This is a genomic window from Aeromonas sp. MR19 (assembly GCF_963899305.1).
In the GTDB taxonomy this organism is placed as follows: Bacteria; Pseudomonadota; Gammaproteobacteria; order Enterobacterales; family Aeromonadaceae; genus Aeromonas; species Aeromonas bestiarum.
The window spans coordinates 1-107,384 of sequence record NZ_CAWQWZ010000007.1; the positions used below are offsets into that span (position 1 = coordinate 1).

Here is a 107,384-nt window from a genome sequence, read left to right on the forward strand (position 1 = left end):
CCAGGGATGCGGCTTCCAGCTTGAACTCGGCAGTGAATGAGCGACGTAATCTTGTCATTGAACACCTCTGGTCATGGTGGCGACTGTACCACCTAAAACGGTGTCCGGGATGATTAGACCACTACAGATCGCAGGGCCCTAGGTTTGAATAGCGAAGCGTAATCAGACCTTCGCGAGAGCCGGTTGCCGCAATATGGTTGGTAATTACTTCTTTTGCCCCCCCTCATCCCCAACCCTTCTCCCCTTGTTTATGACAAAGAGTGGGAGAAGGGGGCGCTGCTCGCAGCTATATCGGATGGCGGTGACATAGGGGGTCTGGTGATGCGCGACTTAGAAGAAGGCAGCTAGGGCACGAGGGCTGGCGCGATACAGTCCCCTCTCCCCTTGGGAGAGGGCCAGGGTGAGGGGAGCTAGCTGGTCGGGTGTAGCAACCAAGCGGCATCACACTGCTGATCCCTCAGTTATTGAAATTCCACGCAATCGGTAGCTCGACGTCGAAGATAAGCGCATCCCCTTCGAGGCTAAAGGGCAGGCTAGTCTGGTGCTGCTCATATTCGTTGACGATCAGGCAGCACTCGAAGAAGTTGGATTCGTAGCTGAGGTGGGCCAGGCCATGGGCGCCGTCTTGAGCGAGTTCGATGCGCAGCACCTGCGGCGGGTGCTCCTGACTGAGGTTGACTGCGGGATTGCCCTCATCGACCAGTCGCTCCAGCAGGGGGAAGAAATCCTGCTTGTGGGTCTCGATGGCCTGGGTGATGGCCTGCTTCAGCGCGCTCTGGCTGGCGAAGGGGCCGCCGAGGGGGTAGCGGGTCTGGATCCTTTCCTGAGTCATGGCGTTTCCTCCTGAACTGAGATGTGGCAACAGTTTGGACGCTGCAGAGACCTGTAACCCGGAATCTGCGACCAGCGTGTTTTATCGCAAATTGTCGATGGCGCATTACGCAATAGGGGAGTCCTTGTCCTGATAGATGAAGCAATCCGTAAAATCGAAACCATGCCGATGTTTATAAAATATCAGGCAGGGATCCGGCCATTTTTCACCAGGGCCCGGCGGATGTTCTTGCACATCTTGCCAAAACGGTAGAGCTCATCGAAGGTGGGCGGGATGCCGCGGTTGATCTGATATTGCCAGTAGCTGAGATCCGTATCCACCAGCTCCATCAGTTTCTTGGGGCAGCCGATACAGGTATTGTCCGGCCCGCATTTGAAGGTGTCAGGTTGATAGAGCGGGAATTCTTGCTTCACGGCATCGATGATCTGCTGCATCGCTGTGATGCGGTCGGGTTTTCTGCTCACGCCTGGCCCCTGCTGCCTGTAGGAAGGATGCATTATATCCCTGCCAAAAACGGGGCCAATTAGGCTAACGAGGTAGTCCGGCCAGGATGTCCGCCGGCCAGATACCACAACGCCCGGCGGGCCGGGCGTTGTGGTACAACTCTGTGGGCGGCGAAAACGCGCCCTAGAAGTCGTGGTAGAGCGGCCAGCCGAGCAGGGGGTGCTTGAGACCGGCGCGCATCTCGACGTTGTCGAGCTTCTCCGGCGAGGCGTTCTCTTGTTGCAGCAGCTGGTACTGGCGCACAAAGCCCAGGGTATGCAGCAGGTTGGCGACAAACCCCTTGCTGAGCTCCTGACGCAGACCGGCGATCAGCTCGCTTGGCAGCTCCGCCAGCAGCAGTTCCAGCTGGGCGGCCAGATAGTCGGTGTCGTACCAGGCTTCCTGCAGCACTATGTCTCGTGCCAGACGGCGTTTGAGATCCTGCTTCACCTTCAAGGGCGCCGCGCCGCTGCCATTGCCGCAGAGGATGCGATAGAGCAGGGCCTCGGCCAGCTTGTCTTCCATGGTGGGGTGGTCGTTCTCGCAGGCGAAGAAGTGCTGATCGATCAGGCCCATCAGGCGGGCCTTGTTGTGCTCCACCAGCGCCTTCTCGTACTCCTGCCAGCCTTGCCACTCCTCCACGTCCGGCGGGCTGGAGATCTTGTCCAAGAGCCGCGCATCCACGTCGCCATAGAGGCTGTTGCCACCGGGCTGCTTGGCGCTGACCGAGATCAGCATGGACCAGCCCTTCTGGAACGGCTTGATGGGCCCCTCCGGCGCCTGCAGCAGGGCAAGTGCCTTGGCGGTATCTCGTTGCGACAGCTCCAGCAGCCCCAGGCTGACCACGCCGATGACGTCGTGGGCGGCCTGTTCCAGCAGGTGCATCTTGTACTTGTTGTAGTACTTGTCGGCGAACTTCAGGCTCATCAGCACCGCCTTGCCCTTGATCTGGCCAAGCTGCTGATCGCTCAAGTGTTCGCTCTCGCGGCCAAAGCGCAGCACCTGGGTAAGAAAGGGGCCCTGATTGACATCGCGTATGGCTAGTTGCATGACGGGGCTCCTCAATCCAGGAAGCTGAACATGTCGTCGACTTCGGCGTACTCGTCGGAGGCGTCGTTCTTCTCTTTGGCCTGCATCACCAGCTCGCTGGCGAACTTGCTGATGATCCCTTCCCAGCTGGAGTGCTCATTGCGCAGCAGTGCCTTGATGGCTTTCTCCACCTCGGGGGTCAGCTCGCGGATCAGCATCAAGAGGCTGCGCGGGTCATCCAGCGGGTAGTCGTGGGCATTTTCGCTCTGCTGGCGGTCGCTGTAGGAGAGCGCCTCTTCCAGGTCTTCCTCTTCGGCGTGCAGCGTGTCGTGGAAGCCCTCGTCATCCTCGAAGCGTTCACCGCGATAGAACTCGATGAAGGGGATGGCGAGGTAGAAGAGACCGGCTGGATCCTCGGCGATGCACTCCAGGATCTCCGCCTGCTTGGCGTCGCTGTCCTGGGTGCGGATCAGGTAGTTGAGGAAGTCGAAGGTGTGCTGCTGCAGCTCTTCGGCGTTGTTCTTGATCGCCTCTTCCCAGTAGAGGGGCTGCTGGCAGACGATGTCGCGGATCCGCTCCGGGGTCATCAGCTCGGAGATGATGGACGGGAACGACATGTCATGCTGGCCGTTGATCTGGGTCAGGGTGACGATATCAATCTGTTCAATGACTTCGGCCAACTGGTCGTCGGACATTGTCTTGGCGATCAGCTCGAACTTTTCGCTGGCCTGTTTCGGCTCGATCACGGCCAGCTCTTTGATCTCGATGGCGGTAATTTCTATCAGACTGTGCATGCTTTGCCTCAAGTTAGAAACGTACTTCGTCGTACATGTCTTGATCGCCGTCGTCGTCACCATCACCGTTGTAGTCGGCGTCAGCGTTTTCCCCGTCTTCATCTTCGTCGTCACGCAGCTCGTAGTCGTCATCGGCACGGCGGCCACCGCGCGGCAGCGGGTTGTCCAGCTGGAACAGCACGGCGCAGGCTTCGATCAGCTGATCTTCGCTCTGGGCCCGTACCGCTTTCACCAGCGGCAGGTCGGCATTGTTGAACGCCACCGACACCTTGAACTCGTCCCATGAGGGTTGTACGCCACTGCCGAGCCACTTGATCCACTCAGGCTTGGCCTTGGCCGGGAACTGCACCCGGCCATAGAGGGCCAGCGGCAGGTACTCGGGCATGAATTCCAGCATGCTCATGTCGGCCAGCAGCAGTGTCTTCATCTTGCCGGTGAACTGCTCAAGTGCCTTGGGCTGGTCTTGATCCCGGTAGGATTCGATGTTCTCGCTGGCATCACTCATCAGCGCTTTGATCCGCGCCTGGTCCCATTTTTTCTGCATAGCGCCTCAGGGGTAGAATTGGTCCCACATCTCCTGCATGGCAGAAGCGGGATCGGTCACGATGACGTTGTTGAAATCCTTGATGAAAGCGGCCCGCTGTTTCGGGTCTGACAGCACTTCATAGGCCTGCTTTACCTGGTGCAGCTTGATGGCTGCCAGCTCTCGCTCTTCTTCGCTCGCCCCTAACAGCTTATCGGGGTGGTACTGGTTAGACAGCCGGCGATAGGCTTTTTTGATGTCATTTTCGTTGGCGTTGGACTTGACGCCCAGCACCCGAAAGTAGTTGTTCATGGCAGATCCTGCATCACTGGCATCTTGGAATTCACACTGCGGGCGCCTGATGGTGGAGCTTGAGAAACCAGGCACGGCAAAAACCCGTCATTTTAACGGAAACAGGCCAGCTCCGCCATGAATAGGAGGCGATATGGCAAGCAAGTTGCCAATAGAGAAAAAGCTCCAATCGCTGCCATTTTGGCAACAAGAGGGCGGGGCATGTGTGATGGCGGTTGAAAAAACGCCCGGCAGGCCGGGCGTTGTCGGTTATTGGAGGCGGGCCCAGGCCAGGCGCAGTTTCAGCCCCAGACCCGAACTCCAGCCTGTGGTGGTACTCACCACCTTGCCGTCCTTGACGATGAGGAAGCTGGGGGTAACGCTCACCTGCCAGCGGGCGGCGAGATCCCCTCGCTCATCGTTATGGGTCGGGAAGGTCAGCCCCTTCTTGCCCATTCCCTTGCTCAACTGCTGGGCGTTGCCGGAGCGCAGTGCCACCGTCAATACGTTTCCACCGTCCTGCCAGAGCTGCTCCACCGTCGGTGTGGTGAAGCGGCAGACGGCGCACCAGCTGGCCCAGTAGTAGACCAGCAGCGGCTTGTCCCGGCTCATGGCCTGCAGGTCGGCGGTGGTGCCATCTTGCAGGGTGAGCCTGGGCAGCGGGCCGTCTTCTGGCAGCGCCGGGCTGCGCCAGAGGTCCAGCGCCGTCGAGATGACCACGCCAAACAGCAGCAGCCAGAGCGCCTCCTTGCCCCAGCGCCGCCAGCGGGGTTGGGTGGTGATAGTCTCTGTCATGGTTTATCCCTGCTTGGCCAGTTCGGCCTTGACGATTTGCTCCAGCTCTTCATAGGGGATGGCGCCCGACACCAGCTGGTTGCCGACAAGGGTCGCCGGTGTGCCCTGCACGCCGAGCAAGGTGCCGATGCGCAGGCTGTTGCGCAGCTCCTCGGTGGCCTTGGCTTCGGGTTTGAGCGCCGTGTTGCCGGTGGCCGCCAGCGCCTTGTTGATGTCCGTCTCGGTCAGCATGCCCTGCTTGCTCATCAGCTTATCGTGCAGGGTGAGGAAGCGGGCGGGATCCTGCTGCCACAGGGTCAGGCTGTACTGGGCCGCCTTGGCGGAGCTCTGCCCCTTGAACGGCAGCAGTTTGATCACCAGCCCGACATCATTTGGATAGGCCTTCAGCAACCTGGCCAGATGAGGGTCGAACTGCTTGCAGTAGGGGCAGTTGTAGTCGGTGAAGGACACCAGGGTCAGCTTGGGGTTTTTGGCACCCAGACGTGGGCTGGTGGGGCTGTTGAACAGCACATCCTGATTGCCCTTGATGAAGTCGCCAAGCTGGCTGGCCTGATCCGCCGCATTCTGCTTCTCCCAGGATTCGGCCGCCTCGTCGAGGATCTTGGGGTTGGCCACCAGGGTTTCGCGGATCAGCTCCTTGATGCGGGCCTCCTGCTCCGGGGTGAAGGGAGCGGCGTGCAGGGCCGGGGCCAGCAGGGCGGCAGAGAGGGAGGCCAGCAGGGTCAGGGTGCGCAGGGTCGGTTTCATTTAGTGTCTCCTTGAGAAGTGGCAATGCCTGCTTGCGCCAGGGTGGCAAGCAGGGTCGGACGGTCCAGCAGGGGCGAGAGGATCTCGCCACTCTGCAGGTCGGGCCCGTAGATCTGGTTGAAGGGAATGGCCACGCTACCGCGCTGGCGCAAGAAGTCGGCGATGCTGGCAGAGGGACGGCTCCAGTCCCCGCGCAGGGCCACCACATCAGGGGCGCTCAGCGCTTTTTGTACGTCATCTCGCAGCAGTACATTGAATTTGTTGGCTTTACAGGTAATGCACCAGTCGGCGGTGACATCGACAAAGACCCGCTTGTTCTGCGCCAGCGCGTCCTGGATGGCTTGCTCCGAGAGCGGCTGCCAGTTGACGCTGTCCCGCTGGGGCTTGCCCTCCATGGTGAAGGCGCCGCCCAGCAGCAGGGCCCCGCCCAGTAGACAGGTGAGAGCTAGCCCCAGAGTCACGCCCCGAATGCCGTGGCGCCACACCACGGCCAACAGCAGGGCGGCCAGCATCAGCGCCATCAGGATCAGCATCCAGAATTGGCCGACATGGTTGCCGAGCAGACTGAGCAGCCAGAGGCTGGAGCCCAGCATCATCAGGCCGAGCAGAATGCGCAGGCGCCCCATCCAGCGGCCCGGTTTCGGCAACCAGAGCGCAAGGCGGGGGAAGGCGGCGATCAGCAGCCAGGGCAGGCTCATGCCGAGGCCAAGCGCGGTGAAGATGAACCAGAGCTGACCGAGCGGGGCCCCGAGCGCAAAGGCGACCGCTGTGCCGAGGAAGGGGGCCGAGCAGGGGGTGGCCAGCAGGGTGGCAAAACACCCCTGCAGGAAGTGACCGCCCAGGCTGTTGCCGCCCGTGGTGGCGAGGCGGGTATTGAGGTTGCTCGGCAGCCTGATTTCGAACAGCCCCAGCAGGTTGGCGCAAAACAGCGCCGTCACCACCACCATGAAGCCGATAAACCAGACGCTCTGGAACTGGATGCCCCAGCCGACCGCCCCCTGGGTTGCACGCAGCAGCGTGCTCATCAGTGCCAGCGCCCAGAAGGAGACCAGGATGCCGGCGCTGGCCGCCAGGAATTGCAAACGAACCGGGCGGCGCTCACGGGTTTCCAGCTGCAGTACCGACCCCAGCTTGAGTGCCAGCACCGGCAGCACGCAGGGCATCAGGTTGAGGATAAGGCCACCCAGCAGGGCAGCGCCCAGCAGCCAGAGCAGCGAGTGGCCCTGACTTGGCAGGGTCAGCGGCTCACCTATCTGGAACTCGCTCTGCCAGGCCTGTTCACCGTTGGCCAGTACAAACCCGAGTTGCTGGCGACGTATGTCCGGCGCATCGCCCTGCCAGCCATCGCTGACCGGAATGCGGGCGACCAGGGTGTTGCCTTGCACCTCCAGCTCGGGTTTGCCAAATTCGGCGCCCTCCAGGCGCTGGAGGAAAATCTGCGGATCCTGCCAGCCCTGCGGGTTGTCGGCGGTCAGCTGCAACTGGTTTTGCCGGTAGCCGGCCTTGAGGGTGACGGTGCCAGGCATGGCCTGTGGCAGCTTGCTCATCGCCTGGGCGTAGGCAAAGTCGAACCCTTCCGGCGCAGTGCCATCCAGCGCCAGGGTAAAGGGGTAGTCGGTCAGTATGCAGACGTTGCTGCAGGTCGAAAGGCGCAGCGTGCCCGTCAGCGCCTCGCTGCTGCTGTGGGCAAGCGTGATGGGGAGGCTGACGGTTTTCTGATAGCCCTGGGTCGAGATACCACTGACGTCAAATCGCTCCGGCACGGGCCAGTGCCACTGCTGGGTGGCTTGAGGGGCATCCCAGAAGATTTCAGGAGCTATGCCACCTTCCCCCGGGTTCTGCCAATAGGTCTTCCAGCCGGACTCGAGCGCCAGGCTGAGCAGCACGCGAGTTTGGGCGGGATCGCTGGCGTCGGCTTGCAGCCGCACTTTTGCGTGATCGTTCTGGGGGCTGACAAGCCAGCCGGTATCGCTGGCCAATCCCATGGATTGCCACAGCAGGCCGCCCATCAACAGGGCAGTCTTGATCATGTTTGACATGTTTTTGTCTCTTGAAAATGGAAGTTAGGGTGGTGTAAACCGCGGCTAACTCATTCTCGCCAGACACATAAAGTGAGGTGAAGCCGCCGTTCAGGCGGAGATATGTTGCGAGGGGGAGGCAAGGTGGGTGAGCGGCGCGACAGCGGGGCCAGCAGGGCAATCACGAAGGCGATGGCAAAGAAAATCTGTTCGACGCAGAGCAGGCTGGCGGCACTGAGCCATTTGCCATTGAGCTGGCAACTGCTCGGCTGAGGCGTCGCTGGCTGTGCATCGTCGGCATCGGCGCTGGAAGAGGGGAGGAGCTGTACCTGGCAACTGAGGGCCTGATCGAGCTGAGCCAGCCGGGCCAGCGGCTGGGCCGCGCAGTTGAGCACCAGAATGCAGACCAGCAGCAGGAGTCTTGTCGCCACGCGTTGTCGCAAAATCATGCTAGCCCTACCCTGTTGAATGGTGCATATCCTATCGATCAATAATGACAGGAGCAAGTCAGCAGGATTCGATGCGACCATATGCAACATCGGGGTGGTCGGTTCTGTTTGGCGAACGCTTGTTCGCTAAAAGGGGGACCAGTATACTGCGCCGAGTTAAAATCCGAGGTGTTCGATGCTCAAACTTGCCCGTGTGCTGCTGCTTACCCTGCTGCTCGTTTTCTGGTTCGTGTTTGGTCTGTTGCTCTGTCTGGTGCGTCCGCGTCATCCCAACAACGTCTTTGTCTTCGCCCGCATGTACCATGCGATCTGCCCGCTGCTCGGCCTCAAGGTCAAGGTCATCATACCGGACGAGGTAAAGTCGGTTGGCCCGGCGGTATACGTCTGCAACCACCAGAGCAATTTCGACATCTTCACGGTGACAGGTGCCGTCATGCCCGGCGTGGTGGCGGTGGGCAAGAAGAGCCTGCTGTGGCTGCCCTTCTTCGGCCTCCTCTTCTGGCTCTCAGGCAACGTGCTGATCGACCGCTCCAACCGCTCCCGTGCCATCGGTACCATAGGCCAGGTGGTGGATCGCATCAAGCATCACGGCACCTCCATCTGGATGTTCCCGGAAGGGACCCGCTCCAAGGGGCGCGGCCTGCTGCCGTTCAAGGCCGGCGCCTTCCACACCGCCGTGCAGGCCGAGGTGCCCGTGGTGCCCATCGTCTGTTCCAGCTACTTCGGCCAGATCGACCTGAACCGCTGGGACAATGGCGAGGTGTTGCTGGAAGTCATGGCACCTGTCTGCAGCAAGGAGCACGGCGCCGCCGGCATTCGCGAGTTGTCTGACAACTGCCGTGCCCGGATGGAAGCCAAGCTGGTCGAGCTGGACAGCAAGCTGGGTCGCCATCAGGCCGCCTGAGTCTGAACGCAAGACGACATAGAGGGAGCCGCCGGCTCCCTTTTTAATTGGTGAAAATCGCTACTTTATTGGTATTTTTCACCATTTCATTCGCCTTGAATATCTGCCGCTAATCCCCATCTATCTGTAAAACAACGATAAATTATCTTGGCATGGCTCTTGTAATGCTATGGGAAGAGATAGCCATCCCCATGAACAAGGAACCAGACCATGAGCGTATTTAGCCGCCTGACCGACGTGATCAATGCCAACCTGCACAGCCTGCTCGACAAGAGCGAAGAGCCGGAGAAGATGCTGCGCCTGATGATCGAGGAGATGGAGCAGGTCCAGGTCGAGATGAGAACCCAGGCCGCCCGCGTCATCGCCGAGCAGAAGCAGCTGGAACGCCACCAGCAGGCGCTGCAACACCAGATCCTGGAGTGGTCGGCCAAGGCCGAGCTCGCCATCCAGAAGGGGCGTGAGGATCTGGCCCGTGCCGCCCTCACCGAGAAGCTGGCCGAGGCCAAAAAATGTGACCAGCTGGAGCAGGACAAGGCCCGGGTGGCCGAGGTGCTGGCCCAGCTCACCGCCGACAGCGAGCGGCTGGCCGCCAAGCTGACCGAAGCCCGCGAGAAGCAGAAGATGCTGACCCTGCGCGAGCAGACCGCCCACAGCCGCATCCGTGCCCGCGCCCAGGTCGACAACCAGCGCATGCACGAGCTGATGGCCCGTTTCGACGGCTTTCAGGGGCGGGTCGATCAGCTGGAAGCCCAGCTGGAGGCGGCGACTCTGGGGCAGAATCCCTCGCTGGAGGCCCAGTTCCGCGAGCTGGAGCTGAACGACGAGATTGAGCGCGAACTGGCCCGGCTGAAGGGTCAGAAGGTGGAGGCATAAAGATGACGCCCTGGCCGAAGGACCTTGCCCATCGCAAGTTGACCGGGGTCTGCGCCGGCATCGCCAACGGGCTGGGGTTCTCCAGGGTGACGGTACGGATAGTGGCGCTGATCGCCCTGATCCTGATGCCGCCACTGACCCTGGCCGCCTATCTGCTGGCGGTGCTGATCATGCCGCCCCGTCGTGAATTGAAGCGCTGGCTGGACTGACCACAGGGTCCTTCAGCCGGCAAGAGAAGCCTGTGAGGAGCAGAACATGCTGGAATTTATCGTCTTGATGCTGGTGTTGGTGGCCATGGCGCTGGCGGGGTTTACCGTGCTGGCCATGCTGCTGGTGAGCGGCCTCTTCGTGCTGTTTGGGGCCCTGGCCGGCATGTTCGCTCTGATCATCAAGCTGGCGCCCTGGTTGCTGGTGCTGCTGGTGGTGTGCTGGCTCATCAGCAACCGGCGCAAGCAATCCAATACCTACCGTTAAGCCTCCCTGCTATCGGATCCTGCCTTGGCCACTGCTCGCAGTGGCCTTTTTTGTGGCCTCTTCATCGCCTGCTCGACAGCTGCCAGCCAGGGCTGGCTCCAGTCGACCCAGCCATCCGGCTCCCGCACCAGGCGCTCCTTGAAGGCCTTGCTCTGCTGCTTGAGGCGGTATTCGAGTCGCAGCGCCGCCCCCTTGTCGCCCACCATCTGCTGCCAGACCAGTGTGAGCGGTCCCTTGCCGCGCAGGGCGCGGGATCCCTTGCCGCTCTGATGCTGGCGCAACCGCCTTATTGGATCCGTGCTGATCCCCGTATAGAGCAGGCCGGTCGCGGTGCGTACCAGATAGAGGGACCACTGGCTGGTTGGGGGTGAGCTGGTCGGTTCTGTGTCCATCGCTGCTTTTCTCATTTGATCTGTCTGTGCCAAACTCAAGAGCAGTCCAAGGAGGTGCGATGCGAGTCTGGTTCTGGTTGTGGTGCCTGTTGTCGGTCCCGGCTCTGGGGGAGACGACCCGTGTTTATGATTACCATCAGCATCCCCCTTTCATGACAGGGGAGAAGACGGGGCTGAGCCGGGATCTGGTCAAGTATCTCAATGAAAGGCTCGGTGGAGAACCCAGGCTTGAGCTCTGGCTGGTCAATCGGGCCAGATTGGCGCTGGAGATGTCGGATCCCGGCTTTGACGGCCTGGTGGCCTGGGTCAATCCCGCCTGGGTTGGGGATCCCCAGCGCGAGCGCTATCTGTGGACCTTTCCCATCATGCGTGACACCAACGAGCTCATCTCCAGCGCGGCCAGACCCGTCACCTATCGCGGCCCGGATTCCCTCAAGGGACTGGTCTTCGGTGGCATAGAGGGCTATCGCTATCAGGGGATCGATGATGCCGTGGCCCGGGGCGAGCTGGTGCGCCACGATGCCAAGAAGGTCAAAACCAATTTCAGCCTGCTGATGCGGGGCCGCATCGATGTGACGCTGGTACCGGGTTCGGCACTCTCCTTCTTCATTCATGATGCCTATGAGGGCAAGTTGTTCGTCTCGCCCTTTCCCCAGTCCAGCTATACCCGCCACCTCTTGCTGCCGAGATCCCGCAGCGAGCTGCATGCCCGGCTGAACGACATCGCCGAGCAGATGGACCAGGATCCCGCGTGGCACGCCATCCTGGAATCCTATCGTGGCAGACCCTGAGCAGGGTTGCCGGCCCCGCGCCTGAGTTTGTGCAGCGGCAGCAGGCTCACCAGCAGACCCGCCCAGACGAAGGCAAATCCCACCGACTTCACCGGATCCGCCGTCTCGCCAAACCAGAAGAGGGCGAGCAGGAAGGCGAGGCTGGGTTCTATGTATTGCAGCAATCCCACTGTGCTCATGCGGGTGCGCGCCACGGCGTAGCAGAACAGGCCCACCGGCAGCAGGGTGGCGGGGGCGCTGCCCATCAGCAGCAACCGATCGGCCCAGTCACCGGCCATGAACTGGCTCATGCCGCTCAGGGCCAGAGCGCCGATGATCAGCAAAGCGACCGGCAGCTGGACCAGGGCCTCGAGGTAGAGGCTGACGCCGGCGTCGTAGTGCACCTTCTTCTTGAGCAGGCCGTAGAAGGCGAAGTTGGCCCCCATGATGAGGGAGAACCAGGGCAGCTGGCCGTAGGAGAACAGCATGTAGGCCAGCCCCGCCAGCGCCAGGGCGACCGCCAGATGCTTTTGCGGGGTGAGCCGCTCCTTGAGGAAGAGCACGGCGAACACGATATTGAACAGCGGCGTCATGAAGAAGGCGAGGCTGGTGGCCAGCACCTGCCCCGTGGTCAGACACCAGGTGAACATGCACCAGCTGATGGACATGACGGGGCCCGCCAGCAGTATGAGGCCGAGTTGGCGGGGTTCACTGCGCAGGCGCGCCCAGGGCACCCGGTAGCCGAGCAGGGCGAAGAGGGTGCCCAGCAGTACCGCCGACCAGAGGACACGATGGGAGAGCAGCTCCCACATGTTGACCTCCGGCATGAACTGGTAATAGAGGGGCAGCATGCCCCACAGCACGAATGAGAGGGCCGCGCTGCCGGTGCCCATCCAGTTCTTCATCTCTCTCCGTTTATTAAATTAAACATTTGTGGTCGCATGATAAGTACCCGCTGACGCTTTCACAAGCAGGATGGAGGGGGAAATTCTGTTACTATCGGGCCCATGAACCGACTCGATACGCTGTTTGAACAGATCCGGGCCTGCCGGTTATGCGAGGCTCATTTGCCACTTGGGCCACGCCCGGTGATCCGTGGCGCCGAAAGCGCCCGCTTGCTGATCATCGGCCAGGCGCCCGGTACCCGCGTTCATGCCAGCGGCATCCCCTGGGATGACCCCTCCGGCGATCGGCTGCGTCACTGGCTCGGCGTGGATAAAACGACCTTCTACGACGAGTCCCGCATCGCCATCATGCCGATGGGGCTCTGCTACCCCGGCAAGGGCAAGTCGGGGGATCTGCCACCCAGACCCGAATGTGCGCCCACCTGGCACGACAAGGTGTTGATGCTGCTGCCCAATATCGAGCTGACCCTGCTCATCGGCCAGTATTCCCAACAGTACTATCTGGGCAAGGCCAGCAAAGGCTCGCTCACCGAGACGGTGCGCAGCTGTGCCGACTATGGTCCCGCCTGGCTGCCGTTGCCGCACCCGTCCCCGCGCAACACCTTCTGGCTCAAGAAGAATCCCTGGTTCGAGCAGGATGTGCTCCCCCATCTGCGGCAAAGGGTCGCCCCCTTGCTGGTGTGACCCTAGTACTTGCCTCTGCGTCAGACCGCAGGTTCCGTCAGCGGTTTGGGTTTGCTGCGGGCCATGGCAAGCAGCGGGATTATGATGGACAAGCACCCCAGCAGCAGCGGCAGACCCGGCTGCTCGTCAAACAGCCAGACCCCGATGGCGACTGCCATCAAGAGACCGGTATATTCTGCCGAGGCGATCTTGCTCGCCTCCGCCTTGCGATAGGCCACCACGCACAAGCCCGCATAGACCATGATCAGCGCCGATGAACCGAAGGCGGGCCACCACATCTGCCACTGCCAATCGCCCCCTTCCCATAGTGCCAGCGCAAGTATGAAAGGCATGCTCAGCACGTTGGTGAAGAACAGGGTCTGGGCTATGGGTTGCTGGAGCGGGATCCGCTTGATCAGCAAGTTGTTGAGCGCCATGGAGAACGCCACCCCGAGTGCCGCCAGCGCGGCCCAGTTCACCTCGGTCGGCCGCAGCACGATCAGCACTCCGATAAAACCGATGAGTGCAGTCAGCACCTTCTGGCGCGAGATGGCTTCCCCCGCCATCCACACCGCCAGCGGCACCATCATCAGCGGGGCCGCATAGAAGAGGGCGTTGGCGGTGGCGAGCGGCAAGCGGGTGAGGGCAATGACCATCAGACAGACGCCAACCGCCCAGATGTGGGCCCGCAGCAGATGCCACTTGATGGCGACCGGCGGATTGCGACGCCATGACCAGAGCAGCCAGGGCGTCAGCAAGAGGGCGGCGGAGAGCTGGCGAAAGAAGACAAACTGGAACACGGGCTGGCTCGGCTCCAGCACCTTGACCAGCGCATCAGAAAAGACCGCCACCATGTTGCCCAGCACCAGATAGAGGATACCGATCCCGACTGCATTCATACCACCTCCCACATCAGATGAGGGCAGGGTAGCGCGGGGTCAGTTATCCAGTAAAATGATAAAAAGTCACCATCTATGAGAATTTTGGATAATGAAGCTGCCTCCCCTGCGCGCCGTTCAATATTTCGAAGCGGTCGCCCGCCTGCTCAGTTTTTCCCGTGCGGCCCTCGAACTCAACGTCAGCCAGAGTGCGGTCAGCCACCAGATCCGCCTGCTGGAGGATTTTCTGGGTGAGCGCTTGCTGCTGCGCCAGGGGCGGCTGCTGTCGCTGACCGCCCAAGGGGAGGTCTACTTCGAAGGCATAGCGGCCGGGCTTGGCCAGATCGCCCAGAGCAGCGAACAGCTGCGCGGCGGTGGCGAGATGCGGCTGCGGCTCGCGGTCTATAGCTCGTTCGCGGTGAAGTGGCTGATCCCGCGTCTGGCGGGGCTACGTCAGCTCTATCCCGAGCTGGATTTGAGTCTGGAGATGGTGGCAGAAGATCCCGAGCTCTCCGATCGGGTGGCGGACTGTTTCATCACAGTCTCGCCGCACGGCCGTGGTTATTGCCACGATCTCATCTATCAGGAGCGGTTGTTCCCGGTCTGCAGTCGCCGCCTGTTGCAACAGCTGGAGGGGGAGTGGCCCGAGGCCATCTGGCAGTTGCCGCTGCTGTCGGTGCAATCCATCTACAAGGCGCGGGGGGAGGATTGGCAGCGCTGGGCCAAGGCGGGCGGCCTGGTCATCCCGGACGAGGCGCGGATGCACCACTTCAGCCATGTGCTGCTGGCGATGGAGGCGGCGGCCTGGGATCAGGGAGTGGCGTTTGTGAACGACTACATGCTGCGGCCCGATGATCCCCAGCTGGTGGCCTTGCCGGTACACCAGCTGGAGACGGGGGATGCCTTCTACTTTACCTGCAAGCGATCCCGGGCCCATGAGCCCGCCATCAGCCGGCTGCGCCAATGGCTGATGATGGAGACGCGCCAGAGCATGGCGCTATAACTGCTTGAGCTATCAGGCTTTCTTGAACTGGCTCAGGATAAACAGGCTGGTGGCACAGACCACGACCGATGGGCCAGCCGGCGTGTCTTGATACCACGAGAGTGTCAGCCCGCCGAGTACGGCGAGACAGCCGATCAGCGCAGCAAAACCGGCCATCTGCTCCGGCGTCTGGCTGAAGCGGCGGGCAGTGGCGGCGGGGATGATCAGCAGTGAGGTGATGATCAGCGCCCCGACAAACTTCATCGCCACGGCGATCACCAGCCCGATCAGCAGCATCAGCACGCAGCGCAGCACATCAACCCGGATCCCTTCCACCCGCGCCAGCTCTTCCGAGATGGTCATGGAGAGCAGGGGATCCCACAGACGCCACAGGGTGAGCAGCACCAGAGCGCCGCCGCCGTAGATCCAGAGCAGATCCACCGGCTGTACCGAGAGCAAGTCACCGAACAGGTAGGCCATCAGATCCACCCGCACATTATCCATAAAACTCAAGGTGACCAGGCCGAGCGACAGGGCGCTGTGGGCCAGGATGCCGAGGAGGGTATCGGTCGCCACCTGCTGGTTGCGGCTCATGATCACCAGCAGCATGGCCATGGCGAGGCAGCAGACCACCACGGCCAGGGTGAGATCCACCTGCAGCAGTATGCCGAGCGCTATGCCGAACAGGCAGGCATGGGAGAGGGTATCGCCAAAATAGGCCATCTTGCGCCATACCACGAAGCTGCCGAGGGGCCCGGCCAGCAGGGCGATGCCGAGGCCGGCCGCGAGGGCATATAACAGAAAGCTGTCCACTTGAATGTCCTTAGCTGCGCTTATTGATTGCGAGACGGCAGGCGGATGACGGGGGCCTGCTCATCGTGATGATGGTGTTCGCCATCGCAGTGATGATGGTGGGTGTAGACCGCCAGCACCTCCTGTTCAGGGCGCCCGAACAGGCGGGCAAATTCGGGATGGCGTGCCACGCTTTCCGGCTCGCCGTGACAGCAGACGTGACGATTGAGGCAGATCACCTCGTGGGTGCTGGCCATTACCAGGTGCAGATCGTGGGAGACCATCAGCACGGCGCAGTTGAACTCGGCCGCCAGCTTGCTGATGAGGGCATAGAGCTCGATCTGGCCGTTGATGTCCACCCCCTGCACCGGCTCGTCCAGCACCAGCAGCTCGGGCTTGACCAGCAGGGCGCGGGCCAGCAGCACTCGCTGCATCTCGCCGCCGGAGAGCTTCTGCATCCGGTTGTCCAGCAGCCCCTGGGCGCCGACCCGGTTGAGCGCCTCCTCGATGGAGAGACGGCCATTCTTGCCGAGCTGCAGGAAACGGCGCACCGTCAGTGGCAGGGTGGGATCCAGATAGAGGCGTTGCGGCACATAGCCGACCCGCAGATCGCGACGGCGAAGGATCTCGCCGGTATCCGGGGTGAGCAGGCCCAGCACCAGCTTGCTCAGGGTGCTCTTGCCCGCCCCGTTGGGGCCGACCAGGGTAGTGATTTTGCCTTTATTCAGGGTAAAGGAGACCTTGTCGAGCACGAGTCGTCCGTCGAACGAAAGACAGACCTCTTTCAGCTCCACCAGTTGGGTCATGACAGCTCCGGGGTTTACAGCCTGTGAGAGTTATAATATAACAACAGCGTTGGTTTGTTATATTATCACACACTCACTTCCTGACGAGATCTCTATGCGAATTCTTACACTGATCACTGCCCTGCTGGCAGTGAGCCTGCCTGTCCGTGCCCTCGAGGTGCTGACCACCATCAAGCCCCTCGGCTTTATCGCGGCCGCGATCACCGATGGCGTGAGTGAACCCAAGGTGTTGCTGCCGACCGGCGCCTCTCCCCACGACTTCTCCCTGCGCCCCTCCGATATTCGCAGTATCCAGGATGCCGACCTGGTGGTATGGGTCGGTCCCGAGCTGGAAGGCTTCATGGCCAAGCCGCTGGCCAAGCATCCACATGTGCTGACGCTTACCCGGGTTGAGGGGATGCCGCTGTTCGACTATGCCAAGCAGGAAGGGCACGAAGAGCATGCCGATGAGGGTCATGATCACGATGGACACGAGGGGCATCATCACGAAGGGGTGGATCCGCACATCTGGCTGGGGCCGACCCAGGCACTGGTCATCGCCAATGCGCTGAGTGAGACGCTGAGTGCCCAGGATCCCGCCAATGCCGAACGTTATCGCGCCAACCTGCTGACCTTCAAGGCCAAGGTGGATGCCAAGGACAAGCTCATCGCCGACCAGATGAAGGCGGTGAACCAGAAGGGCTACTTCGTGTTCCACGAGGCTTATGGCTACTGGGAACGTCACTACGGCATGAGCTCCAAGGGGCACTTTACCGTGAGCCCGGAACGTCGTCCCGGCGCCAAGACGCTGGTGGAGATCCGCAAGGCGCTGCAGGAGAAGCAGGCGAGCTGCATCTACGCCGAGCCGCAATTCTCCCCTGCCGTGATTGAGTCGGTGGCTCGCAACACCGGCGCCAAGGTATTGCTGCTGGACGAGGTGGGCGAGCAGGTGCCGCTCGGACCGGATGGCTATCCCCAGTTCATGCAACAGCTGGCCGACGCCTTCGCCCAGTGCCGCTGAGCCCCCCTGGCTCATCCCATGGGGTTGCCTGCGCCAACTATACTGACCTCCAGCATCTGACATGGAGGGTTAAGTATGAAATGGCTGCTCGTTCCCACCTGCACGCTGGCACTGCTCTGTGCCAGCGTGCAGGCCTCTCGCCTCTCCGAATACATCGCCAGTCCCGAGTTGAGGGCCAAGTTGCAGGAAGTCTATGGCGGCAGGGCGATCCAGCGGGCCGAGGCGTTTTCCCGCCTGCTCACGCCCCGGGCGGGCACCACGGATCAGCAGAAGATCACGCTGGTGAACAGCTACTTCAACAACCTGACCTACAGCGATGACCCCAGACTGTGGGGGGATGAGGACTATTGGGCCAATCCGCTGGAATTTATCGGTGCCCGGGGCGGGGACTGCGAGGATTACAGCATCTCCAAGTACTACACCCTGATGGAGCTGGGGGTGGATGAGAAAAAGCTGCGGCTGGCTTACGTCAAGGCGGTGAAATACAACCAGTTTCATATGGTGACGCTTTATTTTCCAACGCCCAAATCCGATCCGCTGGTGCTCGACAACATCAACAGCCGGATCCTGCCCGGCAGCCAGCGAACCGATCTCATTCCCGTCTACAGCTTCGATGCCAAGAGCATCTGGATCATGAAGTCGCGCCGTGAAGGCACGCTGGCGGGCAGTGCCGATCGGTTGGCGCAGTGGACATCGATGAAGACCCGTTTCTCCAGCGAGCAACTGCGCTCCCCCCGTCGCCAGCTATAGTTTCCCCGCCGCTTTCAACTCTTCGAAATATTTTGCCGCGCCCGGATGCTGTTCGATGCTCAGCACCGGGCCTGTTTTGTTGCGCGCCTTGTGAAACAGGTTGGCGTAACCATAGGTCTGCTCGTTGAAGCTGGTCTGCTGGGTCAACATGGCTCGGGTCAGCCGGTAGACGTCCGCCTCCGGCGTGGTGGCATTGGTCACCAGGGTGGCCGCGATGGCAAAGGTGGGGGTCGCCTTCAGATTGCCGGGATAGATGCGGGCAGGCACCTGGCTGCGCTGGTAGTACTTGACCCCCTTGAGCACTTGGTCCCGAATCTCTCCCTCGATGGGCAGAAAGCGGATGGCGCAGCGCTTGGTGGTATCGAGCACGATCCGGTTCGGGTGTCCCATCACCAGACCGTAGGCATCTATTTGCTTGCTGCAGAGCGCCTCCGCCAGATTGCCTGCGCTCTTCAGATCGAGATCCTGCTCCTTTGCTCCCAACAGGTTGAACAGGGCCAGGGCCGTCTGGCGAGTGCCCGAGCTCTTCAGCCCCATGTCGATGGGCGCCAGCTTGAGCTGCGCCAGCGTGGTGATGTCGCCATCCGCCCGCACCACTATGGTGAAAGGCTCGGCGTGGGTGGCGAATAGGGCTCTCAGTTCGGGCTGCGGCTGGCTGGCATAAGGCCCCAGGCCTCGGCTGGCCTGATAGAGCCAGTCCGATTGCACCAGGGCATAGGGTATCTGCCCTGCTTGCAACTGGCGCAGATTCTCGATGGAACCTGAGGTGGCCTGCAGCTTGCATTGCAGCTCGGGGTCACTCTTGTTGGCCAGCCGGCAGAACTCTTTGGCGACCTGATGATAGATCCCCTGCTCACCGCCGGTGGCGATGATCATGGGACTGGCCAGCAGCGGCAGCGGCCACAGCAGGGCGAGCAACAACCCGAGTCTGTTCATGAGATCTCCTTGCTGGCGTAACCGTCTATGCCCCAGCTGCGCAGGGTGTCGATATCCTGGATCTCGCTGGCTTCTGCCAGCAGGGTGTAGCCCGCACTGTGCAGGCATTGGGCCACCAGATTCCAGTAAAGAGGAGCCTGGGTTGGCTGGCAGCTGATGAAGACGGGATTGATGGGGTCGAGCTGATTGAAGGTGTCGTTGGTCATGGGAATGGCGCTGAACGCCATCTCGACGCCCTGCTCCTGCAAGGTGGCGAGCCGTTCTGCCCCGAGGGGCGGGAAGTTTGCCAGATCCCAGCGCCAGTCGAGGGTCTTGCCTCTGCCCTTGGCCAGCAGCGAGGCGAATTGCGCCCAGTCAGCATGATTGAGCAGGCTGAGGGGCAGTTGCAGCCCCTCCACCGGATGATGCAGCCAGAGGTCGAGCAGGTGCTGGATCTCGTCCGGCGAGCTCTCCTGCGAGGGAGATAGGGTGGGGATGAGGCGGCTGTAGAGGCGGATGCTGCCCTGGGTGGAGAAAAAATGCTGTTGTTGCAGGCCGTCTCCCCCCTCGGTCAAGCCCAGCAGGGGCTGAGGGGCTGTCGCCGCCTGCTGCTTGCCGAGCTGGGTGATCTTGAGCCGCTGTTGCAGCAGATCCCGCTTGCGCTCCGAGACCAGCTGGTTGACCGAGATGACCAGCTCCTTGAGATCCTGCAGCCAGGGAGAATCCAGATTGCCGCTGAACTGGCGTTTACGGATCCTGACCAGTTGCTGGTTGATGAGTTCGAGGGGGCGCAGCAGGCGGCCGCATACCCAGGAGATCACCAGGGTGAACACCAGCAGGCCGGCGAGCAGGGCCAGGCCGGTGCGGCTGATGGCATTCCACAGGTGCTGGTAGGCATAGCCTTTGTGTCCCTCGAGCGTGAGGGTGCCCAGCATGCGCCAGCCATCGGTCAACTCCTGCTCAATCTTGACCGGCGGCATGTCGATAACGAAAGGGAGCCAGCTCGGCACATTCTGCTGCGCTGTGTGAAAGACCTTCTGGAACAGCAGTTGACCGTCGGGGTCCAGCAGGGTGACCGAGCTGACGAAGCCGCCGTCGAACATGGCGTTGACTATGGTTTCGGCCAGCACCTTGTCATCGTTGAGCAGGGTGCCTTGCAGCACCAGGCCGAGGGCCGTGATGGCCGTTTCCAGGTTGGCCGACATCTGGTCGAGGATGGACTGGCGTACCGTGGTGACCTCCAGCATGAACAACAGGGCGGCACCGATAACGAACAGGATCAGGATGATTCGGTTTAACAGTTTTGCTAACGACATATCCACTCCATGGAAAAGTTATCGCAACATCATGAAACCTTGGGTCAAACACAATCGGACCCGGTTCTTAAAAATAGGAAAAAAATGGTTAAAAAAGACGATCATTTCTGCCCATAGCGGAATGTTATGCATAAAATGTGAGGTTCATGCAGATTGCTATGAACTAATTGTGAGTATTTAGGTCAAACAATCAGTTTTATACGGTTCTATAGCAAACAGACTGACCACTAACACCCTTGGATCTAATGACAGGATAGCGGATGAAACGTCTCCGTCCCTTGGTAGCACAGGCTGCCAATTGGGAACCCCCGGTTCCCCGCAAGCATTTTTACGCCATGTTACTGCTCACGGCCATGACGCTGTCAGCGGTAGCCATATTGCCGGCACCAGGTGACATCCTGGAGCGGCCATTGCGTCTGGAGTTGCCCATTGCCACCAACGGCACGGCAACCAACGAAGACAATACGGATTTTAACGACATCCCGGATCATGAGCTGGTGGAAGCCGCGACCCCGGAAGATGACATCCCGACCGATGCCACTCCCCAGTGGCAGGACTACAGGGTGCGCAACGGTGAAAACCTGACCACCATCTTCAACAACCTGGGGCTCTCGACCACCACCCTCTACAAGGTGCTGGATGCGGATGGCAAAAACAATCTGGCCCGCCTCAAACCCGGTCAGACCATAGAGTTGCTGATCGATCAGGACAACATACTGCAACAGATGAAGATTCGTCTGAACATCAAGCAGACCCTGATCCTGGAGCGCACCGATGACACCTACAGCGCCAGCATGCTCAATGAAGAGGTGCAGTGGCAGCAGAAGAGTTATGACGGCGTCATCAACGGCAGCTTCTATGTCAGTGCCCGCAATGCGGGGATCCCGGCCAACCACATCCAGAAGATTGCCAACCTGTTCCAGTGGCGGTTGAATTTCGCCAAGGATCTGAAAAAGGGCGACAAGTTCAAGGTGCTGGTCCGTCAGGAGACGGTCGAGGGCAAGAGCACGGGAAACACCCAGTTGCTGGGGGTCGAAGTGTTCAATCAGGGGCAGGGCGTCTCGGCCTGGTTGTCGGAAGATGGCAACTATTATGACGGCCAGGGCAACAGTCTGGAGCGCGGCTTCCGCCGCTATCCGACCCACAGCCGTTATCGGGTCAGCTCCAGCTTCAACCCGAATCGTCGCCACCCGATCACAGGTCAGGTTCGCCCTCACGAGGGCACCGACTTTGCCCTGCCGGTGGGCACACCTGTATTGGCTACCGGTGACGGTGTCGTGCTCAAGGCCACCAGTCACCCGCTGGCCGGTACCTATGTGGTGATCAAGCACGGTCGTACCCTGATGACCCGTTATCTGCACCTGAGCAAGTTGCTGGTGAAAACCGGCCAGAAGGTGAAGATGGGCGACAAGATTGCGCTCTCCGGCAACACGGGCCGTTCCACCGGTGCTCACCTGCACTACGAGGTGCGGATCAACAACCGCCCGGTCGATGCCATGAAGGTCAAGCTGCCGATGGCGGAGCCGCTCTCCGGCAAGGCCAAGCGCCAGTTCCTCGCCAAGGTGAAGAGCTATCGCAAGGAGATGGAGGCAGGCTGAGGCCGGTTTCCAGCCGAATAGAAAAAGGCCCCGCCGCATTGGCGGGGCCTTTTCGTTGGCGCCATGGGCGGATCAGTAACCCTTGTCGAAGTCTATCTTGCCGTCCAGCGGCTGACCGTCGATGAAGCGGATGTAGTTGCGCACGAAGATCTGGGCCACATCATCGGGGAAGCTGTAGGCGCTGTTGTGCGGGGTGATGATGAGGTTGGGCTGGCCCCAGAGCGGACTGTCGGCGGGCAGAGGTTCCTGCTCGAACACGTCCAGCACCGCCATGCCCAGCTTGCCGGTACGCAGGGCGGTCAGCAGATCGCCTTCGTTGATGGCATTGCCGCGACCGACGTTGAACAGGATGGCGCCCGGCTTGCAATGTTCGAAACGGGAGGCGGTAAACAGATGATGGGTCTCGCGGGTGGCGGGCAGGACGCTGACGATGACGTCGGCCTGGGCCAGCATCTTGTTCAGCGCCGGCAGCTGATACACCTGATCGAAACCGGCCCGCTCACGGCCGCTGCGGCTGACGCCGAGCACCTTCATGCCAAAATGCTTGCCGGTGTGGGCCAGGTGCTGGCCTATGCTGCCGGTCCCCAGGATCAGCAGGGTGCGTCCCTTTAGCCCCTGATACGGGTGGCTCTGCCACAGCCGCTGCTTCTGCTGCTCCCGGTAGAGCGGCAGCTGGCGCATCAGGCTGAGCAGGTGGCCGAATACATACTCGCTCATCAGCGGGCCGAAGATGCCGCGCACATTGGTAAGTTGATAATCGCGGCGGCAGCTGGCATCCAGCAGCACGTCGACGCCGGCATAGGTGGACTGGAACCAGCTCAGCTTGTTGGCCCTGGCCAGCAGCGGCTTGGCCCGCGCCGGCTCGGCCATCAGTATGTGAGCCTCTCCGATCAGTTTCTCGGCCTCGCTCTGGCTGTCGGCTCTCAGAATGCGCAAATGGGGGAGATGGGCCGCCTTGAGCAGGCGCTCGTAGTGCGCGTTGTCCTGGCTGAGCAAAAGAAGGGTACGTTGACTCATACTCTTGTTCCTTATCAGATTTGCGGCGCGGGAGAGAGGCCGCTCTGTGTTTATCTTACCTGAGTTGATCGGGCAAGATAGTCGACCTGGCCGCTTTATTCGTTTTCGCGCGGCCCCTCGTGGGCTACAATCTGCCCCACATTTTGCAAAGGATCCGACTCCAGTGTTTGGTGACAAGTTTTATAAGCGACTGGCCGAGCTACAGCCTTGGCAACAGACCGTCTACACCCTGGCGCTGGCGGAGCGCATGTACCCCAACTATGCGCTGTTTGCCCAGGCATCCGGCTTCGGCGATGCCAAGGCGTTTCGCAACGCGCTGGATCAGATGTGGAACTACCTGACGGTAAAGGGATCCCGCGTCAATCTGGGGGCCATCCTGGAGGCGTTTGAAGTCTACATTCCGGAGCCAGGCAAGTTTGAATCCTACGGTGCCTATCCGGCGCTGGATGCCTGCGTGGCGCTGGGTTGTGCCTACAACTCGGTGATCTGCCGGGTCGGCGAAGAAGCCGAAGATGCCAGCCATGCCTCAGTGGGAACCGTGGCCGGTTTCATCGAAATGCTGGAAGAGCGCGACATGACTGAAGAGGAACTCTACGAGCACGAGTACATCGAGGCCGAGCTGGAGTTTCAGGTCGAGCTGCTCAAACGGGTGGCCCACGAGCGTGACAGCGACCGCATCCTGGCGATCAGGGCATTTGCGGCCCAGGACGGTGTTTCCAACATAGGCATCAGCCTGGACGAGTGACATCGCCACGGGATCTGTCGAAAACGTCCCCATAGAAAAAAGCTCCCGTCGGGAGCTTTTTTTATGCCCGCTCCCTTCTCATGCCCGTTCTTCGGTGAGCGGTCTGACGCTCAGCACGGGGGCGGCATCTATGCCATCGGCATTCATCATGGCCGAGATACGCTGCAGGGAGGAGAGCAGCAGGCCTTGCTCCCAGATTTCCAGCGCCTGAAAACGCTGGATGAAGCTCTCTTGCAGCGGGGTCGGCGCCTGGGCGAGCAGGGCACGGCCTGCGTCAGTGAGTGTCGCGTGGACCTTGCGCTTGTCGGTTTCACTGCGAATACGCTGCACCAGCTGGCGGCTCTCGAGGCGGTCCATGATGGTGGTCGCGGTAGCCTGGCTCATGTTGGTGTGATCCGCCAGCTGACGCATGGAGATCTGCCCCAGCTCGTTGATCCCCTTGAGCAGCAAGAGCTGCGGCGATGTCAGCCCGGCTTCCTTGATCAAGCGCTTGGAGTGCATATCGATGGCACGAATAATCTGGCGCAGTGCGACCAGCACTTCATCATGTTTTTCCATGGGATCTGAGTCATTGGGGGGCTGTTGAGAGGCGCAAAATTCTCCGCCTAATTCCTCATCAGGTCAATATGGTTTTTGGTCTAATGATTTCTGCTCTAATGGTTTTTGTGTTAGGTTGTCCGCCGTTTTCCGGATTTTAACCCGATATTTGAGGAGCGAGATGATGAATAACGATCTGGACATCAAGTCTCTGGTTGCCGAGCTAAGGGTGGTCAGAGTGCGTTACGAACTGCCTGACACCTCGGCTTTCGTGCGTTATCAGCCCGCCTATGACGAAGACCCCAACACCCTCAAGGTGCATCACTATGATGGTGAGCTTCCCCTCTCCTGCAGCGAGACTGGTGCTTTCAACCTAAAGGAGTTGGTGAACGAATTACGTTATGCCTATGTGCTGGTCCACCTCTTTCCCGACGAGAGCGCCATGAACTTCTACCTGACCGGTCTGGATACCGGCCTGGCCCAGCTGGAGTTCATCGGTGGTTCCTATGACTTCAACCGGCTCTGGATCACCAGCGGCATCTCCAATCTGGGCGTGCCCATGGCCATCTTCCTCGGCAAGCGCCACGCCGTGAATGGCCAGCCTTCCGTCACCCTGGTGGACCATCGTGAACTGGCCGCGGGTCGCATGGTCTATCGCGCCATCGGCGGTGCCGGTGAGCATGTGGGCGAAGACTTTTTCAACAACGACTAAGGAGGCCCGATGAGAGCAACCAAAGGGCTATTGAAAGGCCTCAACCCGACCATGGCCATGACGGCGCTCACCGTCATCACCCTGTTCCTGCTGTTCGGCGTATTCGTGCCCGAAACGGCCGCCGCCTGGTTCGTCGGCGCCAAGGATCAGATCATAGTCGGGTTCAAATGGTACTACATTCTGGTGGTCGCCCTGTTCCTGTTCTTCGCCGTCTATCTGATGTTCAGCCGTTTCGGCAGCATACGGCTGGGTGACGACGACCAGGTACCGGAGTTCGGCTACTTTGCCTGGTTCTCCATGCTGTTCAGCGCCGGCATGGGTATAGGGCTGGTGTTCTGGAGCATAGCCGAGCCCATGAACCACCTGCAGGGCAATCCCTTCATCACCGAAGGCATGACCCCGGAGGCGGCCCAGATCGCCATGCGTCTCACCTTCTTCCATTGGGGCCTGCACCCCTGGGCCATCTATGTGATCGTCGGCCTGTCGCTGGCTTTCTTCAGTTATCGTCGCAAGCTGCCACTGGCCATTCGCTCCGTGCTCTATCCCATTCTCGGCGAGCGGATCTACGGCTTCTGGGGCCATGCCGCCGACGTGCTGGCGGTGTTCGGTACCGTGTTCGGGGTGGCGACCTCTCTCGGCCTCGGCGTCTCCCAGATGAATACCGGCCTCAACCAGATGTTCGGCATGGCGGTGTCTCAGTCCAATCAGCTCTGGCTCATCGGCGGCATCAGCCTGATCGCGACCCTGTCGGCGGTCTCAGGCGTGGGGCGCGGAGTCAAGCTGCTCTCCGAGCTCAACATCTGGCTGAGCGTGTTCGTGCTCGGCCTCTTCCTGGTGCTGGGGCCGACCACCTATATCCTCAACGCCTATGTGCAGAACATCGGCGACTACCTGCAAAACATCGTCAAACTCAGCTTCTGGACCAACACCGAGGCCAACGGCACCTCGGCCTGGCAGTCGAGCTGGACGGCGTTCTACTGGGGCTGGTGGATCGCCTGGGCACCGTTTGTCGGCATGTTCATCGCCCGCATCTCCAAGGGGCGCACCATACGTGAGTTCGTGCTCGGCGTGCTGCTGGTGCCCTCCCTGCTCGGCATGTTCTGGCTGACCGTGTTCGGCGGCACGGCCATGAATCTGGAGCTGTTTGGCGGCGGCGGCGTGGTGGCGGCGGTCAATAAAGATGTGACCCTGGCGCTCTACCAGACGGTGGAACTGCTGCACTGGGACACCTTCGGCTGGATTGCCAAGGGGGTGCTGACCCTGCTGATCTGCACCTACTTCATCACCTCCAGCGACTCGGGCACGCTCGTCATCACGACTCTGCTCTCCATCGGTGATCAGGATCCCCCGGTGCTGCACCGCGCCATCTGGGGTCTGGGGCAGGGGCTGGTGGCGGCCATCCTGCTGGTCTCCGGCGGACTGGCGGCCCTGCAGGCGGCCAGCATCATAGCCGCGCTGCCCTTCTCGCTGATCATGCTGGCCATGTGCTACTCGCTGATGCTGGGGCTCAAGCAGGAGAGCCAGCACCAGTTCGAGTACCGGCAGAAGCTCAAGCGTCATCCCGGCTCGGTCAACCTGAGCCTGCTGGATCGCATAGGCCCGGCCTGACCACGCAGCAGCAAATAATGCAAAACGAAAGGGGAACCGCGAGGTTCCCCTTTTTCATTGTTATTTCCTGTGCTCGGCGGTCGATCACAGCATCTGCTTGAGGCGATAGAGCAGATCCAGCGCCTGGCGGGGGGTCAGCTCGTCCGGGCGCACCGCCTCCAGCTCATCCACCACAGGATGGGACTGGGGTGCCAGCGTCACCGGCGTCGGGCGGGTTTCACCTGCGGCTGGAGGCGTGGCGCTTTCGAGCTCCGCCAGCTTGTGGCGGGCCTGATGGATCACCGATTTTGGCACTCCCGCCAGCGCCGCGACCTGCAGGCCATAGGAGCGGCTGGCCGCCCCCTCCTGCACCGCGTGCATGAAGGCGATGGTGTCGCCATGCTCGACCGCGTCCAGATGGACGTTGGCCAGCCCCTCGATCAGCTCCGGCAGCCGGGTCAGCTCGAAGTAGTGGGTGGCAAACAGGGTGTAGGCACCAATCTTGCTCGCCAGCTGCTCGGCACATGCCCAGGCCAGAGAGAGGCCGTCGTAGGTGCTGGTGCCGCGGCCAATCTCGTCCATCAGCACCAGACTGCGGGCGGTGGCGTTGTTGAGGATATTGGCGGTCTCTGTCATTTCCACCATAAAGGTCGAGCGGCCGGATGCGAGATCGTCCGACGCCCCGATGCGGGTGAAGATGCGGTCTATGGGGCCGATGCGGGCGCTGTCGGCGGGCACGAAGGCACCGATATGGGCCAACAGCACGATCAGCGCGGTCTGGCGCATGTAGGTGGACTTACCGCCCATGTTGGGACCCGTGATGATCAGCATCCGGCGCTTCCGCTCCAGCCGGATGGGGTTGGCGATAAAGGGATCGCTCATCACCTGCTCTACCACGGGGTGGCGGCCCCCTTCGATGATGATCTGATCCTCATCGATCAGGGTGGGGCAACGGTAGTCCAGGGTCTCGGCCCGTTCCGCCAGGTTGGCCAGCACGTCCAGCTCCGCCAGCGCGGACGCCGACTCCTGCAGATCGCCGAGATGGGGCAGCAGGGTGTCAAGCAGCTCCTCGTAGAGCCGTTTCTCCAGCGCCAGCGCCTGAGCCTGGGCCGTGAGCACCTTGTCCTCGTACTTTTTCAGTTCGTCTATGATGTAGCGTTCATTGTTCTTGAGGGTCTGGCGGCGTATGTAGTGGGCCGGCACCAGATGGCTGTTGGCCCGGCTCACCTCGATATAGAAGCCGTGCACCCTGTTGTAGCCCACCTTGAGGGTGTTGATGCCGGTCAGCTGCTTCTCACGCTCCTCGATGCGGGCCAGGCTAGCGGTGGCGCCGTTGGCCAGATCCCGCAACTCGTCCAGCTCCTGGTTGAAGCCGTCACGGATGACGCCGCCATCGCGGATCAGCACAGGCGGCACCTCCATCACGGCGCGCTCCAGCAGGCTCAGCAATTCGGGGAAGGTGCTGGCGCGTTCGGCCAGTTGCTGCACCGCCTCGTGCTGGTTGTTCGCCAGCAGGCGCTGCAACTCGGGCTGCTGGGCGAATGCCTGCCGCAGCCGGGTGAGGTCGCGCGGGCGGGCGGAACGCAGAGCGAGGCGAGCCAAGACGCGTTCCACGTCGCCTACCTGACGCAGCAGGTTGCCCAGCTCGTCGTAGAGGTTCTGCTCGATCAACTCCTTGATGGTGCTCTGGCGACCCTTGAGGATCACCCGATCGCGGATCGGCTGATGGATCCAGCGCTTGAGCAAACGACTGCCCATGGGGGTGGCGGTGCGATCCAGCACATCGCTCAGGGTATTCTCATGGCCGCCAGCCAGATTCTGGGTCAGCTCCAGGTTGCGGCGGGTGGCGGCATCCATGATGACGGCGTGATCGGGCTGCTCGAGGCGCACGCTGCGGATGTGGGGCAGGGCGGTGCGCTGGGTGTCCTTGACGTACTGCATCAGGCAACCGGCGGCGCACAGGGCTGTTTCGCTCTGGTCGACCCCAAAGCCCACCAGATCCTGAGTGCCGAATTGCTGGCACAAGAGGGTGCGGGCTGTAGCGATCTCGAACTCCCACTCGGGGCGACGACGCAGGCCGCGGCGACCCTCAACGTGCTGCAAAAACGCGAAGGATTCGGGATAGAGCAGCTCGGCCGGGTTGGTGCGTTGCAGCTCCGCCAGCAGCGTCTCTTCCTTGTCGAACTGGTTGATGAAGAAGCGGCCCGAGCCTATGTCCATGGTGCCGTAGCCAAAACGGCGGCCATCGTGATAGACGGCGGCGATCAGGTTGTCCTGTCGCTCCGAGAGCAGCGCCTCGTCGGAGACTGTGCCCGGGGTGATGATGCGGATGACCTTGCGCTCCACCGGCCCCTTGCTGGTGGCGGGATCCCCCACCTGTTCGCAGATGGCGGCGGATTCACCGAGCTGTATCAGCTTGGCCAGGTAGCCCTCGATGGCGTGATAGGGCACCCCCGCCATGGGGATGGGGTTGCCCGCCGACTGGCCGCGCTTGGTCAGGGAGATGTCGAGCAGCTGGGAGGCCTTGCGGGCATCGTCGTAGAACAGCTCGTAGAAGTCGCCCATCCGGTAGAACAGCAGTATCTCCGGGTTCTCGGCCTTGAGGCCAAGGTACTGCTGCATCATGGGCGTGTGGGCGCTCAGATTGGCGCCGCTGGCTTGGTATTGTGCTGTCATGTTCTATTCCAGAAGGGGCCTCTGCGGGCCTGGGTCTGCGGTGATGGGCTCTGAACGAATGGAGGCCATTCTACACATAAGCGCCGCCGCAGTGGAGGCATGGCTTCCATGGTGCTGTCGGCATGGCTCGGGTCCAGTCGGCAAGCCTTGGCAGACAGCGCTTGCACCACTGGCCCCAGAGTTGCACCTCTGTGCCGCGACGGGGGCGGTCGGGTTCTGCCCTGCCGCGGTTGCGGGCGACAGGATCGGGATCGCATAATGTGCCTCTTGAGCGGATCAGAAGGAGCCGGGATGAAACTGGATGCCGAAATAGAGCAGATCGCCACCGAGCTGGGCCTGGCCCTGAGCCAGCGTGGCTGGCTGGCGGCTACTGCCGAATCCTGTACCGGTGGCGGGGTGGCCACGGCCATCACCGACATAGCCGGCAGCTCCGGCTGGTTCGATCGCGGCTTTGTCACCTACACCAATGAGGCCAAGCAGCAGATGCTGGGGGTGAGCGACCAGAGCCTGCGGGAGCAGGGCGCCGTGAGCGAGGCTGTGGTGCTGGAGATGGCCCGTGGCGCGCTGGCGAACTCGTCGGCCGCCATCAGCGTGGCCATCAGCGGCATCGCGGGCCCCGGCGGCGCCACAGAGGACAAACCGGTCGGCACCGTCTGGTTCGCCTGGGCGGATCGCAGTGGTCGTCATCACTCACTGCTGGCCCGGTTCGACGGGGACCGGCGACAGGTACGCCAGCAGGCGGTCAGGCAGGCCCTGGCCGGTCTGTTGGCCCTGCTCAGATAAATTGGGCTTGATACTGTATGAATAGACAGTATACTTAGCCCAACTTCACTTCTTACTCACGATTTCCAGCGGAGATTGGCATGGATCAGAACAAACAGAAGGCACTGGCGGCTGCGCTGGGTCAGATTGAAAAGCAGTTCGGCAAAGGTTCCATCATGCGTCTGGGCGACAGCAAGACCATGGATATCGAAGCCATCTCTACCGGTTCCCTCTCTCTGGACGTGGCGCTGGGCATCGGCGGCCTGCCGTGTGGTCGTATCGTCGAGATCTACGGCCCGGAATCTTCCGGTAAAACCACCCTCACCCTGCAGGTGATTGCGGAAGCCCAGAAGAAGGGCAAGGTCTGTGCCTTCATCGATGCGGAACACGCCCTCGACCCCATCTATGCGGCCAAGCTGGGCGTCAACGTTGACGACCTGCTGATCTCCCAGCCGGATACGGGTGAGCAGGCGCTGGAAATCTGCGACATGCTGGTACGCTCCAACGCGGTTGACGTCATCATAGTCGACTCGGTGGCGGCCTTGACCCCGAAAGCGGAAATCGAAGGCGAGATGGGGGATTCCCACGTCGGCCTGCAGGCTCGTCTGATGTCCCAGGCACTGCGCAAACTGACCGCCAACATCAAGAACGCCAACTGCCTCTGCATCTTCATCAACCAGATCCGGATGAAGATCGGCGTCATGTTCGGCAGCCCGGAAACCACTACCGGTGGTAACGCGCTCAAGTTCTACGCCTCCGTGCGTCTGGATATCCGTCGCATCGGCGCCATCAAGGAAGGTGACGAAGTGGTCGGTAACGAGACCCGCGTCAAGGTGGTCAAGAACAAGGTTGCCCCTCCCTTCAAGCAGGCTGAATTCCAGATTTTCTACGGTGTCGGTATCTCCAAGGAGGGCGAGCTGGTGGATCTGGGCGTCAAGCACAAGCTGATCGACAAGGCCGGTGCCTGGTACAGCTACAACGGCGAGAAGATCGGTCAGGGCAAGGCCAACGTGATGAAGCTCTTCTCCGAGAACAAGGCGATGGCGGCCGAGGTCGAAGCCAGACTGCGTGAGCTGCTGCTCTCCGGTGATGCGCCGGCCGAGAAGCCGGTGGCGGCTGACGCTGACGAGCTCGAAGCCGAAAGCGAACAAGAGTTCGAATAAGGAACAAAGGAAGGCCGGGTTGATACCCGGCCTTGTTATTTATGCTTGATGAATCTGCTGACGAGTCTGTCGAACTCACCTTTGAAGAGCAGCTGGCTGCGGCCCGAGCCTTTGCCATGCGCAGCCTGGCCCGCCGCGAGAGCGCCGAGTCCGAGCTGGCCAACCGGCTGCGCAAGCAGGGTTTCAATAACGAGGTGATCGAGGCAGTACTCGACTACTGTCGCGGCTACAACTGGGTCGATGACGAGCGTTATGGCGCCATGGCGGTACGAGCCGGTGCGACCAAGGGGCAGGGGCCCATCAAGATCCGCTTCGATCTGCGCCGCAAGGGACTGAGTGATGCACAGATAGAGGCCGCCTTCGAACAGCCCGAGCTGGACTGGTTCGAGCTGGCATTTGCGTTGCTGCAACGACGGGCCAGGGTCAGTGATCTGGGGGATTTCAAACTGCGGATGAAGTGGATCAAGTATCTGCTGGGACGCGGATTCAACCAGGATCAGGCCCGTTATGCCATCGCAGCCATGATGGAGCAGAGTGCCTAGTGTGGCGTTTGCCACTGACGGTTGAATTGGTTGCCAGGGAAACGGCTTGAAGAGGGGGTCTGAGCGGCTCTTTGTCATGGTCATCGCGCCTGGCTTCACCACTCTGGCGGTGGAGCGGTTTGCCGCCCCATGGCCTTCGCCGCCCAGCGCTTCTCCTGAACGCCCCCAGGTGAGCGCTTTTTCTTTTACTGGGTTTGCATTGCACTGGCTCCTTGCCAGCGATCTGGCCGCAGGGGCCATCAATGCCATCGGCCGTGCCGCCTAGCGTCATCGGTTCGCGATTCAGCCATGGCTGGCCGAATCGCCGACATGCCGTCGGGTGATAGCCCCCCCCCGGATTTAAGCCTGAAAATTCTCCCGCTTCTGACCGCATTTCCCCGCTAAAAACGGCAGGTTTGTCTCCCTTGTCTGCCAACACGGCGTTATGCGCGCTTTTTCACCCGTCACGGGCTGGTACGTTTTACTTTACCCCGCAGAAAACTTACATTAATGCGGTTAAAAGTCCGTATTCGAATCAAGCAGGATTTTCCATGTATATGTCCACGTCAGAGTTACGCTCAGCGTTCCTCGAGTATTTCCGCTCCCAGGGGCACCAGGTTGTCTCCTCCAGCTCGCTGGTGCCGCATAACGACCCGACCCTGTTGTTCACCAACGCAGGCATGAACCAGTTCAAGGATGTATTCCTTGGCGCCGACAAGCGTGCCTACAACCGCGCCACCACGGCCCAGCGTTGCGTGCGGGCTGGCGGCAAGCACAATGACCTGGAAAACGTCGGCTATACCGCGCGTCACCACACCTTCTTCGAGATGCTGGGCAACTTCAGCTTCGGTGACTACTTCAAGCAGGACGCCATCCGTTTTGCCTGGGAATTCCTGACCGGGACCCTCAAGCTGCCCAAAGAGCGCCTGCTGGTGACCGTCTATGAAACGGACGACGAAGCCTTCAACATCTGGGCAAACGAGATCGGCGTGCCGGTCGAGCGCATAGTGCGTATCGGCGACAACAAGGGTGCCGCCTTTGCCTCAGATAACTTCTGGCAGATGGGTGACACCGGTCCCTGCGGCCCCTGCACCGAGATCTTCTACGACCACGGCGATCACCTCTGGGGTGGCCCTCCCGGCTCACCGGAGGAAGACGGCGACCGTTTCATCGAGATCTGGAACGTGGTGTTCATGCAGTTCAACCGTCAGGCTGACGGCACCATGGAGCCGCTGCCCCGTCCATCCGTGGACACCGGCATGGGTCTGGAGCGCATCTCCGCCATCATGCAGGGCGTGCACTCCAACTACGAGATCGACATCTTCCAGGCACTGATCAAGAAGGCCGCCGAGATCGTCGGCACCGAGGATCTGAGCAACCAGTCCCTGCGCGTCATCGCCGACCATATCCGTTCCTGCGCCTTCCTGGTGGCTGACGGCGTCATGCCCTCCAACGAAGGCCGTGGCTATGTGCTGCGTCGCATCATCCGCCGCGCCGTGCGCCACGGTCGCAAGCTGGGTGCCACCGAGATCTTCTTCTACAAGCTGGCCGCCGAGCTGGCGGTGCAGATGAAGGACGTGGCTGCCGAACTCATCGCCCAGCTGCCGCTGGTCGAGCGCGTGCTGCGCATCGAGGAGGAGCAGTTCGTCCGCACCCTGGACAGGGGCCTGCTGCTGCTCGAAGAGGTGCTGGCAAACCTCGGCGATGCCAAGGTCATCCCGGGCGAGGTGGTGTTCAAGCTGTATGACACCTACGGCTTCCCGGCGGACTTGACCGCCGACGTGGTCCGCGAGCGCGAGATCGGTATTGACGAGGAAGGCTTCAAGGCCGAGATGGAGAAGCAGCGCGCCCGTGCGAAGGAGGCCTCCAGCTTCGGTGTGAACTACAACGAGGTGTTGAAACTCGATTTCGAGACCCCATTTACCGGTTACAAGCAGCTGAGCCAAACGACTCAGGTGGTCGGCATCTACAAGGATGCTGTCGAAGTGAGTGGCTTGATCGCCGGTGAAGAAGCGGTGATCGTGCTGGCCGAGACCCCCTTCTACGCCGAGTCCGGCGGTCAGGTGGGTGACAGCGGCATCCTCAAGGTGGATGACGGCATCTTCGCCGTGACCGATACCCAGAAAGCGGGCAAGGCCATCATTCACAAGGGATATCTGGAGCTGGGCACCCTGGAGAAGGGCGCCGAGGTCGAAGCCGTGGTCGATGGCGAGCGCCGTCAGGCCGTGGCCCTGAACCACTCGGTGACTCACCTGCTGCACGCCGCCCTGCGTCAGGCGCTGGGTGATCACGTGACCCAGAAAGGTTCTCTGGTGGGCGCCGAGCGCATGCGCTTTGATTTCTCCCACTTCGAAGGCCTGACCATGGCGACCATTCGCCGGGTCGAAGAGCTGGTCAATGCCCAGATCCGTGCCAACCATGACGTCAATACCCAGGTGATGGATCTGGAAACGGCCAAGTCGGCTGGTGCCATGGCGCTGTTTGGCGAAAAATACGAAGACGACGTGCGCGTGGTGCGCATGGGCGACTACTCCACCGAGCTGTGCGGCGGTACTCACGCCAAGCGCACCGGTGACATCGGCTTCTTCAAGATCATCGCCGAGAGCGGTATTGCCGCCGGTGTGCGTCGTATCGAAGCCGTGACCGGCAAGGGTGCCATCGATTTCATGCACCAGCTGGGTGAGCAGATCGAAGAGGCGGCGGCTCTGGTGAAGGGGGATCAGTTCTCCATCGCCGACAAAGTGCGCCAGATGCTGGACAAGTCCAAGATGATGGAACGCGAGCTGGAGCAGCTCAAGGCCAAGCTGGCGGCTCAGGCCGGCAGCGACCTGCTGAGTCAGGTGATCGAGATCAATGGCCGGAAGGTGCTGATCGCGGCGCTGGAAGGGGCCGATCCCAAGTCACTGCGCGGCATGCTGGACGAGCTGAAGAACCAGATGAAGTCCGGTGTCGTGCTGCTGGCAACCAGCAGCGATGACAAGGTCAACCTGATCGCCGGCGTGACCAGCGATTTGACCGGCAAGGTCAAAGCCGGTGAGCTGGTCAATCTGGTGGCCCAGCAGGTGGGCGGCAAGGGCGGTGGTCGTCCCGACATGGCGCAGGCGGGTGGTACCCAGCCGGAAGCCGTGCCTGCGGCGCTGCAATCTGTTCACTCCTGGCTGGAAGAGCGCCTGTAATCGGGCGAGGTGATCTGTGGCACTCTATGTACAGAAGTACGGCGGCACCTCGGTCGGCACGCTGGAGCGGATCGAGGCGGTGGCTGAGCGGGTTCAACTGACCCGCGCCCAGGGACACGATGTGGTGGTGGTTGTCTCCGCCATGTCGGGCGAAACCAACCGGTTGCTGGGCATGGCCCAGCAGCTGGATCCGGATGCCAACCGGCGCGAGATGGATGTGCTGGTTTCCACCGGTGAGCAGGTCACCATAGCGCTGCTGGCGATCGCGTTGAACAAACGCGGTTGTCCCGCAGTCTCGATGACCGGCGATCAGGTACGCATTCATACCGACTCCGCCTATGGCAAGGCGCGCATCAGCCACATAGACACCGAGCAGGTTCAGGCTGAACTGGGCGCGGGCAAGGTTGTGGTGATCGCCGGCTTCCAGGGCCGTGATGCGCACAACGCCATCACAACGCTGGGACGCGGTGGTTCGGATACCACGGCAGTGGCGGTGGCGGCTGCCATCAAGGCCGATGAATGCCAGATCTTTACCGATGTGGATGGGGTCTATACCACGGATCCGCGCATCGAGCCCAAGGCCCGTCGTCTCTCCACCATCACCTTCGAGGAGATGCTGGAGATGGCGAGCCTGGGGGCCAAGGTGCTGCAGATCCGTTCGGTGGAGTTCGCGGGCAAGTACCGCGTGCCACTAAGGGTGCTGTCGAGCTTTGTCGATGGAGAGGGAACCTTAATCACATATGGAGGTGAGAGGATGGAAGCTCCCCTGGTATCCGGGATTGCGTTCAATCGCAACGAGGCCAGCCTGACTATTCTGGGTGTGCCGGACCGGCCCACGGTGGCGGCGCAGATCCTGAATCCGATCAGCGATGCCAACATTGATGTCGACATGATAGTGCAGAACACCCTGGGCGATGGCACCGCCGATTTCACCTTCACGGTGAATCGCGATGACTATCGCCGGGCGCGCGCCCTGCTGGAGGAGACTGCCAGCGAGCTGGGGGCCGCCTGCGTGCAGGGCAACGGCGAGATAGCCAAGGTGTCCATCGTCGGCGTCGGCATGTGGAATCATCCTGGCGTCGCCCGCACCATGTTCAAGGTATTGGGCGAGGAGGGGATCAACATGCAGTTGATTTCCACCTCTGAAATCAAAATATCCGTGGTGATTGACGAGAAGTACCTGGAGCTGGCGGTGCGCGCGTTGCACGCCGCTTTCGGGCTGGATAATGAGCCTCATGAGCAGCCCTTGGGGAACAATCCCTGATTGATTTAGTTTCAACCATTTACCATATCGGTATCTTTGTAAGATAATGTCGCATATCGATATAAATACAAAACAGGATACAGGAGCAAGCGAATGCTTATTTTGACTCGTCGTGTAGGGGAAACCCTGATGATTGGTGACGAAGTGACTGTCACCGTACTGGGCGTTAAAGGCAATCAGGTTCGTATCGGTGTGAACGCACCGAAAGAGGTCTCCGTGCACCGCGAAGAGATCTACATGCGGATACAGGCCGAGAAAGTTCCGGGCCAACCGAATTTCTAAGCCGCATCGATAGCTGCTTGAAGGCGACACCTCTGTGTCGCCTTTTGTTTTTCCGTGCCCCGGAAATCGCCCTGCAAGGCACTAAACTGCGGGATAAGTACCGATATTGTTTGAATATTCCACGCTTTGACCAAATGCTGAGCGAACACGCTTTTTTCTCCAAAAAAGTGTTTGACTAAAAATCCCTGTGAAGTATTATCAGCCCCGCAAACGGAGAGGTGGCCGAGAGGCTGAAGGCGCTCCCCTGCTAAGGGAGTATGCGGCTTATACCCGCATCGGGGGTTCGAATCCCCCCTTCTCCGCCATTTGCGCCCGTAGCTCAGCTGGATAGAGTACCTGGCTACGAACCAGGTGGTCGGAGGTTCGAATCCTCCCGGGCGCACCATATTACGACTCAAGCAAGAGTCATGTGTTGACCATCAGCAAGTCGGCACTTTGGAAAAGGCTTACTGATAAGTAAGCTTTTTTTATCGTTTTAAATCAGGGCGCCCGTAGCTCAGCTGGATAGAGTACCTGGCTACGAACCAGGTGGTCGGAGGTTCGAATCCTCCCGGGCGCACCATTTAAAGCAAAATTACAAGTTTATGAGCGCCCGTAGCTCAGCTGGATAGAGTACCTGGCTACGAACCAGGTGGTCGGAGGTTCGAATCCTCCCGGGCGCACCATTTTGAGCAGTACCAAAAGTTTGTGAGCGCCCGTAGCTCAGCTGGATAGAGTACCTGGCTACGAACCAGGTGGTCGGAGGTTCGAATCCTCCCGGGCGCACCATTTTAGCAGTACCAAAAGTTGATGAGCGCCCGTAGCTCAGCTGGATAGAGTACCTGGCTACGAACCAGGTGGTCGGAGGTTCGAATCCTCCCGGGCGCACCATATAGACAGCCTCGACTCAGGTCGGGGCTGTTTTTTTATGGGCCGGATCCGGCGGGTGAAGGTCAATACGCCGCCGCAGGGCACCGTCAGGTATTACCTCCCTTGTTCCTCTGTTCTTCTCCCGCTATCCCTCTGAATTCCTTGCCCTATCGCATCATGCGGCGTTCCTTTGCCCGGCAGCAATCCCGGTGGGTTCCGGCTCTCTGCTGCGTCCTGAGGCGCGCTGAGGGTACATGGTGAGGAAGGGGGAGACGAGGTGCGGATCTGCGGGCAATAAAAAAGGATGCCGCAGCATCCTTTTTCAATTCCGGGTTGGAAACTCAGCTTTTCAGCCACTTGCGAATACGGTTGGCATCGCCGATCGGGGTGCGCTTGCCCACCGAGTTGAGCAGCACTATGGCCAGCTCGCGGCTGTCCGGCTTGGCGCGCATCAGCAGGCAACGGCCCGCCTCGTCGGTGAAACCCGTCTTGGAGAGGCGCACATCCCAGTCCGGGTTCTTCACCAGCGGGTTGGTGTTGTTGAACATCAGGCTGTAGGCGGGGGTGCTGAAGCGCATCTCCTTGTTGGTGTCCTGGGTGAACTCACGGATCAGCGGCTGGCGATAGGCGGCAGAGATGAGCCTGGACAGATCCTGGGCGGTGGAGACGTTGCGCGTCGACAGGCCGGTGGAGTCGTAGAAACGGCTGTTGCGCATGCCAAGTTGCTTGGCCTTGTTGTTCATGGCGCGCACGAAGGCGGGGCGTCCACCGGGATAGTGGCGTGCCAGGGCCGAGGCCATCCGGTTCTCGGAGGACATCAGTGCCAGGTGCAGCGCATCGCGACGTGTTACTTTCGTGCCCATGCGCACCCGGGAATAGGTGTGCTTGATGGCATCCCTGTCATTCTGATCTATGGTCAGGGTCTGCTTGAGATCCTGGCGAGCATCCAGCACCACCAGTGCCGTCATCAGCTTGGTGATCGAGGCGATCGGCCGTACCCGGGTGGCATTCTTCTGATACAGGGTCTTGCCCGTATTGACGTCCATCACCAGGGCGCTGCTCGATTGCAACTGCAGTTTGGCCGGGTTGGGGGCAGCCAATGCTGCTGGCAAGCCCAGCAGTCCAACCAATGCATATACCAGCGCCATTGCGCTAACCCGACACCGCATACTACCGACTCCGTTCACGTCGAAAAAAAGGCGCTAGATTCACTCATTTTTACCCCTGCTTTACAAGAGCACCAGAGAGTAATTCGCCATTATTTCGATAAAAAAAGGGCCATCCTGCGATGGCCCTTTCCATTTGTCTCAATCCCGTGGGGTGACGGCTTTGCGTTTGCTCAGCCAGCGCCAGATGAGGGCGACAACGCCACCGACCAGCAGCACCAGCGGCAGGTAGAGAATGATGCTGAGGAACTGTGATTCGTACTGGGCCGCCAGCTTGGTGTGGCTCAGGTAGTAACCCAGGCTCACCAGCGGGGTGACCCACATGATGGAGCTGACCAGATTGACGATGAGGAAGCGCCCCTGCGGGATCTCGGTCGCCCCGACTATGTAGGGATAGACGGTGCGCACGAAGGCGATGTAGCGGGCGGTGATCAGGGTCAGGATGCCGTACTTGTTGAGCAGGTAGAACACCTTCTCCTTGTGCTTGTCGTCCATGTGGGACATCAGGCGATGGTACATGCGGGTATGACCCAGGAAGCGCCCCTGCATATAGCCGAACCAGGTACCGACGAAGGTGGCCAGGATCAGCAGTGGCACTATGCCAAGGGGGAGCACGTCCTGATAGATGAGCACACCCGTCAGGATGAGCAGGCTATCGCCGGGCAGGAAGGCGGTGGGGATGAACCCGTTCTCCAGCACAAGAAAAGTTAGCAACACGCCGCAGACCATGAAGGCCATCTTGGGATCCGACAGCATCGCCAGATCCTGATGCATAAAGGCGTGAGCCAGTTGGTAAAACTGCTCCATACTCACAAGCTCCGCTTAAATTAGCTGGGTTGATCGATCAAGGGCATGGCAAGCACCTTGTCGATGCGCAGACCATCCATGTCGACAATTTCCAGTTGCCACTGCTCCAGAGTCACCAGATCTCCGGTCTGAGGAACACGGCCAAGGAGCAGCATGATAAGCCCTCCGAGGGTGTGATAGTGATGTTTTTCTTCTTCCGGTAGCCGAACCAGTCCCAGGCAGTCCTTCAACTCCGGCAGCGGAATGAGGCCGTCGAGCAGCCAGCTGCCGTCGGTGCGCTGGAAGGCCCAGTTGTCATCGCTGTTATCCTGCTGGAAGTCACCCGCCAGCGTCTCCAGCAGATCCTGCTGGGTGACCAGTCCCTGCAGCTCGCCGTATTCGTCCACCACCAGCACCATGTGCTCCGAGTGGGCGCGGAAGTGATTGAGCAGCTCCAGGCCATTGAGGGTCTCCGGCAACAGGCTGCCATCCTGGGTCAGGGCCGCCAGATCGATGGGTTCCCCCTTGATGTAGGCGTGCAGCACCTTGTTGACGTTGAGTATGCCCACCAGGTCCGAGAGGCTGCCATCGCAAACCGGGAAGAAGTTGTGGCGATACTCCACCAGCCGTTGCAGGTTCACCTCCAGCGGCAGAGCGAGATCCAGATAGCGGATGTCGCTGCGTGGCACCATCAGCGAAGAGAGGCTGCGCTCGTCGAGGCGGAACACATTGCGCAGCATGGTGTGTTCGTGGTCTTCGATGATCCCGGCTTCGGAGCCCTCCACCAGCATGGCGTGGATCTCCTCCTGGGTCACGTTGGCCCCACCATCCTGCCTGACGCGCAGAATGCGCAGGCTGGCCTTGGTGGAGGCGGACAACAGCCAGACGAAGGGGCGGGTGATGGCCGCCAACCACAACATGGGGCGGGCCACCAGACAGGCGATGCGCTCGGCGCTGAGCTGGCCGAGGCGCTTGGGCACCAGTTCGCCGACGACGATGGAGAGGTAGGTGACCACGACTATGACCAGCACGGTGGCGAGCAGGCTGCTGCTCTTGGCGGCCATGCCCCACTCCTGTAGCCAGAGGGCCAGCGGTTGGGCCAGCAGGGATTCGCCGTAGATACCGTTGAGCAGGCCTATGCTGGTGATGCCGATCTGGACGGCGGAGAGGAAATGGGTCGGATCTTCGCTCAGTTTGAGGGCAATGGCGGCTGAGCGGCTGCCTTCGCTCGCCATCTTGCTGAGGCGAGCCTTGCGTGCGGTAACGATGGCGATTTCCGACATGGCAAAGACGCCATTAAGCAAAATCAATCCAAACAGGATCAATATTTCCATACTGCAACAGCACTCCGAGTAGAAAAGATCGCTGGCAGTGTAATGAATTTGGGGGCGATGCGCTTGTGAAAGCAGGTGATTTGGCTCGCTAATTTTGTACAGAGGGGCGAAGAAAGGCCGTGAGAAGGAATTTATGGCAACAAAAAGCCCCCTGCGGGAGGGGGCTTTTTCAGGCGTGAAACTGCCTTACAGGGCGGCGATTTCGGCCTGCTGGGTCTCGAGGGTCACCAGCTGGGCGCGATACTCTTCCAGCTTCTCGCGCTCCTTGGCGATGACGGCTTCCGGCGCCTTGGCCACGAAGGCCTCGTTGCCGAGCTTGCCTTCGATGCGGCCACACTCGCCGACCAGCTTGGCTACTTCCTTGGCCAGACGGGCCAGTTCGGCATCCTTGTCGATGAGACCGGCCATCGGGATCATCAGCTCGGTGGCACCGATCAGCTTCTTCACCGACAGGGGAGCCACTTCGCCGTCCGCCAGCACGCGGATGGATTCCAGACGGGCAAGCGACTTGAGGAAGGCCTCGTTGTCACCGGCGCGGCGGGCGTCCTTGGCATCGCATTTCAGCAGTACGTTCAAGCCCACGCTCGGCGCCACGTTCATCTCGGCGCGGATGTTGCGAATGCCGACGATGAACTCCTTCACCCACTCCTGATCCGCCATGGCGGCCTCGTCTACCTTGGCGGCATCGAACTCAGGGAAGGCTTGCAGCATGATGGTGTCGGCGTGCACACCGGTCAGCGGCGCCACCGATTTCCAGATGGTCTCGGTGATGAAAGGAATGATCGGGTGTGCCAGACGCAGCAGGGTTTCCAGCACGGTCACGAGGGTGTGACGGGTGGCACGCTGCTCGGCTTCGGAGCCCTTGCCCAGCACCGGTTTGGTCAGCTCCAGATACCAGTCACAGAACTGGTTCCAGATAAATTCGTACAGCACGCCGGCCGCGATGTCAAAGCGGTAGGTATCGAGCGCGGTGCGGAAGTCGCGGATGGCAACTTGCAGCTGGGACTGGATCCAGCGATCCGCCAGACTGAACTGCATTTCACCACCTGCAAAACCACAATCCTGATCTTCGGTGTTCATCAGCACGTAGCGGGAGGCGTTCCACAACTTGTTGCAGAAGTTGTTGTAGCCATCCAGTCGCTTCATGTCCCAGTTGATGTCACGACCTGTAGAGGCCAGCGCCGCCAGGGTGAAGCGCAGGGCGTCGGTGCCGTGGGCCTCGATCCCTTCCGGGAACTGCTTGGCGGTACGCTTGCCGATCTTCTCGGCCATCTGCGGCTGCATCATGTTGCCGGTGCGCTTCTCCATCAGGTCTTCCAGCGAGATGCCGTCGATCATGTCGAGCGGATCCAGCACGTTGCCCTTGGACTTGGACATCTTCTGACCTTCTTCGTCACGGATGAGACCCGTGATGTAGACGGTCTTGAACGGGACTTGCGGCTGGCCGTTTTCGTCCTTGATGAAATGCATGGTCATCATGATCATCCGGGCGATCCAGAAGAAGATGATGTCGAAGCCGCTCATCAGCACGTCGGTCGGGTGGAAGGTCTTGAGCGCCTCTGTGTTGTTCGGCCAGCCCAGGGTGGAGAAGGTCCACAGGGCGGAGCTGAACCAGGTGTCGAGCACGTCTTCGTCCTGACGCAGTGTGGTCACGGACGGTATGCTGTGCTTGGCACGCACTTCTGCCTCGTCACGACCCACGTAGACATTGCCGGCATCGTCATACCAGGCCGGGATGCGGTGACCCCACCACAGCTGACGGGAGACGCACCAGTCCTGAATGTCGCGCATCCAGGAGAAGTACATGTTTTCGTACTGCTTGGGCACGAACTGGATGCGGCCATCTTCCACCGCCTCGATGGCGGTCTTGGCCATGGGCGCCACGCGCACGTACCACTGGTCGGTCAGCATGGGCTCGATGGGCACGCCACCGCGATCGCCGTAGGGCTGCTGCAGCACGTGATCCTTGATTTCGGCCAAGAGGCCCAGCTCGTCCAGCTTGGCCACGATGGCCTTGCGGGCGGCGAAGCGCTCCATACCGGCGAACTCGGTCGGCAGGGCGGCGTCGTAGGCGGTGCTGGGGTTGCCGTTGGTGTCGACCACTTCGGCCTCGGCACGCACGTGGGCGTCCAGGGTGAAGATGTTGATCATCGGCAGGTTGTGGCGCTTGCCCACTTCGTTATCGTTGAAGTCGTGGGCCGGGGTGATCTTCACGCAGCCGGTGCCCTTCTCCATGTCGGCGTGTTCGTCGGCGACTATGGGGATCAGACGGTTCACCAGCGGCAGCAGTATGTGCTGGCCGATCAGCGCCTTGTAACGGGGATCTTCCGGGTTCACTGCGACGGCGGTATCGCCCAGCATGGTTTCCGGACGAGTGGTGGCGACGATCAGGTGATCCTGCCCCTCAGCTGTCTTGGCGCCGTTGGCCAGCGGATAGCGCAGGTGCCACATGTGGCCCTTGATCTCGCGGTTTTCCACTTCCAGATCGGAGATGGCGGTGTTGAGCTTGGGATCCCAGTTCACCAGACGCTTGCCGCGGTACATCAGGCCATCTTCGTAGAGACGGACGAACACGTCCTGCACGGCGCTCGAGAGACCCTCATCCATGGTGAAGCGCTCGCGCTCCCAGTCCACCGAGTCGCCGAGGCGGCGCATCTGGCGGGTGATGGTGCCACCGGACTCTTCCTTCCACTGCCAGATCTTGTCGATGAAGGCATCACGGCCGTAGTCGTGACGGGTCTTGCCCTCTTCGGCGGCAATCTTGCGCTCCACCACCATCTGGGTGGCGATACCGGCGTGGTCTGTGCCCGCCTGCCACAGGGTGTTCTTGCCCTGCATGCGGTTGTAGCGGATCAGGGTATCCATCAGGGTTTGCTGGAAGGCGTGACCCATGTGCAGGCTGCCGGTGACGTTCGGCGGCGGGATCATGATGCAGAAGGAGTCTTTGCTGGTGTCGCCGTGGGGCTTGAAGTAACCCTGGGCTTCCCAGTGCTGATAGAGCGCCTGTTCGATGGCGTTGTGATTAAAAGTCTTTTCCATGGTCTCGCCGTATTCTGGATGGATGGAGTCTGGTGTTGATTCGTCGTGGATCGAGGGTGGTGCAGTCAGGGCTGCGCCGGATCCGGTGCGGCAAGGACGGGCTGATCCCTCATCTCGAGGGCATGGCCTGCCTGGCGATAGTGCTTGTAGCGCTCGCGGGCTTGCTGCTTTTGCGTTTCGTCAGTGGGGACAAAATCTACCACTTGAGCGAAGTGTCCTGCAAACAAAGGTGTCTGTCTGGCCAGATTGATGAGGCGGGCATAGCGCCGCTTCGGCGGCTGATGGCCGATCTCCACCGGTGCCTGACCGCTCTCGACCTGCAGCTGGTGCGGCACGAAACGCTCAGGTGGCAATTGCCACAACAGCTCGTCCAGGCGCATGGCCTGGGCTTCGTCGTCGCACAGCAGGTAGAGATGGCCCGCACTCCAGCCATCGGCTGCGAGCTGGCAGGCGAGCCGCTCGACGGCGGTGGCCTGCGCGTCATCCGGCTCGCTCATCAGGTAAAAGGTCACTTGGCTCATCAGGTTGATCCCGTTTGCGGTGACGGACTATTGGCCGCCAGTGAGGGTTGGCAGGGGTGTTTTCCTGCCAGCACTCAATGAAACAAGGAAGAGGCGGGCCTCTTCCTTGTGGTACTGGGCAACTCCCGCGCTTCCGATGCATTCACCGGAAGGGGCAGGAGAGTTACTCCTTCTCTTCGATATCCACGCCGGCCCGGTTGAGCAGGAACTGGGTCAGCAGGGGTACCGGACGACCGGTGGAGCCTTTATCCTTGCCACTCTTCCAGGCGGTGCCGGCGATATCCAGGTGAGCCCAGTTGTACTTCTTGGTGAAGCGCGACAGGAAGGCGGCAGCGGTAATGGTGCCGGCCGGACGGCCCCCCAAGTTGGTCATGTCGGCGAACGGGCTCTCCAGCTGTTCCTGATACTCGTCGAACAGCGGCAGGCGCCAGGCGCGATCGCCGGCCTGTTCGGAGGCGTTGAGCAGCTCATGGGCCAGCGGGTTGTGGTTGGCCAGCAGCCCCGTGGTGTGGTGGCCCAGCGCTATGATGCAGGCCCCGGTCAGGGTCGCCACGTCGATGACGGTCTCGGGATCGTAACGATCCACGTAGGTGAGGGCATCGCACAGCACCAGGCGGCCTTCCGCATCCGTGTTCAGCACTTCTATGGTCTGGCCGGACATGGAGGTGAGGATGTCACCCGGGCGATAGGCGTTGCCACCCGGCATGTTCTCGCAACCTGCCAGCACGCCTATGACGTTGATGGGCAGCTGCAACTGGGCCAGGGCGTGCATGGTGCCGAGCACGGAGGCTGCGCCACCCATGTCATACTTCATCTCGTCCATGCCTTCGGCCGGCTTGATGGAGATGCCGCCGGAATCAAAGGTCAGACCCTTGCCGACCAGCACTATGGGCTTGGCATCGGCGTTGCCCTTGTATTCGATGATGGCCATCATGGCTTCGTTTTCAGAGCCGCGGGCCACCGCCAGATAGGAGTTCATGCCGAGCTCGGCCATCTCCTGCTCACCGATCACCTTGGTGGTGATGTTGTCGAAGGCATCGGCCAGACGACGAGCCTGGGAGGCCAGATAGGCCGGGTTGCAGACGTTGGGCGGCATGTTGGCCACGTCGCGACAGACCCGCACCCCTTTCGCCACGGCCAGACCGTGGGAGATGGCTTTCTCACCAATGGTCAGTTCCCGACGCGTCGGCACGTTGAACACCAGCTTGCGCAGCGGACGGCGCGGCTCGGCTTTGTTGGTCTTGAACTGATCGAAGCTGTAGAGGCCCGCCTTGGTGGTTTCCACCGCCTGGCGCACCTTCCAATAGGTATCCCGACCCTTGACGTGCAGTTCGGTCAGGAAGCAGACCGCTTCCATGGAACCCGTCTCGTTGAGGGTGGTGATGGTCTTGTTGATGATCTGCTTGTACTGGCGTTCGTCGAGTTCCCGCTCCTTGCCGCAACCGACCAGCAATACGCGCTCGCTGAGCACGCCCGGTACTTGATGCAGCAACAGCATCTGGCCTGGTTTCCCTTCCAGGTCGCCACGGCGCAGCAGCGAACTGATATAGCCATCGCTGATCTTGTCCAGTTGTTCGGCAACCGGAGAGAGGCGACGCGGCTCGAATACGCCGACCACGACGCAGGCACTGCGTTGCTTCTCAGGACTGCCACTCTTTACACTGAACTCCATGGAATCTCCTACATCCTAAAGACAAAAGGCACCTTTTATTGAATAATGCGGTGCTTGTTGGGGTATCAGAGGCGGAGCGAACAGCCATAGGCTCCGCAGTTCAAACTGGTAAAAATCCAATATACGGCCCTATTTTTCAGGCATTCGACTAAAAACACAAGTTTACTTGGGAATGACTGTGATCGTTTTCCGATATTTGTTCAGGGAAACCCTGAAAACCCAGCTGGCAGTGTTGTTCGTGCTGCTGCTTATCTTTGTCAGCCAACAATTTATCCAGATCATCGGTGATGCCGCCGATGGCGAGGTGCCGACGCGCCTGGTCTCCACCCTGTTGCTGCTCAACCTGCCCAATATGGCGCTGTTGATGCTGCCTATCAGCCTGTTTTTAGCCATCTTGTTTGCTCACGGTCGCCTGTATGCCGAAAGTGAGATGACAGTGATGCATGCGGTGGGCTTCAGCCACCGCTTCGTGATGCGCAGCGCCATGGTGCTGGCCTTGCTGACCGCGGCCGTCGCCGCCTTCAATACCGGCTGGATCGCCCCGCAGGCCAAGGAGCGCGAGTATCAGGTGATCGACGAGTTCAAGGCCGATCCGGGTATCTCCTTTATGCAGGCCGGCCGTTTCATGGAGCTCGACAAGGGGCGCCTCGTTGCCTACATCCAGGAGCTGAACGACAAGGGCTCCCGGCTGCAGAAGATCTTCGTGCTGCAACGCTCCCAGGAGGGCAAGCCGCCCTCAGTGGTGGTGGCGACGGAGGGGGTGGTGACGGTCGATGAGAACGGCCTGCAGTGGCTGACCCTGAAGGATGGCTCCCGTTACGAGGGCCACTTCAGCAGCAAGCAGTTCCAGATCTCTGAATTTGACGAGTACAGCCTGGTGATCCGCCAGCAGGAGATGGAGCGCTCCAGCCGCAAGGCGGCCGCCAAGCCGACTCTGGAGCTGCTGGGAACGAAGGACAACGGCATGATGGCCGAGTTGCAGTGGCGCCTGTCGTTGCCGCTCTCCATCCTGGTGCTCACTTTCCTGGTGGTGCCGCTGGCCAGGGTCAACCCCCGCCAGGGACGTTATGCCAAGCTGCTGCCGGCCATCTTGCTCTATCTTTCCTACTTCCTGTTGCTCAGCGCGGCGCGCTCGGCCATCGACAGCGGACGCCTGCCCCACTGGCCGGGGATGTTCCTGGTGCCGCTGGCCTATCTGCTGTTGATCGGTCTGCCGCTCAACCTGCAGGGCACCAGCTGGTGGAACGGGATCAAGACCCTCTATTTCAAGAGAAAATCGGCATGATGTTGCCATCTGGGAGTCTCTACTGATGTTTGGCATTCTCGATAGACATGGCGACCGGATCATTTTGATGTCGCTTCCTCTCTATACGTCTGTATTTGAGGAAAAAATCAGCATGATGCTGCAACCGGGGAGTTTCTGCTGATGTTTGGCATTCTCGATAGATATATCGGCCGGGTTATTTTCATGTCGGTCCTGTTGTGCGAACTGACCCTGGTCGGGCTGGCTGCGCTCATCAAGTATGTTGAGCAGCTCAGGTCCGTGGGGGAAGGCAACTACGACATGATCAATGCGCTCTATTACGTCCTGCTCTCCATGCCCAAGGAGGCGGTTCAGTTCTTCCCGCTGGCAGCCCTGCTGGGCGGGCTCATAGGGCTGGGCCAGCTGGCGACCAGCTCGGAGCTGGTGGTAATGCAGGCGGCGGGTCGCTCCAAGATCAGCATAGTGATGGCAGCGCTCAAGACGGCCATCCCCTTGATGATACTGGTGGGCCTGATGGGTGAGTATGTGGCGCCCATCGCCAAGCGGATGGCGGATGACGTCAAGGCGGGGGCCCTGTCGGAAGGACGGCTGACGGTCTCGGCTTACGGGGTCTGGGCGCGCGATGGCAACAACTTCGTCAACATCAACGGGGTGCGCAACGACGGCGCCCTGACCGGCATCACCCTCTATCGCTTCACCCCGGAGCGCAAACTGATCGATATCCTCCAGGCGCAGGAGGGGGTGTTTGAACAGCACCACTGGCTGCTCAAACAGGTGCAGGTGACCCGCTTCGACGATCCCAAGCAGATCCAGAGCGAGACGCAGGCCCAGATGGAGTGGACCTCTGAGCTCACCCCCAAGCAGCTGGGGGTGGTGAGTATCGATCCTGAAAACCTGCCGGTGGCCGGGCTGCTCGACTACATCGGCTATCTGGATGCCAACAAGCAGGATGCCGGACGTTACAAGCTGGAGATGTGGCGCAAGCTGCTGTCGCCGCTCTCCGTGGTGGCCATGATACTGCTGGCCTCTTCCTTCATCTTCGGCCCGCTGCGTTCGGTGAGCATGGGCGCGCGGATGCTGATGGGGATCATGACCGGCTTTGCCGTCTACGTGAGCGATCGGGTGTTCGGCCCCATCAGCCTGGTGTATGCGGTGCCGCCTATCCTTGCCGCCATCGCCCCCAGTCTGCTGTTTGGCGGTATCTCTTTCTATATCCTCAGTCGCAAGCAGTAGCGCCGAGCGTTGGACTGCAAAAAGGGCACCTGTTGGTGCCCTTTTTCGTTGCTGCATTGACCTGCAATTACTTGTTCAGCATCTCCAGATTTTCCTGTTTGCCGAGCACCACGACTTCACATTCGGACCAGATGTCCTGAAAGGCGCGCGGTGCCTTGCGGTTGAACAGGCACATCAGGTTGCCGAGGCCGAAGGCCGCCGTTGCCAGCCGGATCAGGGCCTGAGTGATGCGGATGTTGCTGCCATCCGCATTCTGTATGCGCAGGCGCCAGGCGCGCATGCCTATGGTCTGACCAGCACGGGTCCAGAACCAGGTGTAAAAGCCACAGATGATGAAGGCGAGCCAGGCACTGTAAATCGGGCTGGTCAGCAGCCAGGAGGCATCTTTGCCTTCGGGAAGAGTGGCGGCGCCGGTTGCCAGCAGCAAGTGTGCCACCCCCATACCGATGAAGCCGGCGATGATCAGCAAGGAGATGACTACCAGATAGTCATAGAGCAGGGCGCCGAGTCGGCGCAACAGGCCCGCCGAAGGGTAGTGGGGGACTGTGTGAGAGGTGGATGTGGGTTGGACTGGTTTACGCTTGGCCATCGTTCTTATTCCATTAATATGATGCGGGCATTCTATGTAACTGACCCCGCATCGGCAAGGCGTTGAATAAATGAGCAAACGAGAGTGCGTACGAGAAAAACACCTTGCATGGCATCGCGCCATTCGTATAATCCCTCGCAGTTGCCCGGGTGGCGAAATCGGTAGACGCAGCGGATTCAAAATCCGCCGATGAATAATCGTGTCGGTTCGAGTCCGACCCCGGGCACCATCAGATTCAGTGACAAAAGGCCATCAGCAATGATGGCCTTTTGTTTTTCTGCCTCCTTTCCGCTTGGTGTTCCCTTCTTTATCCCTTTATCCCTTTATCCCTTTATCCCTTTATCCCTTTGTCCATGAGCACTCTCATCGTTCGTATGCTGGGTGGCTTGTTTCTGCCGCATTCGGCTGTGTGTCCGTCACAGCTCTGCAATCTGTTCCGGCTTATGATCTGCTCTATTTCGGTGCGTGCTGGTTGCGCTGCACAGCAGAAGTGCGCGCTTGCTCAGGTTGGCGCAGCTTGTGATCCAATCTGGTGCATTGGTCAACCTACTTGATATTAAGGTGTTGATTATAATCAACTTAGTGAGTTGGCCTGCTTTATGCTTTAAAGCAATCATGTCGCCATGACGCTGCCCGATGAAGGAAGCATGACCAGGGCAGTGGCAAGTGTGTGCTGAGTGTGAGTTTGTGTGGATTGTCGGATTCGATGTTCATATCAGGAAATGGACCCGGACAGGTGCCGGGACGACAGGGAAGGAGATGGCTGTATGCTCAAGAGACTCGTGATGACTGGCCTGTTGGCGCTTGCCGCCTTGCTGGCCGCCCCCAGTTGGGCTGAAGAGGTGGTGGCCGCATCGGCCGAGGTCGTGCAGGCCGCGGCGCCAGTCGCAGCCGCTGTGACCATCAACAAGGGGGACAACAGCTGGATGTTGCTGTCGGCGGCACTGGTGATCCTGATGTCCATTCCGGGACTGGCCCTGTTCTATGGCGGCCTGGTGCGCAGCAAGAACATGCTGAGCGTGTTGATGCAGGTATTCACCCTGTTCTCGCTCATATGCGTGTTGTGGATCCTCTACGGTTATTCGCTGGCCTTCACCGAGGGCAACAGTGTCTACGGCTCCTTCAGCAAGGCGCTGCTCAAGGGGGTCACTCCTGACTCCATTGCGGCGACCTTCAGCAAGGGAGTCGGCATCAGCGAGTTCATCTACGTGGTGTTCCAGGGGGCCTTTGCGGCCATCACCTGCGGCCTGATAGTGGGAGCCTTCGCCGAGCGCATCAAGTTCGCCGCCGTGCTGCTGTTCTCGGTGATCTGGTTCACCTTCGCCTACATACCGCTGGCCCACATGGTGTGGTACTGGGCGGGCCCGGATGCCTATACCACGGCCGAGGCGGCGGCGACCGCGACGGCGACGGCCGGCTATCTGTTCCAGCATGGTGCACTGGATTTTGCGGGCGGCACAGTGGTGCACATCAACGCCGCCGTGGCGGGTCTGGTGGGGGCCTATCTGGTGGGCAAGCGTCTGGGTTACGGACGTGATCCCATGACACCGCACAGCCTCACCATGACAATGATAGGGGCCTCCCTGCTCTGGTTCGGTTGGTTCGGTTTCAACGCCGGCTCCGCGCTGGAAGCCAACGGCATAGCCGCACTGGCCTTCATCAACACCTGGGTGGCACCGGCGGCGGCTGCGCTCTCCTGGACCTTGGCCGAGTGGGTGATGAAGGGGCGTCCCTCCCTGCTGGGGGCGGCCTCCGGCGCCGTCTCCGGTCTGGTGGTGATCACCCCGGCGGCCGGTTTCGTCGGAGTTGGCGGTGGCCTGGTGATGGGTCTCATCAGCGGCGTGGCCGGTTTGTGGGGGGTTCACGGCCTCAAGCGCCTGCTGGGAGCCGATGACAGCCTGGATGTGTTTGGCGTGCACGGTGTGTGCGGCATTCTCGGTGCCCTGCTGACCGGCGTCTTTGCCAGCCCGGATCTGGGCGGCACCGGGGTGTGGGACTATGTCACCAACCAGGTTGCGGAAGGCTATTCCATCCTGGCCCAGGTCAAGATCCAGGCCATCGGGGTCGGGGTCACCATCCTCTGGTCCGGGGCCGTCTCGGTCGTGGCCTACAAGCTGGTGGATCTGCTCATCGGCCTGCGAGTGAAGGAAGATGCGGAGCGGGAAGGGCTGGATGTCACCACCCACGGTGAGAAAGCCTATAGCCTGTAACCGCGCTGGGTCACTTGCTGACAGGATCGCCGCCGGTTATGCCGGCGGCTTTTTTATGTCTGCAAAAGTGGAGTGCGCCTTGCCCCAGCTTTTATGCCTGCAATTTGACAGGATCTCCGCTAAACTCTGCCACCCTTGAATGGGCTTGCCCCATTTTTCCCATCATTTTCTACGCCTTTGGAGCCGCTCATGCCGTTAGTGGGACATCAACACCAGATCGAGATCCTGGAACTGACCGACAAAGGGGATGGCAAGGGACGCCTGTTCGATCGCCCCCTGTTTGTCGAGGGTCTGCTACCCGGTGAGCAGGCGCTGGTTGAGCTGACCGAGGTCAAGCCGAACTATCTGCATGGCAAGCTGACCGAGCTGCTCCAGCCGTCTGCCGATCGGGTCGCTGATTTCTGCCCCAACACAGAGTGCGGTGGCTGCCAGGTGCGCCCGCTGGCCTACCCGGCCCAGCTCAAGCTCAAGCAGGCACTGGTGCAGAGCGCACTGGAACAGGTCGGGCTGGGTGACACCACGGTCAACCCCATCCTCGGCATGGAGAGTCCGTTCGCCTATCGCAACAAGGCGCAATATGCGGTGCGTGGCTGTGAGGCCGGCGCCGAGATTGGTTTTTATCGCAAGCACTCCCACGATCTCATCACTGCGGACGATTGCGCGGTTCAGGATCCGCTGCACGTGGAACTGAACGCCCGGGTGCGTGGCTGGATGCGCGAGCATGACATCGCCGCCTATGACGAAGTGAATCACACCGGTTGTGTGCGCAACCTGATGACCCGCAAGGGCTTCAAGAGCGGCGAGCTGATGGTGGTGCTGGTGACCCTGGGTGAAACACTGCCGTTCGAAGCCGAGCTGCTGGCGAGCTTGAGCGATCTGCCCATCACCACCCTGGTGCAGAATATCAACGATGAGCGCACTAACCGCATTCTGGGTGCGAGCAACCGGGTGCTGCTGGGTGAAGGGGTGATCCGCGACAAGATCCATGAACTCGAGTTCGAGATCTCGCCGCTCTCCTTCTTCCAGAACAACCCGACCCAGACCGATGTGCTCTACTCCAGCGCCCTTGAATATGCCGAGCTGACCGGCAACGAGACTGTGTTCGACATCTATTGCGGTATCGGTACCATCTCCCTGTTCCTGGCTGGCAAGGCCGCCAAGGTGGTGGGGATAGAATCGGTGGAGAGCGCCATCAGCGACGCCCGTCGCAACGCGGCCCTCAACGGCATAGAGCACACCGAATTCCACGTGGGCAAGGCCGAGCAGCTGATGCCCGAGCTGCACGCCCAGGGCGTGACCGCCGACGTGGTGGTGCTGGATCCGCCCCGCAAGGGTTGTGACAAGGCGGTATTGCAGACCCTGGTCGCCATGGCGCCGCGCCGTCTGGTCTATGTCTCCTGCAACCCGCAGACCCTGGCCCGCGATCTCGCCTGGCTGGTCAAGCAGGGCTTCGTGCTGGATGAAGTGCAGCCGGTGGACATGTTCCCGCATTCCATGCATGTGGAAGCGGTCGCCCGCCTGAGCCTGCCTGCCAAGGGCTGACAGGCACTCGAGCCACAGCGATTGAATTAGCCAGATGGCTCTGTTAAAAACGACTCCAAATGGAGTCGTTTTTTATGTCTGTCATTCAGGTGCCGAGCCATGGTATCGGACTTGGATTTGGGCAGAGGGGCGGGAAATAGAAGGGGTGACAGTATGAGGTGCAGACCATGAAAGGTATCTTGCTACGCTGGTTGGCTCGCTACGATGGCTGGTGTCAGGAGTGGGGACTCACCCCGGAGAACCGGCGCTGCTGCGCGCCGGTACGTTATGACGAAGATGAGCAGGAGGAGCCGGCGTCGGAGGGCGACGCCTCGTCACTCAATCAAAATTGCGCGTCACGGCCCCGGTAACGCTGTTGTAGTCAAAGCTCAATCCATCCGGGTAAGCCGGGAAGCGGGCGATGGAGTCGCGCAGGGTATAGCGGCAGTTGCTGTGAGGCTCGCCATCTTCATCTATATGGTTGCCGGGTTGCTCGCTGGACAGATAGTCGGCTTTGACCTGGATCTCGGGATCCTGATCGACCGAGGCGACAATATAGCTGCTGTCCAGCAGCCCCTGAAACAGCAGGCGGCAGTCTGACTGGTTGCTGACCGAGATGTAGTCTCCCTGACCGGGAACGTAAGGCTCATTGATCCCCTTGTGGCCCTGATCCTCATCCGTGCCGGCGGGCCAGCCATAACGGTTGATGTCGAGGTTGCGTTGACCCATGCTGCCCAGATTGTAGAGTGCCTGGCCCTGTGCCTTGACCGCCCAGCCTGCATGGGCAAGCTGCACCGCGCTGGCGAAGCTGCCGGCGGTGGCGGCAACCGTGCTCTTGAGGGCATCATCCTTGATATTGATAAAGCGGGGCATTGCCGTTACGGCCAGGACCCCAAGCACTATGATGACCATCACCAGTTCTATCAGGGTAAAGCCATGGTTCGAGCGTTTCATTATTGAGTAGACCCATCAAGTACGACAAACAGGTGAAAGCGACATGCAACTGATCGACACCCATTGCCATCTCGATTTTCCCGTCTTCGATCCAGACCGGGCGGCGTTGCTGGCCGAGTGCCGGCAGTTGGGGGTGGGCGAGTATATCATCCCCGCCGTGGGAGAGGAAAACTGGGCTCGCGTGATGGCGCTGGCGGAGCAGTACCCGGGGATCACCTACGGGCTGGGCATTCACCCCTGGTATGTGGGCACCCAGACCCAGGGTGCACTGACGCGATTGCAGGTGTTGTTGGCTGCCCGGCCCCCTGGCCTGGTGGCGGTCGGGGAGTGCGGGCTGGATCTGCGCAGCCAGGTGCCGCAGGAGGGGCAGCTGGCCTGGTTCGAGGCGCAGATCAGGCTGGCCATGGAGCATGAGCTGCCACTGATAGTCCATTCGGTGCGGGCCAACGACACGGTTGCCAAAATTTTGCGGCGCTTCAAGCCGGCAAGGGGGGGTGTCATCCACGCCTTCAGCGGCTCTCTGCATCAGGCCGAGGTGTTCTGGCAGCTTGGATTCAGACTGGGGATCGGCGGCGTCATCAGCTATGAGCGGGCCAACAAGACCCGGGAGGCGATCCGCGACATGCCGCTGGAGGCTCTGCTGCTGGAAACCGATGCGCCCGACATGCCGTTGCAAGGCCTGCAGGGCATTCCGAATACCCCCGCCAACTTGCCGAAGATTGCGCAACTCTTGGCCGAATTGCGGCAACAGCCCTTGAGTCATGTTGTCGCGGTGTTACATGAATCCACTTTTCACACTTTCCCGCTCGGACACTCTGAAATTAACACCTGATTAACTCTTGATAGCATCATGATAAAAAACGGGGCGAGTAAAAATCGTTTGCGGTCTAATTTGACGACCTCTAGCGCATTTCATGCTTATAAAATGTGACCAGCATTCTACTTTGTCGCACCGTAATTAGTATAATGCGCACCCTTGATTGATGGCTTTGAGATACAAGTTGTTAACAAGCTGGAAGGTGCTACTAAAGAGGAAGTGTTAATAATGAATTTGATTATGGGTCTGGTAGGGATGGCAACACTCATCCTTATCGCGGTGCTGTTCTCCAGTAATCGCAAAGCAATAAAAGTTCGCACCGTTGGCGGTGCCTTTGCAATTCAAGCTGGACTGGGTGCATTCGTGCTGTACGTCCCGGTTGGCCGAGATATTCTGGTGGGTGTATCCGATGCCGTTTCCAGCGTCATCGGTTATGGTCAAAACGGTATCGAATTCCTGTTCGGTGGTCTGGTCAGCAACAAGATGTTTGAAGTGTTCGGCGGCGGCGGCTTTATTTTTGCCTTCCGCGTTCTGCCCGTCATCATCTTCTTCTCCTCTCTGATCGCGGTTCTCTATTATCTGGGCATCATGCAGTGGGTAATCAAGCTGCTGGGTGGTGGCCTGCAAAAAGTACTGGGCACGTCCCGTACCGAATCCCTCTCTGCCACGGCCAACATCTTCGTCGGTCAGACCGAAGCCCCGCTGGTGGTGCGTCCCTTCATCTCCAAGATGACTGACTCCGAGCTGTTTGCCGTCATGTGTGGTGGCCTGGCCTCCGTTGCCGGTTCCGTGCTGGCTGGTTATGCCTCCATGGGCGTCAAGATGGAATACCTGATCGCCGCCTCCTTCATGGCTGCCCCGGGTGGTCTGCTGTTCGCCAAGTTGCTGGTACCGGAAACCGAGACCCCCAACTATGACGAAAACAATGCCGATGGCGATCTGGAAGACAAGCCTGCCAACGTGATCGATGCCGCCGCCGCCGGTGCCTCCGCCGGTCTGCAACTGGCCCTGAACGTGGGTGCCATGCTGCTGGCCTTCATCGGCCTGATCGCCATGATCAACGGCATCTTCGCCGGTATGGGTGGCTGGTTCGGTTATCCGCAGCTCTCCCTGGAACTGCTGCTGGGCTGGTTGTTCTCCCCGCTGGCCTTCCTGATCGGTGTCCCCTGGAGCGAGGCCGTGGTGGCCGGTTCCTTCATCGGCCAGAAGCTGGTGGTGAACGAGTTCGTGGCTTACCTGAACTTTGCCCCTTATCTGAAGGATGAAGTGCTGATCAACGGCGTGGCCATGTCCGAGCACACCAAGGCCATCATCTCCTTCGCCCTGTGCGGCTTTGCCAACCTGTCCTCCGTTGCAATCCTGCTGGGTGGTCTGGGCTCCATGGCACCGAACCGTCGCGGCACCATTGCCAAATTTGGTTTGAAGGCCGTACTGGCCGGCTCTCTGTCCAACCTGATGTCTGCCACCATCGCAGGCTTCTTCCTGGCACTGACAGCCATGTAATATTTGCCTGATACTCAGGTAAAGACGAACGCCACAGCGAAAAGCTGTGGCGTTCGCGTTTGGAGCGGTGACAACCGTTTTCCTTTCTAAACTAATAATAAAATGAGTCAAATCGGAGGTTATATGAATGAAGTGCTACTGGCGATGGCGGCCGGCTTTATCGTTGGCTTGTTGTTTTCTTTCCTCAAATTGCCGATCCCGGCCCCACCCGTACTGTCCGGGGTAATGGGGATAGTCGGGGTCTATCTGGGGGGGCTGGCGTACTCCTGGATACTCACACGCTTCTTCTCTTAACGCACTGTTCAGTACCGGATTTGCCAGATGTGAGGTACCTCTGAAATTGGCAAATCCGGCTTGCAAACACGGGGTATCTCGGCTGAAATAGGCATTGCCAGCAGGGTGCTGGCATTGACTAATGCCCGATCAAATCGGGTGTTGGCGGTCAAATGGAATTGATTGGGAAGTCGGGTCAGCAGTTGTCGGCCTTTCTCAAGTCTTCATGGAACCAAGTCCGCACTTTTGTAAGAAAGTGACAGGGCTCTTGCCTTATTTACAGCCATATTGCCTGTGCATGCGCGCTGTAATTCCATTCCCGTATCCTTGGGAGTCGTGTCTTGCTGGTTGCGTTGCGACAAGCAGGCGCTCGCCCCTGGAAGCAGGATTAAATCGAGACTTTGGAGAACAGAATGACTGATCTGAAACTGGCCGCCCAACGCGCCCTGAACCTGATGGACCTGACCACCCTGAACGATGATGACACCGATCAGAAGGTCATCGACCTGTGCCGCAAGGCCAAGTCTCCGGCCGGCCTGACCGCTGCCGTCTGCATCTATCCCCGCTTCATCCCCATAGCGCGCAAGACACTGCGCGAGATCGGCGCCGCCGATGTGCGCATCGCGACCGTAACCAACTTCCCCCATGGCAACGACGACATCGAGATCGCCGTGGCCGAGACTCGTGCCGCCGTGGCTTACGGTGCCGATGAAGTGGACGTGGTGTTCCCGTACCGCGCCTTCATGGCTGGCAATGAACAGGTTGGCTTCGATCTGGTCAAAGCTTGTAAGGAAGCTTGCGGCACTCAAGCACTGCTGAAAGTGATCATCGAGACAGGTGAACTGAAAGAAGAGGCGCTGATCCGTCGCGCCTCCGAGATCTCCATCGACGCCGGTGCCGATTTCATCAAGACCTCCACCGGCAAGGTGCCGGTCAATGCGACCCCGGAAGCGGCCCGCATCATGATGGAAGTGATCAAGGCCAAGAACCCGAAAGTCGGCTTCAAGCCGGCCGGTGGCGTGAAGGATGCTGCCGTGGCGGGTCAGTACCTGGCCATGGCCGAAGAGATCCTGGGCAAGGACTGGGTATCCGCCCGCACCTTCCGCTTTGGTGCATCCAGCCTGTTGGCCAGCCTGCTGGCCACGCTGGGGCATGGCGACAAGCCTGCCAACACCAGCGGTTACTAAGTTGATGAGAGGGCGAGCGTGGCTCGCCCTGTTATGCCCCCGCCAGACGGCGCGCGGGCAGGGATAACGGCTTATGTGACGCCAGCAATGGCGGAGGGAATGAAAGATGTTTTTGCCTCAAGAAATTATTCGAAAGAAGCGCAACGGTGAAGCGCTCAGTACCCAAGAGATTCAATTCTTCGTTCAGGGCATTACCAACAACACCATAGGCGAGGGCCAGATTGCGGCACTGGCGATGGCGGTCTACTTCAAAGACATGACCATGGATGAGCGGGTTGCCCTGACCTGCGCCATGCGCGACTCCGGCATGGTATTGAACTGGGATCACCTCAATCTGGGTGGCCCCATCGTCGACAAGCACTCCACCGGTGGCGTGGGTGATGTAGTCTCCCTGATGCTGGGCCCCATGGTCGCCGCCTGCGGTGGCTTCGTGCCCATGATCTCCGGTCGTGGCCTGGGTCATACCGGCGGCACCCTGGACAAGCTGGATGCCATCCCCGGCTACCAGACCTCGGTCGACAACGATCTTTTCCTGAAAGTGGTGAAAGAGGCGGGTGTGGCCATTATCGGCCAGACCGGTGATCTCGCCCCGGCCGACAAGCGCATCTATGCGGTGCGTGACATCACGGCCACCGTCGAATCCATCGCCATGATCACCGGCTCCATCCTCTCCAAGAAGCTCGCCTCCGGGCTGGAAGCCCTGGTGATGGACGTCAAGGTGGGCTCTGGTGCCTTCATGCCGACCTTTGAAGCATCTGAGGAGCTGGCCAAGAGCATAGTCGCCGTGGCCAACGGTGCCGGTTGCCGCACCTCGGCCCTGCTCACCGACATGAACCAGGTGCTGGCCTCCAGCGCTGGCAACGCCGTGGAAGTGCGCGAAGCAGTGCGCTACCTGACAGGTGAGTACCGCAACCCACGCATTCACGAAGTCACCATGAGCCTGTGCGCCGAGATGCTGATCTCCGCCCATCTGGCCAGCGACGATGCCGATGCCCGTCGCAAGCTGCAGGCCGTGCTCGACAACGGCAAGGCGGCCGAGATCTTCGGTCGCATGGTGACCGGCCTCGGTGGTCCGTCCGACTTCATGGAACGTTATGATAGTCACCTGCCCAAGGCTGCTATTGTGCGCCCCGTGTATGCGGCCAATGCCGGCTTCGTGACGGCCATGGATACCCGGGAGCTGGGTCTGGCCGTGGTCGCCATGGGTGGCGGTCGTCGCGCCGCCGGTGACAAACTCGATTACGCCGTCGGTCTGACCGACTTTATCCGCCTGGGCCAGAGCGTCGATGCTGACAAGCCGATTGCCCTGATCCACGCTCAAACCGAAGAGCAATTTGCTCAGGCTGCCAGCATGGTGCAGGCGGCTGTCAAGATCGGTGACACTCAACCCCAGGCCCTGCCTGAGGTCTACCGTCGCATCGGTCTGGCTGATTTGTAACAAGGGGAAGTCCCATGAAACGTACCTTTATTCTGATGATGGACTCTTTCGGTATTGGCGCTGCCGCCGATGCCGACAAGTTCGGAGATGTGGGCGCCAACACCCTTGGCCATATCGCCAAGGCCTGTGCTGCCGGTGAGATTGAAGGCCGTGGCGCCCTCAATCTGCCGAACCTGAACAAGCTGGGTCTGGGCCATGCCGGTGAGCTGGCCTCCGGCTACTTCCCGGCAGGCTTGAAGAAGGATATCGAGGTGATCGGTGCCTACGGTTTCGCCCAGGAGCTCTCCTCCGGCAAGGACACTCCGTCCGGCCACTGGGAGATCGCTGGCGTGCCCGTGCTGTTCGAGTGGGGTTACTTCACCGATCACCACAACAGCTTCCCTCAGGAGCTGCTGGACGCCATCGTCGAGAAGGCGGGTCTGTCCGGCTACCTCGGCAACTGCCACGCCTCCGGCACCCAGGTGCTGGATGATCTGGGCGAAGAGCACATGCGTACCGGCAAGCCGATCCTCTACACCTCTGCCGACTCCGTGTTCCAGATCGCCTGTCACGAAGAGACCTACGGTCTCGAGAAGCTCTATGAGCTGTGCCACATAGTGCGCGAGCTGCTGGAGCCCTACAACATAGGCCGCGTCATCGCCCGTCCGTTCGTGGGCAGTGGCAAGGGCAACTTCAAGCGTACCGGCAACCGCCACGACTACTCTGTGCTGCCGCCGGCGCCGACAGTGCTGGATTACATGAAAGAAGCGGGTGGCCAGGTGGTCTCCATCGGCAAGATCGCCGACATCTATGCCAACCAGGGCATCACCAAGCAGGTGAAGGGCACCGGCCTGACCGAGCTGTGGGATCGCACCCTGGAAGAGGTGAAAGCGGCCGGTGACAACACCATCGTCTTCACCAACTTCGTGGACTTCGACTCCTCCTACGGTCACCGTCGTGACGTGAAAGGCTACGCCGATGCACTGGAGTATTTCGATTCCCGTCTGCCAGAGCTGTTCGAGATACTGCAAGATGGCGACGTAGTGGTGCTGACCGCCGACCACGGCTGCGATCCGACCTGGAACGGTACCGATCACACCCGTGAATACATCCCTGTGCTCTTCTTCGGCAAGCCGGTCAAGGCCGGTTCCGTCGGTCGTCGCGAGACCTTTGCCGACATAGGCCAGAGCATAGCGGCGTACCACGGTCTGCCCAAGCTGCAATACGGTACCAGCTTCCTGTAAGGCCGATTTCGGGTGGCGCCTTGCGGTCTATTCTGCAGGGCCTGCCCAGGTTGCAGTGCGGCACTCGCCTCCTGTAATTTACCCGCCCGTCACCTCGGTGGCGGGCAACCAATAAAGACAATAAAACTCAACCTAGTGTGAAGGAATCAAGAGAATGGCAACTCCTCATATCAATGCGAAAGATGGCGCCTTTGCTGATACAGTGCTGATGCCGGGCGACCCCCTGCGCGCCAAGTACATCGCCGAAACCTTCCTGGAGAACGTCGAGCAGGTGTGCGACGTGCGCAGCATGCTCGGCTTCACCGGTACCTACAAGGGCCGTCGCATCTCCGTCATGGGTCACGGCATGGGCATCCCGTCCTGCTCCATCTATGCCAAAGAGCTGATCACTGACTACGGTGTGAAGACCCTGATCCGCGTGGGCTCCTGTGGCGCCGTGCGTGAAGACGTGAAACTGCGCGACGTGGTGATCGGCATGGGTGCCTGCACCGATTCCAAGGTCAACCGTCTGCGCTTCAAGGATCACGACTTCGCCGCCATCGCCGACTTCGGCCTGGTTGCCAATGCCGTGCAAGCCGCCAAGAACAAGGGCGTTGCCGTGCGCGTCGGTAACATCTTCTCCGCCGACCTGTTCTACACCCCGGACCCTTCCATGTTCGACGTCATGGAAAAGTACGGCATCCTGGGTGTCGAGATGGAAGCCGCCGGTATCTACGGCGTGGCCGCAGAGTACGGTGCCAAGGCACTGACCATCTGCACCGTCTCCGACCATATCCGTACCGGTGAGCAGACCACCTCCGAAGAGCGTCAGCTGACCTTCAACGACATGATCGAAATCGCACTGGATTCAGTGCTGCTGGGCGACTGATCCGCAGCCTGGACTCCATGCAAAACGGCGACCCCAGGGTCGCCGTTTTTTTATGGTTCGTGGCCGCAGCGCCGTGCCTTGAACCTTATGGGATCAGGCGCTCGGCGCACCCGACGAGGGCGGGCTCTTCTTCTTGTGCTTGCGCACCCGCATGTAGTTGCGGCGCACGCCGTAGGAGATGAGCAGGCCGGCCAGTAGCGCCACCAGCAGCATCAGCCGCTGTTTCTCCTGTATCACCTTGAGCCGGGTGTCCTTGTCTGCCAGCAGTTGCTGCTCTTCCAGTGTGATGCGCAGGTAGCCAATGGTTTGCTCCCCATCCAGGATCTCCTGCACAAACTGGATGCGGCCCTTGCCCTGCTCCGGCAGCGATTTGTTGTTGTCGCCGATGGGCAGCAGGCTGTCCAGCGGCACGGCGGCGTCCGACTGGGCGAGGGGGATGCCACGGGCGTCATAGAGGGTGGCATCGAGGATCTCGGGCTCGGCGGCCAGATCCTGGGCCAGCCGTTCCAGCTCGCTGTTCTTGTCCTCCTTGATCCAGCGCTTCATGTCGCGGGCGGCATAGGCGACCAGCGCCTGGGCACGGTTGCGTGCCTCGCTGTGCAGCGAGGCCTGGCTTTCGCCCTGCATATGGATGAGCACACCGAGCACCCAGAGGCCGAGCAAGATGCCGGCACCCAGACTGAGAACACGTTTGATGGGAAGATGACGCAAGCGTTGAACCTCCTGACGACGAGCGGTGGCGGGATCTTGGCGCTTGCCTGTACAAAAAGCAATACGCTACTCTGGGCCAGCTTTGTTAACCCCATGATCACCAAGGAAGGCTCTATCTCTATGCTGTTGTCCCAATTACCCGCTGCCTTGTCCGAGTGGCCAGAGTGCCTGTCCAGTGCCCCCTGGTGGCAATTGACGCCGCAGGCGCTGCTGCCCGTTGCCAAACCGCTGGATGGCGCCTGGCTGGTGCTGTTTGGCAAGCCCCTTGCCGCCCGCCATCTGGCGCGCCTGGCCGAGTCGCTGGCCGCGCTGGATATGCAGGCCCAGCTCTATCCGCCGAGCAGCCCGGCCGGGGTGCCCCTGTTGCTGTTGGGAACGGACAGGTTCTCCCCCGAGCTGGTGCAGTGGCTCAAGGCCGAGGAGTGGGACATCGACATCTGTCATCTGCCCGCGCTGCCTACCCTGAGTGAGCCCGGTTTGCTGGTGATGGACATGGACTCCACCGCCATCCAGATCGAGTGCATCGACGAGATCGCCCGTCTGGCGGGAGTGGGCGAGCAGGTGGCCGCCGTGACGGCCGCGGCCATGCAGGGCAAGCTGGAGTTTTCCGACAGCCTGCGCAATCGGGTCGCCCTGCTGGCGGGGGCACCTGTCACCATTCTCGACGAGGTGGCGGCCCAGATGTCCTGGATGCCGGGCCTGCAATTGATGGTCGATACCCTCAAGCAGGCGGGCTGGAAGGTGGCGATCGCCTCGGGGGGCTTCACCCGTTTCGCCGGCGAACTGCAGCAGGCGCTGGGGCTGGATGCCATTTTCGCCAACGAGCTGGCGGTCGAGGGGGGGCGGCTGACCGGCAAGGTAAGTGGCCGCATAGTGGACGCCAGCGTCAAGGCCGAGGTGCTGCAACGGCTGGCGAGTGACTTTGGTATCGCCGCTGGCCAGACAGTGGCCATCGGCGATGGTGCCAACGATCTCAAGATGATGGCGGTGGCCGCTCTTGGCATCGCCATCCACGCCAAGCCGCTGGTGCGGGCCCAGGCGGCCGCCACCCTCAACCATCATGATCTGGAAGGGGTGATCTGCCTGCTCGGCGCCCTTGCCTGTCGCGATCGTCGTTGGGATCGTCACGGATCCTGAGTTACCCACCCACGTCATGGAGGACCTTGCATAGCAATGGAACTGTTACAGCAATCCCTGTTTATTCCCTGTGGTGAGCACCAGCTGCACGTGCGCCACATCCAGCCACGGGTCGCCGTGCATGCAGAACCGATCCTGATGGTGCATGGCGCCATCGAGAATGGCCGCATCTTCTACACCGAATCGGGCAAGGGGCTGGCCTGTTTCCTGGCGCGCCATGGCTATCAAGTTTATGTGGCCGACCTGCGCGGCCGGGGTCTGAGCACCCCGGCCATCGCCGTGCAAGCCGAGCATGGCCAGCATGAGCTGATCACCGAGGATCTGCCGGCCTTGCACCGCTGGATTGCGGCGCGCCATGCCGGCTTCAAGCTGCACTGGATGGCTCACTCCTGGGGGGGCGTTATCATGGCCTCGACCCTGGTGCGTTTTCCGGAATTGGCCGTGCAGATCGCCAGCCTGGTGTTCTTTGGCACCAAGCGTGGCGTCTCGGTGCAGAACCCGGAGCGCTGGTTGAAGGTGGATCTCATCTGGAATCGGCTGGCGCCCTGGCTGGCCAGGCGCAGCGGTTTTCTGGCGGCCCGCAGCCTGAAGATGGGGGCGGATGACGAGCCGCTGCGCTACCTGCAGGAGACGATTCCCTGGGTCAAGTGCGGCCCCTGGAAGGATCCGTACGACGACTTTGCCTATGACGAAGCGGCGGCCAGGGTCAACTGGCCGCCGCTCTGGATGATTTCAGCCAAGGCTGACAAGGTATTGGGGCACCCGACCGATGTGCGCCGCTTCAGTGCCGAGATGGGGTCTGCCACGCGTCACACCCGGCTTGGCAAGGATAACGGCAACCGGCTCGATTACGATCACATCAACATGCTGACGGCGCCACAGGCACAGGAGGATCACTTCCCGCAGATCCTCGCGTGGCTGCTTGACCCGCAGGCGGCGTGATGGAGACAAGGCTGGCGGGAGCTGGTCGTTATCCTGATATGCTGATATAGGGATAAAAATAATGGCGGGCCCGTGGCCAGCCATTATTTTCTTGCTGGTTTGCCAGGCCGATATCCGCGCTTGAGCAGGCTTGCTGGCATGCGGCGCCCGCTCAGTTGATGGGCGGGGTGATGCCGAGCCGGAACAGGGTGGCCTGACTGGTATCGGTCAGCTCGCCCACCCCCACCACGCTCCACAGCTCCTCCTCCAGCTTCTTGGCCTTGTGGATGGCGAACTTGGCGATGTAATCCAGCTCGTTGGCGATGAAGTTGGTATCGGGTCGGCCGGTGCGAGAGATGCCGACCAGCACCGAATAGAATTCCCCCTGACGCAGTGCCAGCTCGATGAAGCTGCGCTTTTCCGCCATGTCCTGAAAACTGCTGGCCAGCCGGCTGGAGAAGACGGGCAGGCCGGCCGGCGTGTGCAGACTGGCGATGTAGACCTCCTCTTCCTGCGGCTTGTCTTCCCGTTCAATGGCGCGCAGCGGGTTCATGATCAGCTGCTTGAGCAGATCCCCCTGGAACAGGGGATAGAGGTTGTCCTGATCCCCCTGCTCGGCGCAGGCCCGCAACAGGCGTGACAGGCTGCGATCCTGCGGGGCATGACCGACCGAGGCCGGTTTGGGCGCGCCCTTCAGCTTGTTGATGTAGACGGGCGTGCTGAAGATATGGTGGGTGTAGATGTTGCGCAGCGCCCTGGCCATGCCGCGATAACGACGCTGCTCCTGCGCCGCCTTGAGCTTGTTCTGGTTGCTCTCGATCAGCAGGCTGAAGAACTGGCGGCCGGTGTGGCGCTCAGGATCCCCCTCGATACACAGATGCAGCACTGTCCGGGTCAGGTTGATGCTGACCAGCCGGTAGGGGAGGCGTTGCAGATCCATGCTCTTGGAGAGCTCCTGCAGGCGAGGCAGGGCCAGGGTGACTATGTCATCCTTCTCCCCCTCGAACGCCTCTTCCAGCTCTATTTGCATGCCGTGGGCCGAGATGTCGCGGGTCCAGCCAAGCCAGGCCCGCCCGTTGTGCTTGATGGCAACGGCCGTCTTGTGGATGTAGCGCGCCTCTTTGCGCAACTGCACATAATGCAGCGTCTCTATCTCGAAGGGCGCGGCCCCGAGATCATGGCCGAAGCGCTGCAGCTCGTTGGCGTTATGCTGCACGCTGGCGTCGTAGTGAAACTCTTCCCGCTGGCTGTCGAGGCCGATATCTTGCAGCAGGCCGACGTAGTTTATCTGCCTGAGCCGCTCCTGCAGCAGCATGTCCTGCAACTGGGGGCTGTCCTGGCTCTGCTGGCTGGCGAGATCGGCCTCGTGCAGATCGCAGCGCTCCAGGCTGAACTTGTACACGCGCCAGCTGGGGCGGCGGGCACCGACCTGGAAGAAGAGGGACATCAGACCGCTCTGTTGCAACTCCTCCCGGGTGGCGGAGAAAAAGTAGAGGTGGCTGCGCACCGAATGGGTGAAGCAGTAGATCAGGGTCTCTTGCAGGGTGCCCGGGGCCGGCAGCAGGGATTGCATGCGGGCCGCCGAGAACAGGCTGGCGAGCATGTCGCGGTTCTTGGCATCGCGCCAGTATTCGAGGATGTGCTGATTGTTCTCGGTACGCAGGGCTATCTCCAGGCTGGGGCTGTCTCCCGAGCCGAAAAACAGCGGCATGCCGGTCATGCGTGGCAGGTAGAACTGCTCGTACCCCTTGATGATGGCGGCGGAGAGCAGGTAGTCGACGCTGACTCGATAGCGGCTCTTGTTGCTCTCGATGAAATCGCTCAGGAAGCGGTCAAAGCCGGTGTGCTCGCCGGTTTTGATCAGTCGCAGCCAGTACTTCCCCTCTTTGCTCTCTTCGCCCAGGATCTGATAGCTGACCGAGTGGTGCAATATGGGATTGGGGTGATCCCGCTCCAGCCCGGTGAAGAAGACTTCGACTTGGGCTCCGGTCTGATAGTTGGGCAGATAGGGCACAGAGACCCGGATCCCGCCGAGGGAAAGATCCGAGCTTTTGGCAAACAGCTTGTCGCCGTCGGCAAACTTGATGAGCACGGGAGAGCTGAAGTGCATCCGCTCCTGACGCCGGCCGTAGTAGCTGGCGAAGGGGATGGGATTGACATCGTATTGGCGAAACGGACTGGCAGGGGGCAGCAGGGGACCGTCACCCTTGCTCTGGTGGTGTTTCTGCCAATATTGCAGCGCCTCGTTGACACCCAGGGTGTAGGCATCCCGGTAGAGATAGCACTGGGACTGGAACAGGCCTATGGCCTCGGCCGGCATGAAGTGGGTGACCCCTTCAAACTCATGGACCAGGCACTCCTCGCCCAGCTCGTCGCGCATGTCGATGACCCGCCGGCAGGGGGTGCATTTGCGCTTTATCTCCATCTTGATCAGGAAACGGCTGTTGCTGTTCTCGTCCTGCGTCAGGCGATTGAAGATGTCATCAAAATCTTTTTCTCTGAGCAGAGGAATGAGCTGTTCAATCAGGTGCTGTTGTTGTTCTGAATCCATGTGTTCCTGCCACGGAAAGTCACTTTTCCGATTCTGGGTTTGATCTGTCGGTCGCAAACAAGTATATCAAGCAGGAATTCATCCTGTCCCCGAGTTATCCATGGCCAAAAATAAAACTGCCTATGTTTGTACCGAATGTGGTGCCGACTTCACACGCTGGCAAGGCCAGTGCGGCGAATGCAAGGAGTGGAACACCATCACCGAGGTGCGTCTTGGCTCGGTGACGCCGGGCAAAAATGCCCGCTACACCGGCTACGCCGGCGCCATCGGCAGTCAGGTCCAGACGCTGGCGGAGATCGCCACCACAGAGATCCCGCGCTTTTCCTCCGGCTTCAAGGAGCTGGATCGGGTGCTCGGCGGCGGTGTTGTGCCAGGTTCGGCCATTCTGATTGGCGGCAATCCGGGGGCGGGCAAGTCTACCCTGCTGCTGCAGACCATGTGTGGTCTGGCCGAGCGGATGAAGACCCTCTATGTCACGGGGGAGGAGTCGTTGCAGCAGGTGGCGATGCGTGCCGGCCGGCTGGGGCTGCCTACCGACAAGCTGCGCATGCTGTCGGAGACCAGTGTCGAGCAGATCTGCATCATAGCTCAGCAGGAGCAGCCGCAGATCATGGTCATCGACTCCATCCAGGTGATGCATGTGGCGGATGTCCAGTCATCTCCCGGTTCCGTCTCCCAGGTGCGGGAGGCCGCGGCCCTGTTGACCCGTTACGCCAAGCAGAATCACGTCGCCATCTTCATGGTGGGCCATGTGACCAAGGATGGCACCCTGGCGGGTCCCAAGGTGCTGGAGCACTGTGTCGACTGTTCGGTATTGCTGGATGGCGCCAACGATTCGCGTTTTCGCACCCTGCGCTCCCACAAGAACCGCTTCGGTGCCGTCAACGAACTCGGCGTGTTCGCCATGACGGGGCAAGGCATGCGAGAGGTGAGCAACCCCTCCGCCATCTTCCTCAGTCGGGGCGAGGAGCAGGCACCCGGTTCCATCGTCATGGTGATCTGGGAGGGCACCCGGCCGCTGCTGGTGGAGCTGCAGGCGCTGGTGGACTATTCCCAGCTCTCCAACCCACGGCGGGTGGCCGTGGGGATGGACCACAACCGTCTCGCCATGCTGCTGGCGGTATTGCATCGTCACGGCGGCCTGCAGATGGCGGATCAGGATGTCTTCATCAACGTGGTGGGGGGCGTCAAGGTTGAAGAGACCAGTGCGGATCTGGCCCTGTTGCTGGCCATGGTTTCCAGCTTCAGAGATCAGGCCCTGCCCAAGGATCTGGTGGTGTTTGGCGAAGTGGGCCTCTCCGGCGAAATCCGGCCCGTGCCGTCCGGTCAGGAACGATTGCAGGAGGCGGCCAAGCATGGCTTCCGCCGCGCCATAGTGCCTCACGCCAATGCGCCCAAGCACCCGATAGAGGGAATGGAAGTGGTGCCGGTGAAAAAACTGGCCGACGCGCTGGAAGCCTTGTAGTCATTGACGCAGCTGTGTTCCAAAACATAGATTTAACTGGTCTAGGCAATAAATCTAGGCAATAAAAAAGAGCGCCATCGGCGCTCTTTTTTATTGCCTCTGGAGGGCTCCTCAGGGGTGGGGGTGTTCCAGATGCTCGTTCAGCAGTTGCTCCAGTTCACGATGGAGCAGCTCTTCATCTCCGACGTTGAGCTCTACCATCCGCTTGAGGTGGGTCGCGCTGTCGATATCGATATGGTGGCAGTAGAATCCCAGCTTCTTGCTGGCCTCATGGTTCAGCTCGACCTGCATCTTGATCTCGATGTCGCTGCCGCTCAGCACGAAGCTGAGTGAATACTCTTTGTTGTCGTGGCTTTCCCAGTCATCGGGCCGGATCAAGAGCGCGCCCTGCAGGGAGATATCCACCAGCTGGGTCCGCCATTTCTTATCGCCCTGGACGAGGTCGGCCATGGTCAAGTAAAGGATCCGTGAAAAACGGCGACGCTCGGACATTCTCATCTCCTGTCAGCAATAGGGTTTGATGCTAAAGGTCATGACATAAAGTGTAATGCACCTTGCGCATCAGGATCTTGAACTGGCTCCGAAATTGGATATCAAACCTGTTGGGTGCTGAGTGACTCTACCACTTGCAACGCCTTGACCAGCCGATCCTCCTGTTTGAAGCGATCCTCCAGCACAGGGCCGAGTTGATTCAGGTCTTCGTCCAGCAGCAGCAACTGAGCCTCATCTGCGTTGCTGTACTTGTCGTTGAATTCCAGTGCGAATTCGGTGCATGCCCGAATATTGGGGTAGATGCGCTTGGCGAGCTCGAGTTTGTCGCCGCTGGCTTTTTCGAAGGCGGTGACCACATGGTTGTAGATCTCGAAGTGACCGGCGCTGACGTAATCGACCAGCTGTTCACAGAAACGCTGCAGCTCGACATGGCCAGGGAGTGAGCGTTGTTTGGTGCGGGCGGGCGTCAGCCCGGCGAGCCGCATGTATTCGACCAGCAGAGCCTGCCTGGCATCCAGCCAGTCATCGATAGCCCGGTGTTTTCCTGCCAATGCGCGCTTGGTTTGTTCCAGTTCAGTTAACATAATCCCTCCGTGGGGCATAGGCATGGAGTGCTATCGCTACAGGCCTCCGGCCTTTCTTATTGACTGACGACACTCCCTATAACTAGGGAAAATCCTGTTGACCGTCAATAGGTGCATGGGGATATTGTTACATCAGATGGTGTTTTGGCTACAAGACCCCATCATTTTCTCTCCTCTTCCAATCCATCGCGATAACGAAGGGGCGAGATATGTGACTATTTCCGCAGATCTTGATGAAAACCCCAGCATTCAAGCCAATCTGGCTGATAAAGCCTTTGCCTGAGTGTTTTTTTTTGAATAGAGTGGCCCGGTGCTAAATGCCCGATCATAAAGGAAATGTTATGAACAAAGCTCAACTTGTCGATGCAATTGCCGCCAAAGCCGATCTGAGCAAAGCTCAGGCCAAAGTTGCTCTGGAAGAGATCATCAATGGTATTACCCAGAGCCTGAAAGAAGGCGATGCTGTGCAGTTGGTGGGTTTTGGTACCTTCAAGGTGAACCATCGCGCGGGCCGTACCGGCCGTAACCCGCAAACTGGTAAAGAAATCCAGATTGCAGCCGCGAATGTGCCGTCCTTTGTGGCAGGCAAGGCGCTCAAAGACGCCGTCAAGTAATCGTGTAAAACCCGGCGCCAGCCGGGTTTTTTATTGCCATCGTCAGCGGAATTTGTTTCAGATACACTCAAGATATGGCGTGCGCCGTAGTGAGGTGGATGATGGAACAGAAAAATGCCATTCGGCAGGTTGCCGTACCTTGGGCTCCGTCCCGCCAACTCCCCCCAGGCCTGGTTGTGGCCGAACTTCATCAGGATATCTGGAGTGACTCCCTGACCGTCATGCTGGGTCGGGCGCGCAGCATAGATCTGCCACCCCAGATCCTGTGCCGGGTCTACTTTCGTCATATCTTCGCCGTGCGGGTCATGGAAGATTGCGATCTGTCGGAAGGCAAGGAGAGCCATGCCATCGAGGAGCAGATCCAGCTTATCACCCCGTCCCGTTTTGCCAGCTGGTTCCATCAGGAATCGGAGGGGCTTCATCTGGACGAGGATCTGCAGCATTATCGCATCTCGACCTGGGACTACTGTGCCGACGTGCTGACGTCATTTGCGCCCGAACTGCAGTTTGTGGACAAGGGGGAGTAGCGTCAGCGCGATGGCCACGCATAGAAAAGCCGGTAACACCTGGTGTTACCGGCTTTTTCATTGGTGCTGAAGGCGATGAGGATCAGCCCAGCAACTGTTCCTTGTGCAGGCCCAGGACGATCAGCAACCCGAGAAAGTAGAAGGCGCTGAGCTTGAGGCCGAGGATGGCGAGCAGGCCGGCGCAGAGCCGGACCAGCGCCTTGTGCAGCCATGAACCAGTGAAGCTATACATGATTACTCCACCGACTCGGCGCTGGCGAATTCCGGCACCTTGGCCATGGCATCCAGCACGACCTGAATGCCGGCGCCCGGCTTGCAGGCGTTCTCGCTCAGGTGACGACGCCAGGCGCGGGCACCCTGCATGTTCTGGAACAGGCCCAGCATGTGGCGGGTCATGTGGGATAGGTAGTTGTCCTTGGCCAGCTCCTGCTCCATGTAGGGCAGCATCATCCGCACCACCTCGTGACGGCTCGGCACAGCGTTGTTCTGGCCGAACACCAGATTGTCCACTTGCGCCAGGAGATAGGGATTCTGATAGGCTTCGCGCCCCATCATGACCCCGTCCACCTGCTGCAGGTGCTCCAGGGTCTGCTCGATGGAGGTGACGCCGCCGTTGAGGGCTATGGTCAGTTCGGGATAATCCTGTTTGACCCGATAGACCCGTGGGTAGTCGAGCGGCGGGATCTCGCGGTTTTCCTTGGGGCTCAGGCCGCTGAGCCAGGCCTTGCGGGCGTGGACGATGAAGGTATCGCAACCGGCATCGCGCACCTGCTCGATGAAGGCCTGCAAGAATTCGTAGGAGTCCTGCTCGTCGATGCCGATCCGGGTCTTGACGGTGACCGGGATGTCCACCACATCGCGCATCGCCTTGACGCAGTCGGCCACCAGCGCGGGTTCGCCCATCAGGCAGGCACCGAAGCGGCCATTCTGGACCCGATCCGACGGGCAACCCACGTTGAGGTTGATCTCGTCATAGCCGCGCGCCTGTGCCAGTCTGGCGCAGTGGGCCAGATCTGCGGGGTTGCTGCCACCCAGTTGCAGCGAGACGGGATGCTCCTGCTCGCTGTAGCCCAGATAATCCCCTTTGCCATGGATGATGGCGCCCGTGGTTACCATCTCGGTATAGAGCAAGGTCTGGCGGGTCATCAGACGGTGGAAATAACGGCAATGCCGATCGGTCCAGTCCAGCATGGGGGCGATGGAAAAACGCTGCGCCTGCATAAAAATCATCCGGGTTGGCTAAACAAAGGGGCCGGATTTTATCACAACGTGAGGCAGCCCCAGAAAATGAATTTTGTCGCCGCGCCACTGGGGGCCCTGTGATAGTATCCGGCTAATAAAAAGGGTATTTGCGTGATCATGAATCAAGACCAACTTTTACAACGAGCCGAACGACTCTGCGAACAACGCGGGATCCGCTTCACCCCTACCCGGCGCCAGGTTTTCACTCTGCTGGCTGCTCACGGCAACGCCATCAGCGCCTATGATTTGTTAGCCCAGCTGCAGCAAACCGAGGCTCATGCCAAGCCGCCTACTGTCTATCGGGCACTCGATTTTCTGCTCGAACAGGGCTTTGCCCACAAGGTGGAGTCGCTCAACGCCTTCATATTCTGTTGTCACTTTGACCATGCCCACCCGATGCAACTGCTGATCTGCGATCGGTGTGGCGAGGTGGTCGAACTCCATGACACGGCGATCGACAGCGCGTTTTCCGAGCAGGCCCATCAGCATGGTTTTACTATTACCAATAAGACAATAGAGGCACATGGCCAATGTGCTCGCTGTACGCCCACCGTAGGAAATCAACATGAAGGCTGATTTTGTAAACCCGTTCCTGCTTTCCCTGCTCAATGTGCTCTCCACCATGGCACAGTTGGAGCTTAAACCGGGTAAACCCAAGCGCAAGATGGATGAACTGGCGCGAGGGGATGTCTCAGGCCTCATCGGCATGGTGGGTCCGCAGACCCGTGGCTCGCTTTCCATCAGCTTCGAGAAGGGGTTGGCGCTCGAGATCATGCGCCGCATGCTGGGGGAAGCCCCGGCCACCATCAATGAAGAAGTGACCGACATGGTGGGCGAGATCACCAACATGGTCACCGGCGGCGCCAAGCGCATGCTGGGGGAGAAAGGCTACGAGTTCGATATGGCGACCCCCATCATAGTCTCCGGCCCCAACCATACCATCACCCACAGGGCCGATGGCACCAAGATCATGATGCCGTTCGAGTCAGATTACGGCCGGGCCACCATCGAAATCTGCTTCGAGTAACCCTATGTGGAAAGCGCTGAAGTGGTTCTTCATCGGCTGGGCCCTGCTGCTCATCCTGTCTGATATCCAGATCAACACCTCGCTCTACAAGTACAACGACAACAAGGTGGTGGTGAGTTTTCCACGCTGGCAGACAGACAGGCCCTGGGGCACTTTCCAGTGGCACGCCGGTCGGGTCGAGACCCACTGGTATGGCCTGGAAGGCAGGCCCAAACCGGTAGAGCCCCTGCTGTGAAGTCGACGACAAAATCAGAAAATGAAAGAGGCCAGCATATGCTGGCCTCTTTTTTATTGGTCTGAGAGTGGTCAGGCGGCTTCGGCAGCCAGCTTCTCGCTGGAACGCGTCACCATGCCAAGGCCACAGGCCAGCAGGGTCGGCAGCAACCAGGCGAGGCCCTTGTCAAACAGCGGCAGGAAGGCGAAGGCATCCATCTTCATGCCGGCGGCGCCCAGGCCATCCAGGCAACCGAACAGGAAGGCGACCAGCAGCACGGAGCGGAACACCAGACGAGGGCGACCGAAGCAACCCTTCAGGAAGGTGACCAGCACCAGTGCCACGGCGACCGGATAGATGGCAACCAGCACCGGAATGGAGAGGCTGATGAGCTGGCTCAGACCCACGTTGGCCACTAGCGCACACAAGCTGCCCAGCAGCAGCACCCACTTGCGGTATGCCCAGCCGGTCAGCCCGTGGAAATAGTCGGCCCCGGCGCACAGCAAGCCGACCGCGCTGGTAAAGCAGGCCAGGGTAATGATGGCTGCCAGGATGAACTGGCCTGGCAGGCCAAACAGGCTCAACACATAGGCGTTGACGATGGCACCGCCATTGCTGATATCGCCGGCCACGCCGGCGGCACTGTTGCCGAGGTGAAAGAGCGAGATGTAGACCGCCGACAGGCCCGCCGCCGAGATCAGGCCGGCGATGGTCAGGTACTTGAACTGGCTCGGATAATCCTCGACCCCTTTCTGGCGCAACAGGCCGATGATGAGGGTGCCGAACATCAGGGACGCCAGGGTATCCATGGTGTTGTACCCCTCCAGCATGCCTCTGATGAGGGGGGTGTCGACATATTCGCCGCTGGCTTCCGGCATGCCGCCCTGTGGTGCAATGAATACGCCGAGTGCGAGGATCAGCAGCATCACCATCAGTGCCGGGGTCAGATATTTGCCGATGGCATCGAGCAGCTTGCCCCGATCCAGCGCTATCAGGCTCACCAAGGCAAAGAAGGGCAAGGTGTAGAGCAGCAAGCCGCTCTGACCGGCTGCACCCAGCCAGGGTTTGAGTCCCATCTCGTAGGCGACCAGGCCGGTGCGGGGAATGGCGAAGGCCGGTCCCATGATGATATAGATGGCGATGGCCAGCGCCGTGGCCGTACCTGCGGGCAGATAGCGGGTCATCGCCGTCCAGCCACCGCTACCTTGCCCGGCGCAGCTCTTTGCCACGGCAATCAGGGTGAGCAGGGGCAGGCCCACCGCCGTCAGCAGGAAACCTGCCATGGCTGCCAGCAGATGCTCACCGGCCATAAAGCCGGCCAGCGGTGGAAAAATGATATTGCCTGCCCCCAGATAGAAGGCAAACGTCATAAAACCCAATCCGAATATGTCGGACAACTTAAGTGATTTCGTCAAACCTAACCTCATCTGCCATGTCTATTTTTTGTCTCTTGTTTTCACCTGCGACTGGGCAGATTCCGGGCCTGTTTGCTGCCATGGGAATGATCCAACGGAACCGTTTCCTCAAATGCAGCAATAAATGGCCCATCAATAGCATAACAAACTAATTCGATTGGCCAATGTCAGATTAATATTTTGAAACAATTCTTTATTTTGGTGTTTGATGCCGGTCGGCTGGCGGCAATGGTGATATGGAAGGTCAGAACCCTGTCCGGCTGCACTCTTAGGCAAGCTCGTGACTCTGGCTGTATCGCCAGATGGAGAGGATCAACACAACCCCGCTTGTCGCGACAAACGTCATAAAAACAAAGAGCCTGCACAAGGCAGGCTCTTCAGAAGGCATAGCGAAGCGGGATCAGGCGGCTTCGGCAGCCAGCTTCTCGCTGGAACGCATCACAACGCCAAGGCCACAGGCCAGCAGGGTCGGCAGCAACCAGGCGAGGCCCTTGTCAAACAGCGGCAGGAAGGCGAAGGCATCCATCTTCATGCCGGCGGCGCCCAGGCCGTCCAGGCAACCGAACAGGAAGGCGACCAGCAGCACGGAGCGGAACACTAGGCGCGGACGACCGAAGTAACCCTTCAGGAAGGTGACCAGCACCAGGGCTACGGCGACCGGATAGATGGCAACCAGCACAGGGATGGAGAGGCTGATCAGCTGGCTCAGACCCACGTTGGCGACCACGGCGCAGATGGCACCCAGCAGCAGCACCAGCTTCTTGTAAGCCACACCCGTGAGGTTGTGGAAGAAGTCGGAGCAGGCGGAGATGAGGCCCACGGCTGTGGTGAAGCAGGCCAGGGTGATGATGGCCGCCAGAATGAACTGACCCGGCTGGCCGAACAGGCTCAGCACGTAGGCGTTGACGATGGCACCGCCATTGCTGACGTCGGTGGCGACGCCGGCAGCCGTGTTGCCCAGCTGGAATAGGGAGACATAGACCACGGACAGGCCGATGGCGGAGATGACGCCGGCGATGGCCAGATACTTGAACTGGCTCTTATAGTCGTGAATGCCTTTCTGACGCAGCAGATCGACGATCAGGGCGCCAAACATCAGGGACGCCAGGGTGTCCATGGTGTTGTAGCCTTCCAGGATCCCTTTCACGAAGGGGCCGTTCTGATAGTCACCGGACGCAGCCGGCATTGTACCTTGCGGCGCGATGAACACACCCACGGCCAGGGTCAGCAGCAGCAGCATCAACACCGGGGTCAGGTACTTGCCGATGGCATCCATCAGCTTGCCCTGGTTCATGGAGACCAGTACGGCGACCCCGAAGAAGATCACTGTGTAGGCAGCCAGACCGGCCTGACCCATGTCGCCAATGAAGGGCTTGAGGCCCATCTCGTAGGCCACCAGACCGGTTCGGGGAGCAGCGAAGGCCGGGCCTATGATGATGTAGATGGCGACCGCCAGTGCGGTTGCCAGTCCGGCAGGCAGCAGTTTGGTCATGCCGGCCCAGCCGTTGCCCGCCTTGGCGACGGCGAGGATTGTGATGAGGGGCAGGCCCACGGCGGTCACCAGGAAGCCCAGCATGGCCAGGGAAAGGTGCTCGCCAGCCATGTAGCCGGCCAGCGGCGGGAAAATGATGTTGCCGGCGCCCAGATAGAAGGCAAAGGTCATGAAGCCCAATCCGAGTACATCGGATAATGTGAGTGATTTCGTCAAGTTCAACCTCGTCTGTCTTGTAAACTATTGCTTGTTATAGTTTTTTATTGGTCAGTGACCAGTGTTGTGCCGGGGTAAAAAAAAGGAGCCCCGCTTGTTTTTTCATCGCAACCAGTGGTTTTAGCTGGTCTGGAGCGGGCGCTCGTTTAAGAGTCAGCATAATGGCGTGAAAAAATAGTTCAAGACGAAATTTACATCTTCAAATAGAAGGGGTGGGTCAGTTGGATGTATCTGTTGGAATAGTCTCCATCAGCAGAATGGATCACAATCTCATCCTGCTCACACCTGCTTAATCCTCTGCCAAGTAGCAATAAAACACGATTTGCCTCTTTACCTGCCCTGGTGATAACAGCTGTATAACAAACGCCATGCAGATCATAATCCGCCGAGATGCCTAAAATTTCATCGGCCATGGCGGTCGGCAGCACCAGGGCTACCTGTCCGGTGGCGCTCAGCAAACGGTGGCACGCAGCCAGCAGATCCCGGCTGCCGAGTGCCCCCGTATGGCGGGCCAGCGCCCTGGCCGGATCGCTGAATGACTGGCCTGCCACGAAATAGGGCGGGTTGGAGACGATGAGATCATAGGGAGGGGCCTGATAATCCTGGATGGCGTTTTCCACTATGTTGACCCGTGAGGCCCAGGGGGAGGCCGCTGCGTTCTCGCGCGCCTGCGTCGCTGCCCCCATATCCAGTTCCACCCCGTCGATGAGGCAGTCGGCATGGCTGCGCTGGGCCAGCATCAGGGCGATCAGGCCGCTACCTGTGCCAATGTCCAGCACCCGGCGGGCGTCGACAACCGGAGCCCAGGCGCCCAGCAGTATGCCGTCGGTGCCCACCTTCATGGCGCAGCGGTCGTGCTCGACATGAAACTGCTTGAAGGTAAAACCACTATTTCGTCCCATCTGACCCCCACCATATGCCGGCTACACAGAAAATGGTCGGCGATTATAGCGACTAAGCCACAGTCACCATAGGAGCCGACGACATAATCGCCTATAATCTGCCGTTTCCTTAATGACCGAGTATTGCCATGAGCCAGTCCTTTGATGATTTCGACCTGAATCCAGCCCTCAACCGGGCCTTGGCCGAGATGGGATTCACCCGCCCCACCACCATCCAGCAGATGGTGCTGGAGCCAGCCCTGGACGGCCGCGATATTCTGGCATCCGCTCCGACCGGCACCGGCAAGACGGCTGCCTTCCTGCTGCCCGCCCTGCAACATCTGCTGGACTTCCCGCGCCGCAAGCCGGGCCCGTGCCGCATGCTGATCCTGACCCCGACCCGCGAACTGGCCCTGCAGGTCACCGCCCACGCCAAGGCGCTGGCGGTGCACACCAACCTCAGCATCGAGACCATCATCGGCGGCGTCAGCCACGACGAGCAGCTGCCAGCCCTGACCAAGACCACCGACATAGTGGTGGCGACCCCGGGTCGTCTGCTCGAGTACATAGAGAAAGAGGAGTTCGAGAGCCACGACATCGAGGTGCTGGTGCTGGATGAAGCGGATCGCATGCTGGACATGGGCTTTATCAAGGACGTGAACCGTATCGTGGCCGAGGCGCGCTATCGCAAGCACACCATGCTGTTCTCCGCCACCCTGGAAGGGGCCGGTCTCGAGAAGTTTGCCAACGAGATCCTCAACGAGCCGGTGGAGCTGCATGCCGAACCGCCCCGCAGCGAGCGTCGCCCCATCACCCAGTGGGTGCATCTGGCCGATGACGCCGCCCACAAGCTGGCCCTGCTGGTGCATATCCTCAAGGATCCGGAAACCCAGAAGGCCATCGTCTTCGTCAGAACCCGTGAACGGCTGGCTGAGCTTTCCGGCCAGTTGCAGGCGGCCGGCGTCTCCTGCGCCTGGATCCGGGGCGAGATGGAGCAGAGCAAGCGCATCGAATCGATCCGCAAGTTCCATGCGGGAGAAGTGCCCTTCCTCATCGCCACCGACGTCGCCGCCCGTGGCATCGATCTGCCCAACGTCAGCCATGTCATCAACTACGACATGCCTTATGGCACAGACGTCTATGTGCACCGTATCGGTCGGACCGGCCGCGCCGGCAACCGTGGCTGCGCCATAAGCCTGGTGGAGGCCCACGACATGGGCATGGTCGCCAAGATAGAGCGTTACACCGAGGAGCGTCTCAAGCGTCGGGTGATCGACGAACTGCGTCCCAAGCACAAAGAGGCGCGGGTACCGGTGAAGAAGAAAAAGCCGAAGGATGGCAAGAAGAAGAGCGCCAAGAAGAAAAAGAAATAAGCTCATGCCTGCTGCAACGGCCATCCTCGGATGGCCGTTTTGCTTGCTGCCTGCGGTGAATGTGGCTGTGTTCGCGGATCGCGCGCAGAAAAAAGCCGACGCATAGACGTCGGCTGATAAAAAGTGCTTACAACAGAGGATTCACGTATTCAGACCCGGGGATCCTGAATTTGGTTCCCTCTTTCTGTAATTAATTTTCGGCGCGTTTAAACATCAGGGTCTGAGTATCAGACTCTTCTGGCACGAAGTAGTAACCATCGACGTTGAAGCCGGTCAATTGTTCCACCTCGGTCAGCCGGTGCTTGATGATGTGACGGGCCATCATGCCGCGCGCCTTCTTGGCGTAGAAGCTGATGATCTTGAACTGGCCGTTCTTCTCGTCCTTGAACACTGGGGTGACGATCCGCCCTTGCAGGCGCTTGGGTCGTACCGACTTGAAATACTCGTCGGAGGCCAGGTTGATCAGCACCTCATCCCCCTGCGCCGCCAGCGCCTGGTTGAGCCGCTCCGTGATGATGTCCCCCCAGAACTGATAGAGATCCTTGCCACGCGCGTTATCGAGCCGGATCCCCATCTCCAGCCGATACGGCATCATGAGATCGAGCGGGCGCAGCACGCCGTAGAGGCCGGATAGCATGCGCAGGTGCCCTTGGGCGAAGTCGAGGTCCGCTTCGCTGAAATCCTCCACCGCCAGACCCGTGTAGACATCCCCCTTGAAGGCCAGCAGTGCCTGACGGGCGTTGCCTGGATGGAGGTCGGGTTGCCACTGGGCGAAGCGGGCGGCGTTGAGACCGGCCAGCTTGTCGCTGATCTTCATCAGGCTGGCGATCTGATCCGGCGTCAGCTGGCGGGCCCGGGTGATCAGCTCGGCCGAATGATCCAGCAATTCGGGTTGGGTGAAACGGGAGCTCACCAGAGGCGACTCGTAATCCAGCGTCTTTGCCGGGGAAACCACAATCAGCATAACGATCCTTTATAGCGGTGACACACGCCCCTCATTCATCCAGGGTGACGTTGTCGAGTGTGCCTGCACCCAGCTGTTCACGGCCAGACAGCTTGATCAGCAGTCGCAGGTCGTTGGCCGAGTCGGCATGGGCAAGGGCCTCACTGTAGCCAATTTGGCCGGCACAGAACAGGGTGAACAGCGCCTGATCGAAGGTCTGCATGCCGAGCTCGGTGGACTTGGTCATCACCTCCTTGAGCCGGTGCATCTCCCCCTTGCGGATGATGTCGGTGATGAGCGGGGTGTTGAGCAGCACTTCGAAGGCCGCAAAACGGCGGCGACCGTCCACGCTCGGCAGCAATTGCTGGGCCACGATGGCGCGCAGGTTGAATGAGAGATCGAACAGGAACTGGCGGTGTTTCTCCTGCGGTACCAGGTGGAGGATGCGATCCAGCGCCTGGTTGGCATTGTTGGCGTGCAGGGTGGCGAGACAGAGGTGACCCGTCTCGGCAAATTGCAGCGCAAACTCCATGGTCTCCTGGCTGCGGATTTCGCCGATGAGGATCACGTCCGGCGCCTGGCGCAACGAGCTCTTCAGCGCCACGTCGAACGACTCCGTGTCTATCCCCACCTCCCGCTGGGTGATCAGGCTGCGGCCGTGCTGGTGCACGAACTCCACAGGATCTTCCACCGTCAGGATATGGCCATCGGCGTGCTGGTTGCGAAACCCTATCATGGCGGCCTGGGTGGTGGACTTGCCCGCACCTGTGGCGCCGACGAACAGCACAAGCCCGCGCTTGGCCATGGCCACCTCCTGCAAGATGGGGGGCAGGGTCAGCTCGTCGAAGGTCGGGATCCGGGTCTCGATACGGCGCAGCACCATGCCCGGCAGATCCTGCTGCCAGAAGGCGCTGACCCGAAACCGGCCAAGCTCCTCGCGGTGGATGGCGTAGTTGGCTTCCTTGGTGCGGATGTAACGCTCGAAGTGATCCTGGCTTAATGTCTCCTTGACCAGGGTCAGGGCACTCTTCTTGTCGAGCGGCTCTCCCCCCAGGGACTGCAGATGGCCGTTCACCTTGAGGGTGGGGGGCGTGCCGACCGTGATGAACAGATCCGAACCTTTGCGTGCGACCAGTTCGGTCAACAGGGCATCCAGACTCATAACGACTCCTTCCTTAGATTCGTTGTGCTTAAACGCTATTGGGGTCGACCGCCTTGGCCTTGGCATCCAGGGAGGCCACCACGCCACGGCTGACCAGCTGCTTGAGGCTCTGATCCATGGTCTGCATGCCGTGGGTCATCCCGGTCTGGATCACCGAGTAGAGCTGGGCGATCTTGTCTTCCCGGATGAGGTTGCGCACCGCGGGTATGCCCATCATGATCTCGTGCGCCGCCACCCGGCCACCGCCGATCCGCTTGAGCAGAGTCTGAGAGATGACGGCGCGCAGGGATTCGGAGAGCATGGATCGCACCATGTCTTTTTCCGCGCCGGGGAAGACGTCGATGATACGGTCTATGGTCTTGGCCGCCGACGAGGTGTGCAGGGTACCAAACACCAGGTGACCCGTCTCGGCCGCCGTCATGGCCAGGCGTATGGTCTCGAGATCGCGCATCTCCCCCACCAGTATGATGTCCGGGTCTTCCCGCAGTGCCGAGCGCAGGGCGTTGCTGAAGCTCTTGGTATCCCTGTGTACTTCCCGCTGGTTCACCAGACAGCGCTTGTTCTCGTGCACGAATTCGATGGGATCTTCGATGGTGAGTATGTGGTGGTGGAAGTTCTCGTTGATGTAGTTGACCATGGCCGCCAAGGTGGTCGATTTGCCCGAGCCGGTCGGCCCTGTCACCAGCACCAGGCCGCGGGGGTATTCGGAGATCTTGCGAAAGATCTCGGGGGCATCGAGATCCTCCAGACTCAGCACAGTGCTGGGGATGGTACGGAACACGGCGCCCGAACCGCGCGATTGTTGGAAGGCGTTGACCCGGAAGCGGGCCAGGTTGGGCACCTCGAACGAGAAATCGACCTCGAAGTTTTCCTCCAGCTCCTTGCGCTGGTGGTCGTTCATGATGTCGTAAATGAGGGCATGCACTTCCCTGTGTTCCAGGGCGGGCAAATTGATCTTGCGAACCTCGCCATCAACCCGGATCATCGGGGGAACCCCGGCCGAGAGGTGTAGATCCGAGGCTTTATGCTTTACACTGAAAGCCAATAACTCTGTGATATCCATAGATTTGTCATTCTCCCATCACAAGATCACTAACGAAATATGAGCCAGATTGCCCAGCACCTGCTTCAGGTAAAGGAGCGTATTGTACAAGCCGCGAGCCAGTCGGGTCGTTGTGTCGATCACATCCACCTGCTTGCGGTCAGTAAAACCAAGCCACTTGAGGCCATTTGCGAGGCCTATGCCGCTGGCCAGCGCCGCTTCGGTGAGTCCTATGCCCAGGAAGCGGCCACCAAGATAGATACACTGCGCGAGCGGGCCCTCTGTGCAGACATAGAGTGGCACTTTATCGGCCCGCTGCAATCGAACAAGTCCAGGCTGGTGGCCGAACGGTTCGACTGGGTACAGAGCGTGGACAGAGACAAGCTGATCGAGCGCCTCAACAACCAGCGTCCTGCCGGGTTGGCGCCGCTAAATGTCTGTCTGCAAATCAATATTAGCGGAGAGAGCAGCAAATCCGGAACGTCGGAGCAAGAGATTTTCCGGCTGGCCGAGCTGGTCTCCCGCAGCGAACGGCTGGTATTGCGGGGGCTGATGGCCATCCCGGAACATACCAGTGACGAGGCGGTATTGGCCGCCCAGATGGTGCGCATGCAGACTCTGTTCACCGAGCTTGCGCGACAATACCCGAGTGTCGATACCCTCTCGATGGGCATGACAGAGGATCTTGAGCTGGCGATCACCCATGGCAGCACCATGGTGCGGGTCGGTACCGCCATCTTCGGTGCCCGTGACTATTCATAAGCAAGACCACCTGATGCAATATGGAACCCTCGCCTTCATCGGCGCAGGCCGTGCCGGTATCAGCAGCTATTTCAGCAACAGGAGTGTTTGATGCAGCAGAGAATCCTCGCCTTTATCGGCGCAGGCAACATGAGCCGCAGTATCATTGCCGGCCTGATCCAGGCGGGTTATCCGGCCGAGCGTATCATAGCCGCCAATCCCAGCCGTCCCAAACTGGACGCGCTGGCGAGCGACTACGGCATCCGCATCACCCAGCATAATGCCGAGGCGGCCCGCGAGGCTGACGTCATAGTGCTGGCGGTCAAGCCCCAGTTGATGGCCGACATGCTGAGCGCACTGGTCGATGAGCTGGGGTCGCTGGCGGGCAAGCTGCTCATCTCCATCGCCGCCGGCATCAAGGTGGCACGCCTTGGCGAGATGGCGGGCGGTCACGCTCGCATCATCCGCACCATGCCCAACACCCCCTCCTTGCTGGGATTGGGCATGACAGGCCTCTATGCCCCCCCCGGGGTCGAGCAGGCCGATCGCGACTTCGCCGAGCAGATGATGCAGGCCGTGGGCAAGACCCTCTGGGTGGCGCATGAGTCTGGCATCAACGGCGTCATCGCCGCGGCGGGCAGTGCCCCGGCTTACTTCTTCCTGTTCATGCAGGCGATAGCCGAGGAGGCGCAGGCCATGGGCTTCTCGCCCGAGCAGGCGCGCCTGCTGGTGCAGCAGACCGCCCTTGGCGCCGCAGCCATGGTGGAGCAAAATCCCGATTTGTCGCTGCAAACCCTGCGCGAGCAGGTGACCAGCAAGGGAGGCACGACCGCCGAGGCCATCAAGACATTCCAGGCGCAGGGGCTGATGCCGCTGACCGCTCACGCCATGCAGGCGGCCGTCGCACGGGCCGCCGAGATGGAAACTCTTTTCTGAACACTCTTCTCTTACCGCTGGAGCTCAGATGAACACAGCTTATTTTCTGATTAACACGATTTTTGATATCTACCTCATGGTGGTGCTGCTGCGCGTCTGGTTGCAGTGGGCCCGCGCCGACTTCTACAACCCCATGAGCCAGATGGTGGTCAAGGTGACCAATCCGCTGGTGATACCGCTGCGCCGGGTCATTCCGGGCTTCGGCGGGCTGGACATGGCTTCGGTGCTGCTGGCGCTGATCATCGCCTTCGCCAAGCTGGCGCTGCTCAAGAGCATGAACGTGCTGCTGGCCGACTGGCTCACCCTCAGCCTGTTTGCCGCCCTGACCGTGCTGAAGAAAGCCGGCTCCATGATCTTCTGGGTGCTGCTGGTTCGCGCCATTCTGAGCTGGGTCAGCCAGGGTCGCAATCCCATCGAATACGTGATGCACCAGCTGACCGAGCCCTTCCTTGCCCCCATTCGTCGCATCCTGCCGGCACTGGGCGGGCTGGATCTCTCCGTGCTGGTCGCCTTTATCGGGTTGCAGGCCATAAACTATCTGTTGGGTGATCTGTTCGGCCAGCTGTGGTGGATGATTTGATGCCAGCCGTCCTGCTGGAAGGGGATGAGCTGATATTGCACCTGATGATCCAGCCCAAGGCGAGCCGGGATCAGATCGTCGGACTGCACGGTGAGGAAGTGAAAGTGGCCATCACGGCGCCGCCGGTGGATGGCCAGGCCAACAGCCACTTGATCAAGTATCTGGCCAAGCAGTTCAAGGTAGCCAAGGGGCAGGTTCGCATAGTGCGCGGGGAGCTGGGGCGGCACAAGACGGTTGCCATCGAGGCGCCCAGGCAGATCCCTGCCGAGATCAGTGCCCTGCTGGAGACTCAGGGTTAACACGAGAAGGATGACACCATGAAAACAGCCTGGATAAGCTGCCTGCTGGCACTGCTGATGACCTTGCCGCTGCGGGCGGAACAGATGAAGGAGCTGGGCCCCTGGCAGGTGCACTACAGCGCCTTCAACTCCAGCTTCCTCACCCCGGACGTGGCCAAGGCCTATGGCCTGGAGCGCAGTCGCTACAACGGCATCATCAATATCGCCGTACAGAACAAGCAGGGCGTGGCGCAGGCGGTGGGTATCACGGGCGAGGCCAAGAACCTCACCGGCACCCTGCGTACCCTGACCTTCCAGGAGGTCAGGGAGGGGGACGCCATCTACTATCTGGCGGTGCTGCCCTATCGCAACGAGGATACCTACCAGTTCACCCTGAAGATCATGGGGGAGGGGCAGCAACAGACGCTCACCTTCCAGCAGACCTTCTACGTCGACTGAGGCTGTTGCCCTGCTTGCCGAATGAAGAAGCCCCGAACTCAGGTTCGGGGCTTTTTTCATGGGGGGGCGTCAGCTGGCCGGGGCGAAGTCGTGGATCTCGCCCGAACGCGGGGTGAAGCGCGGATCCTGATCCTGGTTGTGCTCCACCCACTCCATGGCCTGGCAGAAGCTCTCCTGCCTGGCAAACTCGTCGCGCACCTGATCGATGGCCCGCTCGGCGCTGCGCCGTTCCATCTTGCTCGCCTTGCGATCGCTGAACTGTTTTTGCTGGGCCAGCATCCAGTCTGTGAATGCCTGACGGCACTGCGCCTCGCTGGCCGCCTGGGCGGGCAGTGTCATCAACAGGGCGATCATCAATACATAGCGCATAACAAACCGACGACGATAGGGTGGGGACAGGGTGAAAGGGCGGCATTTTAGGCCGAAAACATGAGCATGAACAGAGGGGAATGGTGGGGGCCGGCATGGCCGGCCCCAGGCAGGATCAGTGCTTGATGAGGTAGAGCTGGCGGCTGTAGGCCACGTCTTCCGGGTTGTTGATGGGGTAGCCCTTGAGCCAGGGCTTGATCAGCCGGGCGTTGGTGTATTGATAGATGGGGGCGATCGGCGCCTCATCCTGCAATATGGTTTCGGCCTGATCGAACAGCCGGGCCCGCTCGCGGGGATCCTGGCTGCTGGCCGCCTTGGTCAGCAGGGCATCGTAGCCGGCGTTGGCGAAGCGGGCCATGTTGCCGCTGTGGTGGGAGCCCCACAGACCGAGGAAGGCGGAGGGGTCGTTGTAATCGGCCACCCAGGAGGAGCGGATCACCTCGAACTGGCCGCTCTGGCGGCTGTCGAGATAGGTTTTCCACTCCTGATTGGTGAGCTCGACCTGGGCGCCCAGTTTCTGCTTCCAGAGGTTGGCGATGGCCAGCGCCATCTTCTTGTGAATTTCCGCCGTGTTGTAGAGCAGGGTCAGCTTGAGTGGCTTGCCCGGGCCGTAACCGGCCTCCTTGAGCAGCGCCTTGGCCTTCTCATCCAGCGCCTGCTGGCTGCTGCTGGAGAGCAGGTTGGCCTTGGGCTCGAAACCGGCCACCACGTCCGGGGTGAAGTGATAGGCCGGTTTCTCGCCCGTACCCAGCACCTTGGCGGCGATGAGGCCGCGGTCGATGGTGTAGGAGAGCGCCTTGCGCACCCGCACGTCGTTCAGCGGCGGCTGTTGGGTGTTGAAGGCGTAGTAATAGGTGCCGAGTTGATCCGGGGTATGGACCTCACCCGGGATCTGCTGCATCAGCTTGTGATACTGCTCCTTGGGGAAAGACTCTGTGATGTGCAGATCCCCGGCCAGGTAGCGGTTGGTGGCGGCGGTTTCCTGGTTGATGGGCACGAAGGTGACCTTGGTCAGCACAGTATGGGCGCGATCCCAGTAATAGGGGTTGGGGGTCAGCTCCAGCTTCTCGTTCACCACCCGGTGGCTCAGCACGAAGGCGCCGTTGCCGACCAGCTTGCCGGGCTGGGTCCACTGGTTGCCATATTGCTCCATGCTGGCCTGATGCAGCGGTGACAGGCTGGGGTGGGTCAGCAGGCTCAGGAAATAGGGCACGGGCTGGGAGAGGGTCACCTGCAGCGTGTGCTCGTCGAGCGCCTTGACCCCAAGCTCGCTGGGGGCCAGCTTGCCGGCCACTATCTCGTCCACCTTGTCGAAGCGGGCCAGCTGGGCAAACCAGGCGAAGGTCGCGGCCTCTTTCGGATCAACCAGTTTGCGCCAGCCGTAGACGAAGTCGGCGGCCTTGACCTTGTCACCGTTGGACCAGCGCGCATCCGGTCGCAGATGGAAGGTAAACTGCTGATTGTCCTTGTTGTCCCAGCTGGCGGCGACGCCAGGCAGCACCTTGCCGTCCGGCCCCTGGGTCAGCAACCCCTCGTAGAGATCCCGCAATACCTGCAACTCGGGCAGGCCGACCAGTTTGAGCGGGCTCAGGCTCGCCGGTTCATCTTTCAGATGACGTACGACGGCCTGTTCGGCAGCGAGTTGAGTGCCGGGCGGAACATCGGCGGCCTGGACACAGGCACAGCCCAGCAGGGCCAGCAAGGGACTCCATCCTTTCATGGTTGATCCTTCAAATAGTGTGAAGCGGGGAGAAAACTCGGCGAGAAATGATCGCCGGCAGACGGGAAATCATGATATCCCGTTTGCTGGTCAGACCGCCAGTATGAGTCCCGTGATTTCAGGGACGCGATGGAACCTTAGTTGACCCGCTGATCCGTTGTCAGGGGGAGAGGAGTGAACGATGAGAATATGGATCCTGTTGGCCCTGGCCATCAGTCAGGGCGCCTGGGCGCTGGCGCCTTGTGAGCGTGGGAGTCCGGTCGGCAGCTGGTGCGAGGTGAACATAGATCAGCTGCACCCGACCCAGGGCGGAGTCGGCCAGATCCAGGTCGACAATACCCAGGCGGAGCTTGCAGGAAAAAGTGCGAAGCAACTCGACAAGTTGATGAAAAAGAAAGAGATCCCCATTGTCATCGCCCCCGATGGCGGCTACTGGCTGGTGGACAGGCATCACCTCACCAAGGCGTTGTGGCAGGCGGGGGTGAAGCAGGCCAGGGTCAAGGTGATCGGCCGCCTGCAGGACAAGTCCAGCTTTTGGAGCCAGATGCAGGGCAATCACTGGGCCTGGCTCAAGGACGAGAAGGGGCTGCCGCTGACCCCTGAGCAGTTGCCCGCCCATATCGGCGAGCTGCCGGATTACCCCTACCGGACCGTGGCGGGCTTGCTGCAGGATGCGGGCTATGTCGACAAGCGGGATCAGGTCTATTTCGTCGAGTTCGCCTGGGCCAGCTGGCTTGGCCAGCAGATGGGCTGGTTGCCGGTCGACGGCGCCAATCTGGCGGATCGTCTTTATCAGGCCAAGCGGCTGGCGTGCAGCAGCAAGGCGGGGGATCTGCCCGGCTATCCCGGCAAGCAGTGCCGGGTCAATCAGTCGCGCAGTGGCAGCTGAGCAACAGCCAAACCAGTCACCGGAGCGGGGGGCCAGGCCCCCCGCTCCGGTGTTGTTACGCCTGCTCGGCCGGTTGCCAGCGGGCGGCGGCTTGTTCCAGCAGGGCCACCTCGCCTTGCTGGATCAGCGGCAGCAGGGCTTGTACCTGTTCATCGGGCCAGTCCCACCAGGCGAGCGCCTGTAGCCGGGCAATCTCGTCCGAGCCAAAGCGCTGGCGGATCACCCTGGCTGGCGTGCCTGCCACCATGCAGTAGGCCGGCACGTCCCGCGTCACCAGGCTGCGGGCGGCGATAATGGCGCCATCCCCGATAGTGACGCCCGGCATTATCATGGCGTCCATTCCTATCCAGACATCGTTGCCGATACGGGTATCGCCGGCGGGGCGGTAGCTGCGCTTGAGGGCAGCCAGATCGGCAAACGGATAGGTGCTGATGAAGGCCGGGTTGTGGGTGTGGTTGCCCCCCATGATGATCTTCACGCCGGCGGCGATTTGCACGTAATCGCCTATGTGGAGCCTGTCTATGTGCCAGAGCGGCTCCCAGCCGGTCTCCGGGCTGCGGCTAACGCTGTCGCCATAGAGGTAGCGCACGGCCTCCTCCTCGAACAGGCCGTCCCAGGCCCCCGAGTAGTAGCTGTGCCGCCCCTTGAGGCAGATGTTGGGATTGGTCACCGTCAGATGCAGGTATTCGACCTGCGACCAGTGTTGGCAGTGTGTCATGGCTGTGTTCCTCGTTGAATGGACAGGATGAATGGCGCGAGGAGCGCAGCTAATAGATCCAGACCAGCAGGCGGGGCACGCACAGGGTCGAGCAGCCCAGATCCTGGGGTAAACGGGGTCGCAACATGAAGACTGTGTCCTGACGGTGTAGGCCAGATGATGGGTCTGGATGGTAAGGCATGAGGAGGGCTATGCCAACCCGGCGAGGCTTTTCTGGTTAAAACCTGCACAAAACATCGGGTTGATATTCATTCTCGACTGGGCATGATAAGTATCCCACCCATAGACTCGGGAGATCGTCATGACGAATCATGTCTGGCAGCGCTACATGCTGGAGGCCGAAAACGCATTGGGGGCAGGGGCGCTCGGCACCGCTATCTGCCTCTATCAGCAGGCCCTTGCCGAAGTGTACGAACTGGCCGATGCAGATCTGGACGAACTGGCCAGCATGCGGGTGGCCACCTGCCATCGGCTTGCCGACTTCTGGCGCGCCATGGAGGAGCCCGCTTATGAGCTGCGCTACCTCAAGCTCGCCTCCGAGCTGGTGACTGCGCTGGTGCCCCAGTGCCCGAACCTGGGGTGTGAAGCCCTCATCAGTGAGCTGGGTTGCTGCCGGGCGGCGCTCATCTCCTTCCTCAAGCGTCACCCCAATCCCGAGATCGCCAAATTGATCCAGCTGCAGGACAAGGTGCAGGGCTGCGAGCTGATCGGCCGTTTTCGCCTCAACTGAGGATCAGCCTCTGGGCTTGAGCCTTTGCGCGATCCGCTGCTGCGCCTCTTCCCCCTGCAGGGCGAGGGAGAAGGCACGCGCCTCCAGATCGATGATGAAGTGCACCGCCTGTTTGAGCTCCTGCTTGAGCAGGGCCTTGCTCTTCTGTAGCGCCTTTGGCGGTTTGGCCGCCAGTTTCAAACCCTGCTCACGGGCCAGTGCCAGCAGCGCATCGGCGGCCACCACCCGGTTGGCGAGGCCCAGGCGCAGCGCCTCACCGGCATCTATGGCCTCGGCCAGCAGCAAGAGCTCTGCCGCCTTCAGATGGCCCACGGCGCGGGGCAACAGCAGACTGGAGGCAAACTCCGGCACCAGCCCCAGCTCGACGAACGGCAGTTGCAGCCGGGCGTTGTCCGCCAGATAGACAAGATCGCAGTGCAGCAGCAGTGTGGTGCCTATGCCGACGGCGGGGCCAGCGACTGCGGCTATGACGGGTTTGGGAAAATCCGCCAGGGTGTGCAGGAACTGCAAAATGGGATCGTCCGCCTCCAGCGTGTTCTTGCCCATAAAGTCGGCCAGATCATTGCCGGCGGTGAAGCAATCGCTTTGACCCTGTATCAGCAACACATGCACGGCGTCATCTTGTGTCGCTTGGCGTAGTGCTGCGGTGAGGGCGAGATACATCTCGGTATTGAGGGCGTTGCGCTTGTCGGGGCGATTGAGAGTCAGGGTGAGCAAACCATACTGCTGCTCGGCAACGATAATGGGGTCCATGTCTAAATCCTTGTTATCACAGGCTGTCAAAAGCTTACCGCTGCGGTAATCTTCACGGCGTTTAACAACATCATAAAAGGATTTCAACCATGTTTAAACGTGCGTTTTATTCTCTGCTGGCCCTGGGTCTGGCGGCGCCTGCTCTGGCCAAGGTCGAGGCCGTCGGTGGCTATGTGCGTCTGTTGCCCCCCGGCTCTCCCAACACAGCCGCCTTTCTGGTGCTCAAAAATGACGCAGACACGCCGGTGAAGCTGGTCGCCGCCGCCTCGCCCGAGGTGGGCCGGGCCGAGCTGCACACCCATCTGCACGAGAACGGGGTCATGAAGATGCGCCAGGTCGAGAGCATAGAAGTGCCGGCAAAAGGGGAAGTGGCGCTCAAACCCGGCAGTTTCCACATCATGCTGTTCGAGGTGCGCGAGCTGTCCCAGGGCACGCCCTTCCCGCTGACCCTGACCATGGATGACGGCCAGACGCTGGAATTGAGCCTGCCAGTGAAGCCAATTGAACCCATGGCAGGCATGCAGCACTGACATTAATGGACGCTTGTTCAGTTTTTTACACTGTGTATTCCCGTCGCACTGGGTAAAATGATGGCCTTTCCAGTCCATAAGAGAGTGACATGATGAAGAAGACCTTGATTGCCGGTTGTGTGCTGGCCCTGTTCAGCCAGGCTGCCATGGCTGCTGATGACTGGCGTATCGCTGCCGGTACCGATGTATGGAACGCGCAGGGCAGCGGCCAGATCAACGGTGTCGGGGCCAACGGCAGCTATGACGAGAACTACAACTGGAGCGGCTACCTGCAACTGGAGCACGGCATCATTCTGCTGCCCAACGCCAAGTTCGAGATGTCCGATTTCGGTACCAGCGGCGGCGCCCTCAACAACGATCTGATGGCCTATGACCTGAGCCTCTACTATCGCCTGTTCAACAACGACCTGTTCCAGATCGACCTGGGTCTGACCGGTCGTCGTTATGATGGCGATTTCAACACCCAGCACTACTCCTATGACAAGGATGTGCTGATGGCTTACACCGGCGCCGAAGTGCGCATCCCGGGTACCGGTTTTGCCGCCTTCGGCGATGCCCGCGTACAGGATGCCGACAACTATGACTACCGTCTGGGTGGCTCCTACAAGTTCGCTTCCGTCCCCCTCAAGGTGCGTGCCGGCTGGCGTGATGCGAGCATGGACTTCGATCGCGTTGATCAGCGGGTTGATGGCTGGTTCATCGGCGGCGAATTCACTTTCTAATCTGACTGTCAGCTGACGACGAGGAGCGGTAATGGGCCACATCATAGTGACGGGGGCGGGATCCGGTCTGGGTCGCGCCCTGACCATAGGTCTGGTTGAACGCGGCCATCGGGTCTCCATGATGGGCCGTCGTTATCAGAAGTTGCAGGAGCAGGAAGATCTGCTCGGCAAGGCGGTGATCGGCATAGCCGCCGATCTGGCGCACCACGAGGAAGTGGACGTGGCGTTTGCCGCCGCGGTGGAGTGGGGCGGCTTGCCCGAGCTGGTGCTGCACTGCGCCGGGGTGGGCGAGTTCGGCCCGGTCGGTGTCTACACCGCCGAGCAGATCCGCCGGGTGGTGGAGAGCAACCTCATATCCACCATTCTGGTGGCCCAGCAGACGGTGCGCCTCATCGGCGAAAAAGGCGGCGTGCTGGCCAATGTGCTCTCCTCTGCCGCTCAGGTGGGCAAGGCCAACGAGAGCCTCTACTGCGCCTCCAAGTGGGGCATGCGGGGCTTTCTGGAGTCTTTGCGCGCCGAGCTCAAGAGCTCGCCCCTGCGGCTGGTCAACCTCTATCCGAGCGGGATCCGCAGCGAATTCTGGGACAACTCGGATCACGTCGACCCGAGCGGCTTCATGACCCCGGAAGATGCGGCGGCCTACATGCTGGATGCGCTGGAGGCCAGAAGCAGCTGCCACGTGACCGATCTTTTTATCGGTCGCAATGGCTGAGGCAGAGCCCTGCCATCCGCTTCCTCTCGTCAGAGAAAGCAGAAACAAAAAGCGCGCCATCGGGCGCGCTTTTTTATGTTGGCAAGGGGGCGGAATTAACGACCCAGCTTGGCCTTGAGCATGGCAACGATCTCGCCGATCGCCACTTCCTGCTTCTCGCCGGAGCGGCGGCACTTGTACTCCACCACGCCGTTGTCCAGACCGCGCTCGCCGATGACGATGGCGTGCGGCACACCCAGCAGCTCCATGTCGGCGAACATCACGCCCGGGCGCTCTTTGCGGTCATCAAACAGCACATCCACACCGGCGGCCTTCAGCTCGGCGTAGAACTGCTGTGCCTGTTCGGCCACGCGCTCGGACTTGTGCATGTTCATCGGCACTATGGCCACTTCGAACGGGGCTATGGCGTCCGGCCAGATGATGCCGTACTGGTCGTTGTTCTGCTCGATGGCAGCGGCCACCAGACGGGAAACCCCGATACCGTAGCAACCCATCTCCATGGTGACGGACTTGCCGCCCTCGTTCAGCACGCTCGCCTTCATGGCTTCGGAGTACTTGGTACCGAGCTGGAAGATGTGGCCCACTTCGATACCGCGCTTGAGCAGCAGCTTGCCCTGGCCGCAGGGGCTGGGGTCGCCTTCCACCACGTTGCGCAGGTCGGCGACTTCGTAAGTGGCGATGTCGCGATCCCAGTTGGCACTGGTCAGGTGGAAGCCGGTCTCGTTGGCGCCACAGACGAAGTCTGCCAGATGAGCGGCGCTGCGATCGACGATGATGCGACCGGCAAAGCCGACCGGGCCTATGGAGCCTGCATCGCAACCGGCGGCGGCCTTGATCTGCTCGTCATTGGCGAAGGTGAGCGGGTTGGCCACGCCGGCCAGTTTCTCGGCCTTGATCTCGTTCAGCTCGTGATCACCGCGCAGCACCAGGGCCACGACGGCCTGCTTGCCGTGTTCGTCCGCTTCGGCCAGTACCAGCAGGGTCTTGGCGATGGCGGTCGGCGCCACGTTCAGGAAGGCAGCGACGTCGTCTATGGTGTGCACATTCGGGGTGGCAACCTTGGTCAGGGTCTTGGTCGCGGCAGCGCGCTCGCCGGCCGGTGCCAGCGCTTCGGCCATCTCTATGTTGGCGGCGTAATCTGAGGTATCGGAGAAGGCAATCAGATCTTCACCACTCTCGGCCAGCACCTGGAATTCGTGGGAGCCGGTACCACCGATGGAGCCGGTATCGGCCTGTACCGGACGGAAGTTCAGCCCCATGCGGGTGAAGGCGGCGCAGTAGGCGGCGTGCATCCGCTCGTAGGTCTCGATCAGCGAGGCCTTGTCGATGTGGAAGGAGTAGGCGTCCTTCATCAGGAACTCGCGACCGCGCATCACGCCGAAACGGGGGCGGACCTCGTCGCGGAACTTGGTCTGGATCTGATAGAGGTTCAGCGGCAGCTGTTTGTAGCTGTTCACTTCATAACGGATCAGGGAGGTGATCACCTCTTCGTGGGTCGGGCCCAGCACGAAGGGACGGTTGTGGCGGTCGGTCAGGCGGCACAGCTCGGGACCGTAGTCATCCCAGCGGCCGGACTCCTGCCACAGCTCGGCGGGCTGCACCACCGGCATGGAGACTTCGATGGCACCAGCATTGTTCATCTCTTCGCGAACAATGTTCTCGATCTTTTTCAGTACCCGCAGGCCGGACGGCAGCCAGGCATACATGCCGGAGGCCAGTTTGCGGATCATGCCGGCGCGCAGCATCAGCTGATGGCTGATGACTTCGGCGTCGGACGGGGTTTCCTTGAGAGTGGAAAGCAGATATTGGCTGGTACGCATCGCTCGTGACCTTAGATAAGACGGGCCGCGGGGCCCTGGATAAATTCAAGAGCGGAATTTTAACAGGGAGGGCCCTGCGGCCCAAGGGCTAAATTTAGCGCAGCGGGAGAAAGCGGGGGCCGGGCCCCCGCCCGTGTCAGACCCGAAATTGCGACAGCAGTCGTTGTTGCAGCAGGCTGGCCTGGTGCAGGGAGGAGGCGAGTTGCAGGCACTCCTGCGCCTCCTGCTCACCTGTCTGGGCCTGCAGGCTGATGCCGGAGACCTTGTCCGAGGTGTGGCTCAGGGTGTGGGAGAGCTGGCCTGTGGCATCCGCCACCTGCTGCACCATGTCGGCCAGATGGTCGATGGCTTCTTCCACCTTGAACAGGATCTGCTTGGTGTTGTCGGAATCCTGCATGCCCGACTCCACGGTTTTCAGGTTGCGCTGCATCATCAGATAGGCCTTCTCGGTCTGCTGCTGAATGTTGTTGATCACCTCGGTGATCTCGGCGCTGGAGGAGGCGGTACGGTTGGCCAGGGTGCGCACCTCGTCGGCCACCACGGCAAAGCCCCGGCCCATCTCGCCGGCCCGGGCCGCCTCGATGGCGGCGTTGAGCGCCAGCAGGTTGGTCTGCTCCGAGATGCTGCTGATGGTGGAGATGATCTGGCCAATCTGGCTTGCCTGCTCCTTGAGGGCGTTGATGGCGTTGGCGCACTCGCCCACCTCCACCACGACCCGTTGCATGCCGTTGCTGGCGGAGGTCACGTACTGGCTGCTCTCGGCGGTGAGCTGGCGTACCTCGTTGGCGTTTTGCGCCGCCAGGCTGCAATTGTCCGAGATGGAGGTGGCGACCTGCACCATCTGCTCGCTGTCGTGGTGCAGCGCCTGGGCATGCTCGGCGGTCTGGCGGCTGCTCTGGCTGATGGCCTCGACCCGGTTGACCGAGGTGTGCACGTGGTCGCTGATGTGCTGGTTGTTGTCCATGGTGGAGCTGATCATCTTCTGCAGCTTCTCGATGAAGCGATCCACGCTGCCCGCCAGCGAGCCTATCTCATCGTCCCGCTTGAGATTGATCCGCGCGTTGAGATCGCCCTCACCGGCGGCTATGTCCTGCATGCGCTGATTGACCTGCAGCAGGGGCCTGACTATGGTGCGAACCAGCCAGAAACCGCAGAGCGCGACGATCAGCAGGCTCAGCATCAGACCACCCAGGATCAGGTTTTTGGTATGACCGATGATGGTATTGAGCTGGTTTACCTGATCCTCGACCGTGGCATCCCCCTTGGCCTCGACTTCGACCAGCACCTGCTTGAGCTGTTCGGCACTGCTCTCGTATTGCGCCAGCTGGCTCTGGTAATTGCTCAGGGCTGCAATCCACTGACTCATCAGCCGCTGATCATCGGCCTGCAGGGCCCTGTATTGCGTCGCCAGCGACTGGCCGGCGAACTCCCCCTCACCCGGGATATCGAACAGCCCCGTGGCCAGCATGCCGTCGACCGCCTCCTGATAGAAGCGGGTCGCCTCCTTCAACTCGGCCTGGATGGCGGGGGTCGGGCCCTCGCTCTGCATCTTCTCCAGCGCATAGAGTTGGCGCAGGAAGCCGATGTTGGCTTCCATGCCGCCGTCGGCCGCTTGCCAGCGGGTGGCGAGGCCGCCATTCCAGCTGATGGCCTGATCCGGCGACTGGGTGAGGCTCTCGACAGCGCCATCGCCGACCACTTCCAGCTGGATGGAGAGGCGGGACATGCGTTCCGAACTGGCGCGCAGCGCCTGATCGACGCCGGTATAGGTGCGATAGAGCGCCAGCAGCTTGTCCTGCTGTTGCTGATAATCCTGCTGGCGCTGGTTCATGGTGCTGATCGCCGTCTCGTCGATGAGCCTGCCTTCACCCACCCGGCGCAGGGCATCTGTGGTGGCCGCGCTGGCCCGTTGCAGCTCGGGCTCGTCGAGGGGCATGCCTCTGAGCATTTTCTGGATATAGAGCGACTGGTTGCCCAGCTCTATGGATCCCTCCATGGCGCCATCGGCGGTCTGCCAGGCGGCCCCCAGTACATAGGAGAGCAGATCGGCCAGCCGCTGGCTGCCATACCAGCCGATGGCCCCCATGCCCAGCGTGCAGCCGAGCAGGATCGTCAGTCCCAGATTCGATGTAGTGACAATTTTCATGATGCAGGACCTTCCTTGGTTCCGAACAAACCCAATTCAGTGTTCTCTCAATGGCAAACATTCGCCATTCCCGGTGGAAAATAAAGTTACTGCTCAGATCCGATCCAAGCATGGCTCCGAAAGCGCCAGAATGCCGAGAATCCTCTGCCGTACTCCGCCGCCCTATGCTGGATACTTATCCAGTTATTCTTTATGCTATGACCCAATTTACAGATAGATGGTTTGGCGAGGAGAGAGCCGTGATTGGTCGCTTGAGAGGCGTAGTCATTGAGAAACAACCCCCCGAGGTGCTGCTGGAAGTCGGGGGCGTGGGCTATGAGGTACAGATGCCCATGAGCTGCTTCTATGATCTGCCCGAGATCGGCAAGGAAGCGACCATTCACATCCACTTCGTGGTGCGTGAGGATGCCCAGCTGCTGTATGGATTCAACCACAAGCAGGAGCGGGCGCTGTTTCGCGAGCTGATCAAGACCAACGGCGTCGGCCCCAAGCTGGCGCTGGCCATCCTCTCCGGCATGACGGCCACCCAGTTCGTGCTGAGTGTCGAGCGCGAGGAGATAAGCTCCCTGGTCAAATTGCCTGGCGTGGGCAAGAAGACAGCCGAGCGGCTGGTGGTGGAGATGAAGGACAGGCTCAAGGGCTGGGTCAGCCACGATCTCTTCTCGCCGGCCGAGATCAGCCTGCCGGCCAAGGAGAGCCGGCTGCGAGCGCCCGATGCGAGCGAAGAGGCGGCCAGCGCGCTGGTGGCTCTGGGCTACAAGCCGCAGCAGGCCAGCCAGATCGTCAGCAAGATAGCCATCGATGGTATGTCGGTGGAAGATATCATCCGTGAATCCCTGCGTAGTCTGGTGTGAGGTAGGCAATGATTGAAGCGGACCGTCTCATCTCCGCCACTGGCGTGCGTGAGGATGAGATCATCGATCGGGCCATACGGCCAAAGATGCTGGCCGATTACACAGGTCAGGATCCCGTCTGCGAGCAGATGGAGATCTTCATCGAGGCGGCACGCCAGCGTGGCGAGGCACTCGATCACCTGCTGATCTTCGGCCCGCCGGGTCTGGGCAAGACTACGCTCGCGAACATAGTGGCCAACGAGATGGGGGTCAACATCAAGACCACCTCGGGCCCTGTGCTGGAAAAGGCCGGCGATCTGGCGGCGCTGCTCACCAACCTCGAACCCAATGATGTGCTGTTTATCGACGAGATCCACCGGCTGAGCCCTGTGGTGGAGGAGGTGCTCTATCCGGCGATGGAGGATTACCAGCTCGACATCATGATAGGGGAGGGCCCTGCCGCCCGATCCATCAAGCTCGATTTGCCTCCCTTTACCCTGATAGGCGCCACTACCCGGGCCGGCTCCCTGACCAGCCCGCTGCGGGATCGTTTCGGCATAGTGCAGCGGCTGGAGTTCTACAACGTCAAGGATCTGACCGACATCGTCTCCCGCAGCGCCCGTTGCCTGGGGCTGGAGATGACCAGTGACGGCGCCCTGGAATTGGCCCGTCGTTCCCGCGGTACCCCGCGGATTGCCAACCGTCTGTTGCGTCGCGTGCGCGACTTTGCCCAGGTCAAGTCTGATGGCCGGATAGACGGACCCATAGCGGCCCGAGCCATGGACATGCTGGACGTGGACAATGAAGGTTTCGACTTCATGGACCGCAAGCTATTGTTGGCTGTGATAGACAAGTTTCTGGGGGGCCCTGTGGGTCTCGATAACCTGGCGGCTGCCATAGGTGAAGAGAAAGACACTATCGAGGATGTGCTGGAGCCCTATCTGATCCAGCAGGGCTATCTGCAACGTACACCCAGAGGGCGGATGGCGACACCGAGAGCGTATGCGCATTTTGGCTTGCAACGGCCAGATGAAAGGTGAAAACAGCTGTTTGAACAAAAAACCGCCATCAAGGGCGGTTTTTTATTATCCGGGCAAAAAAAAGCCCACGGCGGATGCGGTGGGCAAAGACAATTCAGGATGGATGTTCACAGACAGTGAGTGCGTCTGGACACAGACCGGAAAAAAACAGAGGAGCCGTCGCGAGGCCTCAGAGTCGGTTCATTTGATAGAGCTGAACGAACGAAAGCTTGTAGTAACGGATGGTTTTAGCAACAAACTTTTTCATCTTAAATTCCAATAGACAGGTTCGAAATGTTCATCGAATACGTACCGGGAACCCAGATTGACCGGCCTGTATCCAAGGGTATGCCCTCACTGCGAGGCGCATTGTAGGAGCTCTGTCGGACTCGGACAAACAAGAAAAATTACCTATATCAGATTAGATTAACTAATCATTTGTCTGGGTTGTCGAATTAGCATGAACATGCGTTTTTACTGGTTTTTAATTGGAGTTACCGGCGGGCAGCCAAGGGCGGGAAAACATTATGAAAATCCGCTTGAACATTGTTTTTTAACAGAAGCGTCACTTATTGGTGATGATATTAAATTTGATTTAAATCAATGATTTGCGATTTAGTGTTTTTTGTGACGCAGCTCTCCAAATTAAATGGAACGCGACGTGAAAATGCCTTTGAAAGGCATGTATTGATGATGGTTTTACATTGATTTCAATCAAATAAAGGTGATATAAAACATCGGTCATTATGGGCGGGAATAAAGCAAGTCTGATTGTTTTGTAATTGTTAAACATTAGCTTTTTTTGTTCCTGTGTATTGCCTTGTTGTTAATGCTGGTAGCAGTCGAATCCGGTCGCCAGTGCAAACTGGAGCGTGACCGATAATTCGGGGACTTCCAACGGAAGCTTTGTCCTTAAAACTTAAAATAGCCGTGCCAATAATCGGTGAGGAAACATCATGATTGCTGAGCATGTGGTAGACCTATCGCGGTTCCAATTCGCTGCGACGGCCCTTTATCACTTCCTGTTTGTACCCCTGACGCTCGGAATGGCCTTCATTCTGGCGATCATGGAATCTGTCTATGTGATGACCAACAACCCTGTCTACCGGGACATGACCAAGTTCTGGGGCAAGTTGTTTGGTATCAACTTCGCCCTCGGGGTTACCACAGGGCTGACCATGGAGTTTCAGTTCGGTACCAACTGGGCCTATTACTCCCACTATGTAGGCGATATCTTCGGGGCCCCGCTGGCCATCGAAGGCTTGATGGCCTTCTTCCTGGAATCCACCTTCGTCGGCATGTTCTTCTTTGGTTGGGATCGCCTGACCAAGCGTCAACATCTGGCTTCGACCTGGTTGATGGCGCTGGGGACCAACCTCTCCGCCCTCTGGATCCTGGTGGCCAACGGCTGGATGCAGAACCCGGTCGGTGCCGAGTTCAACTTCGAGTCCATGCGGATGGAGATGGTGAGCTTCGCCGAACTGGTGTTCAACCCGGTTGCACAGGTCAAGTTCGTCCACACGGTCGCGGCCGGCTATACCACGGGCGCCATGTTCGTGCTGGGCATCTCCTCCTATTACCTGCTGAAGAATCGTGATGTGGCCTTCGCCCGTCGCTCCTTCGCCATCGCAGCGGCCTTCGGTATGGCCTCCATCCTCTCCGTGCTGATCCTCGGTGACGAGTCCGGCTACGAGACGGGTGAAGTGCAGAAGGTGAAACTGGCGGCCATCGAGGCCGAGTGGAACACAGAACCGGCTCCGGCATCCTTTACCCTGTTCGGTATCCCGAACCAGGAAGAGATGCGCACCGATTACGCCATCAAGATCCCGTACGCGCTCGGCATCATCGCCACCCGTTCCCTGGATGGCCAGGTGACCGGCCTCAAGGATCTGAAGAGCGAGCATGAGCTGCGCGTGCGCAACGGCATGACCGCCTATGACCTGCTGACCAAGCTGCAATCCGGCGACAAGTCCGACGATACCCGTGCCCGCTTCGATGAAGTGAAGCAGGATCTGGGCTACGGTCTGCTGCTCAAGCGCTACACCAACAACGTGACCGACGCGACCGACGAACAGATCAAGGCCGCCGTGGATGACTCCATCCCGCAGGTTGCACCGCTGTTCTTTGCCTTCCGCATCATGGTTGCCTGCGGCATGCTGATGCTGCTGCTGATCGGCCTGGCCTTCTATGACAGCACTCGCCACAAGATCGGTGAGCGCAAATGGCTGCTCAAGGCGCTGCTGTGGGGTATCCCGCTGCCCTGGATCGCCATCGAGTGTGGCTGGTTCGTCGCGGAATATGGCCGTCAGCCCTGGACCATAGCCGAAGTGCTGCCGACCTCGGTCTCTGCATCCAACGTGCCTGCGTCCGAGATCTGGTTCTCCCTGATCGGGATCTGCCTGTTCTACACGGTGCTGCTCATCATAGAGATGTACCTGATGTTCAAGTATGCGCGTCTGGGCCCAAGCAGCCTGAAGACGGGCAAGTACCACTTCGAACAGAGCAAGGCATAAGGAGAGTAACCCATGTTTGATTACGAAATGTTGCGTCTGGTCTGGTGGGTGCTGGTCGGTGTCTTGCTGATCGGTTTCGCCATCACCGACGGTTTCGATATGGGGGTGGGCGCACTGCTCCCCTTCGTCGGCAAGAAGGATGTGGAGCGTCGGGTGATGCTCAACACCATGGGCCCGCACTGGGAAGGCAACCAGGTATGGCTGGTCACGGCGGGCGGAGCCCTGTTCGCGGCCTGGCCCATAGTGTATGCGGCAGCCTTCTCCGGCTTCTACATCGCCATGATCCTGACCCTGATGGCGCTGTTCTTCCGTCCGGTCGGCTTCAAATACCGTTCCCTGCGTGAAGACGCCAAGTGGCGTACCAACTGGGATTGGGCCCTGTTCATCGGCAGCGCCGTTCCCCCCGTCATCTTCGGGGTCGCCTTTGGCAACCTGCTGCAGGGTGTACCGTTCAGCTTCAACCAGTTCCTGATGCTGACCTATCACGGCAACTTCTTCGGCCTGCTCAATCCGTTCGGTCTGCTGGCCGGTCTGGTGAGCCTGTTCATGATTGTGACCCAGGGCGCTACCTGGCTGATGATGAAGACCGAGGGCGAGGTGCTGGCTCGTTCCCGTACCGCCGCCATGATCTTCTCCCTGCTGACGCTGGTCACCTTCGCGCTGGCCGGTGTCTGGGTCAGTGGCATGGACGGTTATGTGGTGGTCAGCGGTGCCGCGACCGATGCCGTGACCAACCCCCTGCACAAGGAAGTCGTGGTGCAGGCCGGTGCCTGGATGCAGAACTACAGCCTCTATAGCTGGATGATGATCGCTCCCGCGCTGGGTCTGGCGATGTGCGTGCTGACGGCGGCGGCGGCCAAGATTGGCAAGGGCTGGCTGGCATTCCTCTGCTCCTCCCTGGCCATTGCGGGCATCATATTGACGGCGGGTTTCTCCATGTTCCCCTTCATCATGCCGTCCAGCCTGGAGCCATCGCAGAGTCTGACCATGTGGGATGCCACCGCCTCCTTCAACACCCTCAAGGTGATGACAGTGGTCGCGGCCATCTTTGTCCCGACTGTGCTGGGTTACACCATCTGGACCTACATCAAGATGTTTGGCCGGGTGAGCAACAAGCACATCGAAGACAACCAACAATCGCTCTACTAAGAAGGTGCCCTGATATGTGGTATTTCACCTGGATCCTGGGTCTGCTGCTGGCTTGTGCGTTTGGCATCATCAATGCGCTCTGGCTGGAACACACCGAGAACATGGATCGCAAGATCGATGAAAACAAGTGATCGACTCGCCCGGTTGGCGGCTCCTCTGGAGCGCCAACCCTGGCAGGGGTTGATACTGGTAGCGGCGGCCCTGTTGGCCGTCGCTATTTTGCAGGCCCCCAACCTGGTGGCCGCCAACACCAGTGAGCACGGCCTCTGGCTCGCTCCCTGGCTGATGTGGGCGGTCTGTTGTGGCGTGATGCACGGGCTGGGATTCCATCCCCGCAGCCTCATCGGTCGCGTACTGTTTTGCCCCTGGCTCGCCTGGCCCAGTTTGTTATATGGGCTCTGGTTGACTCAAGGCTATTTCCTTTCATAAAAAACGGGGGGAGGCAGGATTTCCCTGCCTCCCCCTGCTTCTTTCCTATTCAGCCCTGCGCTATGATAGCCCCCCATCTGACTGTCGAATGGATCACAGATTGTTATGGGGGAAGTCTCTGAGTTTCCGGTGCGTGTCTACTACGAAGACACGGACGCCGGGGGCATCGTCTACAACGCCAATTATCTCAAGTTTATGGAACGTGCTCGCACCGAGTTTCTGCGCGCTGGTGGCATCGAACAGGATGTCCTGCTGCGTGACGGACACGCGTTTGTGGTGAGTCGAACAGAGATCGATTTCCGCTCGGCGGCCCGTTTTAATGAGCTTTTGACTGTGTTAACGCAAGTGACTGAAGTGAAACGCGCCTCCATGCGCTTCTCACAACGGATACTGGCGGCTGATGGACGACTGATCACCCAGGCCATGGTACAGATAGCCTGTGTCAGTCATCCGCATATGAAACCTGTTGCAATACCTGAAAATGTGAAGGGAGTGCTGTTAAGTGCACGCTGAAATTTCGTTTATTGGCCTGTTTTGGCAAGCCAGCCTGTTGGTAAAACTGGTCATGATGACCCTGATGGGTATGTCGGTCGTCTCCTGGGCGCTGATCATACAGCGCTCCAAGGTCATCAAGGCGGCCAATATCGCATCGGAGCAGTTTGAGGACAGATTCTGGTCCGGGGTCGATCTGAACCGTCTCTACCAGGAGTCCTCTTCCCGCCGCGATGACATCGAAGGCATGGAAGACATCTTCTATTCCGGCTTCAAGGAGTATGCCCGCCTGCTCAAGGCCGGCGCTCGTGGCCAGGATGCGGTGATGGACGGTACCTATCGTGCCATGCGGGTATCACTTTCCCGTGCGGTGGACGAGCTGGAATCCAACCTGCCTGTGCTGGCGACCGTCGGCTCCATCAGCCCCTATATCGGTCTGTTTGGTACCGTATGGGGCATCATGAACGCCTTTATCGCCCTGGGTCAGGTGCAGCAGGCCACCCTGCAGATGGTGGCACCGGGTATCGCGGAGGCGCTTATCGCCACCGCCATGGGTCTGTTTGCGGCCATTCCCGCGGTTATTTTCTACAACCGGTTTACCAACAAGGTAGAGAAGCTGGAGAACGCCTACGCCAACTTCATGGACGAGTTCACCACCATACTGAACCGTCAGATTGCACAGCAGCAGGGTGATCAGTAATGCAAACCTATCAGCGGATCCGGCGCAAGAAGGTGTGCGAGATCAACGTGGTTCCCTATATCGACGTCATGCTGGTGCTGCTTATCATCTTCATGGCGGTGACGCCCGTGATCACGCAAGGGGTCAAGGTTGACCTGCCGCAGGCGGAATCCGAGCAGTTGCCGGAAGATGCCAAGCCCCCCTTCATCGTCAGCGTCAACACCGAAGGCGAGTACGTCATCAAGGCCGGTGAGGCCGATGATGAGCCTGTGCCGAGCGGCACGCCCGAGGCGATGCAGCAATACATCACCGAGAAAGCCATGGGCTATCTGGCCATCAACCAGAATGCCCCCGTGGTGGTGGCCGGTGACAAGTCCGTGCGCTACGAAGAGGTGATCCTGCTGATGGTGGCCCTCAAGAATGCGGGCGTGCCTCAGGTTGGCCTGATGACAGATCCGGTGAACTGACGGAGATGGACGTGAAGCGTGGTATTTCCGGTTATCTCATCGCGTCGCTGCTGCTGCACCTGATCATCGGCATCATTTTGCTGGTCGGGGTCGACTTCAGCAAACCGAAGCGGCCCGAGTCGAAGGGGCAGATCGTCAATGCCGTCATGCTCGACGAGAACTTCCTCAACGAGCAGGCCAAGCAGATCCAGCAGCAGAAATCTCAGCCCAAGCCTCAGAAGGTAGAGAAAGAGAAGGACAAGGAAGACACGGATATCGCCAAGCGTGAGCTGGCCCAGCAGCAGGAGCGGCTACGCATCGCCGAAACCAAGCGCAAGGAAGCCGAAGAGGCGACCCGCAAGGCAGAGGCCGAGAAGCAGAAGAAGGTAGCCGAGCAGAAGCAGGCGGAAGAGAAGGCCCAGAAAGCCGAGCAAGCCCGCAAGCTGGAAGAGCAGAAGACTAAGCAGGCGGAATCTGAGCGCAAGGCAGCAGAAGCCGAGAGCAAGGCGCTGGCGCTGAAGAAGAAAAAGGAACAGGAAGAGAAGAAAGAGGCCGAACAGAAGCAGGCCAAGGCGGAGGCGGCCAAGAAAGCGGAAGCCGACAAGAAGGCCAAGCAGGAGGCTGAGAAGAAAGCCAAGGCCGAGGCGGACAAGAAAGCCAAGGCAGAGGCCGAGAAACAGGCCAAGGCTGAAGCGGACAAGAAAGCCAAGGAGGCCAAGGAAGAGGCTGCCAAGAAGGCAAAAGCTGACGCAGAGAAGAAGGCCAAGGCCGAGGCTGACAAGAAAGCCAAGATAGCGGCGGAGCGCAAGCGCAAGGCGGCCGAGGAGGCCAAGCTGCAAAAAGAGATGGAAGACATGATGCAGCAGCAGCTGTCGGCTGAGGCCAATGCCCGCAGTCAGGCCGCATCGGCGCAGGCGCAGGGCGAGGTCGATAAATATGCCGCCTTGATCAAGGCCACGGTCGAGCGCTACATGATTTTGGATCCCACCATGCGGGGCAAAACATGTACTATCGGCGTACGTCTTGCCAGCACAGGCTTTGTCATATCGGTAGATAACGGCCAGGGTGACCCGGCGGTATGCCGTTCCGGCAAAGCGGCGGTATTGAAGGCGAATCAACTGCCAGTGCCGAAGGATCCTGCGGCATTCGAGATGTTGAAGGAGTTCAACCTCAAGTTAGAACCTAGCATCTAAGCATGATAAAACGGGGTCAGGCAGCGTCTTGCTGAGAAAGGAATTTAACCTCTCATTTTTATTGGAACCGAGTATTTAAGCCATGATCAGAAAAGTATTTTTTGCTTTGGTTGGCTGTTTGTTGCTGGGCCAGAGTGCCCAGGCGGCCTTGGACATCGTCATCACCGGCGGTATTGATAGTGCACGTCCCATCGCCGTCGCCCCCTTCAAGTGGGAAGGGAACGGGCAACTGCCGCAGGACATCGCGGAAGTGGTCTCCAACGATCTGATGCGCAGTGGCAAGTTCAAACCGCTGGCCCGTGGCCAGATGCCGCAGACCCCGAGCTCCAGTGGCGAGATCAACTTCGCGCCCTGGGCGTCCCAAGGGGTTGAGGCCGTGGTGGTGGGTTCCATTTCGGCTGTTGGCGACGGCACTTACAAGATCAACTTCGAGCTGGTCGACGTGCTGAAGGGCCAACTGGCCAAGACCCAGGGCGGCGAGAGCAATGGTTACATCCTGGATAGCCGCATGGCGACCATTCCGGGTGCCCAGATGCGCCAGTTTGCCCACCGCATCTCCGACATCGTCTATGAGCGTCTGACTGGCGAGCGTGGTGCCTTCCTGACCCGTCTGGCCTACGTCTCAGTGCAACAGGGGACCCAGTTCCCATACCAGCTGCGGATCGCCGATTACGACGGTTACAACGAGAAGACCCTGCTGCGCTCCCGCGAGCCGCTGATGTCTCCGGCCTGGTCGCCGGATGGCAGCAAGCTGGCCTACGTGAGCTTCGAGAACCAGAAGTCCGAAATCTATGTGCAGGACATCTACACCCAGCAGCGCAGTCTGATCTCCAGTTTCCGCGGTATCAACGGGGCGCCTGAGTGGTCTCCGGATGGTCGTCGCTTGGCTATCGTGCTCTCCAAAGATGGTTCACCGAACCTCTATGTGATTGATGTTGCAAGCAAGCAGCTGACCAGGGTCACCACCAGCCGTGTTATCGACACAGAACCCTCCTGGATGCCGGACGGGCAAAGTTTGTTGTTCACCTCTGAACGTGGTGGCAAACCCCAGATTTATAGCGTAAATTTGGCGACTGGTATGACTCACCGGATGACGTGGGAAGGTGAATCCAACCAGGGTGCATCCATTACTCCTGATGGCAAAATCATGGTGATGGTGACCCGTGTCCAGGGACAATACCGTATTGCCCGTCAGGACATGGAAAACAATGCCCTGTTGGTCCTTACCCAGAGTGCTCTGGATGAGTCGCCAAGTGTGGCTCCCAATGGCAGCATGATCATTTATGCCACCATCTATCAAGGTCGCAAGAGTCTGGCGTTGGTATCGACCGATGGTCGCTTCAAGGCTGTGCTTCCGACCAGTAGCGGTGAAATTCGTGCACCAGCTTGGTCGCCCTTCTTGAATTGATAAAAATTCGATTGTTTTTTGTTTTGTTATAAAGGTTTAAGGAAATAGCATGCAACTCAATAAACTGCTCAAGGGTTTGGCCATCGCACTGCCACTGTTCACCCTGGCCGCTTGTAGCTCCTCTTCTGATTCCGATGCCGCTGGCGCCGAGTCAGGCATGACCGACGGCATGGGCGGTGTACAAACCGGTGGCTCAAATGGCATGTTGACCCCGGAAGAGCAGATGCGTCAGAAGTTCGAAGCACTGCAACGCGACAACGTGATCTACTTCCCGTTTGATGGTTATGACATTCAGGGTCAGTACGCTGATCTGCTGGATGCACACGCCAGCTACCTGCGTGAGCGTCCGTCCGTCAAGGTGTTGATCGAAGGCCACGCCGATGAGCGCGGTACTCCGGAATACAACATCGCGCTGGGCGAGCGTCGTGCCAAGGCTGTAGCCAAGTATCTGCAAACCCTGGGTGTGCAGGCCGAGCAGCTTTCCATCGTCAGCTATGGCGAAGAGAAGCCGCTGGACATGTCTCATACCGAGGATGCCTTTGCCAAAAACCGCCGTGCGGTTCTGGTTTACTAAGGTTTGATCCGAATGAAGTTCGTGTATATGCAAACGGCCATTTCGATGGCCGTTTTATTTACACTGAAGCTACCGGTTTGATCCGAATGAAATGTGTGTATAAACAAGCGACTATTGCGATGGCCGTTTTATATACACAGAGGCTACCGATTTGATCCGAATGAAATTTGTGTATAAGCAAGCGACTATTGCGATGGCCGTTTTATTTGCACTAAACGCTAAGGTTTGATCCGAATGAAATCTGTGTACAAGCAAGCAACTCTTGTGATGTCAGTGTTAGTTGCACTGAGCGCTCAGGCGGCTGCGCCCGTGAGCGATCTCAGTGGCGGTGGTGGCGTGGCCCTCAGCGGCAACAATGGCGCCATCATGCCCACAGGCAGCCTGGAAGACAGGGTCGCCTTGCTGGAGCGCACCCTGAATGCCCGTCTGCGCCTGCAGGCCGAGTTGCAGCAACAGGTGGATTCCCTGCAAGGGGAGGTCTCCGAACTGCGCGGCCAGCTGGAACAGCAAACCTACCAGATGGAGCAGTCGCAAGAGCGTCAGCGCCAGCTCTACCAGGAGCTCGACAAGGTGGCCAACAGCCAGCCTGCCGCAGCCCCCGCCACACCGGCGGCCGGTGCGAGTGCAGCCCCGGCTGCTGCGGCCAACTACTCCGCCAATCTGGATGAGAATCAGGCCTACGACGCGGCCGTGAACATGGTGCTGAAGGACAAGAACTACGACAAGGCCATTCCCGCCTTCGAAGGGTTCATCAAGCAGTACCCAAGCTCGGGCTATGTGCCGAATGCCCACTACTGGCTCGGCCAGCTGCTGTTCAACAAGGGTGACAGAACCGGTGCCGCGGCCCAGTTCTCTACCGTGGCGAACAAGTTCAGCAAGTCTCCCAAGCGGGCCGATGCCCTGCTGAAGCTGGGCATGCTGGCACAGCTCGATGGCAAGAAAGCGGAAGCCAAGACCTTCTATGAGCAGGTGATCAAGGGCTATCCCAACACCTCGCCGGCCCAGTTGGCCAAGCAGAGTCTGAGCAAGTTGTAGCATTGCCGTATGTCACTGTTTTCGTAACAGTCTTGTAAATACGGCCCTGCTTTGTATGCGCAGTGAACAATCAGATTGAATTTAAGAATTTTCTATTGCGCCAGGATGATAAATCCGTAATATAGGCCGCCGTCAGAGCCGGTGCAGTATTGCATCCGGTCCTGGTCGTGGTGAGGGTCGTTAGCTCAGTCGGTAGAGCAGTTGACTTTTAATCAATTGGTCGCTGGTTCGAATCCAGCACGACCCACCATTTCTCCACCAGGTGGAGACAGAATTCCCAGGTCGTTTAGCTCAGCTGGGAGAGCACCTCCCTTACAAGGAGGGGGTCACTGGTTCGATCCCAGTAACGACCACCAGTTTTGTGAGTAGAGTTGAAACTGTTTGCCGAAGGCGAACAGTGCCAGGCAGAAGGTGGGGGTCGTTAGCTCAGTTGGTAGAGCAGTTGACTCTTAATCAATTGGTCGCTGGTTCGAACCCAGCACGACCCACCAATCTGGCCACAAGATTTCCCAGGTCGTTTAGCTCAGCTGGGAGAGCACCTCCCTTACAAGGAGGGGGTCACTGGTTCGATCCCAGTAACGACCACCAGTTTGTAAAAAATGATTTAGATGGGTCGTTAGCTCAGTCGGTAGAG

General features: G+C 60.0%; 109 protein-coding genes and 11 tRNA genes. 74 read left to right on the plus strand and 46 right to left on the minus strand.

The window, feature by feature from the left end:
• Positions 1 to 457 precede the first annotated feature (457 nt).
• The 10 genes from AACQ95_RS03925 to AACQ95_RS03970 form a co-directional block, all read right to left on the minus strand.
• Positions 458 to 832: a hypothetical protein gene (locus AACQ95_RS03925; protein WP_241280666.1), complete on the minus strand. Its 375-nt coding sequence runs from the start codon at positions 830 to 832 to the stop codon at positions 458 to 460.
• A 182-nt stretch (positions 833 to 1,014) separates the two neighbouring features.
• Positions 1,015 to 1,266: a hypothetical protein gene (locus AACQ95_RS03930; RefSeq protein WP_277604567.1), complete on the minus strand. Its 252-nt coding sequence runs from the start codon at positions 1,264 to 1,266 to the stop codon at positions 1,015 to 1,017.
• 193 nt (positions 1,267 to 1,459) lie between these two features.
• Entirely contained in the window at positions 1,460 to 2,365 is a 906-nt protein-coding gene (gene atcC, locus AACQ95_RS03935) for a cold adaptation protein AtcC (RefSeq protein WP_241280669.1), read from the minus strand.
• A gap of 11 nt (positions 2,366 to 2,376) precedes the next feature.
• A complete protein-coding gene (gene atcB / locus AACQ95_RS03940; RefSeq protein ID WP_098982089.1) occupies positions 2,377 to 3,138 on the minus strand; it encodes a cold adaptation protein AtcB in 762 nt (253 codons plus the stop codon).
• 13 nt (positions 3,139 to 3,151) lie between these two features.
• A complete protein-coding gene (gene atcA / locus AACQ95_RS03945; RefSeq protein ID WP_103472164.1) occupies positions 3,152 to 3,682 on the minus strand; it encodes a cold adaptation protein AtcA in 531 nt (176 codons plus the stop codon).
• A 6-nt stretch (positions 3,683 to 3,688) separates the two neighbouring features.
• Positions 3,689 to 3,973 carry a cold adaptation protein ActJcold adaptation protein ActJ gene (gene atcJ / locus AACQ95_RS03950; RefSeq protein WP_096119877.1) on the minus strand — a complete coding sequence of 95 codons (285 nt, stop codon included), beginning with the start codon at positions 3,971 to 3,973 and terminating at the stop codon, positions 3,689 to 3,691.
• A 249-nt stretch (positions 3,974 to 4,222) separates the two neighbouring features.
• On the minus strand, positions 4,223 to 4,747 hold the full coding sequence (locus tag AACQ95_RS03955; protein WP_241280671.1) for a protein disulfide oxidoreductase: 525 nt from the start codon (positions 4,745 to 4,747) through the stop codon (positions 4,223 to 4,225).
• Between the two features lie 3 nt (positions 4,748 to 4,750).
• The gene (locus AACQ95_RS03960; protein WP_103472166.1) at positions 4,751 to 5,494 is read right to left on the minus strand and encodes a DsbA family protein; all 744 of its coding nucleotides are present in this window, start codon (positions 5,492 to 5,494) and stop codon (positions 4,751 to 4,753) included.
• Positions 5,491 to 7,533 carry a protein-disulfide reductase DsbD family protein gene (locus tag AACQ95_RS03965; RefSeq protein WP_241280673.1) on the minus strand — a complete coding sequence of 681 codons (2,043 nt, stop codon included), beginning with the start codon at positions 7,531 to 7,533 and terminating at the stop codon, positions 5,491 to 5,493. The genes AACQ95_RS03960 and AACQ95_RS03965 overlap by 4 nt, the downstream gene beginning before the upstream one ends.
• Before the next feature lie 50 nt (positions 7,534 to 7,583).
• A complete protein-coding gene (locus tag AACQ95_RS03970) occupies positions 7,584 to 7,961 on the minus strand; it encodes a hypothetical protein (protein WP_241280674.1) in 378 nt (125 codons plus the stop codon).
• Positions 7,962 to 8,136: 175 nt separating this feature from the next.
• On the opposite strand from AACQ95_RS03970, the gene AACQ95_RS03975 reads away from it, so the two are divergent.
• The 4 genes from AACQ95_RS03975 to pspG all read left to right on the plus strand — a co-directional run bounded on the left by AACQ95_RS03975 (position 8,137) and on the right by pspG (position 10,212).
• Positions 8,137 to 8,865, plus strand: coding sequence for a 1-acylglycerol-3-phosphate O-acyltransferase (locus tag AACQ95_RS03975; RefSeq protein WP_043554460.1), 729 nt, complete (start codon positions 8,137 to 8,139; stop codon positions 8,863 to 8,865).
• Between the two features lie 210 nt (positions 8,866 to 9,075).
• On the plus strand, positions 9,076 to 9,738 hold the full coding sequence (gene pspA, locus AACQ95_RS03980) for a phage shock protein PspA (RefSeq protein WP_043554461.1): 663 nt from the start codon (positions 9,076 to 9,078) through the stop codon (positions 9,736 to 9,738).
• Positions 9,739 to 9,740: 2 nt separating this feature from the next.
• On the plus strand, positions 9,741 to 9,947 hold the full coding sequence (locus AACQ95_RS03985; RefSeq protein ID WP_241280675.1) for a PspC domain-containing protein: 207 nt from the start codon (positions 9,741 to 9,743) through the stop codon (positions 9,945 to 9,947).
• A 46-nt stretch (positions 9,948 to 9,993) separates the two neighbouring features.
• Positions 9,994 to 10,212, plus strand: a complete 219-nt coding sequence (gene pspG / locus AACQ95_RS03990) for an envelope stress response protein PspG (protein WP_043140399.1) — start codon at positions 9,994 to 9,996, stop codon at positions 10,210 to 10,212.
• On the opposite strand, the gene AACQ95_RS03995 is transcribed toward pspG, so the two are convergent.
• Positions 10,209 to 10,619, minus strand: coding sequence for a GIY-YIG nuclease family protein (locus AACQ95_RS03995; protein WP_274453396.1), 411 nt, complete (start codon positions 10,617 to 10,619; stop codon positions 10,209 to 10,211). The two genes, pspG and AACQ95_RS03995, sit on opposite strands and share 4 nt — an antisense overlap.
• Before the next feature lie 44 nt (positions 10,620 to 10,663).
• Here AACQ95_RS03995 and AACQ95_RS04000 point away from each other — a divergent pair, with 44 nt between their 5' ends.
• Positions 10,664 to 11,395, plus strand: coding sequence for a substrate-binding periplasmic protein (locus AACQ95_RS04000; protein WP_241280677.1), 732 nt, complete (start codon positions 10,664 to 10,666; stop codon positions 11,393 to 11,395).
• On the opposite strand, the gene rarD is transcribed toward AACQ95_RS04000, so the two are convergent.
• On the minus strand, positions 11,377 to 12,279 hold the full coding sequence (gene rarD / locus AACQ95_RS04005; protein ID WP_043554465.1) for an EamA family transporter RarD: 903 nt from the start codon (positions 12,277 to 12,279) through the stop codon (positions 11,377 to 11,379). The two genes, AACQ95_RS04000 and rarD, sit on opposite strands and share 19 nt — an antisense overlap.
• A 102-nt stretch (positions 12,280 to 12,381) precedes the next feature.
• Between rarD and AACQ95_RS04010 the strand changes: the two genes are divergently transcribed.
• Positions 12,382 to 12,963, plus strand: coding sequence for a uracil-DNA glycosylase family protein (locus tag AACQ95_RS04010; RefSeq protein ID WP_241280678.1), 582 nt, complete (start codon positions 12,382 to 12,384; stop codon positions 12,961 to 12,963).
• Between the two features lie 20 nt (positions 12,964 to 12,983).
• Here AACQ95_RS04010 and AACQ95_RS04015 read toward each other — a convergent pair whose 3' ends face one another.
• Positions 12,984 to 13,841: a DMT family transporter gene (locus AACQ95_RS04015; protein ID WP_241280679.1), complete on the minus strand. Its 858-nt coding sequence runs from the start codon at positions 13,839 to 13,841 to the stop codon at positions 12,984 to 12,986.
• A 91-nt stretch (positions 13,842 to 13,932) separates the two neighbouring features.
• Here AACQ95_RS04015 and AACQ95_RS04020 point away from each other — a divergent pair, with 91 nt between their 5' ends.
• Positions 13,933 to 14,823: a LysR substrate-binding domain-containing protein gene (locus AACQ95_RS04020; RefSeq protein WP_065401297.1), complete on the plus strand. Its 891-nt coding sequence runs from the start codon at positions 13,933 to 13,935 to the stop codon at positions 14,821 to 14,823.
• A gap of 12 nt (positions 14,824 to 14,835) precedes the next feature.
• On the opposite strand, the gene znuB is transcribed toward AACQ95_RS04020, so the two are convergent.
• Both znuB and znuC read right to left on the minus strand, forming a co-directional pair.
• Positions 14,836 to 15,615, minus strand: a complete 780-nt coding sequence (gene znuB / locus AACQ95_RS04025) for a zinc ABC transporter permease subunit ZnuB (protein ID WP_042868261.1) — start codon at positions 15,613 to 15,615, stop codon at positions 14,836 to 14,838.
• Between the two features lie 20 nt (positions 15,616 to 15,635).
• The gene (gene znuC / locus AACQ95_RS04030; RefSeq protein ID WP_042868263.1) at positions 15,636 to 16,400 is read right to left on the minus strand and encodes a zinc ABC transporter ATP-binding protein ZnuC; all 765 of its coding nucleotides are present in this window, start codon (positions 16,398 to 16,400) and stop codon (positions 15,636 to 15,638) included.
• Positions 16,401 to 16,494: 94 nt separating this feature from the next.
• Between znuC and znuA the strand changes: the two genes are divergently transcribed.
• Both znuA and AACQ95_RS04040 read left to right on the plus strand, forming a co-directional pair.
• The gene (znuA, locus tag AACQ95_RS04035) at positions 16,495 to 17,400 is read left to right on the plus strand and encodes a zinc ABC transporter substrate-binding protein ZnuA (protein ID WP_241280681.1); all 906 of its coding nucleotides are present in this window, start codon (positions 16,495 to 16,497) and stop codon (positions 17,398 to 17,400) included.
• A gap of 75 nt (positions 17,401 to 17,475) precedes the next feature.
• On the plus strand, positions 17,476 to 18,150 hold the full coding sequence (locus tag AACQ95_RS04040) for a transglutaminase-like cysteine peptidase (protein ID WP_098982121.1): 675 nt from the start codon (positions 17,476 to 17,478) through the stop codon (positions 18,148 to 18,150).
• On the opposite strand, the gene AACQ95_RS04045 is transcribed toward AACQ95_RS04040, so the two are convergent.
• Both AACQ95_RS04045 and AACQ95_RS04050 read right to left on the minus strand, forming a co-directional pair.
• Positions 18,145 to 19,086 (minus strand): TAXI family TRAP transporter solute-binding subunit, encoded by a 942-nt coding sequence (locus tag AACQ95_RS04045; protein ID WP_241280682.1) that lies wholly within the window; start codon positions 19,084 to 19,086, stop codon positions 18,145 to 18,147. The genes AACQ95_RS04040 and AACQ95_RS04045 overlap by 6 nt on opposite strands.
• A complete protein-coding gene (locus AACQ95_RS04050; RefSeq protein WP_241280684.1) occupies positions 19,083 to 20,381 on the minus strand; it encodes a LapD/MoxY N-terminal periplasmic domain-containing protein in 1,299 nt (432 codons plus the stop codon). Before AACQ95_RS04050 ends, AACQ95_RS04045 begins: the two co-directional genes overlap by 4 nt.
• A 260-nt stretch (positions 20,382 to 20,641) precedes the next feature.
• Here AACQ95_RS04050 and mepM point away from each other — a divergent pair, with 260 nt between their 5' ends.
• Positions 20,642 to 21,979 (plus strand): murein DD-endopeptidase MepM, encoded by a 1,338-nt coding sequence (mepM, locus tag AACQ95_RS04055; RefSeq protein ID WP_043140372.1) that lies wholly within the window; start codon positions 20,642 to 20,644, stop codon positions 21,977 to 21,979.
• A gap of 72 nt (positions 21,980 to 22,051) precedes the next feature.
• Here the strand turns inward: mepM and AACQ95_RS04060 are convergent, their stop codons facing one another.
• Positions 22,052 to 22,996: a D-2-hydroxyacid dehydrogenase gene (locus AACQ95_RS04060; RefSeq protein WP_043141060.1), complete on the minus strand. Its 945-nt coding sequence runs from the start codon at positions 22,994 to 22,996 to the stop codon at positions 22,052 to 22,054.
• A 163-nt stretch (positions 22,997 to 23,159) separates the two neighbouring features.
• On the opposite strand from AACQ95_RS04060, the gene AACQ95_RS04065 reads away from it, so the two are divergent.
• The gene (locus AACQ95_RS04065) at positions 23,160 to 23,741 is read left to right on the plus strand and encodes a YjaG family protein (RefSeq protein WP_043141062.1); all 582 of its coding nucleotides are present in this window, start codon (positions 23,160 to 23,162) and stop codon (positions 23,739 to 23,741) included.
• A gap of 78 nt (positions 23,742 to 23,819) precedes the next feature.
• Here the strand turns inward: AACQ95_RS04065 and AACQ95_RS04070 are convergent, their stop codons facing one another.
• Entirely contained in the window at positions 23,820 to 24,299 is a 480-nt protein-coding gene (locus tag AACQ95_RS04070; RefSeq protein WP_042866558.1) for a MarR family winged helix-turn-helix transcriptional regulator, read from the minus strand.
• 163 nt (positions 24,300 to 24,462) lie between these two features.
• Here AACQ95_RS04070 and AACQ95_RS04075 point away from each other — a divergent pair, with 163 nt between their 5' ends.
• Together AACQ95_RS04075 and AACQ95_RS04080 are read left to right on the plus strand one after the other, a co-directional pair.
• Positions 24,463 to 24,990: a hypothetical protein gene (locus tag AACQ95_RS04075; RefSeq protein WP_043141064.1), complete on the plus strand. Its 528-nt coding sequence runs from the start codon at positions 24,463 to 24,465 to the stop codon at positions 24,988 to 24,990.
• A 9-nt stretch (positions 24,991 to 24,999) separates the two neighbouring features.
• Complete coding sequence (locus AACQ95_RS04080) at positions 25,000 to 26,598, plus strand: BCCT family transporter (protein WP_241280686.1); 1,599 nt, start codon at positions 25,000 to 25,002, stop codon at positions 26,596 to 26,598.
• A gap of 84 nt (positions 26,599 to 26,682) precedes the next feature.
• On the opposite strand, the gene mutS is transcribed toward AACQ95_RS04080, so the two are convergent.
• Entirely contained in the window at positions 26,683 to 29,253 is a 2,571-nt protein-coding gene (gene mutS, locus AACQ95_RS04085) for a DNA mismatch repair protein MutS (RefSeq protein ID WP_241280688.1), read from the minus strand.
• Between the two features lie 291 nt (positions 29,254 to 29,544).
• On the opposite strand from mutS, the gene pncC reads away from it, so the two are divergent.
• From pncC to AACQ95_RS04145, 12 genes are all read left to right on the plus strand, one after another.
• Positions 29,545 to 30,036: a nicotinamide-nucleotide amidase gene (gene pncC, locus AACQ95_RS04090; RefSeq protein ID WP_103473049.1), complete on the plus strand. Its 492-nt coding sequence runs from the start codon at positions 29,545 to 29,547 to the stop codon at positions 30,034 to 30,036.
• Positions 30,037 to 30,116: 80 nt separating this feature from the next.
• A complete protein-coding gene (recA, locus tag AACQ95_RS04095; protein ID WP_042866551.1) occupies positions 30,117 to 31,178 on the plus strand; it encodes a recombinase RecA in 1,062 nt (353 codons plus the stop codon).
• A 41-nt stretch (positions 31,179 to 31,219) separates the two neighbouring features.
• Positions 31,220 to 31,720 (plus strand): regulatory protein RecX, encoded by a 501-nt coding sequence (locus AACQ95_RS04100; RefSeq protein WP_103473048.1) that lies wholly within the window; start codon positions 31,220 to 31,222, stop codon positions 31,718 to 31,720.
• 530 nt (positions 31,721 to 32,250) lie between these two features.
• Positions 32,251 to 34,875 carry an alanine--tRNA ligase gene (alaS, locus tag AACQ95_RS04105; protein WP_241280690.1) on the plus strand — a complete coding sequence of 875 codons (2,625 nt, stop codon included), beginning with the start codon at positions 32,251 to 32,253 and terminating at the stop codon, positions 34,873 to 34,875.
• 16 nt (positions 34,876 to 34,891) lie between these two features.
• A complete protein-coding gene (locus AACQ95_RS04110; protein WP_042866547.1) occupies positions 34,892 to 36,139 on the plus strand; it encodes an aspartate kinase in 1,248 nt (415 codons plus the stop codon).
• A 93-nt stretch (positions 36,140 to 36,232) separates the two neighbouring features.
• A complete protein-coding gene (gene csrA, locus AACQ95_RS04115) occupies positions 36,233 to 36,421 on the plus strand; it encodes a carbon storage regulator CsrA (protein ID WP_005315760.1) in 189 nt (62 codons plus the stop codon).
• Positions 36,422 to 36,633: 212 nt separating this feature from the next.
• Positions 36,634 to 36,726 (plus strand) — tRNA-Ser (locus AACQ95_RS04120).
• A gap of 3 nt (positions 36,727 to 36,729) precedes the next feature.
• Positions 36,730 to 36,806, plus strand: a tRNA-Arg gene (locus AACQ95_RS04125).
• Between the two features lie 100 nt (positions 36,807 to 36,906).
• A tRNA-Arg gene (locus tag AACQ95_RS04130) sits at positions 36,907 to 36,983 on the plus strand.
• A gap of 26 nt (positions 36,984 to 37,009) precedes the next feature.
• Positions 37,010 to 37,086: transfer RNA gene (locus tag AACQ95_RS04135), tRNA-Arg, on the plus strand.
• Between the two features lie 26 nt (positions 37,087 to 37,112).
• Positions 37,113 to 37,189, plus strand: a tRNA-Arg gene (locus AACQ95_RS04140).
• Positions 37,190 to 37,214: 25 nt separating this feature from the next.
• Positions 37,215 to 37,291 (plus strand) — tRNA-Arg (locus AACQ95_RS04145).
• A 320-nt stretch (positions 37,292 to 37,611) separates the two neighbouring features.
• Here AACQ95_RS04145 and pbpG read toward each other — a convergent pair.
• The 6 genes from pbpG to pepA all read right to left on the minus strand — a co-directional run bounded on the left by pbpG (position 37,612) and on the right by pepA (position 45,788).
• Positions 37,612 to 38,439, minus strand: a complete 828-nt coding sequence (gene pbpG / locus AACQ95_RS04150) for a D-alanyl-D-alanine endopeptidase (RefSeq protein ID WP_241280692.1) — start codon at positions 38,437 to 38,439, stop codon at positions 37,612 to 37,614.
• Positions 38,440 to 38,577: 138 nt separating this feature from the next.
• Positions 38,578 to 39,243: a DedA family protein gene (locus tag AACQ95_RS04155; RefSeq protein WP_043139871.1), complete on the minus strand. Its 666-nt coding sequence runs from the start codon at positions 39,241 to 39,243 to the stop codon at positions 38,578 to 38,580.
• Between the two features lie 20 nt (positions 39,244 to 39,263).
• Positions 39,264 to 40,556, minus strand: coding sequence for a hemolysin family protein (locus AACQ95_RS04160; RefSeq protein ID WP_241280693.1), 1,293 nt, complete (start codon positions 40,554 to 40,556; stop codon positions 39,264 to 39,266).
• 186 nt (positions 40,557 to 40,742) lie between these two features.
• A complete protein-coding gene (locus AACQ95_RS04165) occupies positions 40,743 to 43,595 on the minus strand; it encodes a valine--tRNA ligase (RefSeq protein ID WP_241280695.1) in 2,853 nt (950 codons plus the stop codon).
• Between the two features lie 65 nt (positions 43,596 to 43,660).
• Positions 43,661 to 44,116, minus strand: a complete 456-nt coding sequence (locus AACQ95_RS04170; RefSeq protein ID WP_241280696.1) for a DNA polymerase III subunit chi — start codon at positions 44,114 to 44,116, stop codon at positions 43,661 to 43,663.
• A 163-nt stretch (positions 44,117 to 44,279) separates the two neighbouring features.
• Positions 44,280 to 45,788, minus strand: coding sequence for a leucyl aminopeptidase (pepA, locus tag AACQ95_RS04175; RefSeq protein WP_043139860.1), 1,509 nt, complete (start codon positions 45,786 to 45,788; stop codon positions 44,280 to 44,282).
• A 172-nt stretch (positions 45,789 to 45,960) separates the two neighbouring features.
• Between pepA and lptF the strand changes: the two genes are divergently transcribed.
• Positions 45,961 to 47,073, plus strand: a complete 1,113-nt coding sequence (gene lptF / locus AACQ95_RS04180) for an LPS export ABC transporter permease LptF (protein ID WP_241280697.1) — start codon at positions 45,961 to 45,963, stop codon at positions 47,071 to 47,073.
• A gap of 141 nt (positions 47,074 to 47,214) precedes the next feature.
• Positions 47,215 to 48,285: an LPS export ABC transporter permease LptG gene (gene lptG / locus AACQ95_RS04185; protein WP_098982153.1), complete on the plus strand. Its 1,071-nt coding sequence runs from the start codon at positions 47,215 to 47,217 to the stop codon at positions 48,283 to 48,285.
• Positions 48,286 to 48,352: 67 nt separating this feature from the next.
• Here lptG and AACQ95_RS04190 read toward each other — a convergent pair whose 3' ends face one another.
• Positions 48,353 to 48,874 (minus strand): RDD family protein, encoded by a 522-nt coding sequence (locus AACQ95_RS04190; RefSeq protein WP_181003744.1) that lies wholly within the window; start codon positions 48,872 to 48,874, stop codon positions 48,353 to 48,355.
• Positions 48,875 to 49,017: 143 nt separating this feature from the next.
• On the opposite strand from AACQ95_RS04190, the gene AACQ95_RS04195 reads away from it, so the two are divergent.
• From AACQ95_RS04195 to rlmD, 3 genes are all read left to right on the plus strand, one after another.
• Positions 49,018 to 49,103: transfer RNA gene (locus AACQ95_RS04195), tRNA-Leu, on the plus strand.
• Positions 49,104 to 49,641: 538 nt separating this feature from the next.
• Entirely contained in the window at positions 49,642 to 51,084 is a 1,443-nt protein-coding gene (gene amt, locus AACQ95_RS04200; protein ID WP_043139808.1) for an ammonium transporter, read from the plus strand.
• Positions 51,085 to 51,273: 189 nt separating this feature from the next.
• Complete coding sequence (gene rlmD, locus AACQ95_RS04205) at positions 51,274 to 52,626, plus strand: 23S rRNA (uracil(1939)-C(5))-methyltransferase RlmD (RefSeq protein ID WP_103472556.1); 1,353 nt, start codon at positions 51,274 to 51,276, stop codon at positions 52,624 to 52,626.
• Positions 52,627 to 52,944: 318 nt separating this feature from the next.
• On the opposite strand, the gene tppF is transcribed toward rlmD, so the two are convergent.
• Positions 52,945 to 53,562 carry a type IVa pilus pseudopilin TppF gene (gene tppF, locus AACQ95_RS04210; RefSeq protein ID WP_241280725.1) on the minus strand — a complete coding sequence of 206 codons (618 nt, stop codon included), beginning with the start codon at positions 53,560 to 53,562 and terminating at the stop codon, positions 52,945 to 52,947.
• A gap of 40 nt (positions 53,563 to 53,602) precedes the next feature.
• Between tppF and AACQ95_RS04215 the strand changes: the two genes are divergently transcribed.
• The 7 genes from AACQ95_RS04215 (at position 53,603) to deoD (ending at position 60,868) form a co-directional block, all read left to right on the plus strand.
• Entirely contained in the window at positions 53,603 to 54,391 is a 789-nt protein-coding gene (locus AACQ95_RS04215; protein ID WP_241280698.1) for a TatD family hydrolase, read from the plus strand.
• Between the two features lie 213 nt (positions 54,392 to 54,604).
• Positions 54,605 to 55,879 carry a NupC/NupG family nucleoside CNT transporter gene (locus AACQ95_RS04220; protein WP_241280699.1) on the plus strand — a complete coding sequence of 425 codons (1,275 nt, stop codon included), beginning with the start codon at positions 54,605 to 54,607 and terminating at the stop codon, positions 55,877 to 55,879.
• Positions 55,880 to 56,002: 123 nt separating this feature from the next.
• The gene (locus AACQ95_RS04225) at positions 56,003 to 56,173 is read left to right on the plus strand and encodes a XapX domain-containing protein (RefSeq protein ID WP_005305103.1); all 171 of its coding nucleotides are present in this window, start codon (positions 56,003 to 56,005) and stop codon (positions 56,171 to 56,173) included.
• 392 nt (positions 56,174 to 56,565) lie between these two features.
• A complete protein-coding gene (gene deoC / locus AACQ95_RS04230) occupies positions 56,566 to 57,339 on the plus strand; it encodes a deoxyribose-phosphate aldolase (RefSeq protein WP_017411234.1) in 774 nt (257 codons plus the stop codon).
• 106 nt (positions 57,340 to 57,445) lie between these two features.
• Entirely contained in the window at positions 57,446 to 58,777 is a 1,332-nt protein-coding gene (gene deoA, locus AACQ95_RS04235) for a thymidine phosphorylase (RefSeq protein WP_103472552.1), read from the plus strand.
• A 14-nt stretch (positions 58,778 to 58,791) separates the two neighbouring features.
• The gene (locus AACQ95_RS04240; RefSeq protein ID WP_241280700.1) at positions 58,792 to 60,000 is read left to right on the plus strand and encodes a phosphopentomutase; all 1,209 of its coding nucleotides are present in this window, start codon (positions 58,792 to 58,794) and stop codon (positions 59,998 to 60,000) included.
• A gap of 154 nt (positions 60,001 to 60,154) precedes the next feature.
• Entirely contained in the window at positions 60,155 to 60,868 is a 714-nt protein-coding gene (deoD, locus tag AACQ95_RS04245; RefSeq protein ID WP_043139789.1) for a purine-nucleoside phosphorylase, read from the plus strand.
• Between the two features lie 93 nt (positions 60,869 to 60,961).
• On the opposite strand, the gene AACQ95_RS04250 is transcribed toward deoD, so the two are convergent.
• Positions 60,962 to 61,579 (minus strand): AhpA/YtjB family protein, encoded by a 618-nt coding sequence (locus AACQ95_RS04250; protein ID WP_043139787.1) that lies wholly within the window; start codon positions 61,577 to 61,579, stop codon positions 60,962 to 60,964.
• A gap of 120 nt (positions 61,580 to 61,699) precedes the next feature.
• Here AACQ95_RS04250 and serB point away from each other — a divergent pair, with 120 nt between their 5' ends.
• Positions 61,700 to 62,716 carry a phosphoserine phosphatase SerB gene (gene serB / locus AACQ95_RS04255; protein WP_241280701.1) on the plus strand — a complete coding sequence of 339 codons (1,017 nt, stop codon included), beginning with the start codon at positions 61,700 to 61,702 and terminating at the stop codon, positions 62,714 to 62,716.
• Positions 62,717 to 62,752: 36 nt separating this feature from the next.
• Positions 62,753 to 63,658 (plus strand): alpha/beta fold hydrolase, encoded by a 906-nt coding sequence (locus AACQ95_RS04260; protein WP_241280702.1) that lies wholly within the window; start codon positions 62,753 to 62,755, stop codon positions 63,656 to 63,658.
• Between the two features lie 151 nt (positions 63,659 to 63,809).
• Here AACQ95_RS04260 and AACQ95_RS04265 read toward each other — a convergent pair whose 3' ends face one another.
• Positions 63,810 to 66,188 carry a PilZ domain-containing protein gene (locus tag AACQ95_RS04265; RefSeq protein ID WP_241280704.1) on the minus strand — a complete coding sequence of 793 codons (2,379 nt, stop codon included), beginning with the start codon at positions 66,186 to 66,188 and terminating at the stop codon, positions 63,810 to 63,812.
• Between the two features lie 100 nt (positions 66,189 to 66,288).
• On the opposite strand from AACQ95_RS04265, the gene radA reads away from it, so the two are divergent.
• The gene (gene radA / locus AACQ95_RS04270; RefSeq protein ID WP_043142423.1) at positions 66,289 to 67,653 is read left to right on the plus strand and encodes a DNA repair protein RadA; all 1,365 of its coding nucleotides are present in this window, start codon (positions 66,289 to 66,291) and stop codon (positions 67,651 to 67,653) included.
• 111 nt (positions 67,654 to 67,764) lie between these two features.
• Here radA and AACQ95_RS04275 read toward each other — a convergent pair whose 3' ends face one another.
• Together AACQ95_RS04275 and rsd are read right to left on the minus strand one after the other, a co-directional pair.
• Positions 67,765 to 68,145, minus strand: coding sequence for a PilZ domain-containing protein (locus AACQ95_RS04275; protein ID WP_043554505.1), 381 nt, complete (start codon positions 68,143 to 68,145; stop codon positions 67,765 to 67,767).
• Between the two features lie 101 nt (positions 68,146 to 68,246).
• Positions 68,247 to 68,729, minus strand: a complete 483-nt coding sequence (gene rsd / locus AACQ95_RS04280) for a sigma D regulator (protein ID WP_098982284.1) — start codon at positions 68,727 to 68,729, stop codon at positions 68,247 to 68,249.
• A 341-nt stretch (positions 68,730 to 69,070) separates the two neighbouring features.
• On the opposite strand from rsd, the gene hupA reads away from it, so the two are divergent.
• Together hupA and AACQ95_RS04290 are read left to right on the plus strand one after the other, a co-directional pair.
• Entirely contained in the window at positions 69,071 to 69,343 is a 273-nt protein-coding gene (gene hupA / locus AACQ95_RS04285) for a nucleoid-associated protein HU-alpha (RefSeq protein ID WP_005305063.1), read from the plus strand.
• 101 nt (positions 69,344 to 69,444) lie between these two features.
• Positions 69,445 to 69,870 (plus strand): hypothetical protein, encoded by a 426-nt coding sequence (locus AACQ95_RS04290; protein WP_005320448.1) that lies wholly within the window; start codon positions 69,445 to 69,447, stop codon positions 69,868 to 69,870.
• 82 nt (positions 69,871 to 69,952) lie between these two features.
• On the opposite strand, the gene AACQ95_RS04295 is transcribed toward AACQ95_RS04290, so the two are convergent.
• Both AACQ95_RS04295 and dusA read right to left on the minus strand, forming a co-directional pair.
• Positions 69,953 to 70,102 carry a hypothetical protein gene (locus tag AACQ95_RS04295; RefSeq protein ID WP_241280705.1) on the minus strand — a complete coding sequence of 50 codons (150 nt, stop codon included), beginning with the start codon at positions 70,100 to 70,102 and terminating at the stop codon, positions 69,953 to 69,955.
• A gap of 2 nt (positions 70,103 to 70,104) precedes the next feature.
• Positions 70,105 to 71,091, minus strand: a complete 987-nt coding sequence (gene dusA, locus AACQ95_RS04300) for a tRNA dihydrouridine(20/20a) synthase DusA (RefSeq protein ID WP_241280708.1) — start codon at positions 71,089 to 71,091, stop codon at positions 70,105 to 70,107.
• Between the two features lie 138 nt (positions 71,092 to 71,229).
• Between dusA and zur the strand changes: the two genes are divergently transcribed.
• From zur to AACQ95_RS04315, 3 genes are read left to right on the plus strand one after another with little or no spacing between them, the layout of a single operon-like run.
• Positions 71,230 to 71,688: a zinc uptake transcriptional repressor Zur gene (zur, locus tag AACQ95_RS04305; RefSeq protein WP_080741192.1), complete on the plus strand. Its 459-nt coding sequence runs from the start codon at positions 71,230 to 71,232 to the stop codon at positions 71,686 to 71,688.
• The gene (locus tag AACQ95_RS04310; protein WP_016351979.1) at positions 71,678 to 72,139 is read left to right on the plus strand and encodes a chemotaxis protein CheX; all 462 of its coding nucleotides are present in this window, start codon (positions 71,678 to 71,680) and stop codon (positions 72,137 to 72,139) included. The genes zur and AACQ95_RS04310 overlap by 11 nt, the downstream gene beginning before the upstream one ends.
• A gap of 4 nt (positions 72,140 to 72,143) precedes the next feature.
• Positions 72,144 to 72,374 carry a hypothetical protein gene (locus AACQ95_RS04315; RefSeq protein ID WP_241280711.1) on the plus strand — a complete coding sequence of 77 codons (231 nt, stop codon included), beginning with the start codon at positions 72,144 to 72,146 and terminating at the stop codon, positions 72,372 to 72,374.
• A gap of 71 nt (positions 72,375 to 72,445) precedes the next feature.
• Here the strand turns inward: AACQ95_RS04315 and brnQ (AACQ95_RS04320) are convergent, their stop codons facing one another.
• From brnQ (AACQ95_RS04320) to AACQ95_RS04330, 3 genes are all read right to left on the minus strand, one after another.
• Positions 72,446 to 73,723, minus strand: a complete 1,278-nt coding sequence (gene brnQ, locus AACQ95_RS04320; protein WP_241280713.1) for a branched-chain amino acid transport system II carrier protein — start codon at positions 73,721 to 73,723, stop codon at positions 72,446 to 72,448.
• A 445-nt stretch (positions 73,724 to 74,168) separates the two neighbouring features.
• A complete protein-coding gene (gene brnQ / locus AACQ95_RS04325) occupies positions 74,169 to 75,476 on the minus strand; it encodes a branched-chain amino acid transport system II carrier protein (RefSeq protein ID WP_277604565.1) in 1,308 nt (435 codons plus the stop codon).
• Between the two features lie 191 nt (positions 75,477 to 75,667).
• Positions 75,668 to 76,378: a tRNA1(Val) (adenine(37)-N6)-methyltransferase gene (locus AACQ95_RS04330; protein ID WP_241280715.1), complete on the minus strand. Its 711-nt coding sequence runs from the start codon at positions 76,376 to 76,378 to the stop codon at positions 75,668 to 75,670.
• A 128-nt stretch (positions 76,379 to 76,506) separates the two neighbouring features.
• Between AACQ95_RS04330 and srmB the strand changes: the two genes are divergently transcribed.
• Complete coding sequence (gene srmB / locus AACQ95_RS04335; RefSeq protein WP_098982293.1) at positions 76,507 to 77,730, plus strand: ATP-dependent RNA helicase SrmB; 1,224 nt, start codon at positions 76,507 to 76,509, stop codon at positions 77,728 to 77,730.
• A gap of 190 nt (positions 77,731 to 77,920) precedes the next feature.
• Here srmB and yaaA read toward each other — a convergent pair whose 3' ends face one another.
• From yaaA to tapT, 3 genes are read right to left on the minus strand one after another with little or no spacing between them, the layout of a single operon-like run.
• Positions 77,921 to 78,694 (minus strand): peroxide stress protein YaaA, encoded by a 774-nt coding sequence (gene yaaA, locus AACQ95_RS04340; protein WP_241280716.1) that lies wholly within the window; start codon positions 78,692 to 78,694, stop codon positions 77,921 to 77,923.
• A gap of 31 nt (positions 78,695 to 78,725) precedes the next feature.
• A complete protein-coding gene (gene tapU / locus AACQ95_RS04345; RefSeq protein WP_103472547.1) occupies positions 78,726 to 79,835 on the minus strand; it encodes a type IVa pilus ATPase TapU in 1,110 nt (369 codons plus the stop codon).
• Between the two features lie 28 nt (positions 79,836 to 79,863).
• Entirely contained in the window at positions 79,864 to 80,898 is a 1,035-nt protein-coding gene (gene tapT / locus AACQ95_RS04350) for a type IVa pilus ATPase TapT (protein ID WP_005320466.1), read from the minus strand.
• A 39-nt stretch (positions 80,899 to 80,937) separates the two neighbouring features.
• On the opposite strand from tapT, the gene AACQ95_RS04355 reads away from it, so the two are divergent.
• The 5 genes from AACQ95_RS04355 to AACQ95_RS04375 all read left to right on the plus strand — a co-directional run bounded on the left by AACQ95_RS04355 (position 80,938) and on the right by AACQ95_RS04375 (position 83,871).
• Positions 80,938 to 81,639, plus strand: coding sequence for a YggS family pyridoxal phosphate-dependent enzyme (locus AACQ95_RS04355; RefSeq protein ID WP_043142394.1), 702 nt, complete (start codon positions 80,938 to 80,940; stop codon positions 81,637 to 81,639).
• A 90-nt stretch (positions 81,640 to 81,729) separates the two neighbouring features.
• Complete coding sequence (gene proC / locus AACQ95_RS04360) at positions 81,730 to 82,554, plus strand: pyrroline-5-carboxylate reductase (RefSeq protein WP_241280717.1); 825 nt, start codon at positions 81,730 to 81,732, stop codon at positions 82,552 to 82,554.
• Between the two features lie 28 nt (positions 82,555 to 82,582).
• On the plus strand, positions 82,583 to 83,134 hold the full coding sequence (locus AACQ95_RS04365; protein ID WP_043142388.1) for a YggT family protein: 552 nt from the start codon (positions 82,583 to 82,585) through the stop codon (positions 83,132 to 83,134).
• Positions 83,134 to 83,433, plus strand: a complete 300-nt coding sequence (yggU, locus tag AACQ95_RS04370; protein ID WP_103472544.1) for a DUF167 family protein YggU — start codon at positions 83,134 to 83,136, stop codon at positions 83,431 to 83,433. The genes AACQ95_RS04365 and yggU overlap by 1 nt, the downstream gene beginning before the upstream one ends.
• An 18-nt stretch (positions 83,434 to 83,451) precedes the next feature.
• On the plus strand, positions 83,452 to 83,871 hold the full coding sequence (locus AACQ95_RS04375; protein WP_043142382.1) for a DUF4426 domain-containing protein: 420 nt from the start codon (positions 83,452 to 83,454) through the stop codon (positions 83,869 to 83,871).
• Positions 83,872 to 83,940: 69 nt separating this feature from the next.
• Here the strand turns inward: AACQ95_RS04375 and AACQ95_RS04380 are convergent, their stop codons facing one another.
• Complete coding sequence (locus AACQ95_RS04380; protein WP_098982304.1) at positions 83,941 to 84,240, minus strand: hypothetical protein; 300 nt, start codon at positions 84,238 to 84,240, stop codon at positions 83,941 to 83,943.
• A gap of 115 nt (positions 84,241 to 84,355) precedes the next feature.
• The gene (locus AACQ95_RS04385; RefSeq protein WP_043554523.1) at positions 84,356 to 85,960 is read right to left on the minus strand and encodes a peptide ABC transporter substrate-binding protein; all 1,605 of its coding nucleotides are present in this window, start codon (positions 85,958 to 85,960) and stop codon (positions 84,356 to 84,358) included.
• 181 nt (positions 85,961 to 86,141) lie between these two features.
• Here AACQ95_RS04385 and AACQ95_RS04390 point away from each other — a divergent pair, with 181 nt between their 5' ends.
• A complete protein-coding gene (locus AACQ95_RS04390) occupies positions 86,142 to 86,849 on the plus strand; it encodes a ParB-like protein (protein ID WP_241280718.1) in 708 nt (235 codons plus the stop codon).
• 55 nt (positions 86,850 to 86,904) lie between these two features.
• Here AACQ95_RS04390 and AACQ95_RS04395 read toward each other — a convergent pair whose 3' ends face one another.
• Complete coding sequence (locus AACQ95_RS04395) at positions 86,905 to 87,567, minus strand: CatB-related O-acetyltransferase (RefSeq protein WP_241280719.1); 663 nt, start codon at positions 87,565 to 87,567, stop codon at positions 86,905 to 86,907.
• A gap of 301 nt (positions 87,568 to 87,868) precedes the next feature.
• Here AACQ95_RS04395 and AACQ95_RS04400 point away from each other — a divergent pair, with 301 nt between their 5' ends.
• Entirely contained in the window at positions 87,869 to 88,297 is a 429-nt protein-coding gene (locus tag AACQ95_RS04400) for a DUF2753 family protein (RefSeq protein WP_241280720.1), read from the plus strand.
• Between the two features lie 3 nt (positions 88,298 to 88,300).
• Here AACQ95_RS04400 and AACQ95_RS04405 read toward each other — a convergent pair whose 3' ends face one another.
• Complete coding sequence (locus tag AACQ95_RS04405) at positions 88,301 to 89,050, minus strand: enoyl-CoA hydratase-related protein (RefSeq protein ID WP_241280721.1); 750 nt, start codon at positions 89,048 to 89,050, stop codon at positions 88,301 to 88,303.
• Between the two features lie 89 nt (positions 89,051 to 89,139).
• Between AACQ95_RS04405 and AACQ95_RS04410 the strand changes: the two genes are divergently transcribed.
• From AACQ95_RS04410 to AACQ95_RS04420, 3 genes are all read left to right on the plus strand, one after another.
• A complete protein-coding gene (locus AACQ95_RS04410; RefSeq protein WP_241280722.1) occupies positions 89,140 to 89,580 on the plus strand; it encodes a copper chaperone PCu(A)C in 441 nt (146 codons plus the stop codon).
• Between the two features lie 92 nt (positions 89,581 to 89,672).
• Positions 89,673 to 90,302, plus strand: a complete 630-nt coding sequence (locus tag AACQ95_RS04415) for a TIGR04219 family outer membrane beta-barrel protein (RefSeq protein ID WP_042865656.1) — start codon at positions 89,673 to 89,675, stop codon at positions 90,300 to 90,302.
• A gap of 31 nt (positions 90,303 to 90,333) precedes the next feature.
• Entirely contained in the window at positions 90,334 to 91,014 is a 681-nt protein-coding gene (locus AACQ95_RS04420; protein WP_098982319.1) for an SDR family oxidoreductase, read from the plus strand.
• 95 nt (positions 91,015 to 91,109) lie between these two features.
• Here AACQ95_RS04420 and AACQ95_RS04425 read toward each other — a convergent pair whose 3' ends face one another.
• Together AACQ95_RS04425 and AACQ95_RS04430 are read right to left on the minus strand one after the other, a co-directional pair.
• Positions 91,110 to 92,834, minus strand: a complete 1,725-nt coding sequence (locus tag AACQ95_RS04425) for a proline--tRNA ligase (protein ID WP_241280723.1) — start codon at positions 92,832 to 92,834, stop codon at positions 91,110 to 91,112.
• A gap of 136 nt (positions 92,835 to 92,970) precedes the next feature.
• Complete coding sequence (locus tag AACQ95_RS04430) at positions 92,971 to 94,980, minus strand: methyl-accepting chemotaxis protein (protein WP_241280724.1); 2,010 nt, start codon at positions 94,978 to 94,980, stop codon at positions 92,971 to 92,973.
• Between the two features lie 239 nt (positions 94,981 to 95,219).
• On the opposite strand from AACQ95_RS04430, the gene ruvA reads away from it, so the two are divergent.
• The 18 genes from ruvA to AACQ95_RS04520 all read left to right on the plus strand — a co-directional run bounded on the left by ruvA (position 95,220) and on the right by AACQ95_RS04520 (position 107,338).
• Positions 95,220 to 95,834, plus strand: coding sequence for a Holliday junction branch migration protein RuvA (gene ruvA / locus AACQ95_RS04435; RefSeq protein ID WP_043142349.1), 615 nt, complete (start codon positions 95,220 to 95,222; stop codon positions 95,832 to 95,834).
• Positions 95,835 to 95,842: 8 nt separating this feature from the next.
• Positions 95,843 to 96,853, plus strand: coding sequence for a Holliday junction branch migration DNA helicase RuvB (ruvB, locus tag AACQ95_RS04440; protein WP_042865606.1), 1,011 nt, complete (start codon positions 95,843 to 95,845; stop codon positions 96,851 to 96,853).
• A 439-nt stretch (positions 96,854 to 97,292) separates the two neighbouring features.
• A complete protein-coding gene (locus tag AACQ95_RS04445) occupies positions 97,293 to 97,439 on the plus strand; it encodes a hypothetical protein (RefSeq protein ID WP_181003694.1) in 147 nt (48 codons plus the stop codon).
• Between the two features lie 349 nt (positions 97,440 to 97,788).
• Positions 97,789 to 99,345, plus strand: a complete 1,557-nt coding sequence (gene cydA, locus AACQ95_RS04450) for a cytochrome ubiquinol oxidase subunit I (RefSeq protein WP_042865605.1) — start codon at positions 97,789 to 97,791, stop codon at positions 99,343 to 99,345.
• A gap of 12 nt (positions 99,346 to 99,357) precedes the next feature.
• On the plus strand, positions 99,358 to 100,494 hold the full coding sequence (gene cydB / locus AACQ95_RS04455) for a cytochrome d ubiquinol oxidase subunit II (RefSeq protein ID WP_098982327.1): 1,137 nt from the start codon (positions 99,358 to 99,360) through the stop codon (positions 100,492 to 100,494).
• Between the two features lie 14 nt (positions 100,495 to 100,508).
• Positions 100,509 to 100,625: a cytochrome bd-I oxidase subunit CydX gene (gene cydX / locus AACQ95_RS04460; protein WP_043142346.1), complete on the plus strand. Its 117-nt coding sequence runs from the start codon at positions 100,509 to 100,511 to the stop codon at positions 100,623 to 100,625.
• Complete coding sequence (locus AACQ95_RS04465; protein WP_043554536.1) at positions 100,612 to 100,923, plus strand: cyd operon YbgE family protein; 312 nt, start codon at positions 100,612 to 100,614, stop codon at positions 100,921 to 100,923. Before cydX ends, AACQ95_RS04465 begins: the two co-directional genes overlap by 14 nt.
• A gap of 105 nt (positions 100,924 to 101,028) precedes the next feature.
• Positions 101,029 to 101,436 carry a tol-pal system-associated acyl-CoA thioesterase gene (gene ybgC / locus AACQ95_RS04470; protein WP_043554537.1) on the plus strand — a complete coding sequence of 136 codons (408 nt, stop codon included), beginning with the start codon at positions 101,029 to 101,031 and terminating at the stop codon, positions 101,434 to 101,436.
• Positions 101,426 to 102,115, plus strand: a complete 690-nt coding sequence (gene tolQ / locus AACQ95_RS04475; RefSeq protein ID WP_043554539.1) for a protein TolQ — start codon at positions 101,426 to 101,428, stop codon at positions 102,113 to 102,115. The genes ybgC and tolQ overlap by 11 nt, the downstream gene beginning before the upstream one ends.
• Entirely contained in the window at positions 102,115 to 102,561 is a 447-nt protein-coding gene (tolR, locus tag AACQ95_RS04480) for a protein TolR (RefSeq protein WP_042036135.1), read from the plus strand. Before tolQ ends, tolR begins: the two co-directional genes overlap by 1 nt.
• A 5-nt stretch (positions 102,562 to 102,566) precedes the next feature.
• Positions 102,567 to 103,733 carry a cell envelope integrity protein TolA gene (gene tolA, locus AACQ95_RS04485; protein WP_043554540.1) on the plus strand — a complete coding sequence of 389 codons (1,167 nt, stop codon included), beginning with the start codon at positions 102,567 to 102,569 and terminating at the stop codon, positions 103,731 to 103,733.
• A gap of 82 nt (positions 103,734 to 103,815) precedes the next feature.
• Entirely contained in the window at positions 103,816 to 105,141 is a 1,326-nt protein-coding gene (tolB, locus tag AACQ95_RS04490) for a Tol-Pal system beta propeller repeat protein TolB (protein ID WP_042865600.1), read from the plus strand.
• A gap of 49 nt (positions 105,142 to 105,190) precedes the next feature.
• The gene (gene pal, locus AACQ95_RS04495) at positions 105,191 to 105,715 is read left to right on the plus strand and encodes a peptidoglycan-associated lipoprotein Pal (RefSeq protein WP_098982329.1); all 525 of its coding nucleotides are present in this window, start codon (positions 105,191 to 105,193) and stop codon (positions 105,713 to 105,715) included.
• A gap of 234 nt (positions 105,716 to 105,949) precedes the next feature.
• A complete protein-coding gene (gene ybgF, locus AACQ95_RS04500; RefSeq protein WP_043142335.1) occupies positions 105,950 to 106,750 on the plus strand; it encodes a tol-pal system protein YbgF in 801 nt (266 codons plus the stop codon).
• A 174-nt stretch (positions 106,751 to 106,924) separates the two neighbouring features.
• Positions 106,925 to 107,000, plus strand: a tRNA-Lys gene (locus tag AACQ95_RS04505).
• Positions 107,001 to 107,030: 30 nt separating this feature from the next.
• Positions 107,031 to 107,106, plus strand: a tRNA-Val gene (locus AACQ95_RS04510).
• Positions 107,107 to 107,165: 59 nt separating this feature from the next.
• Positions 107,166 to 107,241 (plus strand) — tRNA-Lys (locus AACQ95_RS04515).
• A gap of 21 nt (positions 107,242 to 107,262) precedes the next feature.
• Positions 107,263 to 107,338, plus strand: a tRNA-Val gene (locus AACQ95_RS04520).
• Positions 107,339 to 107,384: the final 46 nt, after the last annotated feature.

What these genes read in the sequence shown, in the direction of transcription:
- amt (WP_043139808.1), top strand. Translation starts at nt 49,642, where the DNA reads ATGCTCAAGAGACTCGTGATGACTGGCCTGTTGGCGCTTGCCGCCTTG.
- AACQ95_RS03930 (WP_277604567.1), bottom strand. Translation starts at nt 1,266, where the DNA reads ATGCAGCAGATCATCGATGCCGTGAAGCAAGAATTCCCGCTCTATCAA.
- AACQ95_RS04060 (WP_043141060.1), bottom strand. Translation starts at nt 22,996, where the DNA reads ATGAGTCAACGTACCCTTCTTTTGCTCAGCCAGGACAACGCGCACTAC.
- AACQ95_RS04190 (WP_181003744.1), bottom strand. Translation starts at nt 48,874, where the DNA reads ATGGCCAAGCGTAAACCAGTCCAACCCACATCCACCTCTCACACAGTC.
- rlmD (WP_103472556.1), top strand. Translation starts at nt 51,274, where the DNA reads ATGCCGTTAGTGGGACATCAACACCAGATCGAGATCCTGGAACTGACC.
- AACQ95_RS04015 (WP_241280679.1), bottom strand. Translation starts at nt 13,841, where the DNA reads ATGAATGCAGTCGGGATCGGTATCCTCTATCTGGTGCTGGGCAACATG.
- AACQ95_RS04365 (WP_043142388.1), top strand. Translation starts at nt 82,583, where the DNA reads ATGAACACAGCTTATTTTCTGATTAACACGATTTTTGATATCTACCTC.
- AACQ95_RS04275 (WP_043554505.1), bottom strand. Translation starts at nt 68,145, where the DNA reads ATGTCCGAGCGTCGCCGTTTTTCACGGATCCTTTACTTGACCATGGCC.
- AACQ95_RS04445 (WP_181003694.1), top strand. Translation starts at nt 97,293, where the DNA reads ATGAACATGCGTTTTTACTGGTTTTTAATTGGAGTTACCGGCGGGCAG.
- AACQ95_RS04315 (WP_241280711.1), top strand. Translation starts at nt 72,144, where the DNA reads ATGTGGAAAGCGCTGAAGTGGTTCTTCATCGGCTGGGCCCTGCTGCTC.
- AACQ95_RS04040 (WP_098982121.1), top strand. Translation starts at nt 17,476, where the DNA reads ATGAAATGGCTGCTCGTTCCCACCTGCACGCTGGCACTGCTCTGTGCC.
- AACQ95_RS03965 (WP_241280673.1), bottom strand. Translation starts at nt 7,533, where the DNA reads ATGTCAAACATGATCAAGACTGCCCTGTTGATGGGCGGCCTGCTGTGG.
- atcC (WP_241280669.1), bottom strand. Translation starts at nt 2,365, where the DNA reads ATGCAACTAGCCATACGCGATGTCAATCAGGGCCCCTTTCTTACCCAG.
- AACQ95_RS03960 (WP_103472166.1), bottom strand. Translation starts at nt 5,494, where the DNA reads ATGAAACCGACCCTGCGCACCCTGACCCTGCTGGCCTCCCTCTCTGCC.
- AACQ95_RS04295 (WP_241280705.1), bottom strand. Translation starts at nt 70,102, where the DNA reads ATGTATAGCTTCACTGGTTCATGGCTGCACAAGGCGCTGGTCCGGCTC.
- lptG (WP_098982153.1), top strand. Translation starts at nt 47,215, where the DNA reads ATGTTTGGCATTCTCGATAGATATATCGGCCGGGTTATTTTCATGTCG.
- cydA (WP_042865605.1), top strand. Translation starts at nt 97,789, where the DNA reads ATGATTGCTGAGCATGTGGTAGACCTATCGCGGTTCCAATTCGCTGCG.
- srmB (WP_098982293.1), top strand. Translation starts at nt 76,507, where the DNA reads ATGAGCCAGTCCTTTGATGATTTCGACCTGAATCCAGCCCTCAACCGG.
- AACQ95_RS04100 (WP_103473048.1), top strand. Translation starts at nt 31,220, where the DNA reads ATGCTTGATGAATCTGCTGACGAGTCTGTCGAACTCACCTTTGAAGAG.
- cydX (WP_043142346.1), top strand. Translation starts at nt 100,509, where the DNA reads ATGTGGTATTTCACCTGGATCCTGGGTCTGCTGCTGGCTTGTGCGTTT.
- AACQ95_RS04405 (WP_241280721.1), bottom strand. Translation starts at nt 89,050, where the DNA reads ATGGACCCCATTATCGTTGCCGAGCAGCAGTATGGTTTGCTCACCCTG.
- pal (WP_098982329.1), top strand. Translation starts at nt 105,191, where the DNA reads ATGCAACTCAATAAACTGCTCAAGGGTTTGGCCATCGCACTGCCACTG.
- znuC (WP_042868263.1), bottom strand. Translation starts at nt 16,400, where the DNA reads ATGACCCAACTGGTGGAGCTGAAAGAGGTCTGTCTTTCGTTCGACGGA.
- cydB (WP_098982327.1), top strand. Translation starts at nt 99,358, where the DNA reads ATGTTTGATTACGAAATGTTGCGTCTGGTCTGGTGGGTGCTGGTCGGT.
- deoC (WP_017411234.1), top strand. Translation starts at nt 56,566, where the DNA reads ATGACTGATCTGAAACTGGCCGCCCAACGCGCCCTGAACCTGATGGAC.
- AACQ95_RS04045 (WP_241280682.1), bottom strand. Translation starts at nt 19,086, where the DNA reads ATGAACAGACTCGGGTTGTTGCTCGCCCTGCTGTGGCCGCTGCCGCTG.
- AACQ95_RS03925 (WP_241280666.1), bottom strand. Translation starts at nt 832, where the DNA reads ATGACTCAGGAAAGGATCCAGACCCGCTACCCCCTCGGCGGCCCCTTC.
- AACQ95_RS04400 (WP_241280720.1), top strand. Translation starts at nt 87,869, where the DNA reads ATGACGAATCATGTCTGGCAGCGCTACATGCTGGAGGCCGAAAACGCA.
- yaaA (WP_241280716.1), bottom strand. Translation starts at nt 78,694, where the DNA reads ATGCTGATTGTGGTTTCCCCGGCAAAGACGCTGGATTACGAGTCGCCT.
- deoD (WP_043139789.1), top strand. Translation starts at nt 60,155, where the DNA reads ATGGCAACTCCTCATATCAATGCGAAAGATGGCGCCTTTGCTGATACA.
- rsd (WP_098982284.1), bottom strand. Translation starts at nt 68,729, where the DNA reads ATGTTAACTGAACTGGAACAAACCAAGCGCGCATTGGCAGGAAAACAC.
- atcA (WP_103472164.1), bottom strand. Translation starts at nt 3,682, where the DNA reads ATGCAGAAAAAATGGGACCAGGCGCGGATCAAAGCGCTGATGAGTGAT.
- AACQ95_RS04425 (WP_241280723.1), bottom strand. Translation starts at nt 92,834, where the DNA reads ATGCGTACCAGCCAATATCTGCTTTCCACTCTCAAGGAAACCCCGTCC.
- AACQ95_RS04265 (WP_241280704.1), bottom strand. Translation starts at nt 66,188, where the DNA reads ATGGATTCAGAACAACAACAGCACCTGATTGAACAGCTCATTCCTCTG.
- AACQ95_RS04000 (WP_241280677.1), top strand. Translation starts at nt 10,664, where the DNA reads ATGCGAGTCTGGTTCTGGTTGTGGTGCCTGTTGTCGGTCCCGGCTCTG.
- ruvB (WP_042865606.1), top strand. Translation starts at nt 95,843, where the DNA reads ATGATTGAAGCGGACCGTCTCATCTCCGCCACTGGCGTGCGTGAGGAT.
- AACQ95_RS04170 (WP_241280696.1), bottom strand. Translation starts at nt 44,116, where the DNA reads ATGAGCCAAGTGACCTTTTACCTGATGAGCGAGCCGGATGACGCGCAG.
- AACQ95_RS04430 (WP_241280724.1), bottom strand. Translation starts at nt 94,980, where the DNA reads ATGAAAATTGTCACTACATCGAATCTGGGACTGACGATCCTGCTCGGC.
- AACQ95_RS04375 (WP_043142382.1), top strand. Translation starts at nt 83,452, where the DNA reads ATGAAAACAGCCTGGATAAGCTGCCTGCTGGCACTGCTGATGACCTTG.
- AACQ95_RS04290 (WP_005320448.1), top strand. Translation starts at nt 69,445, where the DNA reads ATGGAACAGAAAAATGCCATTCGGCAGGTTGCCGTACCTTGGGCTCCG.
- AACQ95_RS04355 (WP_043142394.1), top strand. Translation starts at nt 80,938, where the DNA reads ATGAGCCAGATTGCCCAGCACCTGCTTCAGGTAAAGGAGCGTATTGTA.
- zur (WP_080741192.1), top strand. Translation starts at nt 71,230, where the DNA reads ATGAATCAAGACCAACTTTTACAACGAGCCGAACGACTCTGCGAACAA.
- AACQ95_RS04220 (WP_241280699.1), top strand. Translation starts at nt 54,605, where the DNA reads ATGAATTTGATTATGGGTCTGGTAGGGATGGCAACACTCATCCTTATC.
- AACQ95_RS04385 (WP_043554523.1), bottom strand. Translation starts at nt 85,960, where the DNA reads ATGAAAGGATGGAGTCCCTTGCTGGCCCTGCTGGGCTGTGCCTGTGTC.
- AACQ95_RS03995 (WP_274453396.1), bottom strand. Translation starts at nt 10,619, where the DNA reads ATGAGAAAAGCAGCGATGGACACAGAACCGACCAGCTCACCCCCAACC.
- AACQ95_RS03975 (WP_043554460.1), top strand. Translation starts at nt 8,137, where the DNA reads ATGCTCAAACTTGCCCGTGTGCTGCTGCTTACCCTGCTGCTCGTTTTC.
- AACQ95_RS04165 (WP_241280695.1), bottom strand. Translation starts at nt 43,595, where the DNA reads ATGGAAAAGACTTTTAATCACAACGCCATCGAACAGGCGCTCTATCAG.
- radA (WP_043142423.1), top strand. Translation starts at nt 66,289, where the DNA reads ATGGCCAAAAATAAAACTGCCTATGTTTGTACCGAATGTGGTGCCGAC.
- csrA (WP_005315760.1), top strand. Translation starts at nt 36,233, where the DNA reads ATGCTTATTTTGACTCGTCGTGTAGGGGAAACCCTGATGATTGGTGAC.
- tolB (WP_042865600.1), top strand. Translation starts at nt 103,816, where the DNA reads ATGATCAGAAAAGTATTTTTTGCTTTGGTTGGCTGTTTGTTGCTGGGC.
- AACQ95_RS03955 (WP_241280671.1), bottom strand. Translation starts at nt 4,747, where the DNA reads ATGACAGAGACTATCACCACCCAACCCCGCTGGCGGCGCTGGGGCAAG.
- AACQ95_RS04010 (WP_241280678.1), top strand. Translation starts at nt 12,382, where the DNA reads ATGAACCGACTCGATACGCTGTTTGAACAGATCCGGGCCTGCCGGTTA.
- AACQ95_RS04075 (WP_043141064.1), top strand. Translation starts at nt 24,463, where the DNA reads ATGAATAACGATCTGGACATCAAGTCTCTGGTTGCCGAGCTAAGGGTG.
- AACQ95_RS04415 (WP_042865656.1), top strand. Translation starts at nt 89,673, where the DNA reads ATGAAGAAGACCTTGATTGCCGGTTGTGTGCTGGCCCTGTTCAGCCAG.
- proC (WP_241280717.1), top strand. Translation starts at nt 81,730, where the DNA reads ATGCAGCAGAGAATCCTCGCCTTTATCGGCGCAGGCAACATGAGCCGC.
- AACQ95_RS04070 (WP_042866558.1), bottom strand. Translation starts at nt 24,299, where the DNA reads ATGGAAAAACATGATGAAGTGCTGGTCGCACTGCGCCAGATTATTCGT.
- AACQ95_RS04395 (WP_241280719.1), bottom strand. Translation starts at nt 87,567, where the DNA reads ATGACACACTGCCAACACTGGTCGCAGGTCGAATACCTGCATCTGACG.
- deoA (WP_103472552.1), top strand. Translation starts at nt 57,446, where the DNA reads ATGTTTTTGCCTCAAGAAATTATTCGAAAGAAGCGCAACGGTGAAGCG.
- pepA (WP_043139860.1), bottom strand. Translation starts at nt 45,788, where the DNA reads ATGGAGTTCAGTGTAAAGAGTGGCAGTCCTGAGAAGCAACGCAGTGCC.
- znuA (WP_241280681.1), top strand. Translation starts at nt 16,495, where the DNA reads ATGCGAATTCTTACACTGATCACTGCCCTGCTGGCAGTGAGCCTGCCT.
- AACQ95_RS04215 (WP_241280698.1), top strand. Translation starts at nt 53,603, where the DNA reads ATGCAACTGATCGACACCCATTGCCATCTCGATTTTCCCGTCTTCGAT.
- AACQ95_RS04155 (WP_043139871.1), bottom strand. Translation starts at nt 39,243, where the DNA reads ATGGAGCAGTTTTACCAACTGGCTCACGCCTTTATGCATCAGGATCTG.
- lptF (WP_241280697.1), top strand. Translation starts at nt 45,961, where the DNA reads ATGACTGTGATCGTTTTCCGATATTTGTTCAGGGAAACCCTGAAAACC.
- dusA (WP_241280708.1), bottom strand. Translation starts at nt 71,091, where the DNA reads ATGCAGGCGCAGCGTTTTTCCATCGCCCCCATGCTGGACTGGACCGAT.
- AACQ95_RS04160 (WP_241280693.1), bottom strand. Translation starts at nt 40,556, where the DNA reads ATGGAAATATTGATCCTGTTTGGATTGATTTTGCTTAATGGCGTCTTT.
- AACQ95_RS04465 (WP_043554536.1), top strand. Translation starts at nt 100,612, where the DNA reads ATGAAAACAAGTGATCGACTCGCCCGGTTGGCGGCTCCTCTGGAGCGC.
- pspG (WP_043140399.1), top strand. Translation starts at nt 9,994, where the DNA reads ATGCTGGAATTTATCGTCTTGATGCTGGTGTTGGTGGCCATGGCGCTG.
- pspA (WP_043554461.1), top strand. Translation starts at nt 9,076, where the DNA reads ATGAGCGTATTTAGCCGCCTGACCGACGTGATCAATGCCAACCTGCAC.
- ybgC (WP_043554537.1), top strand. Translation starts at nt 101,029, where the DNA reads ATGGGGGAAGTCTCTGAGTTTCCGGTGCGTGTCTACTACGAAGACACG.
- atcJ (WP_096119877.1), bottom strand. Translation starts at nt 3,973, where the DNA reads ATGAACAACTACTTTCGGGTGCTGGGCGTCAAGTCCAACGCCAACGAA.
- AACQ95_RS04260 (WP_241280702.1), top strand. Translation starts at nt 62,753, where the DNA reads ATGGAACTGTTACAGCAATCCCTGTTTATTCCCTGTGGTGAGCACCAG.
- tolR (WP_042036135.1), top strand. Translation starts at nt 102,115, where the DNA reads ATGCAAACCTATCAGCGGATCCGGCGCAAGAAGGTGTGCGAGATCAAC.
- AACQ95_RS03985 (WP_241280675.1), top strand. Translation starts at nt 9,741, where the DNA reads ATGACGCCCTGGCCGAAGGACCTTGCCCATCGCAAGTTGACCGGGGTC.
- yggU (WP_103472544.1), top strand. Translation starts at nt 83,134, where the DNA reads ATGCCAGCCGTCCTGCTGGAAGGGGATGAGCTGATATTGCACCTGATG.
- AACQ95_RS04380 (WP_098982304.1), bottom strand. Translation starts at nt 84,240, where the DNA reads ATGCGCTATGTATTGATGATCGCCCTGTTGATGACACTGCCCGCCCAG.
- recA (WP_042866551.1), top strand. Translation starts at nt 30,117, where the DNA reads ATGGATCAGAACAAACAGAAGGCACTGGCGGCTGCGCTGGGTCAGATT.
- ybgF (WP_043142335.1), top strand. Translation starts at nt 105,950, where the DNA reads ATGAAATCTGTGTACAAGCAAGCAACTCTTGTGATGTCAGTGTTAGTT.
- mutS (WP_241280688.1), bottom strand. Translation starts at nt 29,253, where the DNA reads ATGACAGCACAATACCAAGCCAGCGGCGCCAATCTGAGCGCCCACACG.
- AACQ95_RS04225 (WP_005305103.1), top strand. Translation starts at nt 56,003, where the DNA reads ATGAATGAAGTGCTACTGGCGATGGCGGCCGGCTTTATCGTTGGCTTG.
- AACQ95_RS03970 (WP_241280674.1), bottom strand. Translation starts at nt 7,961, where the DNA reads ATGATTTTGCGACAACGCGTGGCGACAAGACTCCTGCTGCTGGTCTGC.
- mepM (WP_043140372.1), top strand. Translation starts at nt 20,642, where the DNA reads ATGAAACGTCTCCGTCCCTTGGTAGCACAGGCTGCCAATTGGGAACCC.
- hupA (WP_005305063.1), top strand. Translation starts at nt 69,071, where the DNA reads ATGAACAAAGCTCAACTTGTCGATGCAATTGCCGCCAAAGCCGATCTG.
- AACQ95_RS04050 (WP_241280684.1), bottom strand. Translation starts at nt 20,381, where the DNA reads ATGTCGTTAGCAAAACTGTTAAACCGAATCATCCTGATCCTGTTCGTT.
- AACQ95_RS04240 (WP_241280700.1), top strand. Translation starts at nt 58,792, where the DNA reads ATGAAACGTACCTTTATTCTGATGATGGACTCTTTCGGTATTGGCGCT.
- serB (WP_241280701.1), top strand. Translation starts at nt 61,700, where the DNA reads ATGCTGTTGTCCCAATTACCCGCTGCCTTGTCCGAGTGGCCAGAGTGC.
- tapT (WP_005320466.1), bottom strand. Translation starts at nt 80,898, where the DNA reads ATGGATATCACAGAGTTATTGGCTTTCAGTGTAAAGCATAAAGCCTCG.
- AACQ95_RS04330 (WP_241280715.1), bottom strand. Translation starts at nt 76,378, where the DNA reads ATGGGACGAAATAGTGGTTTTACCTTCAAGCAGTTTCATGTCGAGCAC.
- pbpG (WP_241280692.1), bottom strand. Translation starts at nt 38,439, where the DNA reads ATGCGGTGTCGGGTTAGCGCAATGGCGCTGGTATATGCATTGGTTGGA.
- AACQ95_RS04420 (WP_098982319.1), top strand. Translation starts at nt 90,334, where the DNA reads ATGGGCCACATCATAGTGACGGGGGCGGGATCCGGTCTGGGTCGCGCC.
- atcB (WP_098982089.1), bottom strand. Translation starts at nt 3,138, where the DNA reads ATGCACAGTCTGATAGAAATTACCGCCATCGAGATCAAAGAGCTGGCC.
- brnQ (WP_241280713.1), bottom strand. Translation starts at nt 73,723, where the DNA reads ATGACGTTTGCCTTCTATCTGGGGGCAGGCAATATCATTTTTCCACCG.
- AACQ95_RS04020 (WP_065401297.1), top strand. Translation starts at nt 13,933, where the DNA reads ATGAAGCTGCCTCCCCTGCGCGCCGTTCAATATTTCGAAGCGGTCGCC.
- AACQ95_RS04080 (WP_241280686.1), top strand. Translation starts at nt 25,000, where the DNA reads ATGAGAGCAACCAAAGGGCTATTGAAAGGCCTCAACCCGACCATGGCC.
- AACQ95_RS04310 (WP_016351979.1), top strand. Translation starts at nt 71,678, where the DNA reads ATGAAGGCTGATTTTGTAAACCCGTTCCTGCTTTCCCTGCTCAATGTG.
- pncC (WP_103473049.1), top strand. Translation starts at nt 29,545, where the DNA reads ATGAAACTGGATGCCGAAATAGAGCAGATCGCCACCGAGCTGGGCCTG.
- tolA (WP_043554540.1), top strand. Translation starts at nt 102,567, where the DNA reads ATGGACGTGAAGCGTGGTATTTCCGGTTATCTCATCGCGTCGCTGCTG.
- AACQ95_RS04390 (WP_241280718.1), top strand. Translation starts at nt 86,142, where the DNA reads ATGAGAATATGGATCCTGTTGGCCCTGGCCATCAGTCAGGGCGCCTGG.
- rarD (WP_043554465.1), bottom strand. Translation starts at nt 12,279, where the DNA reads ATGAAGAACTGGATGGGCACCGGCAGCGCGGCCCTCTCATTCGTGCTG.
- alaS (WP_241280690.1), top strand. Translation starts at nt 32,251, where the DNA reads ATGTATATGTCCACGTCAGAGTTACGCTCAGCGTTCCTCGAGTATTTC.
- tapU (WP_103472547.1), bottom strand. Translation starts at nt 79,835, where the DNA reads ATGAGTCTGGATGCCCTGTTGACCGAACTGGTCGCACGCAAAGGTTCG.
- AACQ95_RS04410 (WP_241280722.1), top strand. Translation starts at nt 89,140, where the DNA reads ATGTTTAAACGTGCGTTTTATTCTCTGCTGGCCCTGGGTCTGGCGGCG.